General features: G+C 60.4%; 101 protein-coding genes (2 of these 101 running past the window's edge). 65 read left to right on the plus strand and 36 right to left on the minus strand.

All coding sequences use genetic code 11. The features are described from left to right. The 3 genes in view from TX23_RS18445 to TX23_RS18455 are tightly spaced (at most 40 nt apart) and all read right to left on the minus strand, a layout consistent with a single transcriptional unit that may run on beyond the window. Positions 1–754 carry the 5' portion of an ABC transporter ATP-binding protein gene (locus tag TX23_RS18445; RefSeq protein WP_057703426.1) on the minus strand. 50 nt of this gene lie to the left of the window's left edge, so only the first 754 of its 804 coding nucleotides appear in the window; the start codon lies at positions 752–754; its stop codon lies off the left edge, out of view. Beyond that, positions 751–1,812 (minus strand): acyl-CoA dehydrogenase family protein, encoded by a 1,062-nt coding sequence (locus tag TX23_RS18450; protein ID WP_057703427.1) that lies wholly within the window; start codon positions 1,810–1,812, stop codon positions 751–753. Before TX23_RS18450 ends, TX23_RS18445 begins: the two co-directional genes overlap by 4 nt. Before the next feature lie 40 nt (positions 1,813–1,852). Further along, a complete protein-coding gene (locus TX23_RS18455; protein WP_032875627.1) occupies positions 1,853–2,413 on the minus strand; it encodes a carboxymuconolactone decarboxylase family protein in 561 nt (186 codons plus the stop codon). 103 nt (positions 2,414–2,516) lie between these two features. On the opposite strand from TX23_RS18455, the gene TX23_RS18460 reads away from it, so the two are divergent. The 20 genes from TX23_RS18460 to TX23_RS18555 all read left to right on the plus strand — a co-directional run bounded on the left by TX23_RS18460 (position 2,517) and on the right by TX23_RS18555 (position 27,781). Continuing rightward, positions 2,517–3,422 (plus strand): AraC family transcriptional regulator, encoded by a 906-nt coding sequence (locus TX23_RS18460; protein ID WP_057703428.1) that lies wholly within the window; start codon positions 2,517–2,519, stop codon positions 3,420–3,422. Positions 3,423–3,620: 198 nt separating this feature from the next. Further along, a complete protein-coding gene (locus tag TX23_RS18465; protein WP_057703628.1) occupies positions 3,621–4,523 on the plus strand; it encodes a calcium-binding protein in 903 nt (300 codons plus the stop codon). 90 nt (positions 4,524–4,613) lie between these two features. Continuing rightward, a complete protein-coding gene (locus TX23_RS18470) occupies positions 4,614–5,072 on the plus strand; it encodes an SRPBCC family protein (RefSeq protein ID WP_057703429.1) in 459 nt (152 codons plus the stop codon). A gap of 82 nt (positions 5,073–5,154) precedes the next feature. Beyond that, positions 5,155–5,601 carry a DUF411 domain-containing protein gene (locus tag TX23_RS18475; RefSeq protein WP_057703430.1) on the plus strand — a complete coding sequence of 149 codons (447 nt, stop codon included), beginning with the start codon at positions 5,155–5,157 and terminating at the stop codon, positions 5,599–5,601. A 3-nt stretch (positions 5,602–5,604) separates the two neighbouring features. Further along, positions 5,605–6,048 carry a YqaA family protein gene (locus TX23_RS18480; protein WP_057703431.1) on the plus strand — a complete coding sequence of 148 codons (444 nt, stop codon included), beginning with the start codon at positions 5,605–5,607 and terminating at the stop codon, positions 6,046–6,048. Positions 6,049–6,093: 45 nt separating this feature from the next. Further along, complete coding sequence (locus TX23_RS18485) at positions 6,094–7,095, plus strand: alpha/beta fold hydrolase (protein ID WP_057703432.1); 1,002 nt, start codon at positions 6,094–6,096, stop codon at positions 7,093–7,095. 16 nt (positions 7,096–7,111) lie between these two features. Beyond that, on the plus strand, positions 7,112–8,065 hold the full coding sequence (locus tag TX23_RS18490) for a D-2-hydroxyacid dehydrogenase family protein (protein ID WP_057703629.1): 954 nt from the start codon (positions 7,112–7,114) through the stop codon (positions 8,063–8,065). Positions 8,066–8,539: 474 nt separating this feature from the next. Further along, entirely contained in the window at positions 8,540–10,096 is a 1,557-nt protein-coding gene (gene glgA / locus TX23_RS18495; protein ID WP_082629654.1) for a glycogen synthase GlgA, read from the plus strand. A gap of 31 nt (positions 10,097–10,127) precedes the next feature. Then, the gene (gene treZ / locus TX23_RS18500; RefSeq protein WP_057703434.1) at positions 10,128–11,873 is read left to right on the plus strand and encodes a malto-oligosyltrehalose trehalohydrolase; all 1,746 of its coding nucleotides are present in this window, start codon (positions 10,128–10,130) and stop codon (positions 11,871–11,873) included. Next, entirely contained in the window at positions 11,870–13,954 is a 2,085-nt protein-coding gene (malQ, locus tag TX23_RS18505) for a 4-alpha-glucanotransferase (protein ID WP_057703435.1), read from the plus strand. The genes treZ and malQ overlap by 4 nt, the downstream gene beginning before the upstream one ends. Next, entirely contained in the window at positions 13,951–16,701 is a 2,751-nt protein-coding gene (locus TX23_RS18510; RefSeq protein WP_057703436.1) for a malto-oligosyltrehalose synthase, read from the plus strand. The genes malQ and TX23_RS18510 overlap by 4 nt, the downstream gene beginning before the upstream one ends. Positions 16,702–16,724: 23 nt before the next feature. Continuing rightward, positions 16,725–16,994 (plus strand): DUF2934 domain-containing protein, encoded by a 270-nt coding sequence (locus TX23_RS18515; protein ID WP_057703437.1) that lies wholly within the window; start codon positions 16,725–16,727, stop codon positions 16,992–16,994. Between the two features lie 121 nt (positions 16,995–17,115). Continuing rightward, positions 17,116–19,275 carry a glycogen debranching protein GlgX gene (gene glgX, locus TX23_RS18520; RefSeq protein ID WP_057703438.1) on the plus strand — a complete coding sequence of 720 codons (2,160 nt, stop codon included), beginning with the start codon at positions 17,116–17,118 and terminating at the stop codon, positions 19,273–19,275. Position 19,276: 1 nt separating this feature from the next. Then, positions 19,277–20,275, plus strand: coding sequence for an acyl-CoA dehydrogenase family protein (locus TX23_RS18525; protein ID WP_057703439.1), 999 nt, complete (start codon positions 19,277–19,279; stop codon positions 20,273–20,275). Continuing rightward, positions 20,272–21,030, plus strand: a complete 759-nt coding sequence (locus TX23_RS18530) for a PIG-L deacetylase family protein (RefSeq protein ID WP_057703440.1) — start codon at positions 20,272–20,274, stop codon at positions 21,028–21,030. The genes TX23_RS18525 and TX23_RS18530 overlap by 4 nt, the downstream gene beginning before the upstream one ends. After that, positions 21,027–21,626: an SAM-dependent methyltransferase gene (locus tag TX23_RS18535; RefSeq protein ID WP_057703441.1), complete on the plus strand. Its 600-nt coding sequence runs from the start codon at positions 21,027–21,029 to the stop codon at positions 21,624–21,626. The genes TX23_RS18530 and TX23_RS18535 overlap by 4 nt, the downstream gene beginning before the upstream one ends. Continuing rightward, positions 21,623–22,282 carry a glycosyltransferase gene (locus TX23_RS18540; RefSeq protein WP_057703442.1) on the plus strand — a complete coding sequence of 220 codons (660 nt, stop codon included), beginning with the start codon at positions 21,623–21,625 and terminating at the stop codon, positions 22,280–22,282. Before TX23_RS18535 ends, TX23_RS18540 begins: the two co-directional genes overlap by 4 nt. A gap of 142 nt (positions 22,283–22,424) precedes the next feature. Next, positions 22,425–23,186 carry a PIG-L deacetylase family protein gene (locus tag TX23_RS18545; protein ID WP_057703443.1) on the plus strand — a complete coding sequence of 254 codons (762 nt, stop codon included), beginning with the start codon at positions 22,425–22,427 and terminating at the stop codon, positions 23,184–23,186. A 248-nt stretch (positions 23,187–23,434) separates the two neighbouring features. Next, positions 23,435–25,999, plus strand: coding sequence for an autotransporter family protein (locus TX23_RS18550; protein ID WP_057703444.1), 2,565 nt, complete (start codon positions 23,435–23,437; stop codon positions 25,997–25,999). Between the two features lie 288 nt (positions 26,000–26,287). Continuing rightward, complete coding sequence (locus tag TX23_RS18555; RefSeq protein ID WP_057703445.1) at positions 26,288–27,781, plus strand: methyl-accepting chemotaxis protein; 1,494 nt, start codon at positions 26,288–26,290, stop codon at positions 27,779–27,781. 112 nt (positions 27,782–27,893) lie between these two features. Here TX23_RS18555 and TX23_RS18560 read toward each other — a convergent pair whose 3' ends face one another. From TX23_RS18560 to TX23_RS18570, 3 genes are all read right to left on the minus strand, one after another. Then, entirely contained in the window at positions 27,894–30,326 is a 2,433-nt protein-coding gene (locus TX23_RS18560) for a TonB-dependent siderophore receptor (RefSeq protein ID WP_057703446.1), read from the minus strand. Positions 30,327–30,401: 75 nt separating this feature from the next. Beyond that, on the minus strand, positions 30,402–31,367 hold the full coding sequence (locus TX23_RS18565; protein ID WP_057703447.1) for a FecR domain-containing protein: 966 nt from the start codon (positions 31,365–31,367) through the stop codon (positions 30,402–30,404). Beyond that, the gene (locus TX23_RS18570; protein ID WP_057703448.1) at positions 31,364–31,891 is read right to left on the minus strand and encodes a sigma-70 family RNA polymerase sigma factor; all 528 of its coding nucleotides are present in this window, start codon (positions 31,889–31,891) and stop codon (positions 31,364–31,366) included. The genes TX23_RS18565 and TX23_RS18570 overlap by 4 nt, the downstream gene beginning before the upstream one ends. A 237-nt stretch (positions 31,892–32,128) precedes the next feature. On the opposite strand from TX23_RS18570, the gene TX23_RS18575 reads away from it, so the two are divergent. Continuing rightward, positions 32,129–32,368: a hypothetical protein gene (locus TX23_RS18575; protein ID WP_057703630.1), complete on the plus strand. Its 240-nt coding sequence runs from the start codon at positions 32,129–32,131 to the stop codon at positions 32,366–32,368. A gap of 155 nt (positions 32,369–32,523) precedes the next feature. After that, a complete protein-coding gene (locus TX23_RS18580; RefSeq protein WP_057703449.1) occupies positions 32,524–33,687 on the plus strand; it encodes a sensor histidine kinase in 1,164 nt (387 codons plus the stop codon). Here TX23_RS18580 and TX23_RS18585 read toward each other — a convergent pair. Then, complete coding sequence (locus TX23_RS18585) at positions 33,671–34,336, minus strand: TIGR02466 family protein (protein WP_057703450.1); 666 nt, start codon at positions 34,334–34,336, stop codon at positions 33,671–33,673. The two genes, TX23_RS18580 and TX23_RS18585, sit on opposite strands and share 17 nt — an antisense overlap. Before the next feature lie 226 nt (positions 34,337–34,562). Between TX23_RS18585 and TX23_RS18590 the strand changes: the two genes are divergently transcribed. Continuing rightward, on the plus strand, positions 34,563–34,820 hold the full coding sequence (locus TX23_RS18590; protein WP_057703451.1) for a DUF6429 family protein: 258 nt from the start codon (positions 34,563–34,565) through the stop codon (positions 34,818–34,820). Here the strand turns inward: TX23_RS18590 and TX23_RS18595 are convergent. Then, positions 34,799–35,314: a GNAT family N-acetyltransferase gene (locus TX23_RS18595; protein ID WP_057703452.1), complete on the minus strand. Its 516-nt coding sequence runs from the start codon at positions 35,312–35,314 to the stop codon at positions 34,799–34,801. The genes TX23_RS18590 and TX23_RS18595 overlap by 22 nt on opposite strands. 150 nt (positions 35,315–35,464) lie before the next feature. Here TX23_RS18595 and TX23_RS18600 point away from each other — a divergent pair, with 150 nt between their 5' ends. Then, complete coding sequence (locus tag TX23_RS18600; RefSeq protein WP_057703453.1) at positions 35,465–36,085, plus strand: LysE family translocator; 621 nt, start codon at positions 35,465–35,467, stop codon at positions 36,083–36,085. A gap of 169 nt (positions 36,086–36,254) precedes the next feature. Further along, positions 36,255–36,794 (plus strand): P-loop NTPase family protein, encoded by a 540-nt coding sequence (locus TX23_RS18605; RefSeq protein WP_057703454.1) that lies wholly within the window; start codon positions 36,255–36,257, stop codon positions 36,792–36,794. A 99-nt stretch (positions 36,795–36,893) separates the two neighbouring features. Here TX23_RS18605 and TX23_RS18610 read toward each other — a convergent pair whose 3' ends face one another. Beyond that, positions 36,894–38,108, minus strand: a complete 1,215-nt coding sequence (locus tag TX23_RS18610; RefSeq protein ID WP_057703455.1) for an aldose 1-epimerase family protein — start codon at positions 38,106–38,108, stop codon at positions 36,894–36,896. A gap of 377 nt (positions 38,109–38,485) precedes the next feature. Here TX23_RS18610 and TX23_RS28045 point away from each other — a divergent pair, with 377 nt between their 5' ends. Then, positions 38,486–38,668 carry a hypothetical protein gene (locus tag TX23_RS28045; RefSeq protein ID WP_157243928.1) on the plus strand — a complete coding sequence of 61 codons (183 nt, stop codon included), beginning with the start codon at positions 38,486–38,488 and terminating at the stop codon, positions 38,666–38,668. A gap of 272 nt (positions 38,669–38,940) precedes the next feature. Then, positions 38,941–39,450, plus strand: coding sequence for a hypothetical protein (locus tag TX23_RS18615; RefSeq protein WP_157243929.1), 510 nt, complete (start codon positions 38,941–38,943; stop codon positions 39,448–39,450). Positions 39,451–39,621: 171 nt separating this feature from the next. Here TX23_RS18615 and TX23_RS18620 read toward each other — a convergent pair whose 3' ends face one another. Further along, positions 39,622–40,515, minus strand: coding sequence for a LysR family transcriptional regulator (locus tag TX23_RS18620; protein ID WP_057703457.1), 894 nt, complete (start codon positions 40,513–40,515; stop codon positions 39,622–39,624). Between the two features lie 94 nt (positions 40,516–40,609). Between TX23_RS18620 and TX23_RS18625 the strand changes: the two genes are divergently transcribed. From TX23_RS18625 to TX23_RS18640, 4 genes are all read left to right on the plus strand, one after another. Next, the gene (locus tag TX23_RS18625) at positions 40,610–41,794 is read left to right on the plus strand and encodes an MFS transporter (RefSeq protein WP_057703458.1); all 1,185 of its coding nucleotides are present in this window, start codon (positions 40,610–40,612) and stop codon (positions 41,792–41,794) included. 71 nt (positions 41,795–41,865) lie between these two features. Further along, complete coding sequence (locus tag TX23_RS18630) at positions 41,866–42,348, plus strand: VOC family protein (protein ID WP_057703459.1); 483 nt, start codon at positions 41,866–41,868, stop codon at positions 42,346–42,348. 327 nt (positions 42,349–42,675) lie between these two features. Further along, positions 42,676–44,052, plus strand: a complete 1,377-nt coding sequence (locus tag TX23_RS18635; protein WP_057703460.1) for a pyridoxal-phosphate dependent enzyme — start codon at positions 42,676–42,678, stop codon at positions 44,050–44,052. Beyond that, complete coding sequence (locus TX23_RS18640) at positions 44,049–45,215, plus strand: cystathionine gamma-synthase (RefSeq protein WP_057703461.1); 1,167 nt, start codon at positions 44,049–44,051, stop codon at positions 45,213–45,215. Before TX23_RS18635 ends, TX23_RS18640 begins: the two co-directional genes overlap by 4 nt. A gap of 137 nt (positions 45,216–45,352) precedes the next feature. On the opposite strand, the gene TX23_RS18645 is transcribed toward TX23_RS18640, so the two are convergent. After that, positions 45,353–47,551 (minus strand): OsmC domain/YcaO domain-containing protein, encoded by a 2,199-nt coding sequence (locus TX23_RS18645; protein WP_057703462.1) that lies wholly within the window; start codon positions 47,549–47,551, stop codon positions 45,353–45,355. Positions 47,552–47,715: 164 nt separating this feature from the next. Here TX23_RS18645 and TX23_RS18650 point away from each other — a divergent pair, with 164 nt between their 5' ends. Further along, complete coding sequence (locus TX23_RS18650; protein WP_057703463.1) at positions 47,716–48,276, plus strand: cysteine hydrolase family protein; 561 nt, start codon at positions 47,716–47,718, stop codon at positions 48,274–48,276. 62 nt (positions 48,277–48,338) lie between these two features. Here TX23_RS18650 and TX23_RS18655 read toward each other — a convergent pair whose 3' ends face one another. Beyond that, entirely contained in the window at positions 48,339–48,788 is a 450-nt protein-coding gene (locus tag TX23_RS18655) for an NUDIX hydrolase (RefSeq protein ID WP_057703464.1), read from the minus strand. Next, entirely contained in the window at positions 48,781–49,578 is a 798-nt protein-coding gene (locus tag TX23_RS18660; RefSeq protein ID WP_057703465.1) for a nucleotidyltransferase domain-containing protein, read from the minus strand. Before TX23_RS18660 ends, TX23_RS18655 begins: the two co-directional genes overlap by 8 nt. Before the next feature lie 195 nt (positions 49,579–49,773). On the opposite strand from TX23_RS18660, the gene TX23_RS18665 reads away from it, so the two are divergent. After that, on the plus strand, positions 49,774–50,199 hold the full coding sequence (locus tag TX23_RS18665; protein ID WP_057703466.1) for a DUF2231 domain-containing protein: 426 nt from the start codon (positions 49,774–49,776) through the stop codon (positions 50,197–50,199). Next, a complete protein-coding gene (locus tag TX23_RS18670) occupies positions 50,196–51,488 on the plus strand; it encodes a PQQ-dependent sugar dehydrogenase (protein ID WP_057703467.1) in 1,293 nt (430 codons plus the stop codon). Before TX23_RS18665 ends, TX23_RS18670 begins: the two co-directional genes overlap by 4 nt. A gap of 30 nt (positions 51,489–51,518) precedes the next feature. Here TX23_RS18670 and TX23_RS18675 read toward each other — a convergent pair whose 3' ends face one another. Further along, a complete protein-coding gene (locus TX23_RS18675; protein ID WP_057703468.1) occupies positions 51,519–52,427 on the minus strand; it encodes a LysR substrate-binding domain-containing protein in 909 nt (302 codons plus the stop codon). A gap of 92 nt (positions 52,428–52,519) precedes the next feature. On the opposite strand from TX23_RS18675, the gene TX23_RS18680 reads away from it, so the two are divergent. Then, on the plus strand, positions 52,520–53,515 hold the full coding sequence (locus TX23_RS18680; RefSeq protein ID WP_057703469.1) for a DMT family transporter: 996 nt from the start codon (positions 52,520–52,522) through the stop codon (positions 53,513–53,515). 79 nt (positions 53,516–53,594) lie between these two features. Here the strand turns inward: TX23_RS18680 and TX23_RS18685 are convergent, their stop codons facing one another. Then, positions 53,595–54,998, minus strand: a complete 1,404-nt coding sequence (locus TX23_RS18685; RefSeq protein WP_057703470.1) for an MFS transporter — start codon at positions 54,996–54,998, stop codon at positions 53,595–53,597. 144 nt (positions 54,999–55,142) lie between these two features. Further along, positions 55,143–55,673: a GNAT family N-acetyltransferase gene (locus tag TX23_RS18690; RefSeq protein WP_057703471.1), complete on the minus strand. Its 531-nt coding sequence runs from the start codon at positions 55,671–55,673 to the stop codon at positions 55,143–55,145. A gap of 449 nt (positions 55,674–56,122) precedes the next feature. Between TX23_RS18690 and proP the strand changes: the two genes are divergently transcribed. After that, positions 56,123–57,625, plus strand: coding sequence for a glycine betaine/L-proline transporter ProP (proP, locus tag TX23_RS18695; RefSeq protein WP_057703472.1), 1,503 nt, complete (start codon positions 56,123–56,125; stop codon positions 57,623–57,625). A gap of 52 nt (positions 57,626–57,677) precedes the next feature. After that, on the plus strand, positions 57,678–58,181 hold the full coding sequence (locus TX23_RS18700; RefSeq protein WP_057703473.1) for a GAF domain-containing protein: 504 nt from the start codon (positions 57,678–57,680) through the stop codon (positions 58,179–58,181). Here TX23_RS18700 and TX23_RS18705 read toward each other — a convergent pair. Then, positions 58,159–59,079: an AraC family transcriptional regulator gene (locus TX23_RS18705; RefSeq protein WP_057703474.1), complete on the minus strand. Its 921-nt coding sequence runs from the start codon at positions 59,077–59,079 to the stop codon at positions 58,159–58,161. The genes TX23_RS18700 and TX23_RS18705 overlap by 23 nt on opposite strands. 169 nt (positions 59,080–59,248) lie before the next feature. Here TX23_RS18705 and TX23_RS18710 point away from each other — a divergent pair, with 169 nt between their 5' ends. Continuing rightward, positions 59,249–60,436, plus strand: a complete 1,188-nt coding sequence (locus TX23_RS18710) for an MFS transporter (RefSeq protein ID WP_057703475.1) — start codon at positions 59,249–59,251, stop codon at positions 60,434–60,436. Here TX23_RS18710 and TX23_RS18715 read toward each other — a convergent pair. Beyond that, on the minus strand, positions 60,429–61,250 hold the full coding sequence (locus TX23_RS18715; RefSeq protein ID WP_057703631.1) for an AraC family transcriptional regulator: 822 nt from the start codon (positions 61,248–61,250) through the stop codon (positions 60,429–60,431). The two genes, TX23_RS18710 and TX23_RS18715, sit on opposite strands and share 8 nt — an antisense overlap. A gap of 96 nt (positions 61,251–61,346) precedes the next feature. Here TX23_RS18715 and TX23_RS18720 point away from each other — a divergent pair, with 96 nt between their 5' ends. Continuing rightward, positions 61,347–62,558 (plus strand): MFS transporter, encoded by a 1,212-nt coding sequence (locus tag TX23_RS18720; protein WP_057703476.1) that lies wholly within the window; start codon positions 61,347–61,349, stop codon positions 62,556–62,558. Positions 62,559–62,619: 61 nt separating this feature from the next. On the opposite strand, the gene TX23_RS18725 is transcribed toward TX23_RS18720, so the two are convergent. Continuing rightward, positions 62,620–62,928: a DUF2834 domain-containing protein gene (locus tag TX23_RS18725; RefSeq protein ID WP_057703477.1), complete on the minus strand. Its 309-nt coding sequence runs from the start codon at positions 62,926–62,928 to the stop codon at positions 62,620–62,622. Positions 62,929–63,039: 111 nt separating this feature from the next. Between TX23_RS18725 and TX23_RS18730 the strand changes: the two genes are divergently transcribed. Both TX23_RS18730 and TX23_RS18735 read left to right on the plus strand, forming a co-directional pair. Beyond that, on the plus strand, positions 63,040–64,749 hold the full coding sequence (locus TX23_RS18730; RefSeq protein WP_057703478.1) for an amidase: 1,710 nt from the start codon (positions 63,040–63,042) through the stop codon (positions 64,747–64,749). A 260-nt stretch (positions 64,750–65,009) separates the two neighbouring features. Next, positions 65,010–65,435 (plus strand): nuclear transport factor 2 family protein, encoded by a 426-nt coding sequence (locus TX23_RS18735; RefSeq protein WP_057703479.1) that lies wholly within the window; start codon positions 65,010–65,012, stop codon positions 65,433–65,435. A gap of 7 nt (positions 65,436–65,442) precedes the next feature. On the opposite strand, the gene TX23_RS18740 is transcribed toward TX23_RS18735, so the two are convergent. Continuing rightward, complete coding sequence (locus TX23_RS18740; protein WP_057703480.1) at positions 65,443–66,768, minus strand: aminotransferase-like domain-containing protein; 1,326 nt, start codon at positions 66,766–66,768, stop codon at positions 65,443–65,445. An 87-nt stretch (positions 66,769–66,855) separates the two neighbouring features. On the opposite strand from TX23_RS18740, the gene TX23_RS18745 reads away from it, so the two are divergent. Genes TX23_RS18745 through yghX form a run of 3 tightly spaced genes read left to right on the plus strand, consistent with a single transcriptional unit; the run spans position 66,856 to position 69,224 of the window. Continuing rightward, positions 66,856–67,746 (plus strand): DMT family transporter, encoded by an 891-nt coding sequence (locus tag TX23_RS18745; protein WP_057703481.1) that lies wholly within the window; start codon positions 66,856–66,858, stop codon positions 67,744–67,746. A 51-nt stretch (positions 67,747–67,797) separates the two neighbouring features. Then, positions 67,798–68,292: a PaaI family thioesterase gene (locus TX23_RS18750; protein WP_057703482.1), complete on the plus strand. Its 495-nt coding sequence runs from the start codon at positions 67,798–67,800 to the stop codon at positions 68,290–68,292. A gap of 44 nt (positions 68,293–68,336) precedes the next feature. After that, a complete protein-coding gene (gene yghX, locus TX23_RS18755) occupies positions 68,337–69,224 on the plus strand; it encodes a YghX family hydrolase (protein ID WP_057703483.1) in 888 nt (295 codons plus the stop codon). Between the two features lie 139 nt (positions 69,225–69,363). Here the strand turns inward: yghX and TX23_RS18760 are convergent, their stop codons facing one another. Next, positions 69,364–70,236 (minus strand): LysR family transcriptional regulator, encoded by an 873-nt coding sequence (locus tag TX23_RS18760; protein ID WP_057703632.1) that lies wholly within the window; start codon positions 70,234–70,236, stop codon positions 69,364–69,366. A 131-nt stretch (positions 70,237–70,367) separates the two neighbouring features. On the opposite strand from TX23_RS18760, the gene ampC reads away from it, so the two are divergent. After that, positions 70,368–71,507, plus strand: coding sequence for a class C beta-lactamase (ampC, locus tag TX23_RS18765; RefSeq protein WP_057703484.1), 1,140 nt, complete (start codon positions 70,368–70,370; stop codon positions 71,505–71,507). A gap of 62 nt (positions 71,508–71,569) precedes the next feature. On the opposite strand, the gene dctM is transcribed toward ampC, so the two are convergent. The 8 genes from dctM to TX23_RS18805 form a co-directional block, all read right to left on the minus strand. Then, complete coding sequence (gene dctM, locus TX23_RS18770; RefSeq protein WP_057703485.1) at positions 71,570–72,850, minus strand: C4-dicarboxylate TRAP transporter large permease protein DctM; 1,281 nt, start codon at positions 72,848–72,850, stop codon at positions 71,570–71,572. Beyond that, positions 72,850–73,482, minus strand: a complete 633-nt coding sequence (locus TX23_RS18775; protein ID WP_057703486.1) for a TRAP transporter small permease — start codon at positions 73,480–73,482, stop codon at positions 72,850–72,852. Before TX23_RS18775 ends, dctM begins: the two co-directional genes overlap by 1 nt. A 134-nt stretch (positions 73,483–73,616) precedes the next feature. Continuing rightward, on the minus strand, positions 73,617–74,600 hold the full coding sequence (locus TX23_RS18780; RefSeq protein ID WP_057703487.1) for a TRAP transporter substrate-binding protein: 984 nt from the start codon (positions 74,598–74,600) through the stop codon (positions 73,617–73,619). 146 nt (positions 74,601–74,746) lie between these two features. Then, positions 74,747–75,562 (minus strand): HpcH/HpaI aldolase/citrate lyase family protein, encoded by an 816-nt coding sequence (locus TX23_RS18785; RefSeq protein WP_057703488.1) that lies wholly within the window; start codon positions 75,560–75,562, stop codon positions 74,747–74,749. A gap of 15 nt (positions 75,563–75,577) precedes the next feature. Continuing rightward, the gene (locus tag TX23_RS18790) at positions 75,578–76,771 is read right to left on the minus strand and encodes a CaiB/BaiF CoA transferase family protein (protein ID WP_057703489.1); all 1,194 of its coding nucleotides are present in this window, start codon (positions 76,769–76,771) and stop codon (positions 75,578–75,580) included. A 10-nt stretch (positions 76,772–76,781) separates the two neighbouring features. Beyond that, a complete protein-coding gene (locus TX23_RS18795; protein WP_057703490.1) occupies positions 76,782–78,131 on the minus strand; it encodes an MmgE/PrpD family protein in 1,350 nt (449 codons plus the stop codon). A gap of 10 nt (positions 78,132–78,141) precedes the next feature. Continuing rightward, entirely contained in the window at positions 78,142–79,305 is a 1,164-nt protein-coding gene (locus TX23_RS18800) for an acyl-CoA dehydrogenase family protein (RefSeq protein ID WP_057703491.1), read from the minus strand. A 28-nt stretch (positions 79,306–79,333) separates the two neighbouring features. Then, entirely contained in the window at positions 79,334–80,152 is an 819-nt protein-coding gene (locus TX23_RS18805) for an FAS1-like dehydratase domain-containing protein (protein ID WP_057703492.1), read from the minus strand. Between the two features lie 245 nt (positions 80,153–80,397). On the opposite strand from TX23_RS18805, the gene TX23_RS18810 reads away from it, so the two are divergent. The 3 genes from TX23_RS18810 (at position 80,398) to TX23_RS18820 (ending at position 84,120) form a co-directional block, all read left to right on the plus strand. Then, entirely contained in the window at positions 80,398–81,279 is an 882-nt protein-coding gene (locus TX23_RS18810; protein ID WP_057703493.1) for a LysR family transcriptional regulator, read from the plus strand. Positions 81,280–81,488: 209 nt separating this feature from the next. After that, entirely contained in the window at positions 81,489–83,312 is a 1,824-nt protein-coding gene (locus TX23_RS18815) for a serine hydrolase domain-containing protein (RefSeq protein WP_057703494.1), read from the plus strand. 16 nt (positions 83,313–83,328) lie between these two features. After that, complete coding sequence (locus TX23_RS18820) at positions 83,329–84,120, plus strand: MipA/OmpV family protein (protein WP_057703495.1); 792 nt, start codon at positions 83,329–83,331, stop codon at positions 84,118–84,120. A gap of 89 nt (positions 84,121–84,209) precedes the next feature. Here the strand turns inward: TX23_RS18820 and TX23_RS18825 are convergent, their stop codons facing one another. Further along, entirely contained in the window at positions 84,210–85,487 is a 1,278-nt protein-coding gene (locus TX23_RS18825) for an ATP-binding protein (RefSeq protein ID WP_057703496.1), read from the minus strand. Continuing rightward, positions 85,488–86,195, minus strand: coding sequence for a response regulator (locus TX23_RS18830; protein WP_057703497.1), 708 nt, complete (start codon positions 86,193–86,195; stop codon positions 85,488–85,490). Positions 86,196–86,352: 157 nt separating this feature from the next. Between TX23_RS18830 and TX23_RS18835 the strand changes: the two genes are divergently transcribed. Continuing rightward, complete coding sequence (locus TX23_RS18835; protein WP_057703498.1) at positions 86,353–87,552, plus strand: MFS transporter; 1,200 nt, start codon at positions 86,353–86,355, stop codon at positions 87,550–87,552. On the opposite strand, the gene miaE is transcribed toward TX23_RS18835, so the two are convergent. Then, positions 87,508–88,110 (minus strand): tRNA-(ms[2]io[6]A)-hydroxylase, encoded by a 603-nt coding sequence (gene miaE, locus TX23_RS18840; protein WP_005787889.1) that lies wholly within the window; start codon positions 88,108–88,110, stop codon positions 87,508–87,510. The genes TX23_RS18835 and miaE overlap by 45 nt on opposite strands. Before the next feature lie 147 nt (positions 88,111–88,257). Here miaE and TX23_RS18845 point away from each other — a divergent pair, with 147 nt between their 5' ends. Then, the gene (locus TX23_RS18845; protein WP_057703499.1) at positions 88,258–89,121 is read left to right on the plus strand and encodes a universal stress protein; all 864 of its coding nucleotides are present in this window, start codon (positions 88,258–88,260) and stop codon (positions 89,119–89,121) included. A 48-nt stretch (positions 89,122–89,169) separates the two neighbouring features. Here TX23_RS18845 and TX23_RS18850 read toward each other — a convergent pair whose 3' ends face one another. Continuing rightward, positions 89,170–89,637, minus strand: coding sequence for a DUF1289 domain-containing protein (locus TX23_RS18850; protein ID WP_057703500.1), 468 nt, complete (start codon positions 89,635–89,637; stop codon positions 89,170–89,172). A 396-nt stretch (positions 89,638–90,033) separates the two neighbouring features. On the opposite strand from TX23_RS18850, the gene acnB reads away from it, so the two are divergent. Further along, the gene (acnB, locus tag TX23_RS18855; protein WP_005787883.1) at positions 90,034–92,643 is read left to right on the plus strand and encodes a bifunctional aconitate hydratase 2/2-methylisocitrate dehydratase; all 2,610 of its coding nucleotides are present in this window, start codon (positions 90,034–90,036) and stop codon (positions 92,641–92,643) included. 218 nt (positions 92,644–92,861) lie between these two features. Here the strand turns inward: acnB and TX23_RS18860 are convergent, their stop codons facing one another. Next, positions 92,862–94,139 carry a serine/threonine transporter gene (locus tag TX23_RS18860; protein ID WP_057703501.1) on the minus strand — a complete coding sequence of 426 codons (1,278 nt, stop codon included), beginning with the start codon at positions 94,137–94,139 and terminating at the stop codon, positions 92,862–92,864. A 551-nt stretch (positions 94,140–94,690) separates the two neighbouring features. Here TX23_RS18860 and TX23_RS18865 point away from each other — a divergent pair. The 7 genes from TX23_RS18865 to TX23_RS18895 all read left to right on the plus strand — a co-directional run bounded on the left by TX23_RS18865 (position 94,691) and on the right by TX23_RS18895 (position 100,753). After that, positions 94,691–95,191, plus strand: a complete 501-nt coding sequence (locus TX23_RS18865; RefSeq protein WP_057703502.1) for a DUF4822 domain-containing protein — start codon at positions 94,691–94,693, stop codon at positions 95,189–95,191. Between the two features lie 53 nt (positions 95,192–95,244). Continuing rightward, positions 95,245–95,679, plus strand: a complete 435-nt coding sequence (locus tag TX23_RS18870; RefSeq protein WP_054921314.1) for a hypothetical protein — start codon at positions 95,245–95,247, stop codon at positions 95,677–95,679. A gap of 144 nt (positions 95,680–95,823) precedes the next feature. After that, positions 95,824–96,777 carry a 2-hydroxyacid dehydrogenase gene (locus TX23_RS18875; RefSeq protein WP_057703503.1) on the plus strand — a complete coding sequence of 318 codons (954 nt, stop codon included), beginning with the start codon at positions 95,824–95,826 and terminating at the stop codon, positions 96,775–96,777. A 129-nt stretch (positions 96,778–96,906) separates the two neighbouring features. Next, complete coding sequence (locus TX23_RS18880; protein ID WP_057703504.1) at positions 96,907–97,974, plus strand: phosphotransferase family protein; 1,068 nt, start codon at positions 96,907–96,909, stop codon at positions 97,972–97,974. 21 nt (positions 97,975–97,995) lie between these two features. After that, on the plus strand, positions 97,996–98,763 hold the full coding sequence (locus TX23_RS18885; protein WP_032880837.1) for an SDR family oxidoreductase: 768 nt from the start codon (positions 97,996–97,998) through the stop codon (positions 98,761–98,763). Between the two features lie 70 nt (positions 98,764–98,833). Then, positions 98,834–100,267, plus strand: a complete 1,434-nt coding sequence (pdxR, locus tag TX23_RS18890) for a MocR-like pyridoxine biosynthesis transcription factor PdxR (protein WP_057703505.1) — start codon at positions 98,834–98,836, stop codon at positions 100,265–100,267. A gap of 84 nt (positions 100,268–100,351) precedes the next feature. Beyond that, positions 100,352–100,753, plus strand: a complete 402-nt coding sequence (locus tag TX23_RS18895; protein ID WP_057703506.1) for a cupin domain-containing protein — start codon at positions 100,352–100,354, stop codon at positions 100,751–100,753. A 66-nt stretch (positions 100,754–100,819) separates the two neighbouring features. Here TX23_RS18895 and TX23_RS18900 read toward each other — a convergent pair whose 3' ends face one another. Next, positions 100,820–101,449 (minus strand): DNA-3-methyladenine glycosylase I, encoded by a 630-nt coding sequence (locus TX23_RS18900; protein ID WP_057703507.1) that lies wholly within the window; start codon positions 101,447–101,449, stop codon positions 100,820–100,822. Between the two features lie 216 nt (positions 101,450–101,665). On the opposite strand from TX23_RS18900, the gene TX23_RS18905 reads away from it, so the two are divergent. The 4 genes from TX23_RS18905 (at position 101,666) to TX23_RS18920 (ending at position 105,673) form a co-directional block, all read left to right on the plus strand. Beyond that, positions 101,666–102,991, plus strand: coding sequence for a C4-dicarboxylate transporter DctA (locus TX23_RS18905; RefSeq protein WP_177327440.1), 1,326 nt, complete (start codon positions 101,666–101,668; stop codon positions 102,989–102,991). 158 nt (positions 102,992–103,149) lie between these two features. Continuing rightward, a complete protein-coding gene (locus TX23_RS18910) occupies positions 103,150–103,851 on the plus strand; it encodes a FadR/GntR family transcriptional regulator (protein WP_057703508.1) in 702 nt (233 codons plus the stop codon). Positions 103,852–103,868: 17 nt separating this feature from the next. Then, the gene (locus TX23_RS18915; RefSeq protein WP_057703509.1) at positions 103,869–104,552 is read left to right on the plus strand and encodes a GntR family transcriptional regulator; all 684 of its coding nucleotides are present in this window, start codon (positions 103,869–103,871) and stop codon (positions 104,550–104,552) included. Positions 104,553–104,683: 131 nt separating this feature from the next. After that, positions 104,684–105,673, plus strand: coding sequence for a tetratricopeptide repeat protein (locus TX23_RS18920; RefSeq protein ID WP_057703510.1), 990 nt, complete (start codon positions 104,684–104,686; stop codon positions 105,671–105,673). A gap of 63 nt (positions 105,674–105,736) precedes the next feature. On the opposite strand, the gene TX23_RS18925 is transcribed toward TX23_RS18920, so the two are convergent. Then, complete coding sequence (locus tag TX23_RS18925; protein ID WP_057703511.1) at positions 105,737–110,605, minus strand: NAD-glutamate dehydrogenase; 4,869 nt, start codon at positions 110,603–110,605, stop codon at positions 105,737–105,739. Positions 110,606–111,083: 478 nt separating this feature from the next. Here TX23_RS18925 and TX23_RS18930 point away from each other — a divergent pair, with 478 nt between their 5' ends. From TX23_RS18930 to TX23_RS18945, 3 genes are all read left to right on the plus strand, one after another. Next, positions 111,084–112,871, plus strand: a complete 1,788-nt coding sequence (locus tag TX23_RS18930) for a dermonecrotic toxin domain-containing protein (RefSeq protein ID WP_057703512.1) — start codon at positions 111,084–111,086, stop codon at positions 112,869–112,871. A 122-nt stretch (positions 112,872–112,993) separates the two neighbouring features. Then, entirely contained in the window at positions 112,994–113,344 is a 351-nt protein-coding gene (locus TX23_RS18935; RefSeq protein ID WP_057703513.1) for a hypothetical protein, read from the plus strand. A 1,142-nt stretch (positions 113,345–114,486) separates the two neighbouring features. Beyond that, positions 114,487–115,085, plus strand: partial view of an AAA family ATPase gene (locus TX23_RS18945; RefSeq protein ID WP_005787860.1) — the 5' portion only. 361 nt of this gene lie beyond the right edge of the window; the window shows 599 of its 960 coding nt (coding positions 1–599); it begins with the start codon at positions 114,487–114,489; its stop codon lies beyond the right edge, outside the window.

Raw genomic sequence — 115,085 nt, forward strand, 5'->3', positions numbered from 1 at the left:
GGCGGCTCGCCTGCCGTAAGGTTTTCAGAATCTCGATACGCAGCGCGCCGATGGCCTCGACCTGTTCTTCCCGAGGTTGCGACAAGTCGATATGCCATTCGCCCAGGGTCCGCGCCGGGCGGTTACCCAGTAGCAGGATGCGGTCGGACAGCAATAGTGCCTCGTCGATATCGTGGGTGATCAATACCGCCGCCGAACCTTGTTCACGGTTGACCTTGAGCAGCAGGTGCTGCATGTCGGCGCGGGTCACTTCGTCCAGCGCGCCGAAGGGCTCATCCAGCAACAGCACTTGCGGCTGGCGTGCCAGGCAGCGGGCCAGCGCGGTGCGCTGGGCCATGCCGCCGGACAACTGCGCCGGGAACTGCTGGCGCGCATGTTCCAGGCCCACTGCAGCGATAGCGTGGTCGACACGTGCGCGGCGCTCTTGCACACTCAGGTGCGGTTGGCGGGCGAAGTCCAGGCCAAAGGCAACGTTCTTTTCCAGGTTCAGCCAGGGCAACAGGCTGGGATCTTGAAAGGCCACCGCCACCCGTGGGTGCGGGCCGCTCAAGGCTTCGCCCAATACCTGCACGCGGCCGGCCTGGGGTAGCTGCAAACCGGCAAGCACACGCAGCAGGCTGGATTTGCCCACGCCGCTGGGCCCCAGGATCGACACCACTTCGCCCGCCTGCAACTGCAAGTCGAACCCTTGCAGAACCGGGCCGCTGGCATACCCCAGGCAAATCCCCTGGGCCGTCATAACCGCCTGGCTCATAGATTGGCCTGACGATGCAACTCGGTGCGCAGTTGCACCAGGCTGGGCGTCACAATCGGCACAAACGCCGACTCGCGCCAGCGCCGCGCAAAGCCGCTGCCGTGGGCGGTCAGGTAGGCCTTGCCGCCGCTGGCCTGCAACTCAAGCTGCACGGCGCCGGCGGCGGTTTCTGCCAAGGCAATGCGCAGCTTGAACAAGGGGATCGGCTCAGCAGCAAAGCGCCCGGCCAGCAACCCGCTCTTGAGCTCGCTGACCAGATGGTCCAGCGTCGCTCGCAAGGCTTCCAACTCTTCGCGCAAGACCGTGCGGCTGGCGCCCAAATGGTTGGCTACCTCGGCCAGAGAACGCCGAGCCAGGCCAATCGACATGCCGCACTGCAAGCCCAGAAACGCCGGGCGCACCGCCGGCAGGAACTTGCGCGCGTCCTCGTGCAACAACCAATCACGGCTCAGCTCCACGCCCTCCAGGCCCAGGGCGGCGGTGTTGCTCGATTGCAACCCAAGCAGCTCCAGATCGCGGGAGCGCTGCAAGCCCGCAACAGAATCGGGGATCGCCAGGATAAATGGCGTACCACCGCCCGCATGTTCGATAGCGGCCGCGGCGACAAAACCATTCTTGCGCAGGTTGGTCACCCAATGCAGACGACCGTTGAGCGTCCATCCATGCTCGTTGGGCTCGGCGCTGATCTGCAACGACTCGATACCCGAGATGAACTTCATTGCGTTCGACAACCCGGTGGCTCCGGCCAACTTGCCACTGAGCAGGTCCGGCATCAGTTCTTCGCGCAGGCGCTGATTGGGGCTCTGTAACAAGTACTCGATAAACGAGCGCTGGCCCCAGCACACAAATGCCGCCGCCAGGGAATGGCTGGCCACATTGGCAATGGCCTCGACCGCCCCCGTCACATCACCGCCTAACCCGCCCAGTTGGGTAGGTACACCGATTTTCAGAATATTGGCTTCTGCCAGGCGTGGCAGCACTTCCTGTGGATCGCAACTGCCCACGTCCAGGGCCTGCGCTTGAACATCGAGCCAACGGCTCAAGATAGGGTCAAGCATTCAATGTCTCTCCTTTTACAGCAGGTGGACCAACGCCGATTCAGCTTGCCGGTTTTTCCCAGCGGTATTGCGCCAGTTCAGGATTCAACGGGGTACGGGCAAACACGTTAGCGAAGTTGCACAGGGTTGCCAGGCTTACGCCCAAGATGACCTCCAGCGCGTGGCCCTTGGTGTAGCCGGCCGCAAGGAACGCCTCAAAGCCGGCATCGCTGACATCACCCCGAGTGGCGATCACTTCACGGGTAAAGGCGGCGAGTGTCTCATAGCGAGTGTCAGGCAGCTCACCCAACCGGCGCAGGGCCTCGATCACGTTCTCGGGCAGCTTGGCCTTGTTGCGTGCAACGGCGGTGTGGCCGGCGACACAGAAATCGCACCCGTGGGTGGTAGCAGCAATCAATTGCACCACTTCGCGGTCGGCCAGGCTCAGCTCAGCCTTGGCATTCAAGCCGGAGACAGTGATATAGGTTTCCAGCGCCGCCGGTGCGTTGGCCAATACCGCCAGCAGATTGGGAATGAAGCCCGAGGCCTTCTGCGCGTTTTCCAGGAAAGGTTTCGCCGCCTCGGGGGCGGTGTCAGGGGTGAGCAACGGTACACGGGACATGGAGGGGTCTCCTGGTGGGTTCGAGTGCGCCAGTCTGTTGGTTCTAAAAAAATCGCTCAATAGGCTAAAGTAGCGATTACTTGCTCTTGAGTCTTTCCATTAGATGAATTCGTCCAGCGCCCTTGTCGATTGGTTATTAGATAGCCTTGAACTCAACACCAGTTTGTTTCACGTCGGCCGTTATTGCGGTGACTGGCACGCCAGCACGCACGGCCTGGCGCAAGCGAGTTTCCATTTGATCGTGCAGGGCGAATGCTGGCTGCATATCGATGGCGATCCCACGCCCCAGCACCTGAATAACGGTGACGCCGTGTTCCTGCTGCGTGACCTGGCCTATCAGCTGTCCGGTGAAAGTACCGCGGCAGGCGCCCGAGAGTGCCCTCGCCGGCCGATGCTGCCCCTCGACAACAGTGCCGTGGACGGCGTGGGGCTGGTCTGCGGCTTCTTTCACTTCCAGTCCGGCTTGTCGGCGATGATCGTCGACAGCCTGCCCGCCTGGATCATCCTGCGTGCCGGCGACCCATCGTTGACCGCTGCGCGCAATCTTTTCGAATTGATTCTGCAAGAGTGCGAGCGCATACCGGCGCCCTCCTCTGCCTTGCTCGAACGCCTTTGCCACTTGTTGTTTTTGTATGTGCTGCGCCAGCAAGTCATCGACAACACTGAACTCGGCGGGCTGGCTGCGCTGGGTCGGCAACCGGCATTTGCCGGCCTGCTGGAGCAATTGATCGCGCGCCCGGCCGAGCCCTGGAGCCTGGAAAGCATGGCGGCGTGCACGGGGCTATCCCGTTCGGCGTTTTTCAAACGTTTCAGGGAACTATGCGGCCAGTCGCCGGGGCAGGTATTGCTGATGATGCGTATGCGCCATGCCTGTGGGTTGCTCAAGGCCGACCAGACCGTGGCCGAGGTCTCGCTGGCAGCCGGGTATCAGTCGGTGGCTGCATTTACTCGGGCCTTTCATAAAGTCACCGGGCAGCAACCTGGCGCCTATCGCAGGGCACAAGCCTAAGCAACCGCCGGTTTACGCTACCCCAGGCAAGTGCTGGCCATGCTGGATATCTGATCGCCCCGGGGAGCATTAAAGGTTGGCGTAAATGCCTTGACGCAAATGAGTCACCGCCCGCAGGAACCCTTTGGGCCGATCCTCCACGCAAGAGTAGTCATGGCGCACTGTCAGACTTTCTACGATCAACCCGAAGGACACCTGATGCTATTACCCCTCACTCATTCAGCAGTCCCCCATTACTCCACGGCTTCCACCGAACCGCAGCGGTCCAAGCCGTCACCCTATGCCCCCCCCTCGGACCTGCAGCGGGGCGTACCGAATATCAGGACGCACCTGCTGCTTGAAAAAGGTGATGTGACCTTCAGCCGGGAAATTACCTGGAGCACCCGGAACCCCGAAAAACCGCAGATCAGCTCCAGTCGACTTGTGGTAGAAACCAGTAACGGCGCCGACGAGGTCCACGTGCGCAGTTGGCCGGGCGACAAGCTGCAGTTCATCATCAACGGCAGACCGTATGTGCTTGAGGCCAAAGCACCACAAGGCCCGGATCAAAGCCTTTTGATCAAAACCAATGGCGGCGATGACAGGGTCATCATTGATGATGACGTCAAGCACCGCCTGGAAGTACAGGGTGGCGCCGGAAACGACTTCATCCAGGCCGGCGGTGGCATGTCCGGGCTATTTGGCGGCAGCGGCCACGATATCCTGCTCTTGGGCAGCAACTCTGGCTACGCCGAAGGCAACGACGGAGACGACCTGATCATCGGCGGCAGTGGCAATGCCTTCATGTTCGGTAACGGGGGCAACGACCGACTCGATGCAGGGGTTGGCAATGCACATAAACAGAACTTGCTCGATGGTGGCGACGGCGACGACAAACTGTATGCCGGTAGCGGGACCAACCATCTGATAGGCGGCAACGGCAATGATCTGCTGACAGGGCATGACCGTACGTCTTTCTATACCGGTGAAGGTAACGACCGCATCGCCAATCATCAGCCCACGGACAGCATTCACACGCGGGTCAATGATCAATGGACACTCACCCAAGGCTCGGCCTTGAATGAGGCCAGACCGGGCAAAGCCGGCGAGCAGCCAAGTTAACCAACGGTCGCAATACTCCCGTGCAAAGCGCGGGAGTCGGACTATTCTGACAGCTCCTAGTGTAAAAACCCGCCACACAGGAGGTGTGTCATGCACGCGACTGAGCAGTCGATCCGCTTGGAGCAGATCAGTCAGGAACGCTTCATCCGGGCCCCAATCGACACTGTCTACGATTATGTGACCCAGCCCGACCGCTGGCACGAATGGCACCCCACCTCCCTCAGCGCCGACACCGGCACCCGCGGTTCACTCCCGGTTGGCTCGCGTTTTACTGAAGACATCAACCTGCTGGGCATTCGCGTATCCATGAGCTACCGCGTGCAAATCGCCCGCCGCCCCGACGAGTTCAAGACCGTGTTCACCTCCCTGGCGGTGGACGGGTCTATCCATTATTTCTTGCAGGCCCATCAGGGTGGCACTCGGTTCAAGCGTGTATTGACGTATGAAACCGAACTGCAACTGGCCACCTTGCACGAACGCATGATCAAACTCTCTGCCACCGCCCTGGACCAGCTCAAGCAGCGGTTGGAAAGCCCAGGCTTCGTATAATTTAGAAACATTACCACCGCGTCTCGGTGTAAAAAGCAGGGAGAATGCGCGCTTTATTGCTGCGCTTTCAGTGAGACCCCTGATGACAAACCCATTACGACTGGCCTTGCTCTGCGCCCTGTTTGCCGCCCCCCTGGCCCAGGCCGCCGAACTGATTCCCATCGATGTGCACCGCGACGCCAACTGCGGTTGCTGCAAAAAGTGGATCAGCCATCTGGAGAGCAACGGCTTTAAGGTCAACGATCACGTTGAAGCGGATATGAGTGCGGTCAAGCAACGCCTGGGCGTGGCCCCGCGACTCGGCTCGTGCCATACGGCTGTGATCGACGGCAAATTCGTCGAAGGCCATGTACCTGCCGAGCAAGTGATGGCCTTGCGCAAACGCGACGACCTGTTGGGTCTTGCCGCACCGGGCATGCCCCTGGGCTCACCAGGCATGGAAGTTGAGGGTCGCAGCGAGGCCTATCAAGTCATTGGCCTGACGCGCGACGGCAAGGATGTGGTGGTAGCCGACTACCCGGCACACTGACCGGTGCTGACGGGTTACCTGGGACTGTTCGTCGCGGCGTTTGGTGCGGCGACGTTATTGCCGCTGCAATCGGAGGCCGTGTTGGTGGGCCTGCTGCTCAGCGGGCATTACAACCTATGGTTGCTGCTGGGCATCGCCACGTTGGGTAACGTGCTCGGCTCAGTGGTCAATTGGCTGCTCGGACGCTCGGTGGAACGTTTCAAGGAGCGGCGTTGGTTTCCAGTGAGCGCCAGGCAACTGGACAAAGCCCGCCGCCATTACGGGCATTGGGGGCACTGGACATTGTTGCTCAGTTGGGTACCGATCATTGGTGACCCGTTGACGCTGGTGGCTGGGGTGATGCGTGAGCCGTTGTGGCGGTTTTTGCTGTTGGTTACCCTGGCCAAAGGCATACGTTATGGCGTGCTCGCAGCGCTGACGTTGCAATGGGTGTTAATCCCCCGTTAATCCTCTCCCAAGAGCATCCGGACATCTTTCTCGGAGCCCCAGCCCATGCCGTTCATCCGTTCCTTATGCATAGCCGGCCTGTTTTCAGTGAGCGCCACCCCCGTGTTAGCCGCCACTTATGGCCCGGAACTCCAAGGCTTCCAATACCCCTATCCTCTCCAGCATTTCACTTTCCAATCCCAAGGCAAATCCCTGCAAATGGGCTACATGGACGTCCCCGCAACCGGCACCGCCAACGGTCGCAGCGTGGTGCTGATGCACGGCAAGAACTTCTGCGGGGCCACCTGGGAAGGTTCGATCAAGGCACTCAGCAGTGCCGGTTACCGCGTCATCGCCCCCGACCAGATCGGCTTCTGCACGTCCAGCAAGCCCGATCACTACCAGTACAGCTTCCAGCAATTGGCGACCAACACCCACCAGTTGCTGGAAAAACTCGGCATCCAGAAAGCCACGGTGATCGGCCATTCCACCGGCGGGATGCTTGCCACTCGCTATGCCTTGATGTACCCCGAGAAAACCGAACAGCTTGGGCTGGTAAACCCTATCGGCCTGGAGGACTGGAAAGCCCTGGGCGTGCCCTACCAGAGCGTCGACCAGTGGTACCAGCGCGAGCTGAAAATGAGCGCCGAGGGGGTGCGCAAATATGAACGCGACACCTATTACGTCGGGCGCTGGAAGCCGGAATACGAACGCTGGGTGGATATGCTCGTCGGCCTGAACAAAGGCCCGGGGCATCTGCAGGTCGCATGGAACTCGGCGTTGATTTACGACATGATCTTCACCCAGCCGGTGTACTACGAATTCAAGGACCTTAAGGTTCCCACCCTGCTGCTGATCGGCACCAGCGACACGACTGCGATCGGCAAGGATGTGGCGCCGCCCGAGGTCAAGGCCAGGATTGGCAATTACCAAGTGCTGGGCAAGCAGGTGGCCAAGCTGATTCCCCACGCCACACTGGTGCAATTCCCAGGCTTGGGCCATGCGCCGCAGATGGAAGAACCGGAGCAGTTTCATAAAGCGCTGTTGCAGGGTATGAATGCCCTTTGATTTCGAGGCCCACGGCATGTCGATACAGATCGCAGTGATAGATGATTGGCAAAATGTCGCCAGCGACGTGGTGGATTGGTCGGCGCTGGATGGCCTGGGCCAGGTGCATTTCCTCCACGACTACCCCGCCGATACGGCGACGATGGTTGAGCGTTTGAAGGGCTTTGAGGTGATTTGCGTCATGCGCGAACGCTCCACCTTCGACAAGGCCCTGCTGCAAGGGCTGTCCAGGCTCAAATTGCTGGTCACCGGCGGTATGCGCAATGCTGCCATCGATATTGCCGCTGCCAAGGAACTGGGTATCCAGGTATGCGGCACCGACAGCTATAAGCACGCGGCGCCGGAACTGACCTGGGCATTGATTATGGCCTCTACGCGTAATCTGCTGGCCGAAGCCAATTCGCTGCGCGCAGGTGGATGGCAGGTGGGCCTGGGCGGTGACCTGCATGGCAAAACCCTGGGTGTGCTCGGCCTGGGCAGTATCGGCCAGAAAGTCGCGACGTTTGCCCAGGCATTCGGGATGCGGGTGATCGCCTGGAGCGAAAACCTCACACCGCAGCGGGCGGCTGAAGCGGGTGTGACATGGGTCAGCAAGCGCGAGTTGTTTGAACAGGCGGACATCCTCACCATCCATCTGGTGCTCAGTGAGCGCAGCCGTGGGCTGGTGGATGCCCAGGCACTGGCGTGGATGAAGCCCACGGCGCACCTGGTGAACACCGCGCGCGGGCCGATTGTGGATGAGCAGGCGCTGGTGCAGGCATTGAGCAGTGGCCGCCTGGCCGGGGCGGCGCTGGATGTGTTTGCCCAGGAGCCGCTGCCGGCTGAACATCCGTTTCGCCGCTTGCCCAACGTGCTGGCCACGCCACACGTGGGGTATGTGAGTGAGCGCAATTACCGGCAGTTCTATGAACAAATGATTGAAGACATTCAGGCCTGGGCCGGCGATGTGCCCATCCGTGTGCTTGGCTGACGCACCAAAAAAGCGCAGCCCTGCCTTCCTGTAGGAGCGAGCTTGCTCGCGAAAATCGTCAACGATAACGCGTGTTTCTTGAATAAACGCGGCGTCTGTCAGTTTTTCGCGAGCAAGCTCGCTCCTACAGAAAGGCACGCTGCATATCGTTAGATTTTTTTTGTCCTACAAAAAACTGCGCTAAACCCGGCAGGCGCTGGGATCTGGCCTAGACTCATGACCGATGGGTCCGTTCCAAAACAAAAACCCCGCAAAAAATCTAAACTTTCCAACTCCGCCTCAGGTCAAGTTTTAGGTAAGGACGTGCACGTGCGTTTCACGCCGAATGCCCGTTCATCCAATCTTTTTCAGCCGACGTTGCAACTGGCATACGCCTTGCCAGCTTGTATAGCGCTGGTGTGCCTGGCCGCAGGATGCGGCCACTCGGAGCTGATGGCAGCGGGCCATTAGCGAACCAACAAATGGGAGTGCATTATGATCAGTGCCGCAGTAGATACTCAGGGAGAGCGTTTTAGTCAGCCGGTAGGGGGGCCAACGTCTTTGGTCGACCTGCCCAACACTGTGCGGCCGATCGTGAGTCAGAATCCGAATCGAAAGAAAGTCTTGTTTGTCACCTCCGAGTTCGCCGACCTGGTGAAAACCGGTGGCCTGGGCGATGTGTCCGCCGCCCTGCCCCGCGCCATGGCGCACTTGCACGATGTGCGGGTGTTGATCCCCGGTTACCCGCAAGTGATGGAAAGCGACAACCCGATTCATATCGTCGGTGAACTGGGCGGCCACGCCGCGCTGCCGCCTTGCAAGATCGGGCGTATGGACCTTGCGGACGGCCTGGTCATCTATGTGCTGATCTGCCCTGAACTGTACGAGCGCGAAGGCACGCCCTACGGCGCCAACAACGGCCGCGACTGGCCGGATAACCACATTCGCTTCGCCCGCCTTGGCCTGGCCGCCGCCGACATGGCCGCCAACCTGGCACAGATTCACTGGTGCCCTGACCTGGTGCACGCCCATGACTGGCCCGCTGGCCTGGCCCCGGCCTACATGCACTGGCGTGGGTCACGCACGCCAACACTGTTCACCATCCATAACCTGGCTTATCAGGGTGTGGTGAGCCTGGCGTCGACGCCTGAGCTGGGTATTCCACCCCATGCCCTGCAACAGGAAGGCATGGAGTTTTACGGCAAGATGTCGTTCCTCAAGGCGGGCATGGCCTATTCCAGCCACATCACCACCGTGAGCGCCACCTACGCCCAGGAAATCACCACGCCGGAATTCGGCTGTGGCCTGGATGGCTTTCTTGCCAGCAAGACTCAACAAGGTCTGCTCAGCGGGATTCCCAACGGCATCGACGAAAGCTGGGAAACGTCCACCGACACGCACCTGATCCACAATTTCAATATTGGCGACTGGGAAGGCAAGGCGATCAACGCCGCCCATGTGCGCGAGCTGTTTGGCCTGCACGAGTCCAACGGGCCGCTGTTCGCGGTGGTGTCACGCCTGGTTTATCAGAAGGGTCTGGACCTGACTGAAGCGGTCGCCGGTTTTATCGTCGAGAACGGCGGCCAAATCGCGATCATCGGCCGTGGTGAGCCCGAAGAAGAACAGGCCATGCGCGAACTGGCGCTGCGCTTCCCGGGCCAGGTGGGTGTGCGCATTGGCTTTAACGAGACCGATGCCCGTCGCATGTTTGCCGGCAGTGATTTCCTGCTGATGCCTTCTCGCTATGAACCTTGCGGCCTGAGCCAAATGTATGCGCAGCGCTTTGGTTCGTTGCCGGTGGCGCGGAACACCGGTGGCCTGGCGGACACCATTGAAGATGGCGTCACCGGCTTTCTGTTCAATGAATCCACGGTGCAAAGCTACGAAGAAGCCCTGCGCCGTGCCTTCAAGGTATTCGCCTTCCCGGGCCTGCTTAACGCCATGCGCAGTCGTGCCATGACGCAACCGTTCAACTGGTGCCAGGCGGTTGAACCCTACGCCGAACTCTACGAACAACTGGTGGCCAAGGCCCTGGGGAAGTCGACCAAATAGCCACTTGAACCCACCCGGGAGGTCTTCATAGATGCCGTTACGGACTCTGGACACCTGGCCCCACGGCGCAATCATGCTGGACGCGCAACACACGCGTTTTGCCTTGTGGGCGCCAGACGCTTTTTATGTCAGCGTTGAATTGGAACACGGTAAATCCATCACCCTGCTGCCCCAGGCCGATGGCTGGTTCGAAGTCGAAGCCGCCTGCCCTGCCGGTACGCTCTACCGCTTTAACATCGATGGGGAAAACGCGGTTCCCGACCCCGCGTCCAGGGCCCAGGCCCAGGACGTGCATGGTTGGAGCCGAGTCGTCGACCCCAACGCCTACACCTGGCGCCATACCCAATGGCAAGGCCGCCCCTGGCACACCGCGGTGATCTACGAGCTGCACGTAGGCGCCATGGGTGGCTACGCCGGAGTCGAGAAACACCTGCCGCGCCTGGCTGAGCTGGGCGTCACCGCAATCGAGCTGATGCCGCTGGCGCAATTCCCCGGTGAACGCAACTGGGGCTATGACGGCGTGCTGCCTTATGCACCGCACGCCGCCTACGGGACGCCCGAGCAGCTCAAGCACTTGATCGACACTGCCCATGCCCATGGTTTGGCGGTGATGCTCGATGTGGTCTACAACCACTTCGGGCCCGACGGCAATTACCTGGGCCAGTACGCCAAGGGCTTCTTTCAGGAGGACGTGCATACGCCCTGGGGCGCCGGCATTGATTTCGAACGCCGCCAAGTGCGGGATTTTTTCCTGGATAACGCGCTGATGTGGCTGCTGGAATACCGCTTTGACGGGCTGCGCCTGGATGCGGTACACGCCATCGACAACCCCGGGTTCTTGCAGGAACTGGCACATCGCGTGCGTCAGCAGGTGCACGGCGACCGGCACGTGTGGCTGGTGCTGGAGAACGAACTGAACCAGGCCAGCCTGCTGCAGGACGATTTCAACGCCCAGTGGAATGATGACTTTCATAACGTGCTGCACGTGCTGCTGACCGGTGAAACCGACGCCTATTACAGCGACTTCGCCGAGCAGCCCACCGTCAAGTTGGCGCGCTGCCTGGGTGAAGGCTTCATCTATCAGGGCGACACCACCCGCCACGGCCACGCACGCGGCGACCCCAGTGCGGATCTGCCGCCCAGCGCTTTCGTGGCGTTTTTGCAGAACCACGACCAGATCGGCAACCGCGCCCTGGGCGAACGCTTGCACCAACTGTGTTCGCCCCAGGCGCTGAACGCGGCGACGGCTCTATTGCTGCTCAGCCCGATGATTCCGCTGATGTTCATGGGCGATGAGGTGAATGCCGCCGAACCCTTTCTATTTTTCACCGACCATCACGGTGAACTGGCCGAAGCGGTGCGCGAAGGCCGGCGCAATGAATTCGCCGATTTCGCCGCGTTCCACGACCCCGAGCAACGCGAACGCATTCCGGATCCCAACGCACTGCAAACCTTTGTGCAATCGGCGCCCTCTTTCGTCGAGAACGAGCACACCCAGCTCTATCAGCACCTGCTGAGCCTGCGTCACCAACAGGTAGTGCCGCACTTGCCCGGCACGGTGGCATTGGGCGCGCAGGTGTTGGCCGAGGGCGCTGTGACGGCGCGTTGGCGCCTGGGCAACGGCAGCCTGTTGCAAATCGACCTGAACCTGAGTGAGCAGCCTGTGGATCACCCCGCGCCACACCCCATTATTTTCCAAACGCCTGCCGAGCATGGGGCGCAGTTGCCACCGCTGAGCGCACGCGTTTGCTTATCACCTGCCGGAGAACACTTTTGAGCGAAGCGAACCTGGAACTACTCGCCAGTCGCGCGGGCCTGGCCGTCGATTGGATCGATGCCAACGGTCGCCCGCAACACGTGCAGCCCGAGGCCTTGCGCGCCGTTCTCAAAGGGCTGGGGCACCCGGCCGATACCGACGCCGAGATCGACGCCAGCCTGCAGGAACTGGAGCAGGTGCAACAAGACACGCACCTGCCGCCCTTGATCACCACCGACAGCGGCGCAAGCCTGGACCTGGCGCGCTACTTCGCCCCGGACACGCCGTGTCGCGTCAGCCTGGAAGGCGGTGAAACCCTGGAATTGCGCCTGGACGGCAATGCCGTGCTGCCGGGGGTGATTGCCCTCGGCTACCACCAGGTGCATATCGACGGGCAAACCTTCACCCTCGCCGTTGCGCCCAGCCACTGCTACAGCGTGGCCGACGCAGTGGACAGCCGCCCTGCGCGCGCCTGGGGCTTGAGCGCCCAGCTGTATGCCTTGCGTCGCCTCGGCGATGGCGGCTTTGGTGACACCCTGGCCCTGGAGCACCTGGTGCGTTCGGCTGCCGAGCGCGGCGCCGACGCCGTGGCGATCAGCCCCATGCACGCGATGTTCAGCGCCGACACCGAACGCTTCAGCCCTTATTCCCCGTCCAGCCGCCTGTTTCTCAACAGCCTGTACGCCTCGCCCGCCTGCATCCTTGGCGAGCGGGAAGTCCGCAATGCGATCGAGGCCGCCGGGCTGGCGGACGAACTGCGTGCCGTGGAACAACTCACCCTGATCGACTGGCCCACCGCCGCCAAGGCCAAGCAACGCCTGCTGCGTGCGCTTTATGAGGACTTCCGCCACGGCGCGCACCCACAACATGCCGACTTCCAGAGCTTCCGCCAGGCCGGTGGTGAGGCCCTGGAGAACCATTGCCGTTTCGAAGCCGTACAAGCGCAACGTGCCGCCGCCGGAGAGGACCTCGACTGGCGCCAGTGGCCCGAAGACTGGCGCACGCCACAGAGCCCGGCGCTGGCGCAGTTTGCTGAAGAAAACCGCGAGGAGATCGGCTACTTCGCCTTCACCCAATGGCTGATCGCCCGCAGCCTGGCGCGCGCGCAACAAGCTGCCCGTGGCAGCGGCATGGGCATCGGCCTGATTGCCGACCTGGCGGTGGGTGCCGACGGCGGCGGCAGCCAGGCATGGAGCCGCCAGGATGAACTGTTGGCTGACCTCACGGTTGGCGCACCGCCGGATATTCTCAACCGTGCAGGCCAGGGTTGGGGCATCTCCGCCTTCTCCCCGGAAGGTCTCAAACGCAATGGCTTTCGCGCGTTTATCGAAATGCTGCGGGCCAACTTCGCCCATGCCGGCGGCTTGCGCATCGACCATGTGATGGGCCTGCAACGCCTGTGGGTCATCCCCCTGGGCGCCTCGCCCCGCGAAGGTGCCTACCTGTATTACCCGGTGGACGACCTGCTGCGCTTGCTGGCACTGGAATCCCACCGTCACCAGGCCATCGTCCTCGGCGAAGACCTGGGTACGGTGCCCGAGGGCCTGCGTGAAAAGCTCAGCGCCCGCTCGATCCTGGGTATGCGCGTATTGCTGTTCGAACAGAACCACGAGGGCCGGTTCACGCCGATTCTCGACTGGCCCGACAACGCCCTGGCCACCACCAGCACCCATGACCTGCCCACCCTCAATGGCTGGTGGCACAGTCGCGATATCGAGTGGAATATCCAGCTCGACCTGATCGACGCCCCCACCGTGGAGCAATGGAGCGAACACCGCCTGCGCGAACGTCATGCACTGCGCCAGGCCTTGAGCCAGGACCCGCAGAATTTTGTCGACGAGATCCGCAACGACACCGACCACATGATCGACGCCAGCGTGCGTTACCTGGGCCACACCCGGGCGCCGCTGGTATTGCTGCCATTGGAGGACGCGCTGGGCATCGAAGAGCAAGCCAACCTGCCCGGCACCCTCGACACCCACCCCAATTGGCGCCGACGCTTGCCAGGCGAGGCCGCCAGCCTGCTCGACCACGACAGTGCTGCGCGCCGCCTGGAACTGCTGGCCGTGGCGCGCAACCAAGCCTATGAGCGTGACCGATGAACGCACTGCCCCTGCGCGCCACCCAGCGCCTGCAATTTCATAAAGGTTTTACCCTCGATGATGCGGTGCCGCTGGTGCCGTATTTTGCCCGACTGGGCATCAGCCACCTGTATGCCTCTCCGCTTCTGAGCGCCCGCGCCGGCTCCATGCATGGCTACGATGTGGTCGACCCTACCCGCGTTAATCCAGAACTGGGCGGCGAGGCGGCGTTGCGTCGCCTGGTCGCGGCCCTGCGTGAACACGACATGGGACTTATCCTGGATATCGTCTCCAACCACATGGCCGTGGGCGGCGCGGATAACCCCTGGTGGCTGGACCTGCTGGAGTGGGGCCGCTTGAGCCCCTACAGCGAATTTTTCGACATCCAGTGGCACTCGCCCGACCCGTTGCTCAAAGGCCAATTGTTGATGCCGTTTCTGGGCAGCGATTACGGCGACGCCCTGCAGAGCGGTACGTTGACGCTCAAGTTCGACGCTGCTCAAGGCAGCTTCTACGCCGAGCATTACGAGCATCGTTTCCCGATCTGCCCACGGGATTACGCCTTGATCCTGGGCGGCGATGAGCTGCTCAAGCCGCTGGCCGAGCGCTTCGCCGCCCTCGCCTATCAGGACGACGCCTACACCGAAGCCGCCTGGCTCAAGCAAGCGCTGGCCGAACGCGCCACCGAGGTCTTGCCGGCCATCGAGCAGCGGCTGGCCGCTTTCGATAGTCGCCAGCCCGAGGGTTTCGAGCGCCTGCATCACCTGCTTGAGCAACAGACCTACCGCCTGGCCAGCTGGCGCACCGCCGCCGACGACATCAACTGGCGGCGCTTCTTCGACGTCAATGAGCTGGGCGGCCTGCGCGTGGAGCGCACTGCAGTGTTCGAAGCCACCCACGGCAAGATTTTCGAGCTGATCAGCGCAGGCTTGATCGATGGCCTGCGCATCGACCACATCGATGGCCTCGCCGACCCGCGTGGCTATTGCCGCAAACTGCGCCGCCGCGTGGATGCGCTGTCGCCACAGCGCCATTTGCCGATCTTCGTGGAAAAGATCCTCGGCGAAAGCGAAACCCTGCGTGAAGACTGGCAAGTGGACGGCACCACCGGCTACGAATTCATGAATCAACTGTCGTTACTGCAACACCATCCAGACGGCTTCGCCCTACTGGCCGAGCTGTGGACGCGCCACAGCGAACGGCCTTCGGCGTTTATCGAAGAAGCGCGCTTGGCTCGTCAGCAGATTCTCAATGGCTCGTTGGGCGGCGACTTTGAAAGCGTGGCCCAGGCCCTGCTGCAAGTGGCCCGTGACGATGTCATGACCCGCGACCTGACGCTGGGCGCGATCCGCCGGGCCTTGCAGGAGCTGATCGTGCATTTTCCGGTGTACCGCACCTACATCAGCGCCAGGGGCCGCAGCGCCGCCGACGACAAGGTGTTCCAGCAGGCCATGGACGGCGCACGCAGCACCCTTAACGAAGGTGACTGGCCGGTGCTTGAGCACCTGGAAAAATGGCTGGGCGGCCAGCCTTGGCGCAATCGGCCGGTGGGCCGTGAGCGCAAGATCCTCAAACATGCCTGCGTGCGCTTTCAGCAATTGACTTCACCCGCCGCCGCCAAGGCTGTGGAAGACACGGCGTTCTATCGCTCGGCTGTGTTGCTGTCGCGTAACGACGTGGGCTTCAGTACCGAACAATTCAGTGCACCGTTGGCAGCCTTTCACCAGGCCAATCAACAGCGCCTGACGACCTTCCCGAACAATCTGCTGGCCACCGCCACCCATGACCACAAGCGCGGCGAGGACACCCGCGCACGCCTGGCGGTACTCAGCGAATGCGCGCCCTGGTATGCCGAACAGGTGGAGCACTGGCGCAGCCTCGCCGCCCCCTTGCGCGAGGGTACCGACAGCCCCTCGGCGGGTGATGAGCTGATCCTTTATCAGGTGCTGCTCGGCAGTTGGCCGCTGGAGCACAACCCGGACTTTGAGGCCTACCAGCAACGCCTCTGGCAATGGCAACAAAAAGCCCTGCGCGAAGCCAAGTTGCACAGCAGCTGGAGCGCACCCAACGAGGCGTATGAGCAGGGTGTCGAGCACTTCCTCAAGCGCCTGTTACTCAGCGACGCAGGCAAACCGCTGCGCGATGCGCTGAACAGCGCCGCCCAGGCCATCGCCCCCGCCGGTGCCCTGAACGGGCTGGCGCAAACCTTGCTCCACCTCACCGTGCCGGGTGTACCGGATGTCTACCAGGGCGACGAGTTCTGGGACTTCAGCCTGGTGGATCCGGACAACCGACGCCCGGTGGATTTCGCTGCGCGCCAACGTGCCCTGGATACCCCGCCGGACATCGGTGAGCTGTTGTTCAACTGGCGCGATGGGCGTATCAAACAGGCATTGATCGCCCAGGTACTGAACACACGCAAAGCCTGTCCCGAGCTGTTGCATAACGGCAGCTACACGCCGCTGGAAGTAGTGGGTCGACACGCCGAGCGAGTGGTTGCGTTCTACCGCGAACACCTGGGTCAACAGCTGTTGGTGGTGGTGCCGCGCTGGTCTTGTCCGTTGCTGGAAGACGGTGTGCTCCCCCACATCAATGCGCAGGTTTGGGGCGATACCCGGGTGAAATTACCGTTCGCCACCACAACACAAAACTGGAAGGGACTTTTTCAAACAGGCGCAGTCACACCCAACAAGGAGCTGTTGATCAGCGCTGCCCTGGGGGATTTCCCGGTCAATGTCTTTATCAATCCTGATAATCAAGAAAGCTGAACATTTTCTGTGAGGAGTTTGTGATGAGTAAAGAAGACAAACGTATTCGCGAACTGGCGCATCAGATCTGGGAGTCTGAAGGCAAGCCGGACGGTGCGCACGATCGCCACTGGGAGATGGCGCGTAAACTGGCCGAAGCCGAGGCGCTGACGCCCAGCAAGCCCAAGCCTGCCGCCAAGCCGAAAACCGCGCCCAAAGCGGCCGCCAAACCCAAGCCGAATGCGCCTGTAGCCGCCAAGCCTGCTGCGAAAAAACCGGCCTCCCCAAAGAAACCAAAACCGCCCGCCCCATGATTTCTCGGGCCTGGGGCTTTTATCAGAAGCGACAGGCCCTTTTTCGTCCATGCCCTTCGCTGAAATACCGTCAGCACGGCCGCGTTCGGCCCGAAAAAAGACCCCTTGCAGGAGCAACACCATGAGCAAACCCGAGAACACCACAGCGACGCAGGACCATGAGCCGTCGCGGATTCGTGAAGGTTTGCCCTTCCCCCTCGGCGCCACCTGGGATGGCCTGGGCGTTAACTTCGCACTGTTTTCAGCCAACGCCACCAAAGTGGAATTGTGCCTGTTCGACGATACCGGCGAAGTCGAGCTGGAGCGCATCGAACTGCCCGAGTACACCGACGAGATCTTTCACGGTTACCTGCCCGATGCCCACCCCGGGCTCATCTACGGCTACCGGGTATACGGCGCCTATGACCCGGCCAATGGTCATCGCTTCAACCATAACAAGCTGCTGATCGACCCCTATGCCAAGCAGTTGGTAGGCGAACTCAAATGGTCGGAGGCGCTGTTCGGCTACACCATCGGCCACCCGGATGACGACCTCAGTTTCGACGAGCGCGACAGTGCGCCGTTCGTGCCCAAGTGCAAGGTCATCGACCCGGCGCACACCTGGGGCAACGATCAACCGGTACGGGTGCCGTGGGACCGCACGATCATCTATGAAACCCATCTGCGCGGCATCAGTATGCGCCACCCATCGGTGGGCGAGTCCGTGCGCGGCACCTGCGCCGGCTTGATGGAAGACGACGTACTCAAACATATCCGTCAGTTGGGCGTCTCTTCGGTTGAGCTGCTGCCGGTGCACGCCTTCGTCAACGACCAGCACTTGCTGGAAAAAGGCATGACCAACTACTGGGGCTACAACAGCATTGCGTTCTTCGCTCCCGACCCGCGCTACCTGGCCAGCGGCAAGATTGCCGAGTTCAAGGAGATGGTCGCGCACCTGCATGAGCAGAAGCTGGAAGTGATTCTGGACGTGGTCTACAACCACACCGCCGAAGGCAACGAGCGCGGCCCGACCCTGTCCATGCGCGGCATCGACAATGCCTCTTACTACCGCCTGATGCCCGACGACAAGCGCTTCTACATCAACGACTCCGGCACCGGCAACACCCTGGACTTGAGCCACCCGTGCGTGCTGCAAATGGTCACCGACTCCCTGCGTTACTGGGCCACCGAGATGCATGTGGACGGTTTCCGCTTCGACCTGGCAACCATTCTGGGCCGCTACCGCGACGGGTTCGACGAACGCCACAGCTTCCTCGTCGCCTGCCGCCAGGATCCGGTGCTGCGCCAGTTGAAAATGATTGCCGAACCCTGGGACTGCGGCCCCGGTGGTTATCAGGTGGGCAACTTCCCGCCGGGCTGGGTGGAATGGAACGACCGCTTCCGCGACACCGTGCGTGCGTTCTGGAAAGGCGACGACGGCCAACTGGCAGATTTTGCCGGGCGCATGACCGCCTCGGGCGAGATGTTCAACCATCGGGGGCGCCGGCCTTACAGCTCGGTGAACTTCATCACCGCCCACGACGGTTTTACCTTGCACGACCTGGTGTCGTACAACGACAAGCACAACGAGGCCAACGACGAGAACAACCAGGACGGCAGCAATAACAACCTGTCGTGGAACCATGGTGTCGAAGGCCCGACCGATGACCCTGAAATCAACGCACTGCGTCTGCGCCAGATGCGCAACTTCTTTGCCACCCTGCTGCTCGCCCAGGGTACCCCGATGATCGTCGCCGGTGACGAGTTCGCCCGCACCCAGCATGGCAACAATAATGCCTACTGCCAGGACAGCGAAATCGGTTGGGTCAACTGGGATCTGGACGATGACGGCAAGGCCCTGCTCAAGTTCGTCAAGCGCTTGATCAAGCTGCGCCTGGCCTACCCGATTCTGCGCCGTGGACGCTTCCTGGTCGGCGATTACAACGAAGACATCGGTGTAAAAGACGTCACCTGGCTGGCGCCCGATGGCAACGAAATGAGCACCGAGCAATGGGAAGACAGCCAGGGTCGCTGCCTGGGCATGTTGATGGATGGCCGCGCCCAGGAAACCGGGATCCGTCGGGCCGGTGCCGACGCTACGCTGCTGCTGGTAGTCAATGCCCACCACGACATGGTCAATTTCCGCCTGCCGCCGGTGCCGGAGGGCGAATTCTGGACGTGCCTGCTCGATACCAATGCCCCAGCGGTACGCGGCCAGGAACGTTTTGATTTTGAGCATGAGTACGCAGTGACGGGCCGCTCGCTGCTGTTGTTTGAATTGCAGCACGAAGACGAGGTATGAGATGGCGCTGCACAGTTTCCTTCAGGGCTACAGGGGCTACGCGGATACCCAGGCGCTTGGGGCTGCACTGAGAGCCCTTCAGGAAGAAGGGCTTGATCAACTGCCGCTGCCGGGCAGCGGCGAAACGCTGGCCCGCTTCAGTCGGCTGGCCCAGGTGGCCGGCCATGACTTGCGCCTGTGCAAGTTGTTTGAAGGCCATACCGACGCGCTGGCAATTATTGCCGAACTCGACAGCCCGCTGCCGCCGCTTGGCAGCACGTGGGGCATGTGGGCAGCCGAACCACCGGCGGCCAAGGTGCGTGTGCGACGCGATGGTCACTGGCTGATCGTCGATGGGCGCAAAGCCTGGTGTTCCGGTGCTGCGGTGGTCAGCCATGGCTTGCTGACGGCCTGGGACGAGGATGATCGTCAGCAACTGGTAGCCGTGGCGATGGATCAACCGGGCATCACGGTGTCGGATGAGGGCTGGAATGCGGTTGGCATGGCTGCCACCGGCAGCGTTGACGTTCTGTTCAACGCGGCCAAGGGCATCGCGGTGGGTGGGCCGGGGGATTACCTGGCTCGACCCGGCTTCTGGCAAGGCGGCGTTGGTATCGCCGCCTGCTGGTATGGCGGTGCGCAACGCCTGGGCGAGGTGCTGCGCGCTCACTGTGCGCAGCGCCCGGAGCCTCATGCGCTGGCCCATCTGGGAGCGGTCGACAGCGCGCTGAACAGCGCCGCTTGCGTACTGCGCGCCAGCGCCGAGCATATTGACCGCGAGCCTCGCGCCGATGCCAGGCAACTGGCTCAGCAGGCACGCGCGTGTATTGAAGACACGGTCGAGCAAGTCATGCGTCGTGTCGGCCATGCCGTGGGCGCCGGGCCCTACTGCAAAGACCCGCACTTTGCACAGCTGATGGCTGATCTACCGGTGTACGTACGGCAAAGTCATGCCGAACGCGACCTGGCAGCCCTCGGCGAACTGGTTGCCAGCGACGCCTCGGGGAGGTGGCAATTATGAAACCCAATCCGATTGTCGGCCAAGGCACCCCACTCAATCATTGGCAAACGTCGGCACGGCTGGCCGAGTTACCGCACATCAGCGCCGCGCAACTGGTGCCCCAGGGGCACCGCGCGGTGATCATCGCACCACACCCGGACGATGAAGTCCTCGGCAGCGGTGGCCTGCTGCAGGGTTTGGCCGTGCTGGAGCGCCCTATCCAGTTGATCTCCGTTACCGACGGCAGCGCCAGCCATCCTGGCTCCAAACGCTGGCCGGTAGCGCGCCTGAGCGTCGTGCGCCCGCAGGAGTCGGCCCAGGCCCTGCATCGCCTGGGCCTGCCGTTGCACAGTTTAAAGTGGCTGCGCGGCGGGTTTACCGACAGCAAGGTGGCCGAGCGCGAAGCCCAGCTGTGTGCGTTCATCCAGCGCCACCTCAAGCCCACCGATATTGTGTTCGCCACCTGGCGCGAAGACGGCCATTGCGACCATGAAGCGGTAGGCCGTGCCAGCGCCAAAGCGGCCGAGGCCGTCGGCGCGACGTTGTGCGAACTGCCGGTGTGGACTTGGCACTGGGCGACTGCCGAAGACAACCGGGTGCCTTGGCACCGGGCGCGCAAAATTACGTTGACCGCCGAACAAGTGGCACGCAAGCGCCACGCGATCCACGCATTCGCCAGCCAGTTGGAGGGCGACCCGCAGGTCGGCCTGCCGCCCGTGCTGGCGCCCCACGTAGTAGAGCGCTTGCTGCAACCCTTTGAAGTGGTGTTTGTATGAGTGTGGCCACCCCGTATTTTGATCAACTGTTTGCCGGCAATGACGACCCCTGGGCGTTTCGTCAGCGCTGGTACGAACAACGCAAGCGCGCACTGACCCTGGCCGTACTGACCCGACCGCGATATGCCTCGATCTTCGAGCCCGGCTGTGCCAACGGCGAACTGAGCGCCGAGCTGGCGACCCGTTGTGAGCGCCTGCTGTGCTGTGACACCGCTAGCGCCGCGGTGCGCCTGGCACAGGCGCGTCTGAGCGCGTTTGCCCATGCTCATGTAGAACAGCGGCGCCTGCCCCAGGAGTGGCCCACCGGTGAGTTTGAACTGATCGTGTTGAGCGAGCTGTGTTACTACCTCGATGTGAATGATCTGAATCGTCTGATCGATCGCGCCCTCGCCACCTTGACCGATAACGGCCAACTCCTGGCCTGCCACTGGCGCCCGCCCATTGACGGTTGCCCGCAAACCGCCGAACAGGTACACGCTCTGCTCCAGCATCGAATGGGGATGCCACCGCTGGTGCAGCACCATGACCAGGATTTTCTGCTCGACCTGTGGAGCCGCGACGGCACCTCGGTCGCACGCCATGAGGGGTTGCGATGATCGGCATCTTGATTCCGGTGCATAACGAAGAAGCGCTGTTGGACGATTGCCTGAGGGCCGCGCGGGTCGCCGCCCACCATCCGGGCCTGCACGGGGAAAGGGTGCAAATCCTGGTGGTGCTCGACAGCTGCAGCGATGCCAGCGCGGCGATCGCCCAGGCGCATGATGTGCACAGCATCCACGTGCAGGCACGCAACGTAGGGCGAGCGCGAGGCGTCGGCGCCCGGCATTTACTGAACCTGGGCGCGCGCTGGATTTCCTGTACCGACGCCGACAGCCGCGTGGCCCCCGACTGGCTGGTGGCTCAACTGGCCCTGGGCTGTGACGCGGTGTGTGGCACCGTGACCGTGGACAGCTGGAGTGAAGGCTTCGACCCCGCAGCGCAGATTCGTTATCACCAGGCATACCAGGCGCGTGATGGCCATCGGCACATTCACGGCGCCAACCTGGGCGTGAGTGCCAGTGCCTATGTGCAGGCCGGCGGCTTCGAACCCCTGGCGTGCCACGAGGATGTGCAGTTGGTGCGCGAGCTGGAACGTTGCGGTGCTTCCATTGCCTGGAGCCATGCGCCGCAAGTGATCACCAGTGCACGCCTGGATTGCCGCGCCCAGGGCGGCTTCGGCGATTACCTGAAAAGCCTGATGCTGGTTTCGTAAAAAAACGACAAACCTGTGACACATCCTTGTCTATGCTGAGAGTGGCTTGCAGGGCATCCCAGGGTTGGAATGCCCTGCACTCACCGCAGCGGAGCCTGCGCTGAAGCCAAGAGCGTTACCCACCAACAAGGATGTGACACCCATGAAGCCTGCCTCCTCAAGCGAAGGCCGTCGCGGCCCCGCGCAAATCTGGAACAGCGCGCCGCAGTTGGCGCAAATCCCCTGCCTTGCACTGGCTACCCTGGTGCCGCCCGGTGCCCGGGTTGTGGTGATAGCGCCCCACCCCGGCGATGAAGTGCTGGCGTGCGGCGGTTTGCTGCAACTGCTCAGCACCCGCGAGCATCCGCTGAAATTGATCTCCATCACCGATGGCAGCGCCAGCCATCCGGGCTCCCAGGTATGGCCGGTGAGCCGCTTGAGTGTGGTGCGCCCGCAGGAAAGCGCCGAGGCACTGCGCCGCCTCGGTATGCCGTTGCACAGCCTCAAATGGATTCGCGGCGGGTTTTGCGACGACGCGCTGGCGGCCCACGAGCAACCGATGAGCCAGTTCATTGCGCGCCACCTGCAACCCGGCGACGTGGTGTTTACCACCTGGCGCCATGATGGCAATGACGACCACGATGCCGTCGGCCGGGCGAGTGCAAAAGCCTGCAGCCTGGTGGGCGCGCAACTGTATGAACTGGCGATCTGGGCCTGGCATTGGCCGGCGCGCGAAGGTGCGGTGATTCCTTGGCAACGCGCACGCAAAGTGCGCCTGGACACCTGGAGCGTGGCGCGCAAACTGCACGCCGCCCATGCCTATGCCAGCCAATTGGTCGGCGACCCCCAGATCGGCCTGCCGCCCATGCTCGCCCAGGTGTTGCTTGAGCGTATGCGCGAACCCTACGAGATCGTATTCATGTAGGTATTGGCCCGCCTCTACCTGTTAGTTTTCACAGTAGCGGCCTTTTCGATCTGCAACTAAGGTGCGCAAAGTACTGCCCCCTTAAGGTGCAGTCGAGAAAGCCATGCCAACCCTTTGCATTGGCCGATGTTTTCAGATGCAGGTAACCCGTAGTCCCTGATCCGTATCGCGTTCGTTGTTGCCATGGTTTTGCACCGCGCCTGGCGTGCCAGGTGCCGGACGATATTGTGCTCAAGCGAGGACGGACCATGCGCACACGGATAACTGCTTTGTTGTACTCAGGCATTGCCTCAGCGATTGTATTGACGACCTGGCCGCTGGCCTCTTATGGCGCGTGCACCATCAACAATACGCTCGGCAACGACACCTCCAGTTGTGACAGCGCCACCGCACCGGGCTTTACCGATACCGGCGGCGACAACACCCTCGAACTCACCGCCACCGGCAGAGTAAGTGGGAACGTGACCTATGGAAGCGGCAATGATCGCGTGGTCGTCAACGGCCCGGGCGCCGGCGTCGATGGCAACCTCAACCAGGGTGATGGCAATAACTTTTTCCGGCTCAACCAGGGCAGTGTCAGCGGGTCCATCAGCCAAGGCGCGGGCGCCGATGTGGTGGAAATTTCCGGGGGCCAGGCAGGCGCTGTCAGCCAGGGCTCGGGAATCGACCGTTTTGACATGAGTGGCGGCACTATCGCCTCGCTGGAACAGGGCGACGGCCTGGACGTCTTCAACATGAGCGGCGGCACCATCACCGGCGGCTTCGACGACGGCGACGAAGCAACGATGACCGGGGGCACCATCGGCCGGGTCAACATGAAACTCGATGACAATCGGTTCGATATGTCGGGTGGCAAGATCATCGGCAACCTGGTGACCGGCTTCGGCAAAGACACCATTCTGATCTCGAAAGACGCCTTGGTTGGCGGCAATATCAGCGTCAGCGGTGGGGACGATCAGGTGATCATCAGCGGTGGTGAGGTTAACGGCCAAGTGCTGCTCAGCTTCGGCAACGATGAATTTGTCTGGTCTGGAGGCAAACTGCACTCATCCGTGCTGATGGGCGCCGGCGACGATACGGCCATGCTTCAGGGGCTGGTGGCTGAACAAGTGGCTGCGGCGCAACTGATAGACGCCGGCGTGGGGATCGACAACCTGACCCTGAACAATACCCAAGTCGATGATCCTGGCCTGTTTGCCAACTGGGAAAGCATCCGCCTGGACAACGGCTCGCACATGACCCTGGGCGGGCCCCTGACCCTCGGCGACAGCGAGACCGGCACTGGCGCCCTGTTCATTGATAGCAGCAGTGCGCTGCTGGTCAACACGGGCGGTATCAGTCCGTTTACCACCGGGCAGTTGGCCAACGTGACCAACAGCGGCACCCTCGACATGGTCACTGGCAGCACCACTGCCAGTGACACCTTGACCATCAACGGCAATTACACCGGCGACGGCGGGCGTCTGGCCCTGCAAACCGTGCTGGGAGCAGACGACTCGGCCAGCGACAAACTGGTGGTCAGCTCCGGCACGCTACAGGGCAACACCACCCTCTTGGTGACTAACCTTGGGGGCGCCGGCGCCGCGACGTTGCAGGACGGCATCCAGGTGGTGCAAGCGCTCAATGGCGCCAGCGGGCCTGGCACAGCCTTCACCTTGGGCAATACCGTAACGGCCGGGGCGTTCGACTACTACCTGTTCAAAGGTGCGGGCACGGCTGGAACCGAGCAGAGTTACTACCTGCGCTCCACGATCCCGGCCACACCGCTGCCCAAACCTGAAGAACCGGCCATGCCATTGCCTGAGCCGGTGCCAGGAACCCCGCCCCTGCCGTCTAACCCCACTGAAAAAGAGGTTCCGATCTATCGTCCCGAGGTGCCGCTGTACGCCGTGTTGTTTCCCGCTGCGCAGCAAATCGTGCAAGGGATGCTTGGCACCTATCACGAGCGCATGGGCGATCAGAGCCGGCAGCAGCACACCGGCGTGATGCCGGCAGGTTGGGGACGGGTCTACGGCAGCAGCAGCCGACAGAGTCTTGCCGGTGCGGTCAACCCTACGTTGGACGGCTCGCTGACAGGGTTCCAGGTCGGCACCGATGTGTTCGCCAGCGAGTTGGGCAACGGCCTGTTGCAGCGCCTCGGGTTCTTCGTCGGTCACAGTCGCCTCAGAGGCGATGTAAAAGGCTTCAATGGCGGCTGGGAAAACAAGGACGCCGGCAAAACCACTTTGCGCGGCGACAGCCTGGGGGTCTATTGGACGCTGATCGGCACTAACCAGGCTTATCTTGACCTGGTGTTGATGGGCACCCGCTTTGATGGCAATAACGAGTCAGCGCGTGGCGTGAAAATGAAAACCCGTGGGCATAACGTCACCGCCTCTGCTGAAGTGGGCTGGCCGTTGGCGCTGAGCGCCCGCTGGATTCTGGAGCCCCAGGCGCAGTTGATCGTCGGCAAAACCAGGCTCGATAGCCAGAACGACGGTATTTCCGACGTTTCCTATGACGCCGACACCAACGTCACGACGCGCCTGGGTGTGCGCCTGCGCGGTGATTACACCGTTAATGGCATGCCGCTGCAGCCTTATGTGCGTGCCAATGTCTGGCATTCCAGCGCCGGGGACAACAGTGTCGTATTCAACGATGTAACGCGTATAGATACCGAACAAAAATCCACCACGATGGACGCCAGCCTCGGGGCCACCCTGCAAGTTGCCCAAGGCATTAGCCTGTACGGTGAAGTCGGCTATGACCGCAACCTGGACAGCAATAGCCTCAATGGCCGCCGAGGGACGCTCGGCTTAAGAATGGAGTTCTGACCCAGAAACCGCTGTAGGAGCGAGCTTGCTCGCTCCTACAGGGTCACCCGATGATACCGAGCGCCAAGTACAACTTCTGAGTATTGACCGTTCAAACGGTAGGCGGCTCGAAAAGGGAGCCAGTCGAATCTGCGCCCCCCTTCCGTTAAAGCCTCCCTCCTACCTGCCGATAACCGTTTGCCGGATCTGATCCGGTAAAAATCGCTGTACCTGTTTTGCTCTCTTCCAGTGGCCATCGTGGCACGCCACATGCTTGGTTGCTGGTATCACTACATGGAGTAACCGTGAATGCCCCTTCGCACACGCTTCCTGGAGCACTACCGCAAGGCCGACCGCATCATGCTGGCGTTGATCTGGCTGATGTCCCTGTTCTCCGTGGGGTTGGCGTTCTGGCATGACACCCTGCTCCAGGCGCTGCTCGTCGGCGGTGGCACCGGCGTGGTGCTGACGGCGCTCTACCGTGTCATCGGCGGCACCCGGGTGATGCGTTGCGCACTGGGCGCCGGCTTGATGGTGATGGCAGCGTTGCACATCAACCAGGCACACGGGGTGATCGAATCCCACTTCGGCATTTTCGCGCTGTTGGCGGTGTTGACCTTCTATCGTGACTGGCTACCGATTCTGGTAGCGGCGTTGACCATTGCCGTGCACCACCTGGTGTTCCATGCGTTGCAGCACCAGGGTTTTCCGGTGTTCGTGATGGAGCATCACGGCGGCTGGACGATGATCTTCGTTCACGCGTTTTATGTGGTGATGGAAACGGTCGCCCTGCTGTACCTGGCGGTCCATAGCCAGGCTGAAGCGGTCGAAGGCCAGGAAATGCTTGAGAAGATGCTCGCTGTAACCTCACAGTTCACCGAGAAAAGCGCGCAAGGTGAAGACAAGGTGCGCGTGTCGCTGGCCAAGCGCTTCGACCACTTCCTGCAACAACTGACCCACCTGATCGACAGCGTCGCCCGCGACTCCCACGGCCTTGGCCAACTCGGCCAGGAACTGGCCACCGCCAGTGGCACCCTGGAAAAAGGGGCGCGGCATCAACTGGTGCAGATTGGCGAAATGAACGGTTCCATGCAGCGCATGGAGGACGCCATGGGCCACATTACGGTGCAAGTCGAACAAGCCGTGGAACATGCCGGCCAAGCCAGCCAGCAAATTGTTCGCGGCCAGGAAAGCGTCGGCCGCGCCCAGGATGAAATCAGCCAACTGGCCTCACGCATCAACGGCACTGAATCCACCGTGCAATCTTTGGCCGTACAGGCCGAGCAAATCGGCTCGGTGCTGGAAGTGATCAGCAGCATCGCCAACCAGACCAATTTGCTGGCCCTCAACGCTGCCATCGAAGCCGCGCGCGCCGGCGAACAGGGCCGCGGGTTTGCTGTGGTCGCCGACGAAGTGCGCAGCCTGGCACAGCGCACCGCCCTCTCCACCCAGGAAATCAAAACCATCATCGAAGGCTTGCAACAGGGCAGCCGCGAGGCCGTCGAAGCCATGCACGCCAGCCGCGAAGGCGTGGAACGCTGCGTGCAAGACAGCCAATTGGCGGTGCAGATGCTCCAGGCAGTCGGCGAGGACATTACGCATATCGATCAACTCAATAGCCGCATCGTCGCGACCACCCGCGAGCAGACCTCGGCGAACCTGGAGATCGTCGAGCGCTTGCAGTCAGTACAAAACATCGCCCAAAGCACCGCCGACGATGTAGAAACCCTGGCCCGCAGCAGCGAACGCCTGCCGCCGATTGCGGTGCGCCTGGATGCGTTGGGGCGCAGGTTTCATCCTTGAATGCGCCGATACGCTAGACGGGTTGCCTCATTTCATCAGGTTCACTTCTGCGACCCGGATGGGTATGAACCGGCGGTGTGGAGCGCTGCACCTTGATCACATGATCTAATCATCAAAAGCTGTAACGCGCAGTCAGTTTCATATTGCGTGGATCACCGTAGATGTCGTACGGGCTATAGCCCCCATTGGCCACGCTGCTGTAGTACACACGATCGAACAGGTTGTTGACGTTGACCTGCAGGTCCAGTTGCTCGCTGGCCTTGTAGCCTGCTACCAAACCAACCACTGTGTACGAGCCCTGCTCGTTTTTCCAGGCCGTGGCGCCGGTCCCTCCCGAGGTGCGAATGCGGCTTTGTTGATAGACATCACCCCCCACGCGCCAGCGTTGCAGTTCACCTGACAAGGTGTAAATGGTCGAGAGTTTGAACAGTTGCCGCGGCTTCTTGCGGTCGAAGTCTTCGCCCTCGCGTGCAGTGTTGGCGTCGTTGACATACCGGGTCTGGGTGTAGGTGTAGCCGGCGGCCAACTGCCAGTTATCAGTGAGGGCACCCTGGATTTCCATATCGATACCGCGGCTGCGTACCAACCCGGCAGCTTCATAGCAGGCACTGGCTGGGCCTGAGCCGCAGCCTTTGACGTCAGGCAATTCCTGGGCGCGATTCTTCTGGTCCAACTGGAACACCGCCATGCTGGCGTTCAATGCGCCGTCGAAGTATTCGCCCTTGATGCCCACTTCGTAGTTCTCGCCGACGATAGGCACGATTACGCTCCCATCCACGCCTTTTTCGCTCTGCGGCTTGAAGATATCGGTATAGCTGACATAGACCGAATGATGGAGGTCCAGGTCGTAAACCAGACCGGCATAGCGCGTCAGATTACGGGTGACCTTGTAGTTGCTTTCACTGTTTGCGCGGTCTTGGAACTCGTACCAGTCGACACGCCCCCCGAGGATCAGCGACAGCGGTTCGGTCAGTCGCAGCCGGGTGCTGGCATAGAAACTATCCTGAGTGGTGGTCTGGGGAAGGCCGTTGTCTCCCCTGACATAATTGGGCTTGGCATGACCACGCGGGTTCCACGTGAAGGGATTGATGCCCGTGTTGATGTAATCGCTCCAGTCCTTGCCGGACCGGTAATCCAGCTTGCGCTTGCTGACGCCGAAGGTCAGCTCATGCTGTTGGCCGAGCAATTGGAAGGGGCCGCTGAGCGCAAGGTCGTAGCCGGTTTCTTTCTGCTCCATGGCTTCGGTCCATAGATACTGGCGATTGTATTCCCAGATCGAAGAAGCCAGCACGTCACCGTCAGTTTTTGACCGCATCGCCGCTGCGCGCAGTGTCCAGTCGTTGGGCAGGCCTTGTTCCAACGTAGCGAAATAGCCGGTGGTGCGATTGTCCGAGTATTCCCAGTCATGCCCCAGGAAAGTGTCACGGGGCAGCCCCAGGTGACCACCGCCACGCGCCATGGGCAATCCACCCCAGATGTAGTTGGTGTGGGTCTTCTGTCGGTAGCCGCCCAGTGTCAGAGTGGTGCTCTCGCTCAGGTCAGCGTCGACCACACCGTAGAACAGATCGTTATCACTTTCCACCGAGTCCCGGAAGCTCTTGGCGTCTTGCCGCGAGACCACAGAACGGGCGCGCAGGGTACCGCTGTCGTTGAGCGGGCCACCCACATCCAGCGTGCCCGTGTAGTCATCCCAGCTGCCGGCGCTGCCGGTGAGCGTGCCCTGGAATTGGTGGGTCGGGCGCTTGCGAACCAGGTTGATGGCGCCCGCAGGGCTGCCGGCGCCCTGGGCCAGCCCGTTGGGGCCGCGCACGATCTCTACCCGATCATACATGGCCAGGTTGGCCTCTGCGCTGGGCAGGTAGGTCTGGAAGCTGGTGGGAAAACCGTCGTACATGATGTTGTCAACGTCGAAGCCCCGTGAGCTGAACGTAGGCCGCCCCGCGCCGCCCGCGTTATTCAGAAACAGCCCCGGCGTACTTTTAACCACATCGCTGATGTTGGTCATGACCTTGTCGTCCATGCGCTTGCGCGTCACCACGCTGACCGACTGCGGCGTTTCGCGCAGGCTCAAGGGCAGCTTGGTGGCCGTTTGCATAGCCCCGGTGGTGTAGGAACCGCTGTTTTCGGTCGTCGACGTCAGGCCCTGACCGGTAATGCTGGTCGCGCCCAGTTCCAGCGCGGTTTCGGCCACCTGCGTTACCAACAGGTAAAGCCCATTACCCTGTGCTGAGGCTTGTAGGCCGGTACCCTGCAGCAGTTGCTGCAAGCCGCCTTCCACACTGCTGGCGACATTCAGGCCAGGGCTGCGCAGCCCCTCTACCAGGCCCGGTTCGATCGGCAGGGTGATACCCGCCTGGCTGGCGAAGGCCGAGAGCGCACTGCTCAGGTTACCGGCCGGCACGTGATAGGCGCGGCTCTGCTGCGCGCCTTGCTCGGCGGCGTGCAGCGACGCCGCACTCAGGGCGCCACCACCTGCGATGATCAAACCCAACGCGGCAGCGTGTACGGCCCGCGCCAGTGGTTGCATGCCCTGTTTCGTCGCCATGTGTTCGTCCCCGCCCGATAAAAGTAGTGTTGTTATGAGGGGGACACGCAGCCCGGCAAAAACACGACAACTTTTTTACGTGCTCGTACGCGCCGTTACAGTCACCCAATAGGGCGTGCGGTAGTGGACGCTCACCGGCAAGGTCTGGCTGAGTGCGTGGAGAACCTGGTCGGTATCGCGCAACTGGAAGGCACCGGAAATCAGCAACCCGGCGACTGCCGGATCGCAACGCAGCAGGCCACGTCGATAACGGTCCAACTCATTGATGAAATCATCGAGGCGCATCTTTTCTGCACGCAATACACCGCTCAGCCAGTCCAGACGATGCTGCGCCAATGGTACGGAGGGCTCCACCGCCTGGTTGTTGACATAGGTCTGCCGACCGGCCGCCAGGCCCGTCATACGCCCGTCCCGTGACAGCCGCAGGCCTACCTCGGCGGTGCCCTCCAGCGCGGCGAGGAAAGTGCCTTGCGAATATTGGCGCACCAAAAAGCGGCTACCTGACAGTGCAATTTGCGCCTGGGCGGTGCTGACGATAAATGGCCGCGCGACATGCACATCGGACACCTCAATGAGCATCTCGCCGGCGATAAGGCGCACATGACGAACACTGTCGTCGTAGGCGATGTCGATAGCGCTACCGGTGTTCAAGCGGATCTGTGCGCCGTCCGGCAGATTCAGCGTGCGCTGTTCCCCCGTCGCCGTGCGCTCGTCCGCCTGCCATTCGCGCCATGGCAAGCCCCGGTATGCCGTGAGGCCTACCGGCGCGGCAGCGATCAACAATGCAAGGGTCTTGAGCGTTTGTCGACGAACCAGGTTGCACGGGCGTTCCAGCGCTGCGCGCGCGGCCCCCTCGCCAAGCTGCTGGGTACGAGCACTGAAACGCTCCGCCAGTTGCCAGGCCCGTTCGTGGTCTGGATGCAGCGCCCGCCACTCGGCGCCGGCAACATGCTCGGCGGCGCACGCGCCGCTGCTCTGCAAGCGTACGAACCAGCTGGCTGCTTCGCGAGCAATACGCCGGTCAATGGGTTTGGTATTCATGCTGCGCTCTGGCTGGCGAGCACAATACACTCCTCGAACGCCCTCGCCAGGTGGCGTTGTACCGACCGTACGCTGAGCTCAAGCCGGCCGGCGATTTCTTCCTGGGTATACCCTTCCAGTTGCGCCATCAGGAAGGCGTGCCGGGTTTTGGCTGACAACAGCGCCAGTACCTGATCGATCTCGTCGAGCGCCTCAAGCACCAGCGCCTGATGTTCCAGCGACGGAGCCACGTCTTGCGGGGCTTGCGCCAACGCCTCCAGGTAGGCCTGCTCCAGTGAGCGGCGTCGATAGAGATTGATGCTCAATCGATTGGCGACAGTGGCCAGGTAGGCGCGCGGCGTCGTGACGCTCAACGGTTCGCCGAGCCCACTGCTGAGCAACCGCACGAACGTATCCTGGGCCAGATCAGCCGCATCGGCGGCGTTGCCCAGGCGCCTGCGCAGCCAGCCACGCAACCAACCGTGGTGGTGGCTGTAGAGCTGATCGATGGACTGATGGCGACTTGCCGACGAAGTAGACTGCACGGTATGAAATAGATGCTAATGAGAATTCGTCGCATTCTATCAGCCCAGCCTCGGCCCCGTGCAAGTAAAACGTTGTGCAGACAACCAAGCCATCCTTGCCCTTTTCCTGTTCGCGCCACGTCATCGCCTCTGGCTTGAGCGCTGCGAAACTCCTTAACCTTCCTTTGGTCGATGCTTTGAAGGGGCCGATAGTGCCTCAGATGTCTTGTGTGTGTAATGAACGTTGCGGAGACAGCCATGAAAGAAGCTTTCAACGATTTGCCCGGCCCCATTAAGCGGCAGGCTGACAGAATTCTTCGCGAGATCGAACTGGCGGGGTCGATGATTCTTGCAGTGAAAGGGGGCGCCAAAGCCCAGGGGTTTGTGTTGGGAATTACCTGCTGTGAGGGGCTCAAATCAGAGCGCTGTGAGCAGTTGGCAAGCCATTTTGACAGTGTGGTGGAGCAGAAGCTGAGGTCGCTGACCCTCGGGCTTTAGCGTCAGCGGGATGAATCCTGCAGGCACGTAGATTGGATCCATGCAATCGCGCCCACGGCAGCGCTTTAAAAGCTGCGAACAACCTCCTACACTGCCGGAAATTTCCTGCATCTGCGCAGCCTTGCTCTTGTGCCCTACCCTTCAGGATTACAGACATGCGCCTGGCCGATTTCATCCTTGAGCACCTCGAACCGATTCTGCAAGCCTGGGAAGATTTCGCCAGAACCCTCGACACTCCGGGCGAGGACCTCGACAGCGTGGCGCTGCGCGACCACGCCGAACAGATGTTGCGCGCCATCGTCAGCGACTTGCGAACCAAACAGACCCGCCAAGAGCAAATCGCCAAGGCCCAGGGCCTGGCCCCGGAGGAAGAGCACGAGACCGCAGCGGAAATCCACGCCATCACGCGGTTAATGGCAGGCTTCACCATCGATCAGATGGTGTCCGAATACCGCGCCCTGCGCACCAGCGTGGTCAGCCAGTGGATGCGCCAGGTCAAGGACGGCACGCCGATCAACGTAGACGACATGATCCGTTTCCACGAGGCCATTGATCAGGCTCTCGCCGAGTCCATCGCCAGCTACTCGCGTGCGGTCGAGGCGTCGCGCAACGTGTTTTTGGGCATCCTCGGCCACGACCTGCGCACGCCGCTAGGCGCAATCCTGCTGGGTGCCGACGTGCTGAGGCGCTCACAGGAGGCAGGCCCCAAGGCGACCAAAGTGGCCAACCAGATTTACACCAGTGTGCGCCGAGCCAGCCAGATCGTCGGCGACTTGCTCGACCTGACCCGCTGCCAGATGGGACCGGGCATTCCAGTCAGAACCGCAGCTATCGACCTCACAACGCTGTGTCAGCGGGTCGTTGAAGAAATCCGCACCTTTCATCCTGAGGCGATCATCCTGTTTGATTCCAAAGCCCAGGTGCAAGGCCAGTTCGACGGTGCCCGAATGGAGCAGGTGTTCTCCAACATCGTCAGTAACGCCGTGCAGCATGGCGACACCACACGACCTATCAAGGTTGAGTTGGGGTTTCAGGAAGACTTCGCAGTATTTTCCGTGCACAACAGCGGAGAAGCGATACCTGAGGATGTGCTGCCGTTCATCTTCAACCCGATGGGCCGCTTCTCTCAGCGTACTGCCGCCAATCACGGCCCCACGGAAGGCTTGGGCCTGGGCCTGTTCATCGCCTCGGAAATCGTCGCATCCCATGGCGGATCGATTGAGGTCAGCTCTGATACCGAACACGGCACGGTGTTTCATGTGCGGCTTCCGATCGCTACACCCCTGGTCAAAGACAAACGCGTCACACACCAAAGTTGAACGCTATGGAGATCCGCGGTCGCGGACCTTCAAAGCGCCGTACCGCGTGCATCAGCCAGGACGGAAACATCACAAACGTGCCGCTGCTGGCGGCGCAGGTGCTGCTGAACCCGGCTGTCAGGCAGTCTTCCACTCTCATGCGCAGGGCCGGGTTGTAGGTCGACGCCACCATACCTCGCGGGTCGAGGAACTCCAGATCTCCCCCCACGGCGGGATCGTCCTCCCGGCCACCGGCGTCCACCCAATACACACCCGACCAAAACGCCCCCGGGTGACCGTGCAGCGCATTGCTGTGGCCTGCCTCATTCACGTTGACCCACGCATTGAGCTTCCACTCGAAACCGGGCTCGATAAAACCGTGTTGCTCGCTATGCACCGCGGTTAGCTGGGTAGCGAACTCGCAGGCAAACCTCACCAGGGCAGCGCAGGCATCCCCGCCCCACTCGGCAAAATCATGATCCGACTGCCAACCGCCGCTATTGCTGCGCTGCGTGCCATGGGCATCGGCGGCCATACGCTGGGCGATGAGGGTTTTAAGTTCCGAGTTAAGCCAGTGCGCGTCAGGATATTGAAGGCTGGCCAATGGCGTGGCAAACAGCCGCCTGATCTTGATCAACTGCGGATCCAAATTGTGATTACCGGGCTGCATCGTGGGGTTTCATCGTTATACAAGTGACTGAAAAACATACCGAATCAGCGCACGCCGGGGTGTAAACCTTTGTTAAAAACTTGAGGGTTATTGAAAGGTTTGGACAGATCGTCTACAAACTCCGAGTGGATAGGTTCAAGGCCTTAACTTACGGCAGTGTGCGCCAACGACGACGCCTTGAGGCCGACTTCGACAAGGTGTACGTAGTACAAGCGGAGTAATCACCATGGAATACGACGAGTACGACGAAAAATTGATAGAAGACGCCGTCCTGGCCCTGCTGGCCACTTTCAGTACCGTTAGCGGCAATACGTGGAAAGGCTACGACTTTCAGATAATGAACCGATTGCATGACCAAGGTTATATCTTGAACCCGGTCAACAAGAACAAGTCGGTTTGGTTGACGACGCAAGGGCAGGAGCGAGGCAGGCAACTGGCGGATCAATTGTTTGGAGCAAAGGCTCAGGTAAAGGACAATCTGTAGCGCACCTCCACCAGCGTGACACCACCCCTCTCAATCTTGAGTTCGCTGCCCGCGTCCTCGACACAACCGACCCTGCGATAAAAGCGGATGGCCCGTTCATTGCGGGCCAGAACCCAAAGCGTCAGGCAGTCATACCCCTGCTGAATCAACGCCTGCAAGCCCGCTTTCCACAGAGCCTGCCCGACGCCCGCTTGCCAATACCTGGCCAAAACATAGATGGCCATGACCTCCCCTGCATTTGCCCCGGCGGCATCTTCGTCACGGCTGGCGCCAACGGCTATCCACCCGACAATCTGCTGGTCTACCTCTGCGACCCATACGCCTGGTTCGCCCGATGCTATCGAACGAAGCCAATAGGCTTCGCGCTGAGCCAGAGTGGCTTGCAACCCGTTCAAGTAGTCGGCGGGCATCAAGTCGCGATACGCCTCTTGCCAGCTGCTGATATGCACTTGGGCAATGGCGATTGCGTCGGTGGTTAATGCTCTGCGAATCATGCGTGCGCCTTCCCTCGTGCACTGAACTTTGTCTTTGCAGTATGCCTGCGGGCTTATGACGAAATCAGTTTCGCTATGGGGCGCCGCCTCATTGCCGTCCGCGTCCGACTGCCCTTATCCTCACCGCTCCCGTCCGCCCCCGGAGCCGCCATGGACCTTGCCACCCTCGCCCTCTTCCTGCCTGCCTGCTTCGCCCTGAACATGGCGCCAGGCCCCAACAACCTGCTGTCGGTGAGCAACGCCACTCGCTACGGCTTGCGCACTGCCTGCCTCGCAGGTCTGGGCCGCTTGCTGGCCTTTGCCGGCATGATCGCCCTCGCCTCCACCGGGTTGGCGGTGGTGCTGCAAACGTCAGAGTTGTTGTTTTACGGGATCAAGATACTGGGCGCGGCGTATCTGTTTTATCTGGCGTACCAGCTATGGCGTGCGCAACCACAGACAGCCTCACAAACAGCCGCTCACAAGGTCGGCTTATGGGCCCTGGCACGGCAGGAGTTTCTGGTGGCGGCCGGCAACCCGAAAGCCATCCTGATCTTTACCGCTTTCCTGCCGCAGTTCGTGGTGCCCGGCCACCCCATCACCGCACAGTTCGCCGTGCTGGGCGCGATGTTCCTGGCCCTGGAATGGATCGCCATCAGCGCCTACGCCTACATGGGCCTGCATATGCGCCGCTGGTTTGCCGAGCCAAGGGGCAAGCGCATCTTCAATCGTTGCTGCGCAGGGCTGTTGTCAGCGGCGGCGGCAGTGTTGTTAACGGCGCGCAGGGCTTAACCCAACGCCTGTAGGCGCGAGCTTGCTCGCGAAAACCGCCAACGTTGGCACGGGCCGCCTGAATAAAACGCGGCGTTCCAGGGATTTGCGCGAGCACGTTGACGCAGACAGGCATTGCCGTAAAATCACCGCCCCAAAAATTCAGCGTACACTGCGAGAGGGAGTCTCAATGCGACGGGTGATGATTGTGGGTCAACCTGGGTCCGGCAAAAGCACTTTGGCGCGCAAGCTTGGTCAGTGCACGGGTTTGCCGGTGGTTCATATCGACACTATCCACTGGCAACCAGGGTGGATCGAACGCAGCCGCGCCGCGAAGACGCAGCTTTGCCTTGAGGTCGAGGCCCGTGAATGCTGGATATTTGAAGGCGGCCATTCATCCACTTGGGACAACCGGCTGGCCCGCGCAGACCTGTTGATCTGGATTGACCGTTCGGCGACGCTTCGATTCTGGCCCGTATTGCTGAGGACGCTGCTCAGACGCGGTCAGGCTCGACCAGACCTGCCCGAGAACTGCCCCGAGCGACTGGCGAACCTGCCGGAGTTTTTTAGATTCATGTGGCAGACCAAAAAATCAGCGCGAGTTCAGATGCGACAACTCGTGGATGCTGCGCCAACCACTTGCCGTGTGGTTCATCTGCGGTCCAATCGGGATACCCGGATTTTTCTTGCAAGCATTGGACGTTCTACTGGCCAGACAACACCCGATTGATCGTCGGCTGACGGCTTCACTCCGTCGTTAATGTTGCAGCACCCCGCATAAGCGTGGGTGCTCAACATCAATAACATCGCAATGATGCTCCAGGCGGCGTCATTCCTTGGTCAAATCAACCAACGGCGTCTGCCGCACCTCAGTCTCACGCCCATCCTGAATTTCGCTGACCTGCTTCAAAGCCTTATCCACAGCGGCCTTGTCCGCCAACAGGCTGTAACTGATGCGGAACTGCTTGTGTTCCTTGGGCCCGATTGTCGGCACCAGATTCAGTGGCCGCTGATAACGGCGGTTGTAGGAAAAACTAGTCCCCGGCTCCAGCCCCGTGACATAACCCTGGCCTTGAGTGTCGGTGTTTTTCCAGAGGGAAAACACCGGCAGCGTCTGCGTATTGAAGCCGACCGAAACGCCCAGGCTGCCGGCCTTGTTATGCAGCACAGTCAAGGTATCGCCCTTGGCATCGGCATACGGCACCACGTTGTAGACCGTTTCGTCGTAGTCCTTGGTGGGTGCGCGATAGGTTTGCCAGTCAGCCAATTCGCCCTTGGCCTTGTCATTGAACGGCGACACCTGCTTCACCGGCGCGACAAACTGTGCGCCCTGCTCCAGGAACGGCGTGCTGAAGTTACTGTGATACAGCGCCTGGTATTCCTTCGGGTAGTCGCCGTTGTTGGTCAGGGTGTCGTTGAGGGCAAACACCACACTGCCGGGTTGAGTGACCAGTTCGGTCGCGACAGAGAAGTCGACCTTCTTGAACGCCTGCTCTTTCAGCTCACCGCGCAGAGTGATGGCATACGGTGGTTTTTCATCGATATGCAGCGTGACTTTGTTCGCAGGAATATTCGCCGCCCGACCGTGCAGGGTCAGCAGTTCGCCGTTGTCGATGCCGGGGTGGCCGACCCACTCATAGCCGCAGCGGGTCACCAACTCATTGAAACCTTCCAGCCAGCCCAACCCACCACGGCCATTGAGCTCGATAAACGAAGGATTGACCACCTCTTTGACCGGCGAATCCCAACCCATCCGCACATCGCCGACCGAAGCCTGCAACACGTTCATACCGCGAGTCGGCACCACCGAAAGCTTCATCGTGCCGTTATCGATATCAACAATGCTCACCCCCTCCTGCCGACCGCCGTGCAAGGTGCGCAGGGTGACGCTGAAGGGTTTGTCGGTTCGTATGCCGAGTTGCTGGCTGGTGACCTGCCAGTTCTGGGCAGCTTTGTCAGTGTCGAGCAGGACGTAATCCCAGGCCATGGCGTGGGAGGCAGCGGACAGTGCGCTGAGGGCAACGAGGAGTTTTAGCGGGGTCATGGCGGTCGCCTTTCTTGGAGTTGTGTGCGGTTTATAAACTCGATGAAACGTTTCAGCAAGCTTAAATAGCGAGATGAAGCAGGGAAAATCGAGAAAATCTTGAGGTAAATCGAAAGTAAGGGGGACTGCCATCCGGGGATGGGTGGAGCGAAAAAAAGACGGATATACGCCCCTGGATAATAAGTTCACCCTTCTACTTTTTTCCAAACTGCTCATAGACATGAGAACGACAAGTTCGTAACCTACACAGCATATTTTGCTTTCGCTTGAGCATATACTGCGCACCCAACAATAAAAAAGCGACTTCAGCGATTACTTATGAAGAAAACAAAGATGCGACGTATCTGTCGCCTAATTATTGAACGCAAGGAGGCAAAGTGGAACCATCTGAAGAAAGCGTGAGACAAAGATTAATTGATCGACTTTTAGAACTAGGCTATCCAAAGTCATCAATACTGCTTGAAGTAAGTTTTGCAACGAGCAAAGCCGCCAAAGCAAAAAAATTGATCTTGCCATTAAAGACCCAAACACAAATCAGCTTCTGGCGATATTTGAAATAGGCAAGAATTTAAAAAATCTAGAGCACACTATCACACAAGCAATAACATACGCCAAGCTACTACCTAAAGAGATCCAAGTATTTATATACATACTCAACAACGAAACTGAAAGTGCATTCTTAGTAAACACAAAAAATGGTGATGCATCCCAAGTATTCGACTTACCATCTTACGACTCCCTAAAAAACATTGATCTAACATTACACTCACGCTATGCCCCCATCAAATCCAACAAATCAAGGGCTAGAGCCTGGTCAACTATGATAGCAGGGATGACCTCATCTATTGCTGCGGTCGCAACTATAGCTATGCTTTTCGGTTTAATTTCAGATAACAAAAAAACACTGAGCAATGGCGATTTAACCGAAAAACTCACTGAGCTAGAGGCCGCAAACAAAAAACTGGACCTCGAAATAAAATCACTCAACACAGAAGTCAAAGGATTGGTAGTCAGCGTCAAATCTATATCTAGCATCCCAAATGAACATGGCTGGAAAATTGAAGCCGAGCTACTGAGCGCCAAGTTAGGTGACACGGCTAAACAGCTTGAAGCCCTTGAAGCGGCAATTACAGAAAACCCGGCCAAGGCTCTCGCCGTACCAATATTGAGGAAAGACTTAAACAACGCTGAAAAATCTATCAGGTCAGAGCTAACACAGACCAAGTCTGAAATCGATAGAATGTATGATCAGAACAAATGGTTCATAGGGCTGATGTTTACCATCGCACTGAGCGTTTTGGGCATGGCTGCGAGTACCTTTTTGAATAGAAAAGACAGTTGACATCGAACTTTATTAAAGCTCTCAACAAGCAGTTCCGACCCGCTACAGAGCGGGTCTATTGTTTCATTTTTATTGTGCCATTCATAAACAACTTGCTCCGTAAACTTGAACTCCATTCTTGGCCGGACTTGCGGTCCTCTCATCCTAGCGCCACGTTCACCAATCCCTTCCTCAACCCCCACACCTCTCCACCAAAAAATCCACAAACGCCCTCACCCTCGCCGGCATCGCCCCTCCCCCCACAAATACCGCATGAATCGGCTCCACATCCCCAGGATTAAACTCTTCCAGCAACACCACCAACTCCCCCCGCATCACCTCCTCCACCACACTAAACGCCCCAATCCGTGCAATCCCCGCACCCAGCGTCGCCAACTGCGCCAATGCCTCACCACTATTGCCCTCAATCGTCCCCGCCACCTTCAACGAAAACTCACGCCCGTCCACCCGAAACGGCCAATCCGGCGCCGCTCGGCGGAAGTTGAAGCGCAGGCAGTTGTGCTGGAGTAGATCCTGCGGCATCACCGGGGTGCCATGTTTTGCCAGGTACTCCGGTGAGGCGACGATCACCTGGCCGGTGGAGCCGATATGCCGGGCAGTCAGGGGGCTGTCGGCGAGGGGGCCGAAGCGGATGGCAACGTCAGCCTGGCCGCCGAGGATGTCTACGACTTCATCGCCGAGCATCAGGTCGACGACGATGGCCGGATAGCGGGCGCTGAAGGCGGCGATCAGCGGGACGATGGTCATGCGGCCATGGGCCAGTGCCGCGCTGACCCGCAGGCGGCCGCGCGGGGTGCCCTGGTCGGTGATGGCGTCTTCGACTTCGGCCATGTCTGCGAGGATGCGCCGGGCGCCGCGCAGGTAGGCTTCGCCTTCGGCGGTGAAGGTGATGGCGCGGGTGGTGCGCAGCAGCAGTCGGGTGCCGATGCGCTTTTCGGTACGGGTGATGATGCGGCTGATGGACGAGGGCGTCAGCCCCAGGGCTCGCGCCGCGCCCGACAAGCTGCCGTGCTCGGCGACCATGGCGAACACTTCCATCTCCCCTGACCGACCACCTATATCCATTTGTGCCTCCTGCGCAAAGCTGTAGTTCCCAAGCGAGGGCTACTGCTTGAAAAGGCTGGATTGTAGCATTCGGCACACAGATGAGGAGTCAGCCATGCGTATCAATCCACCCCTTGTAGCCTTGTCCATCGGTGCCTTTGGCATCGGGGTCACGGAGTTTGCACCCATGGGCATGTTGCCCGGTATCGCCGCCGATCTTGGCGTATCCATTCCCGCCGCCGGGCTGTTGGTGAGTGCCTATGCCATGGGCGTGCTGATCGGCGCGCCGATCATGACCCTCGCCACGGCGAGAGTGCCGCGTCGTTATTTGCTGATCGGGCTGATGGCGATTTTTACCCTGGGTAATTTGTTGTCGGCACTGGCCACCAACTACCAGACGCTGATGATCGCCAGGCTGGTGACGTCGCTGAACCATGGAGCGTTTTTCGGTATTGGTTCGATTGTGGCAGCCAGTGTGGTAGCGCCGGAGAAACGCGCGGGAGCGGTCGCGGCGATGTTTCTCGGGCTGACCCTGGCGACCATTGGCGGCGTGCCGCTGGCCACCTGGTTTGGCGAGAACTTCGGTTGGCGCACGGCGTTCTGGGGTATCAGCGGCCTCGGCGCGGTGGTGATGGCAGCGCTGTGGTGGGCGTTGCCTAATGCACCCGCGCCTAAAGGTGGCAGCCTGATGGCGGAAATCCGCGTGCTGGGTCGCGGGCCGGTGCTGGCAGCGTTGGCGCTGACAGTGGTGGGCTCCAGTGCGATGTTTACGGTGTTCACGTACATCGCGCCGATTCTGCGCGACGTCACCCACGCCTCGACCAACTTCGTCACCGGGATGCTTGTGCTGTTCGGTATCGGCCTGACCCTCGGCAACGTGTGGGGCGGCAAGTCGGCCGACCGTTCGGTGGACCGCACCTTAATCACCTCGCTGGTGGTGTTGATTGCCGTGCTGCTGGCCTTCTCGGTGCTGATGCAATGGCCGCTGCCTGCTGCCGTGTCGATCCTGTTATGGGGCGCTGCCAGTTTTGCCCTGGTACCGCCGTTGCAGATGCGTGTGATGGAGGCAGCTAAAGATGCGCCCAACCTGGCTTCGGCGATGAACATCGGCGCGTTCAATTTTGGCAATGCGATTGGTGCGGCATTGGGGGGCGCGGTGATCAACGCCGGGCTGGGCTACCCGGCTATTTCCCTGGCCGGTGCAATCATGGCTGGGCTCGGCTTGATGATGGTGCTGGGTTTGGGTTGGCGCTCGCGGCGTGCGGACTCAGCCACTCGTCAGCACGCTGTAGAAGTCTGAGCGCCCTTACCACCGCGCGGTTATTCCTGTGGTCTAGACTTCATGCACCTTCCAACCCGAGGAGCCTTGCGATGAACAACAAAAATACGATCTGCCTCTGGTACAACGGCGATGCGCTGGAGGCCGCGACCTTCTATGCCAACACCTTCCCTAACAGCGAAGTGAAGGCCGTGCACTATGCGCCTGGCGACTACCCGGCGGGTAAACAGGGCGATGAACTGACCGTGGAATTCACTGTGCTGGGTATCCCCTGCGTCGGCCTCAATGGCGGCCCGATGTTCAAGCACAGTGAAGCGTTTTCCTTTCAGGTGTCCACGGATGATCAGGAGGAAACTGACCGTTTGTGGCATGCCATCATCCACAATGGCGGGCAAGCAAGCGCCTGCGGCTGGTGCAAGGACAAGTGGGGGCTGTCGTGGCAGATTTCGCCACGGGTGTTGGTCGATGCGGTCACCAGTAAAGATCCGGCCGTGGCCAAGCGTGCGTTTGAGGCGATGATGACCATGACCAAAATCGACATCGCTACCATCGAAGCCGCCATCGTCGGGAACTGAACTGTGGGAGCGCTCAAGCCTTAGCGAGGCCGCGATGGCGGTGGGTCAGCCAACATAGATGGCGACAGCACCACCGCCATCGCAGGCAAGCCAGCTCCCACATTTGGATCGCGTGGCGTCAGGCACATAGAGGTCGGCAATCCTACAAGCCAGCCCCCTCCGTTGGTCTTCAGCGCAATCCTGGATTGCGCGCCCTCCCCCATACGCCAAAAAAAGTCATACAACGGACCGTCCGGTTGCGACACGGGCAATAGCGGCCTATGTTTCAAGCCATGCTGTTTTTTTGCTGTCCCCCACCCTGTGCCCATCCCGTAACCAGGTGACGACATGCCCACCCTATCCCGCCCTGCCGTACTTGAGCTGACCGGCAACACCCCGCTGGTCAAGGTCAGCCGCTTCGATACCGGGCCTTGCACGCTGTTTCTAAAGCTTGAATCACAAAACCCTGGCGGCTCCATCAAGGACCGCATCGGCCTGGCCATGATCGACGCCGCCGAGCGCGATGGCCGCTTGCGGCCTGGCGGTACCATCATTGAAGCCACCGCCGGCAATACCGGCCTGGGCCTGGCGCTGGTGGGCCGGGCCAAGGGTTATCGGGTGGTGTTGGTGGTGCCCGACAAGATGTCCACAGAAAAAGTGCTGCACCTGAAGGCCATGGGCGCCGAGGTGCATATCACCCGCTCCGATGTGGGCAAGGGCCATCCGGAGTATTACCAGGACGTGGCGGCACGGTTGGCCAAGGATATTCCGGGGTCGTTCTTCGCTGATCAGTTCAACAACCCGGCCAACCCGCTGGCTCACGAAACCAGCACCGCGCCGGAGATCTGGGCGCAGACCCAGCATGATGTCGATGCGATTGTGGTCGGCGTCGGCTCGGCCGGCACCCTCACCGGCTTGACGCGTTTTTTCAAGCGTGTGCAGCCAGAGCTGGCAATGGTACTGGCCGACCCGGTCGGTTCGGTGATGGCCGAATACAGCCGCAGCCGCCAGCTGGAAACGCCCGGTTCCTGGGCCGTGGAAGGCATCGGCGAAGACTTCATCCCCTCGATTGCCGACCTGTCCAGCGTGCGCCACGCCTACTCCATCAGCGATGAAGAGAGCTTCGATCACGCCCGCCAATTGCTCAAGGCCGAGGGCATTCTTGGCGGCTCGTCCACCGGCACCCTGCTCGCCGCTGCCTTGCGCTACTGCCGCGAGCAAACCGAGCCCAAGCGCGTGGTGACCTTTGTGTGCGACACCGGCACGCGTTATCTGTCAAAGGTCTATAACGACCAGTGGATGAACGACGCCGGCCTGTTGCAGTACAAGCACTACGGCGACCTGCGCGACCTGATCGCCCGCCGCTTCGAAGACGGCCGCGTAATCAGCGTAAGCCCCGACGACACCTTGCTCACCGCGTTCCAGCGCATGCGCCTGGCGGATGTGTCGCAACTGCCGGTGCTGGTAGACGGTCAACAATTGGCGGGCGTGATCGACGAATCGGATATTCTGCTGGGCCTGCACCATGACGCGGCGGACTTTTCCATGACCGTCGCCAGCGCCATGACCGACACGTTGCACACCCTGCCTCCCAGCGCCAGCCTGGCCCAATTGCAGGCGGAACTGGATCGCGGCCTGGTCGCCATTATTGCCGACGCCTCGGGCTTCCACGGCCTGATCACCCGCGTCGACCTGCTTAATCACCTACGGAGATCCCTTGCATGAGTCAGCCCGATAAAAGCGCGTTTGCCACCCGTGTGATCCACGCCGGGCAGTCACCCGACCCGACCACGGGCGCGCTGATGCCGCCGATCTACGCCAACTCCACCTACCTGCAAGACAGCCCCGGCGTGCACAAGGGCTTTGATTACGGACGCTCCCACAACCCCACGCGTTTTGCCCTGGAGCGTTGCGTGGCCGACCTCGAAGGCGGCAGCCAAGCGTTTGCATTTGCCTCGGGGCTGGCGGCGATTTCCACTGTGCTCGAACTGCTCGATGCCGGCGCGCATATCGTCTCGGGCAATGATCTGTATGGCGGTACCTTCCGGCTGTTCGACAAGGTGCGCCAGCGCAGCGCCGGGCACCGCTTCAGCTATGTCGACCTGAGCGACTTGTCGGCGTTTGAGGCGTCATTGCAGGACGACACGCGCATGGTCTGGGTCGAAACCCCAAGCAACCCGCTGCTGAGCCTGACCGACCTGCGCGCCGTCGCGCGTATCTGCCGGGCCCGCGGGATTATCTGCGTGGCCGACAACACCTTCGCCAGCCCCTGGATCCAGCGCCCGCTGGAGCTGGGTTTTGACATCGTGGTGCACTCCACCACCAAGTACCTCAATGGGCATTCCGATGTGATCGGCGGTATCGCCATCGTCGGCGACAACCCTGAACTGGCCGAACGCCTGGGCTTCCTGCAAAACTCCGTGGGCGCCATCGCTGGGCCTTTCGATGCCTTCCTGACCCTGCGCGGGGTAAAGACCCTGGCGCTGCGCATGGAGCGTCATTGCAGCAATGCCCTGGACCTGGCCACCTGGCTGGAGCAACAGCCGCAGGTATCGCGTGTTCACTACCCAGGCTTGAAATCCCACCCCCAGCATGAGTTGGCGAAACAGCAGATGCGCGGGTTTGGCGGGATGATTTCGGTGGATTTAAACAGCGACCTGGCCGGTGCAACGCGCTTCCTGGAAAACGTCAAAATCTTTGCCCTGGCCGAAAGTCTCGGGGGCGTCGAAAGCCTGATCGAACACCCGGCGATCATGACCCATGCGAGCATCCCGGCGGCGACGCGGGCGCAGTTGGGGATTGGTGATGGGTTGGTGCGATTGTCGGTGGGGGTTGAGGATGTGGAGGATCTGCGCGCAGATCTGGCGCAAGCCTTGGCCCACATCTGACTCAATTTTTCCGGACGGCCTTATGTGGGAGCTGGCTTGCCTGCGATGCAGACACCTCGGTGTGTCTGTTACACCGCAGTGATGCTATCGCAGGCAAGCCAGCTCCCACACAAGCCCAGTCCCACAAGGGGCGTGTATCAGCCTTGGGTGACGTTGGCCCGCGCCGCATGCAGCTTCTTGTAGCTGTCGATCAAGCGCAAATGCCGGTCCAGCCCTTCCAGCTTCATGCTGGTCGGCGTCAACCCGTAGAACCGCACCCTGCCGTCCACCGAGCCGATCACCGCGTCCATGCGCTCATTGCCGAACATGCGTCGGAAATTAGCCTCGTAGTCAGCCAGTTCCAGGTCATCATCCAGTTCCATCTCCAGCACCGCATTCATCGCCTGGTAAAACAGGCCGCGCTCGACGGTGTTGTCGTTGTACTGCAGGAACATCTCCACGCATTCCTTGGCTTCTTCATACTGCTTCAAGGCCAGGAAGATCAGCAGTTTGAGCTCCAGGATAGTCAACTGGCCCCACGCGGTGTTGTCGTCGAACTCGATGCCGATCAGCGTGGTGATGTCGGTGTAGTCGTCCAGCTCGCTTTCAATCAGGCGCTCGACCAACGCTTGCAATTCGTCCTCGTCAAGGCGATGCAAGTTGAGGATGTCTTCACGGAAGAACAGCGCCTTGTTGGTGTTGTCCCAGATCAGGTCGTCTACCGGGTAGATTTCCGAATAGTCCGGCACCAGGATGCGACAGGCCGTGGCGCCCAGGTGTTCGTACACCGCCATGTAGGACTCTTTGCCCATGCCTTCGAGGATGCCGAACAGGGTCGCGGCCTCCTGGGCGTTGGAATCTTCGCCATGGCCGGAGAAGTCCCATTCCACGAACTCGTAATCCGACTGTGCGCTGAAGAAGCGCCACGACACCACGCCGCTGGAGTCGATAAAGTGCTCGACGAAGTTGTTCGGCTCGGTCACCGCCTGGCCTTCGAAGGTCGGCTGCGGCAGGTCGTTCAAGCCTTCGAAGCTGCGGCCCTGCAGCAGTTCGGTGAGGCTGCGTTCCAGTGCCACTTCCAGGCTCGGGTGCGCGCCGAACGAGGCAAACACGCCACCGGTGCGCGGGTTCATCAAGGTCACGCACATCACCGGAAATTCACCGCCCAGGGATGCATCCTTGACCAGTACCGGGAAGCCCTGGGCCTCCAGCCCCTCAATACCGGCGAGGATGCCAGGGTATTTAGCCAACACCTCGGCAGGTACATCCGGTAGGGCGAATTCACCTTCGATGATTTCTCGCTTCACCGCCCGCTCGAAAATCTCAGACAGACACTGCACCTGGGCTTCGGCCAGGGTGTTGCCGGCGCTCATACCGTTGCTCAGGTAGAGGTTCTCGATCAGGTTGGACGGAAAATACACCACCTCGCCATCGGACTGGCGCACGAACGGCAGCGAGACAATGCCGCGGGCTTCATTGCCCGAGTTGGTGTCGAACAGGTGCGAACCGCGCAACTCGCCCTCGCGGTTGTAAATCTTCAGGCAGTAGGCATCGAGGATTTCACTCGGCAGCTTATCGTCGGGGCCCGGCTGAAACCAGCGCTCATCCGGGTAATGCACGAACGGCGCATTGGCCAGTTCTTCGCCCCAGAACTGGTCGTTATAAAAGAAGTTGCAGTTGAGCCGCTCGATAAACTCGCCCAGCGCCGACGCCAGTGCGCCCTCCTTCGTTGCGCCCTTGCCGTTGGTGAAGCACATCGGCGAATGCGCATCGCGGACATGCAGCGACCAGACGTTAGGCACGATATTGCGCCACGAGGCGATCTCAATCTTCATGCCCAGGCCGGCAAGGATCGAAGACATGTTGGCGATGGTCTGCTCCAGCGGCAGGTCCTTGCCGGCGATGTAAGTGCCCGCTTCGCAAGTCGTGTTTGGCATCAACAACGCCTGTGCGTCGGCGTCGAGATTTTCCACCTGCTCAATCACGAACTCCGGCCCGGCCTGCACCACTTTCTTCACAGTGCAACGGTCGATGGAACGCAGGATGCCCTGGCGGTCCTTGTCAGAGATGTCGGCCGGCAGCTCGACCTGGATCTTGAAAATCTGGTTGTAGCGGTTTTCCGGGTCTACGATGTTGTTCTGCGACAGGCGAATATTCTCGGTGGGAATATTGCGCGTCTGGCAGTACAACTTCACAAAGTACGCCGCACACAACGCCGACGAAGCCAGGAAGTAATCGAATGGCCCCGGTGCCGACCCATCGCCCTTGTAGCGGATGGGCTGGTCGGCAATGACCGTGAAGTCATCGAACTTGGCTTCAAGCCGAAGGTTGTCGAGAAAGTTGACCTTAATTTCCATGCGGGCACACCAGAATAACGAGCTAAACAAATTGGCCGCCATTATGAAGCGTTTCGCCGGGAAGTCTCAGGGTTTTGCGTGTGGGCTGCCGATCGGTGGTAACGTCCGCCCTGTGGGAGCGCGTTGCGCCAGTTGGATAATGTTCACCACTGCCAGGACAGGCCATGGAACCGATAGCGACGAACGCCGCATTGCTGATCATCGATATGCAAAAAGGCATGGCCGATCCTGCCCTTGGCCGCCGCAACAACCCAGACGCCGAACTGCGCATACAACATCTGCTTAATGCCTGGCGCCAGGCGCAACGCCCGATCATCCATGTGCGGCATATCTCCCGCTCTGGCGCTTCGGTGTTCCGGCCAGGCCAGCCAGGCTGTGAGTTTCAGGACGCGCTGCACCCGCTGACCCACGAGCATGTGGTGGAGAAAAACGTACCGGACGCATTTACTGCCACGGGCCTGGAGCGCTGGTTGCACATGCGCGCGATCAAGCAACTGGTGATCGTTGGGGTCATCACTAACAATTCCGTGGAATCCACCGCACGCTCGGCCGGCAATCTGGGGTTCGACGTGATCGTGGCGGCGGATGCCTGTTTTACCTTCGATCAAGCCGACTTGTCGGGGCGGCTGTGGGCTGCTGAAGATGTACACGCGCTGTCGCTCAGTAACTTGGCGATGGACTATGCCCGGGTGTTCCAGACGAGTGAAATCCTGGCCAGTCATTAATTAGCACAACAGACATCCATCAGGGTAAACGCACGGTGGCGACCGCTTGCAGGCCTGAGCGGTTAAAACACCCCGGCATCCTCCAGCATTTGCGGCAACGCCTGCGGCCATACCGTATCGCTCGTCGCGTGCAACGCTTCTGCCGACCACCAGCGATGATCCGCCATTACCTGGGTCTCCTGTAGCGTCCACTCGGCCCTGGATAACGCTTCGCTGGGCGCATGCACAACGAAGTACTGCTCAACCGCCAGCACCGTTTCGCCGCAGGGTAGCATCAAGGTCACGTTACGCTTTGCTACACACTCCCCGACGCTGCTCACCGTGATTCCAGTCTCTTCGCGCAACTCACGAATCGCGGCGCTGTAAAAAGTCTCCCCTGCCTCCACACCACCGCCCGGCGTGGCCCAGTAATCCTGGCCGGCCAGGGCGCCGTCTTTATGCACGAAGCGAAATAGCAACACTTGCCGTGCAGGGTTTATGACCAGTAATCGTGCGGCTTCACGTTCACGCATCTGATTGATTCCTTTCTATAAGTGCCGAAACCATCCAACTCAAAAACGCCCTTAGGCGTGTAGCAAACGCCTCGCCCTCGGCGCTCGGGTTGCGTGCCTCAAACAGGAAGTAGGCGATTTGCACACGCATATTCGGGTAATGCTGAACAAACAGCCCGACGTACTCTTCCAGGGTGTGCGGCCACATTTGCGCATCGTCTGCACGCAAAGTGTGGGTAGCCCGGATCAAGGCCCGCGATGCTTCACGCTGCAGACGATGGCGTGTGTGCTCAGTGCTGGCCTGTTCGATACGCACGAGATACGCCGTGAGCGCCTGCTCGAAATCACCATTGACCGCCACCGCAATAGCCCGGGACGGGCGAAAGGCTTTGAAGTGCTGTGACAGGTCTTCGCCCCAGACACAGCGGCAATGATGTTTGAGCCAAAAGCCCCAACTGTTTCGGTTTTCGGGCGCCAACACCTGGGCGCGATGGCCGATATCGAAGTCGATCTTGGTGACGCTCGGATGCCGTTGTTCCAAGACGAGTCTGGCCGACTCCAATTGCTCAAGCACGGGCGCATCCGCTGGTTCGATCAGTATCAGCGAAAGGTCAAGGTCGGAAACTCCGGCCTCGGCCTGGCCCCGTGCGACGCTGCCATACAGATAAATCCCGTGCAGCCCAAGCGCGGGCTGAGACAGGGTGGCGCAGATGTCCGCCAGCAGCGGTTGAAACTCGGGTTGTATAGGGGCTTCGGTGACGGTGAGGATATAGCCGTCGGCATCGATGCCCGCGGGTTGTAGGGTGGGCATAAAGCATTTCCTAATGTCGAGCGCGGGAGGATGCGTCATGTCGCAACCGTCGTAAACACATCAACAGAATCCTGTTGGCAAAACATCTCGGCACGCCCTCCCAGTGAACTTTCTTGCAAGTGCCATGCTCCTTTCCTATGCGAAGTCAGCGCGCCCTGACTCCAGGGTGCAGAACGATAAGGAGCCGCCACCACCATGACTACCCTACCCACCTACCCCGTCGTCAGACCTGGCCCGCTGCATGGGACCTTGCTGGCCGGCACCGTGCCGTTGTTTCTCGGCGCCTTGCTCAGTGATATCGCCTACGGCCAGAGTTATCAGATTCAATGGGCCAACTTCGCCTCCTGGCTGATCGCCGGCGCGCTGGTGTTCTGTGGTTTTGCCCTGCTGTTTGCGCTGGTCAACCTGGTGCGTGCCGAACACAAGGGCGGGCGCCCCGTGGCGTATTTCCTGCTGTTGCTGGCCACTTGGGTGCTCGGGCTGGTCAATGCCTTCCAACACGCCAAGGACGCGTACGCCATGATGCCTGCCGGCCTGGTGCTGTCGGCCATCGTCACCGCCCTGGCGATCATCGCCACCTGGATCGGCTTGACCAACCTGCGCTCAGGAGCTGCCCGATGAAACCACTCAACACATTGACCGTGCTCAGCGCAGCTCTGCTGCTGAGTGCCTGTGGCGCCGAAGGTGACAAGACCCAGGCCCGCGGCCCCGACCCCAAGCTGCCCGAACAACAAAGCAGCCTGCTGCCAAGCATGAAGATCGCCGAGCCCACCCCGTGGGGCGAGCAAAAGCCCAAGGTGCCAGAAGGCTACAGCGTGACCGCCATCGCCACCGACCTGGCCATCCCGCGTCAGACCCTGGTGCTGCCCAACGGCGACATCCTCGTGGCCGAAGGCCGTGGCGGCAGTGCGGCCAAGCTCAAGCCCAAGGACGTCATTGCCAGTGTGATCAAGGCCCAGGGCAACACCAAGGTCAAAGGCGGCAACCGCATTACCCTGCTGCGCGATGCCGACGGTGACGGCACCTATGAACTCAAGACCATCTTCGCCGACAACCTCAACGCCCCCTACGGCCTGGCCTACGCCGACGGCAAACTGTATGTGGCCAACCAGGACGCATTGGTACGTTTTGACTACGCCGACGGCCAGACCAAGGCCAGCGCCCCGCCGGTCAAAGTCACCGACCTGCCGGCGCAGATCAACCACCACTGGACCAAGTCATTGGCTATCAGTGACGACGGGCGCCAACTGTATGTAGGCATCGGCTCCAACAGCAATATCACCGAGCGCGGCATGGAAGTGGAGATTGACCGCGCCATGGTCTGGCAGATCGAAGCGGCCACCGGTGCGCACAAGCCCTATGCCACCGGCCTGCGCAACCCGACGGCGTTGACCATCCAACCGGGCTCCGGGCAACTGTGGACGGTGGTCAACGAACGCGATGAACTCGGCCCCGACCTGGTGCCAGACTACCTGACGTCAGTGCGTGAAGGTGCCTTCTACGGCTGGCCCTACAGCTACTGGGGCCAGAACGTCGACCCACGCGCACAACCGCAGAACCCGGCCAAGGTGGCCTCGGCGATCAAGCCGGATTACAGCCTGGGTTCCCACGTGGCCGCACTGGGGGTGGATTTTTCCATCCCGGCCATGGGTGAACAATTTGCCGAGGGTGCGTTCGTCGGCGAGCACGGCAGCTGGAACCGTGATGCGCCGGTGGGCTACAAGGTGATCTTCGTACCGTTCAGTAACGGCAAGCCGGCGGGCGAGCCCATCGACTTCGCCACGGGTTTTCGCGGTGACGATGGCAAAACCCGTGGGCGCCCGGTGGGCGTGACGGTAGACCCCAAAGGCGCACTGATCATTGCCGACGACCTGGCCAATACCGTTTGGCGCGTCACCCGAAATAAATAAGCGGGTGTGACAGGGGCGGCGACGTCCCTGTCAGTCGTCCTTGTGCAATTGCGCTTCAAGCCAGGCCAGCAATGCAGCCACTTCCTCCCGACTGCCCGCACCGTGCTGCCTGTAGACCGAAATAGCCTCGGGCAAAAACACGCTTTCAGCACATGGGCGCACCAGCGCCCCACTCTCAATCAACCTGCTGGCCGTGCGACGCCAACCCATGGCGACACCGTGCCCTTCCACCGCCGCCTGCAACATCAGCGGGTAGCTGTCGAAGGTGACACTGCGTGCATCTTTGGCCAACTCCCGCCCGAACCCTTGCAGCCACTCATCCCACTCCATCAAGTGCGGAGGTTCAGAGCTATGGTGCAAAAAGGTGCAGGGCTGTAACTCGGCAAGCGATAACGGCTGCTGCGGACACAGGTAGGCGGGACTGCACACCGGAAACACTTCATCAGAAGCGGTAAACATCAGCGTGTGGGCGCCACTGGCGCGCCGGGTACTTTGCAGGGCCACATCGAAGTGGCCGTCGAACTGCGTGATGGGCCGCGTACAGGTCACCACCTGGATCTCAACCTGCGGGTATTGCTGGTGGAAAGTCGACAGGCGCGGCATCAACCAATAGAACGCCTCGCACAATTGGCACAACAGCACCACCCGATTGCGTTGCGGTGCCGCGCGCAGTTGAGCCGCGCCATCACTGATGCTTTGCAACGCGGCGCTGACCACCCGCCCCAGCTCGCGCCCCTCTTGGGTCAGGAATACCGCGCGGTTGCGCCGACTAAACAGTTTCACCCCCAGGTTATCTTCCAGCCCGCGAATCTGTCGGCTGACAGCGGCCTGGGTGATGTGCAACTCATCGGCCGCCCTGGAAAAACTCTCCAGGCGCGCGGCGGCCTCAAACGGCAACAGGCTGGCGAGTGGCGGTAGGGTTTTGCCAAGTAGATTCATAATCTGAGGTAATACATCAACGGCCGAGAACTCGTTTGTAGCACAGCCTCGTGGCTGGGCACCATGGATCCATTACTTCATGGGCCAGACTGATGAGTACTTCCCAAGCCTCTGTTTTCGTCGGTGTGATATGCGCGGTGGTCGCCACCCTTGGCTGGGCGCTGAACTTCATTGCGCCCTATGTCACCGGGGCTTATAGCCTCTACGATCTTATGGCTGTGCGCTTTCTGATGGCCGGCGGGCTGGGCATCGTCTGGATGATCCTGTGCCGATCGCAACTGCGGACACTCAGCCGTGGCCAGTGCCTGTTCGCGGCGCTGCTGGGCGCATTGGGTTGCGTGGGTTATGGCGTGTGCATTGCGGCCGGTGTGATATTCGGTGGCCCGGTGTTGACGCCAGCGTTTGTCGGGATGGTCCCGGTGCTGCTGGCGCTGATAGGCAACGCCCGCCATAAAACCCTGCACTGGCGCCAGTTGATGACGCCGTTGGCTTGCCTCACTGTGGGGCTTTTGCTGGCCAATATCAGCAGCCTCCATCAGCCCTCGTTGGGCACCGGCGCCTGGCTGGCCGGGTTATTTTTCTCCTTGGGCGCGGTGGCCTTGTGGCTGGGCTTCAGCGTGATCAACCAGACGCAGCTGGCACGCCTGCCGGATGGCGCAACCGGCCTGTGGACCGCTCTGATGTTGGTGGGCGCAGGCGTTGCGGCGCTGTGCCTGCTGCCCTGGATTTACGCGCTAGGCTTGTTGCAGTTGCCCATCCTTGCTGCTGGCTTGCATCAGGCGTGGCCGCTGTATGCCTGGAGCCTGGTGATCGCGGTGATGTCCACCGTCGTCGGTGCGTGGGCGTGGAACGCTGCGACGCGGCGCTTGCCCATGGTTCTGAGCGGCCAGTTGATTGCGCTGGAATCCCTGTTTGCAACCCTGCTCGGCCTGTGGTTTCACCAGCGCTGGCCGACGGCTATGGAAGCCGCGGGCCTGGCCGCGGTGCTGATCGGTGTAGTGATGGCGGTTCGTATCATCCTGGCGGGCGCAAAGTCCGTGACAACCCACGATGCTTCGCAGGGATTCAATCATGACCCATGCAAGTGACGCCTTGGCGCCGCAGAAGATGCGCCAGAAGCCATCGTTGCCGCGCTGATGGCGTTTCTACGGTTGCCTGAAGCGGCCCCTACAGATCCGTAATTTCCTTGTGACGCGGCACCAGTGCCTTCATCACGCTCCAGGCCACCAGGTAAGCCAGGGCGCAGATGGCGAACATGATCATGTAGCCGGTGTGGATATCGTTGATGGACTTGTAGTAATCGAACACCCAACCGCCGATCTTGGTCATAACCACGCCGCCCAGGCCCCCAGCCATGCCGCCAATGCCGACCACCGAAGCCACGGTTTTCTGCGGGAACATATCGGACACGGTGGTGAAGATATTGCACGACCACGCCTGGTGTGCCGAAGCGCCCACACCGATCAGCAGCACCGGTACCCAGAAGCTCAGGTAACCCAGCGGCTGCGCCAGCAACACCACCAGCGGGAACAGCGCAATCACCAGCATGGCTTTCATGCGCCCGTCATAGGGTGCGTCGCCGCGCGCCATGAAGTAGCTGGGGAACCAGCCGCCACCAATGCTGCCGACCATGGTCATGCTGTACAGCACTGCCAACGGCATCACGATGTCGGCGCCTTTCATGCCGTATTGCGCCGACAGGTAGGTGGGCAGCCAAAACAGGAAAAACCACCACACCCCGTCAGTCATGAACTTGCCGAACGCGAACGCCCACGTCTGGCGGTAGGTCAGCAGTTTGAACCAGGAAACTTTCTTTGCGCTGGTCTGCGCGGGCTCAGGAGTGAAAGGCTGTACGGTTTGATCGCTGCGGATGTAGGCCAGTTCTTCGGCGGACAGGCGTTTTTGCTGTTCCGGTTTTTCGTACACGGCGGCCCAGACCGCCACCCACACGAAACCCAACATGCCGATGACCATAAACGCCGCTTCCCAACCCCACAAGCCGGCGATCAACGGCACGCAGATCGGCGCCAGGATTGCGCCGACGTTGGCACCGGAGTTGAAGATGCCGGTAGCCAGGGAGCGTTCCTTCTTGGGGAAATATTCAGCGGTGGCTTTGATGGCGATGGGGAAATTACCCGCTTCGCCGATCGCCAACACCGCACGCGACAGCATGAAACCGGCAATCGACACCGGAATCACCGCCAGGCCAATCGCGCTGCTGAGCGCCGCAACGCCCTGGCCCATCGGCACCGAAAACGCATGCATGATCGCCCCGGTGGACCAGATGCCGATCGCCACCACATAGGCGGCCTTGGTGCCGATCTTGTCGACGAAGCGCCCGGCAAACAGCATGGAAATTGCGTAAACAAACTGGAACACCGCGGCGATGTTGGCGTAATCGGTGTTACTCCAGCCAAATTGTGTCGAGAGCTGCGGCGCCAACAGGCTCAGCACCTGACGGTCGAGATAGTTGACCGTGGTCGCGAAAAACAGCATCGCGCAGATCGTCCAGCGATAGCTGCCGACCGCCTGGCCGACACGATAGGCACTGATGGGCTCGTTCAGATTCATGGCATCACTTTTTTATTTTTGTTAGGTAAGACATATGTAACGTCATATGTCGTCGTACAACTGCGACTTTTATATCGGTACGCCCTTGCAGTGTCAATCTGAACGAGCACCGTTTATCGAGGAATTATGCGAATTTAAAAAGCGTCAGACACGAGCGGTTGTAGGATGACAAACCCGCAGCACCCGGCTGGGTGCCTGACCAGGTACATCATCAAGCACGCCAAAGGGTTGCATGCCGATCTTCTCCAGTACGCGGATCGAGGCGGCATGATCGGGTCGTACAAGCCCGAAAACCTCGGGCAAGCCGAGGTTCACAAAGGCCAGCGCCAATGCATCACGGCCCACCTCGGTGGCGTAGCCCTGCCCCCAGGCTTCGACGGCAAATCGGTAACCCAGATTAATACGCGGTGTTGTCAGATAGTTGAGCGGTGCAATGCCGCCAAACCCGATGATGCGTTCAGGCGCCTCTCTGCGGGCAATTGCCCACCAGCCGTAGCCGTTAAGCGCCCATTGTTCCATCCAGTGAGCCAACAAGCGTTGGGCCGCTGCAAGATCGGGCATGGGCCCGGCGGGGTTGAATAAATTGGTCTGCGGATCGCCGAAAATTGCGAACAGCCGCTGGACATCAGCCTGCCGCGGTTGGCGGTAGATAAGGCGTGAGTGGAGGTTTGGCATACAAATAACGTCCCGATTTTGCGGCATGACCGAACCCAGTTTAGTCAACAAAGCCGCCACCGGTGCTCAGCAATGTGGCAGGAGACGCCAGTCGGCCAAGCGTACATTGCCCTCTGTAGGAGCGAGCTTGCTCGCGAAAAACGCCAACGATAAAGCGTGCTTCCTGAATGAACGCGGCGCCGGTAAATTTTTCGCGAGCAAGCTCGCTCCTACAGAGCCAAACCCCGAGGGCTATCAGGCCGCCATCGGGGGCAAGCCCCCTCCCACATTTGAATTTGGTTGAGACCTGGATTTGCGCATCGCCGCAGTGACACTCACAACGATATTTTCGCTAATGCGAGAAAAAATAGCCGAAGCGGTGAATTATTTCGTGTCCACTTGTATCTGAACTGACAGAGCGGTGCCATCGTAGCGATGGCACCTCCCCGTTCAGCTTTAGAGTGGCCCGCATGAAACTACGGAAAAAACGCGTCAAACCCATCGGCTTGAAAGACATCACCATTGTCGACGACAACAAGATGCGCAAGGCGATCACCGCTGCCGCCCTTGGCAATGCCATGGAATGGTTCGACTTTGGCGTCTACGGCTTTGTCGCCTATGTGCTGGGCAAGGTGTTCTTCCCCGACGCGTCCCCCAGCGTACAAATGATCGCTGCACTGGCCACCTTCTCCGTGCCCTTCCTGATTCGTCCATTGGGCGGCCTGTTCTTCGGCGCGCTGGGCGATAAGTACGGACGGCAAAAAGTCCTGGCCGCCACGATCGTAATCATGTCCCTGAGCACCTTCGCCATTGGCTTGATTCCCGGCTATGCCTCCATTGGCATCTGGGCGCCGATCCTGCTGCTGTTGTGCAAAATGGCCCAAGGCTTCTCGGTGGGCGGCGAGTACACCGGCGCGTCGATCTTCGTCGCCGAGTACGCCCCGGACCGCAAGCGCGGGTTCCTCGGCAGTTGGCTGGATTTCGGCTCGATCGCCGGTTTCGTCCTCGGCGCCGGTGTGGTGGTACTGATTTCTACCGTGCTCGGCGAAGCGGAATTCGAGTCCTGGGGCTGGCGCCTGCCGTTCTTCCTTGCCCTGCCCCTGGGCATTATCGGCCTGTACCTGCGCCATGCACTGGAAGAGACACCAGCGTTCCAGCAGCACGTCGACAAGCTTGAACAGGGCGACCGCGAAGGCTTGAGCCACGGCCCTAAAGTCTCATTCAAGGAAATCGCCACCAAGCACTGGCGCAGCCTGTTGACCTGCATCGGGATCGTCGCGGCCACCAACGTGACGTACTACATGCTGCTCACCTATATGCCCAGCTACCTGTCGCACAACCTGCATTACGCCGAAAACAGCGGCGTGCTGATCATCATCGCGATCATGGTCGGCATGTTGTTTGTGCAGCCGTTCATTGGCTTTGTCAGCGACAAGATCGGCCGCAAGCCGTTCATCATCGCCGGCAGCATCGGCCTGCTGTTCCTGTCGATCCCGGCGTTCATGCTGATCACCAGCGGCAAGACCGGCTTGATCTTCAGCGGCCTGTTGATCCTGGCGATTGTGCTGAACTTCTTTATCGGCGTGATGGCCTCGACCTTGCCGGCCATGTTCCCCACCCACCTGCGCTACAGCGCACTGGCCAGTGCTTTCAACGTCTCGGTGCTGATCGCCGGCGTGACGCCGACCGCCGTAGCCTGGCTGGTAGAGAGCACCAACGACCTGTACATGCCCGCCTACTACCTGATGGTGTTTGCAGTGGTTGGCCTGATCACCGGCCTGACCATGAAGGAAACCGCCAACAAGCCACTGCGCGGCGCGGCCCCGGCCGCTTCCGACATGGAAGAAGCCAAAGAGCTGCTGCAGGAGCATCACGACAATATCGAGCAGAAAATCGAAGACATCGACGCCGAGATTGCCGCGCTGCAAACCAAGCGCGAAAACCTGGTGCAACAACATCCGCGGATTAACTAGGGCCTGACTGTGCGTGGTCGCTGGCAGCGACCACGCCACTGGAGTGTTCAGCATGGCTACAAGCGTCACCGCCGCACAATCGTTACTCAGCGCAGATGAACGCGCCGCTATTGCAGAAATCGAAGCCACCACCAACATTCTCAAGCTGGTCACGCGTTTGACCGGGATGAGGTTTGCCGGCATCGCCAAGTTCACCGACCAGGAATGGGTGGTGTGTTCAGCCTACGACCCGCTGCAAATGGGCATCCATGTCGACGATGTACTCGACCTGGAAACCACCTTGTGCAGTGAGTTTTGCATTGACCCGCAGGTGTTGTTCATTCCGCAAGTCAGCCAGAACGGCCGTTTCGCGGCGCGCCCGGTGGTCAAGCAATACGCCATCGAAAGCTATGCCGGTGCACCGATCTTTCTGCCCGATGGGCGCCTGTTCGGCGCACTGTGTGCGCTGGACTCGCGGGCAATGCTGTTCGATGACCCCAACCTGCCCGAAACCCTGAGCCTGTTTGCACGGCTGATCGGCTGCATTTTCTACGCTAACCTGGCCCCGGATCAGTAACCCCTGCCCTGCCCCGCAGCGCGGCCATGTCGCGCTTGGGTGGCACACCAAACAAACGGCTGTACTCACGACTGAACTGTGACGGGCTCTCATAGCCCACTTTGAACGCTGCGCTGGACACGTCCTGGTGCTCGTTCAACATCAAGCGCCGCGCCTCATTCAAGCGCAGCCATTTTTGATACTGCAACGGGCTCATTGCGGTCAATTGTCGGAAATGATGATGAAAAGTCGCCGCGCTCATCTGCACCCGTGCTGCCAATTCCTCCACGCGTAGCGCTACGTCGAAATTCAATTTCAGCCAATCGATGGCCTTGGCGATCCGATAACCCTGCCCGTCCACCGAGCAGATCTGGCGCAAGCGGCCGGCCTGGTCGCTTTTCAATAGCCGGTAATGAATCTCGCGCTGGATCAACGGCGCGAGTACCGGTATTGCTTCGGGCTCCTCCAGCAAGGCGACCAGGCGCGCGAATGCGTTGAGCAAACCGTCGGTGACCGTGCCGATGCCCACGCCTTTCAACACGGCGCGCTCACGGGTCGGCGGCAGATCACCCTGGGCAATCAGCTCGGCCAACATGCGCAAGTCGAGTTTGAACGTCAGCCCCAGGCACGGTTGCTCGGGGCTGGCGACCAGCACCTGCGAATTGGCCGGAATATCCAGCGACGTCACCAGAAAGCGTGAGCTGTCGTAGGGGTAACCCTCACCGCCGACCCACAATTGCTTCTGGCCCCGCACCACCAGCACGATGCACGGTTCGATCATGCACACCACGGGCGCGGCCGGTTGTTCTCGCCGATAGAAGCCCAGCCCGGGAATCGGCAAAGAGTAGTCGCCGGTCGATGGAGTGCGCGACCCGATGGACTGCGCGAGCGCTTGCAGGGATGAAGAATGAATGCTCATAACGGACTCTTTTGCCTCTTTGCCCAACTTTACTCCCACGCGCCTCAGGAGTCCTCGGTATACCGCCAGACTCAGAGGATCAGGCAAGTAATCCGGCGGATCGCACTATGGAACCTGGGGTTTGATCCGGAAAATGCGCAGGCCATTGACGCATTAACGGGTTTACACCATGTCCGATACACCTACCAAAAGCAGTTGGGGCGCGGTACTGGCGATGTCCCTCGCCGCGTTCGCCCTGGTCGCCTCTGAATTCATGCCCGTCAGCCTGCTGACACCGCTGGCCGCCGATCTGCACATCACCGAAGGCCAGGCCGGCCAGGGCATTTCCGTGTCCGGGGTGTTTGCCCTGCTCACCAGCCTGGTGATCGCCTCGATCGCTGCGCGGGTGAATCGCAAGCGTCTTTTGATGGCGTTAACGCTGCTGATGATTATCTCCGGCACCGTGGTGGCGTTAGCGCCCAATTACCTGGTGTTCATGCTCGGTCGAGCGTTGATTGGCGTGGCGATTGGTGGTTTCTGGTCATTGTCGGCGGCCACGGCGATGCGCCTGGTGCCACAAGCGCAAGTGCCTCGTGCCCTGGCCATCGTCAATGGCGGCAACGCGTTGGCGACAGTGATCGCCGCACCGCTGGGCAGCTTTCTTGGCGGGATCATCGGCTGGCGCGGTGCGTTTTTCTGCGTGGTACCGGTGGCCGTGGTTGCTTTGGTATGGCTGCTGATCAGCCTTCCCGCGCTGAAAAACCAGGGTGCAGCGAAAACCGCCAATGCCTTGCGCCTGATGAAAATCCCCAAGGTGGCCTTGGGCATGCTCGCCGTCAGCGTGTTCTTCATGGGCCAGTTTATGTTGTTCACCTATCTGCGCCCATTTCTGGAAAGCGTCACGCAGGTTGAGGTGTCCACATTGTCGTTGATGCTGTTGGTGCTTGGCCTGGCTGGCCTGGCCGGTACGTTTTTGATTGATCGCTTCCTTAAGCACAACCTGTACCCGACACTGATTGCCATCCCGCTGATCATGGCAGGCCTCGCACTTGCATTGGTGCAATGGGGCAGCTCGCCGATGATGACCACGCTATTGCTCGGCAGTTGGGGCCTGGTGGCAACCGCCGCACCTGTGGGCTGGTGGACGTGGCTGGCGCAGACGTTGCCCGATGACGCCGAGGCGGGCGGTGGATTGATGGTGGCCATCATCCAATTGGCGATTGCTGCCGGCGCTACCGTGGGCGGCGTGGCGTTCGACCTGAGCGGCTACCAGGCCACCTTTGAGCTCAGTGCTGGTTTGCTGGTGGTCGCCACGTTGCTGGCCTACCTCGCGTCACGCCGCGCTATGCAAACTCGCGTTATCAGCGGTGCTACCTGAAAAAATGACTCGGCGTCTTGCCAAACTGTTTCTTGAACATGCTGGTAAAGGCGCTGGGGCTTTCGTAGCCAAGTTCAAACGCCACATCGATAATCTTCTGCCCGACCGCAATACGTTCCAGCGCCAATAGCAGCCGTGCCTGCTGGCGCCACTGGCCGAAGGTCATGCCGGTTTCCTTGCGAAACAGGCGCTGGATCGTGGTTTGATCCAGCCCCAGGCGTGCGCTCCAGTCGGCGACGGTGGAGGCATCCCCCGGTTCGTCCTGCAGCGCCAGGCAAATCGGGCTCAGGCGCGGGTCGGCGGGCTGCGGCAGGGACAGGGGCAAGTCCGGCAGGATCGCCAGTTCGTCGAGGATCAGGTGCATGATCCTGGCATCGCGTGAGTCGTCGGCATACGGCGGCTTCAAGCTGACCGACGATTTGATCAGCTCACTCAGCAACGGCGAAACCGTCACCGTCTTCGGCTCGGAGGGCAGGTTCGGGAAACGGTCCGGGCGCACGAATACGCTGCGCATCTTCAACGTACCCACGCAGCGCAGCGAATGCACTTGCCCGCACGGCATCCAGAAGCCACGGTTGGGGGGCACCGTCCATTGATTCAGCGCCGAATACACCACCATCACCCCGCCGATGGCATAGAGCAGTTGATGCTTGTTGTGGCGGTGTTCCGGGATCACCCAGTTTTCCGGATAATCGGTGGCCGAGCTGATGACGGCCCAATCGCCTTCATCGATCTCCTGCAGAAATTTGTCGAGGGATTTGATTGTTTCGCCCTTTTTGCGATGGTTTATGCCCGAATTTCGCGAGACAGGCATTTTCATCGAATTTAGCATAGCTTTCGAAACAATTAGAAATGGCTGACCGCTAAAGTACCGTCTGCCCCTGTTCGCTGCCTTGTATGGAATGCCCGCATGTCGAGCCTCACCGCGACACCCGCCGCTGCCACCACGACGCCCCAGGTAAGCCCTTTGGTTATGCGCGTCCTCGGCGCCTGTGCCCTGGCGCATATGATCAACGACCTGATCCAGGCCGTGCTGCCGTCGATCTACCCGATGCTCAAAGCCAATTACGGCCTGAGCTTCACCCAGGTCGGCCTGATCACCCTGACCTTCCAGTTGACCGCCTCCCTGCTGCAACCGTGGATCGGCTACCACACCGATCGCCACCCCAAGCCCTGGCTGCTGCCGGCGGGCATGGTGTGCACCTTGATCGGTATTTTGATGCTGGCGTTTGTCGGCAGCTTCCCGGCGATTCTGCTCGCGGCGGGGCTGGTGGGTGTCGGCTCGTCGACCTTCCACCCGGAAACCTCACGGGTCGCCCGCCTGGCCTCCGGAGGGCGCTACGGCCTGGCGCAATCGACCTTCCAGGTCGGCGGCAACACCGGCAGCGCGTTCGGCCCGTTGCTGGCGGCAGCGATCATCATTCCCTACGGCCAAACCCATATCGCCTGGTTCGGCCTGTTTGCGGTGTTCGCGATCCTGGTTCTGTATGGCTTGAGCCGCTGGTACCGTCACCACCTCAACCTGTTCAAGCTCAAGCAAGGCAGCCAGGCCACCCACGGCTTGTCCAAAGGCCGCGTGACCTTCGCCCTGGTGGTATTGGCCGTGCTGGTGTTCTCCAAGTACTGGTACATGACCAGCCTGACCAGCTACTTCACGTTTTACCTGATTGAAAAATTCCAGCTGTCAGTGGCCAGCTCCCAGATGTACCTGTTCCTGTTCCTTGGGGCAGTGGCGGTCGGCACCTTCGCCGGGGGACCGATCGGCGACAAGATCGGCCGCAAGAAAGTCATCTGGTTCTCGATCCTCGGCGCCGCGCCGTTCACCCTCGCCCTGCCCTATGTCGACCTGTTCTGGACCGCCGTACTCAGCGTGGTCATTGGCTTTATCATCGCCTCCGCGTTCTCGGCCATCGTGGTGTTTGCCCAGGAACTGGTACCGGGCAACGTGGGCATGATCGCCGGGATATTCTTTGGCCTGATGTTCGGTTTCAGCGGGATTGGCGCGGCGTTGCTCGGGTTGCTCGCTGACCATCACGGCATCGAGTACGTGTACAAGCTGTGCTCGTTCCTGCCGTTGGTGGGCATCTTGACGATACTGCTGCCTTCGACCAAGGGCGTTTGATAGCGAGCGCGTCCGAACAATGTGGGAGGTTTTTTGCTCCCTCCCACATTGGCATCTACCGTCAGGTGCGTCGCGAAAACCCATTAACGACGATATACAGCAGCGGCCCTACCGACACGAACACCGCCGTCAACAGGAAATACGGGATCAACGACGCCACGGAGCGCCCTCGCCCACGTGCATCCCGGTACATCCACACACACGCCAGCACCGCCATCAAGTACAGATCAATCACTACCTGCGCGGTATCAGGCCGCGACATCAGCTCGCGTCCAAATGCCAACAGCGATTGCTCGGCCGTGAGCATCGTCGCCACGGTGTAGAGGGTAAATCCCAACAAGGCAGCCAGGGCGATATAGGGTCTGTGCATCGTCTCTTCCTTGAAGTGCAATGGTGGTCATCGCGGTCACCTTAGCTGGTTTTGTGAAATATCTGTACGTAGACTGCCGCCATACCCCCACGTGAAGGCGGCGAAAAAAACGTGATGCAAGTTACTGAAGTCTCCATTGCCCAATTGCGCGCTGCGCTTGAAGCTGGCCGGACCACGGCCGTTGAACTGGTCCAGGCGTACCTGGCGCGGATTGATGCCTACGACGGCCCGCACACCACCACTGCGCTCAATGCCGTGGTGGTGCGCAATCCCGAAGCCCTGAAAGAAGCCCAAGCCTCCGATGCCCGCCGCGCCAAGGGCCAGACCCTGGGGCCGCTGGATGGTATTCCCTACACGGCCAAGGACAGTTACCTGGTCAAGGGCCTGACGGCCGCATCCGGCAGCCCCGCGTTTGCCAGGCTGGTCGCCCAGCGTGACGCTTTCACCATTGAGCGACTGCGCGCCGGAGGCGCGATTTGCCTGGGCAAGACCAACATGCCGCCGATGGCCAATGGGGGTATGCAGCGTGGCGTGTATGGCCGCGCCGAAAGCCCGTACAACGCCGACTACCTCACCGCGCCGTTTGCATCGGGTTCCTCCAACGGCGCCGGCACTGCCACGGCCGCCAGCTTTGCGGCGTTCGGCCTGGCTGAAGAAACCTGGTCGAGCGGTCGCGGCCCGGCCTCCAATAATGGCTTGTGCGCCTACACGCCTTCGCGTGGGGTGATTTCGGTGCGTGGCAACTGGCCATTGACCCCGACCATGGACGTGGTAGTGCCGTATGCGCGGACCATGGCTGACCTGCTTGAAGTGCTCGACGTCGTGGTGGCCGAAGACCCCGACAAGCGCGGCGACCTGTGGCGCCTGCAACCCTGGGTGCCGATCCCCAGCGTGACCTCGGTGCGCCCGGCTTCATACGCGGCACTGGCCGTCAGCAGCGAAAGCCTGGCCGGCAAGCGCTTTGGTGTGCCGCGCATGTACATCAATGCCGATCCCGAGGCCGGCACCAGCGAAAAGCCCGGTATCGGTGGGCCCACCGGGCAAAGGATCAATACCCGCGCCACGGTGATTGAGCTTTGGCAAGCCGCCCGCCAGGCCCTGGAAGCGGCCGGCGCCGAAGTGATCGAGGTGGATTTCCCACTGGTATCCAACTGCGAAGGCGACCGCCCCGGCGCACCGACGGTGTTCACCCGTGGCCTGGTGTCCAGGGAGTTCCTCCACGACGAACTGTGGGAATTGTCTGCCTGGGCTTTCGATGACTTCCTGCGCGCCAACAACGATCCGGCGCTCAACCGCCTGGCGGATGTAGACGGGCCGAAGATCTTCCCGCACGACCCCGGCACCCTGCCCAACCGTGAAGACGACCTCGCCGCCGGCATGGATGAATACGTGCGCATGGCCCAACGCGGCATCACGCCGTGGGACCAGATCGGCACCGTCCCTGATGGCCTGCGCGGCCTGGAAAAAACCCGGCGCCTGGACCTGGAAGACTGGATGGACAACCTTGGGCTCGACGCCGTGCTGTTTCCAACCGTAGCCGATGTAGGCCCGGCCGATGCCGACGTGAACGAAGGGTCTGCCGACATCGCCTGGAGCAACGGCGTGTGGGTGGCCAACGGTAACCTCGCGATTCGCCACTTGGGCGTACCCACCGTCACTGTGCCAATGGGCGTAATGGCCGATATCGGTATGCCGGTGGGGCTGACCTTTGCCGGGCGCGCCTATGATGATTCGGCACTGCTGCGCTTTGCCGCCGCATTTGAAGCCACCGGCAGCAAACGCGTGATCCCGCCACGCACACCGCCGCTGCCCAGCGAATAAACACTGTCCAAATGGGGAAGTCTCCCCTCTTCTGTAGGAGCGAGCTTGCTCGCGAAAAACGTCAACGATACCGCGTGTTTCCTGAATAAACGCGGCGTCTATGGGTTTTTCGCGAGCAAGCTCGCTCCTACAAAAGTCCTGCTGACCGTGACTCGCGTCAAATCATTTCAAGATTTCACTTTCCTTCCCCGCCCAAATTATTGCATGGTTGTACGACGACATACCTCGTCGTGTCCACCCAACAAAAACAAGGAACACCCATGCCCAACCTCAAAGTGCTGATCGGCTTCTTGTGCCTGTTTTCCGGCTACGTCGCCGCCGCCCCCGCTGAAAAGGACGTAGCCCAGGCAGTCGACCAACTGACCCAGGCCATGCTGCACCTGGACGTCAAGCAACTTCACGCGTTGACATCCGACACGCTCACCTACGGCCATTCCAGCGGCAAAGTGCAGAACAAGGCGCAATTTATCGCCGACCTGGAGACCCACACCAGCGCCTTCAAGACCCTGGAAATGCAGAACCAGACCATCACCCTTAACGGCGATACCGCCCTGGTGCGCAACCACTTCCATGCTCTGGCGGTAAACAGTGGTGTGGACACACCAACCGATATCGACAACTTCCAGGTCTGGCAGAAGCAACACGGCAAGTGGTTGCTGATCGGGCGCCAGGCTTACAAGTACTGAGGCCCGCTCACCACGCCACCACGTTGCGTATCGTCTCCAGGGCCCCACGCAACTGCGCCATCGGTACCGAACCCAGGGCCAAGCGCAGTGCGTGGGGCACCTGGGCCGAGACGGCGAACGGTTCGGCGGTGGACACGCAAATGCCTTCGCGCTGCAAGGTCATGGCGACTTGATCGGCGCGAGCCTCTTCAGCCAAAGGCAGCCACAGAAAATACGATGACGGATGGCTGACATACCGCACGCCCGTCAGCACTTGGGCTGCCAATGCCTGGCGGGCTTGAGCATCCGCGCGTTTTTGCGCTTCCAGTTGCGCCACCGTACCGTCTTCGAGCCAGGCCACTGCAATGGCACTCATCACGCCTGGCACGCTCCAGGTGGTGGCCATGATCGTACGTTCCAACCTGCTCACCCAAGCTGAAGGCGCCGCGATAAACCCTATGCGCAAACCGGCGGCGACATTCTTGGACAGCCCACCCACATACACCGTGCGCTCCGGGGCCAGTGCCGCCAACGGCGCAGGTGCATCTTCGGCGAGAAACGCATAGGCGCCATCCTCGACGATCATCAGGTTGTGCTGCCGGGCAATCGCCACCAAACGCTCGCGCTGCTCCAGGCTCAGTACCCAGCCCAGCGGGTTATGCAGGGTTGGCATGCTGTATACCGCACGTACCGGGCGCTGGCGACACAGGCTATGCAGATGGTCCAGGTTCGGGCCGGCCGTGGTCACCGGGATGGCGACGATTTCCAGGTGCAGGGTTTCGGCCAGCGCCTTGAAGCCCGGATAAGTCAGCGCATCCACCGCGATCACATCCCCAGGCTTGAGCAACGTCATCAGGCTCACCGCCAAGCCGTGCTGGGCGCCGCTGACCACCAGTACCTGCTCGGCGGCCACCGTGAGCCCTCGATTCAACAAGTGCCGGGCCATGGCCGCGCGCTCATGCACACGCCCTGCATGGGGCTGGTAACGCAGCAGTGCCTCCAGATCGCCCGACAACGCCAACTGGCGCAACGCCGTGCGCAACAGCTCGGCCTGCCCAGGCAAGGACGGGTAGTTGAAATTCAAGTCGAGCAGGCCCGGCGCCACCGTCATCTGCCCGCTGCCCTGCCCCGGCGGCAAGGTGATTTCGCGCACGAAGGTACCGCGACCGGTCTCGCCACTGACCAGGCCCATGGCTTCCAACTCGCTGTACACCCGGCTCGCCGTGACCAGTGCCAAGCCATGCTCAGCGGCCAACTGGCGATGAGTAGGCAAGCGCGTGCCAGCAGGCATTCGTCCACTGCGAATGGCCTCGGCGAAGGTATCAACCAGCGATTTGTAGCGCGCACGGGGCATCGGGATGTATCCATGACAATTTTTTGATTGTCCTAATCTTCAGCCCTAGGATGAGCCGCACGCAACCCCTCTTTCGGACATACCCTCATGGAACGTATCGCCCGCTTCGGCTCCCTGGATCTCAGCACTCAGGGTTGGATCAACGGTTTTATCGGCGTGGTGATTTTCAGCGGGTCGCTGCCGGCCACGCGCTTGGCGGTCATGGAGTTCGACCCGGTGTTCCTGACCATGATTCGCGCCACCCTCGCCGCCGTATTGGGGGTTTGCCTGTTGTGGCTATTCAAGGAAAAACGCCCCAGCCGTCAGCAATGGGGCCCCTTGGTGGTCGTCGCTCTGGGCGTGGTGATCGGCTTCCCGCTGTTGACAGCGCTGGCCCTGCAATACGTGACCTCGGCCCACTCCATCGTCTTCATCGGCCTGCTGCCCCTGGCCACGGCGGTATTTGGTGTGCTGCGTGGCGGCGAGCGCCCCAGGCCAGTGTTCTGGTTGTTTTCCATTCTTGGCAGCCTGCTGGTGATGGGTTATGCCGTTGCCCAGGGCTTGAGCGCCGCCCCGGCAGGCGACTTGCTGATGCTGTTGGCGGTGCTGGTATGCGGCCTGGGTTATGCCGAAGGCGCCAAACTGTCGCGCAGCCTGGGTGGCTGGCAGGTGATCTGCTGGGCGCTGGCGGTGTCGCTGCCGGTGGTGGCGCCGCTTAGCCTGTTGCTGGCGCCTTCGACCTTCAGCGGTATCAGCCTGCCGGCGTGGTTGAGCCTGGGGTATGTGGCGCTGTTCAGCATGTTGATCGGTTTTGTGTTCTGGTACCGCGGCCTGGCCCAGGGCGGCATTGCCGCGGTTGGTCAGTTGCAGTTGCTGCAACCCTTCTTCGGCCTGGCGCTGGCCGCGGGCCTGCTGCATGAACAGGTCAGCCTGGGCATGGTGCTGGTGACCGTCGCGGTGATCGGCTGCGTGGCCGGGGCGAAGAAGTTTGCTCGCTGAAGCGTGGCCTGCTAAACAGAGAAGTCGCCTGAACAATAACAAGGACTTTGCATGACCACCGCTTCTCTCCAAGACATCACCGCGCCAGAAGGCATCTGCTATGGCTGCGGCAGCAGCAACCCCCATGGGCTGCACATCAAAAGCCGCTGGGCCGAAGATGGCGTACACGTGGTCGCCGAGCATCAACCCGAAGCCCAATACAGCGGCTGGCCGGACCTGGTCTACGGCGGCCTGATCGCCATGCTGGTGGATTGCCATTCCAACTGGACCGCCATGGCCTACCACTACCGCGCCGAACAGCGCGAACCCGGCAGCCTGCCGCGCATCGACTGCGTCACCGGCAACCTGGGGATCAAATTCATCAAACCCACGCCCATGGGCGTGCCGCTGACCCTGCGCGCACGGGTCGAAGGCGACATCGGGCGCAAAAGCCGTGTGGTCTGCGAGGTATATGCCGGTGACGTGCTCACGGCCATCGGCGACTCGGTGTTCGTGCGCGTCGACACCGGGCAATTGGCCGCGGCCGCCCATGGCCGCGAGGCGTGAACCTGGTCTACAGTGACTGCAACCGCTGATCGAGGACTGCACCGATGCCCCGTCTTACCGCCAAGGACTTCGCCCCCGAACTGCTGGAACTCTACGACGGCTACGCCCATGGCAAGATCAACCGTCGCGAGTTTCTCGACCGTGCCGCACTGTTCACGTTAGGCGGCCTCACCGCTTCGGCGCTACTGGCGGCCCTGAGCCCCAACTACGCGTTGGCTGAGCAGGTGAAATTCACCGACCCGGATATCGTTGCCGACTACATCACCTACCCTTCGCCCAAGGGCAACGGCACAGTGCGCGGCTACCTGGTACGCCCGTCCAAGGCTGCAGCAAAACTGCCCGCCGTGGTGGTGGTGCATGAAAACCGTGGCCTCAACCCGTATATCGAAGACGTGGCCCGGCGCCTGGCCAAAGCCGGCTTCATTGCCCTGGCACCCGATGGCCTGACCTCTGTGGGCGGCTACCCCGGCAACGATGAAAAAGGCGTGGCGCTTCAACAGACCGTCGACCCGACCAAACTGATGAACGACTTTTTCGCCGCCATCGAATGGCTGATGCATCACGACAGCACAACCGGCAAGGTCGGTATCACCGGTTTCTGTTATGGCGGCGGCGTGACCAATGCGGCAGCGGTGGCCTACCCGGAACTGGGGGCGGCGGTGTCATTCTACGGGCGCCAACCCGAGGCCAAGGACGTGCCCCGCATCAAGGCGCCGATCATGCTGCATTTCGGTGAGCTGGATACGCGGATCAATGAGGGTTGGCCCGCGTATGAACAGGCGTTGAAAGCTGCGGGCACGAAGTATGAAGCTTACATTTACAAAGGCGCCAACCACGGCTTTCACAATGATTCGACGCCTCGCTATGACGAGGCAGCGGCCAACCTGGCGTGGGAGCGCACCCTGGGCTGGTTCCGCAAATATCTGGCCTAGTCACACCTCTGTAGGAGCAAGCTTGCTCGCGAAGAACGTCAACGATAACGCGTGCTTCCTGAATAAACGCGCAGCCCGGTAATCTTTCGCGAGCAAGCTCGCTCCTACAGGACAACAGGGGCTTGCTCTTTGCACATTCTTATCCAATGCAGCTCTGCAACCACCCTTTGAACGCCAACATCGCGGGCGTCTCATTGCGCGACTGCAAACGGGTCAACCAATAACTGCCGGTCGTGATCCCCACGTCGAATGGCTGGCGAACCACATCGCTTTCCAACTGGCGCGAAAACATCAATGCTGGCGCAAGGGCCACACCGCTGCCTTGCAGGGCGGCTTCCATCATCGCCAGCGATGAGTCGAATACGATGCTGCGCGGCATCCGAGTGTCTTCAGGCAGCCCAGCCGCCTGAAACCACAGACTCCACTCATCGGCGCGGTAAGAACGCAACAAAGTGTGCTTCAACAGATCCGCCGGGCTGTGCAATTGCTCGGCGATCTGCGGCACGCACAACACTGTCAGCGGTGCTTCCAGCAATGGGCAGGCCTCGGTACCGTGCCAGGCCCCGGCGCCAAACCGGATGGCGTAATCCAGGCCCTCGACGGCGACATCCACGCGGTTGTTATGGGTGGACAGGCGCAAATCAATAAACGGATAGCGGCTGTGAAAATCCGCCAACCGTGGCAACAGCCAGCCCACGGCGAAGGTGCCGACCGCGCCTACGGTCAGCACCTCGCGGTAATGCCCGCCCTCGAACTGGCCCAGGGTGTGGGCAATGCGGTCGAAGGCTTCGCGTAACACCGGCAACAGGGTTTCGCCTTCGCGAGTGAGCATCAGGCCACGTGGCAGGCGCTTGAACAGCGTGACATTGAGTTGCGCTTCGAGGCTTTTGACCTGATGGCTGACTGCGGCTTGGGTCACGCATAACTCGATAGCCGCGCGGGTAAAACTCAAATGGCGCGCCGACGCTTCAAAAGCGCGCAGGGCATTGAGAGGCAGATGGGAACGTAGCAAGGGATACCCTAATTTTTCTAATGGCTGGTGCGAGATATCATCGTTTGCCCCGAATACAAAATCCACCTAAATTTGCCACGCCTGCGCAGGCTCTGCCCATTATTGCCACCTTTACATGGAAGCGATTCACCATGAACCATCAGCCCAAGTACCTGGTTTCAGCGTTGCTGCTCTTGTCCGGCAGTTGCATGGCCGCCACCGACATGCGCCAGGTCGTGGACAGCAACGTCAAGCCCTTGATGCAACAGCAAGACATCCCCGGCCTTTCGGTCGCGGTGATCAACCAGGGCAAGGTGCAATACTTTAACTACGGCGTAGCCGCCAAGGATACCCAGGCCGCGGTCAGCCAAAACACGCTGTTCGAAATCGGTTCGGTGAGCAAAACCTTCACCGCCACCCTGGGTGGTTATGCCCAGGCTATCGGCAAGCTCAAGCTGTCGGACAAGGCCAGCCCGTACTTGCCGTCCCTGGCCGGCAGCGCGTTCGATCGCATCAGCCTGCTGCAACTGGCGACCTATACCGCCGGCGGCCTGCCGCTGCAATTTCCGCAGGCGTCCGACAGTGCCACGACCATGCTCGGCTACTTCCAGCACTGGAAGCCCACTTACGCTGCGGGTGAACAACGCTTGTACTCCAACCCCAGCATCGGCCTGTTTGGCTACCTGACCGCGCAAAGCCTGGGCCAACCATTCAACGTTGCGATGGAGAAGACCCTGCTGCCCAAGCTAGGCTTGACCAACACCTATGTCAGCGTGCGCACCGACAAAGCCAGCCAATATGCCCAAGGGTATGACAAGCAGCAAAAACCTGTGCACGTCAGCCCCGGCGCTCTGGACAGTGAAGCCTACGGGCTCAAAACCACCAGCCAGGACCTCGCCCGCTACGTCATCGCGAACATGCACCCGCAAACCCTGGAACAGCCCGTGCAACAGGCTATCGCCGCCGCCCACGCCGGCTACTACACCGTGAACGGCATGACCCAGGGCCTGGGCTGGGAACGCTACCCCTACCCCATCACCCTGCAAGCATTGATCGATGGCAACTCCACACCGATGGCCATGGAGCCGCACAAGGTGACCTGGCTGAACCCGCCCCAGGCACAGCCGGCCAACGTGCTGTACAACAAAACCGGCTCTACCGGTGGCTTTGGTGCGTATGTGGCGTATGTGCCGAGCAAGGACATGGGCGTGGTCATTCTGGCCAACAAGAACTACCCGAATGCCGAGCGGGTGAAAGTGGCCCATGCGATCTTGAGTGCGATGGACCAATAAGGCCGGGAAAAATCAACAAATGCGGGAGGGAGCAAGCCTCCTCCCACATTTTTATCCGCGTTTTACATCCCCAGCCACTGCGGCAGCGCGAGGGAAATGAACGGCAAGTAAGTCACCATGATCAGGAACACCAGCAAAATCATCAGCCACGGCATCGCCGCGCGTATGGTTTGCCCCAATGTCAGCCCGGTTACCGCCGAGGTGACGAACAGGTTCAGCCCCACCGGCGGGTGTACCAGGCCGATTTCCATGTTCACCACCATCACAATCCCCAGGTGAATCGGGTCAATCCCCAGCTTCATCGCAATCGGGAAGAAGATCGGCGCCAGGATCAGCACAATGGCCGAAGGCTCCATAAAGCTGCCGGCAATCAGCAACACTACGTTGACCATGATCAGAAAACCAATCGGCGTCAGCCCTTCCGAGATCACCCACGCGGTGATTTCCTGGGGGATCTGTTCGGTGGTCAGCACATGGGCAAACAGCATGGCGTTGGCGATGATAAACATCAGCATGATCGACAAGCGCCCCGACTCCAGCAGCACCTTGGGGCAATCGCGCAGCTTCATATCCTTGTAGACGAACAGCGCGACAAACGCCGAGTACACCGCCGCCACCGCCGCGGCTTCAGTCGGGGTGAACATGCCGCTGTAGATGCCGCCGAGGATGATCACCAACAGCAACAAGCCCCAGAACGCTCGGCGTGCGCAACTGAGCCACTCGCCAAAGGTTGCCCTGGGCTGGGCGGGCAGTTTCTTGATGCGCGCGACAATGTAGATCGCGATCATCAGCATCAGGCCCAGCAGCAACCCCGGAATGACCCCGGCCATGAACAGCTTGCCCACCGAGGTTTCGGTCGCCGCCGAGTACACCACCATCACAATCGAGGGCGGGATCAAAATGCCCAGCGTACCGGCGTTGCAAATAATGCCTGCACCAAACTCCTTGGGATAACCGGAACGCACCATCCCCGCTACGGCAATCGAGCCCACCGCCGCCACCGTGGCCGGTGACGAGCCCGACAGCGCGGCAAACAACATACAGGCCAGCACCGCCGCAATCGCCAGGCCGCCACGGATATGCCCGACACAGGCATTGGCAAAGTCGATCAGCCGCTGAGCCACGCCGCCGGTGGTCATAAACGCGCCGGACAACAGGAAGAACGGGATCGCCAGGAAGGTGTAGGCGTCGCTGGTTTCAAACAACTTGATCGCCAGAGAGCTCACCGAGTCCTGGCTGAACATCAGGATCGATACCGCGCCGGACAGCCCGAGGGAAATCGCAATCGGCACGCCGAGGAACATGAACACGAACAACAGCAGAAACAGACAGAGCACGGCCATCAGTGACGCTCCTCATGGCTGCCGGCCAACTTGCTGGCCTCCCCGGCCTCGTCGGCCAATCCCAACCCGACCTGACGGTGGGTAAAGATGCGGTAGAAAATTTCCAGGTAGCGGATCAACACCAAGGCAAAGCCGATGGGCACGATCACCACGATGTCACCGACATCGATACCGAACTGATCAAGGTCTTCAGCGCCGATATGCGCGGTCATCACCGCACTTACCCACTTGTAGCTGGCAACCATGAACAGCCCCGCATAGGCCAGGCAGCACAGGCAGGCGAGCATTCCGAGCAGGCGTTGTATCGGGCGTGTGGTCAGCCTGACCAGCGCGTCTACGCCCAGGTGCCCGGCGGTGCGTACACCGTAGGAAATGCCGAAGAAAATCAACCAGCCGAACATGGCCTTGGTCAGCGCCACGCTCCAGGTCATGTCCTGGGCCCAGGTCATGGTGGCGTCGCCTGCCGCATTGAAGAAGTCGCTGCTCAAGGCCCACTTGTCGGCCAGGGCAAAGAACAGGGTGTAGATGTTATTGAGCATGACGTAGACGAATGTCACCAGGGTCATGGCGGCCAGCAGGAAAGCAATAAAGCCTTCCTCCAGATGCTCCCAGACGCGCCTTAGCGTTTGCATGGCAAAACCTCGCGAACTGTGTAGGAGCGAGCTTGCTCGCGAAGGATGTCAACGATAACGCTGGTATCCTGGATAAACGCGTTGCCTATGCGTTTTTCGCGAGCGAGCTCGCTCCTACAGAGGAGTGAACAGGATTACTGGTTGGAGGCATCCGCTGCCTTGATCAGCTCAGCCCCGATCTCGCCTTCGAACTTCTGCCACACCGGGCGCATGGCTTCGCGCCAGAGCGTGCGTTGCTCGGGGGTCAGTTCGATGATCTCGCTGGTCTTGGCGTCGACGATCTTCTGCTTGGCCGACTGGTTCAGCGCTTCGGCCTGCTTGTTCACCTCGACGGTGACGTCGGCCATGATCTGCTCCAGCGTGGTGCGCACATCCGGTGGCAGGCCGTTCCAGAACTTGGCGTTGGTGATCACCATGTAGTCGATCAGGCCATGGTTGGATTCGGTGAAGTACTTCTGCACCTCGTTGACCTTCTGGCTTTCATAGTTCGACCAGGTGTTCTCGGTGCCATTCACGGTGCCGGTCTGCAAGCCCTGGTAAACCTCGGCGAAGCTCATCTTGCGCGGGTTGGCGCGGATCGCCTTGAACTGCTCTTCCAGCACGCTGGAGGCTTGCACGCGAAACTTCAGGCCACGGGCGTCCTTGGGTTCGTGCAGGGCCTTGTTGGCGGAGAGTTGCTTGAGGCCGTTGTGCCAATAGGCCAGGCCGAGAATGTTTTTGTCCTGCATCGCGCTCAGCAGTTGCTTGCCCTGGGCGGCCTGGAAACGGTCGACGGCCGCCAGGTCGTTGAACAGGAACGGCAGGTCGTAGATCTGCACCTGCTTGGTGTACTGCTCGAACTTGGCAAGAGATGGCGCCAGCATCTGCACGTCGCCCAACAGCAACGCTTCCATTTCCTTGCCATCGCCGAACAGCGAAGAGTTGGGGTACACCTCGACCTTGACCTTGCCGGGCAAGCGTTCTTCAGCGAGCTTCTTGAACAGCAGCGCGCCTTGGCCTTTGGGCGTGTTCTCGGCCACCACGTGGGCGAACTTGATCACAATCGGGTCAGCCGCCTGGGCCAGGCCCACGGCGAACAAGGTGGCGGCGCACAGCAGCGCCCGAGAGAGCTTGAGCATGGGAAATCACCTTCTTATTGTTGTGTTGTAAGGCAAGGTGCCTGATGTGCTGCGTGTTGAGAATATCGAATTTTAGATACCTGCGTTCGCCCTGGCCGAACGCAAAACTTGTAGACGCTCCCACAATTGAGATTCGGTTTTGTCAGTTAGCGTTGGTCGGCCAGCAGTCTTTGTGCCCGCAGCAACACCGGCGCATCCACCATCTGCCCATCAACCTGATAGGCCCCTGCCCCATGGGTACCAGCCGCTACTACGCGCTTGGCCCAGGCCAGGTCTTCAGCGCTGGGCGCCAGCGCCTGGTGAATCACCGCCACCTGTTTGGGATGGATGCACAACACCCCGGCAAAGCCCATTTCGTAGGCGTGCCGGATCGAACGGCGCAGGCCCTCGGGATCGTCGATGGCTGGATGTACACCGTCCAGCGGAGGCACTAATCCAGCGGCGCGCGAATGCACGATCAGCGCCAGGCGTGCCTGATCGAGGGCAAATTCAGCGGCGCGGGAGTGGCTGCTCAGGTTGAGGTCCAGTGCCAGGTCCAAGCCACCGAACGACAAGCGCTCCACTAGCGGCGCATGGGCAATTTGCGCCACCGCTAACAAGCCGCGGGCGCTTTCGATGATCGGCCAGATCCGTTTGCCGGTGGCGGCCACCACGGCCACCTGGGCCGCGCTCTCAACCTTGGGTAACAACACGCCCGCCACATTTGCATGCGCCTTGCAAAACGCCACATCTTCAAAATGTTCGGCATGGTCCGGCGCGTTGATCCGCACCCACACCTGGGCCTCGGGATGGGCCCGCAAAAACACACCCAGGTTATCCCTGGCCTGGCGCTTGAGCGGCTCTTCCACGGCGTCTTCAAAATCCACAATCACTGCGTCGGCGCCGCTGGCCAGGGCTTTGGCAAACCGATCCGGGCGGCTGCCCGGTACAAACAAGGCAGAACGAACTAAAGGCTTTGGCATCGCACATTTTCCTGATCAGATAACGCCGCGCGCACGCAGGCTGTCGATGGCTTCACCGCTATAACCCAGCTGGTCGAGGATGCTCTGGCTGTGTTGCCCCAGCGCCGGCACACCGTCCATTCGCGGGGTAAACGCGGCGTTACGCGCCGGTGGCAACAGCGACGGCAACGGCCCGGCCGGGCTGTCGATTTCCCGCCAACTGTCGCGGGCCTTGAGTTGGGGGTGGTCCCACACGCCTTGCATATCGTTGACCCGCGCGCTGGCGATCTGCGCGTCCTCCAGGCGCTGGATCACTGCCTCGGCGTCCAACCGCGCAAAGCTGTCCACGATGATCTGACGCAGCGCCTCGCGGTTGGCCGAACGCTTGAAGTTGGCGCTGAAACGCTCGTCGGTCGCCAGCGCGGGGGTGAGCAACACCTTGTCGCAGAACGCCGCCCATTCACGCTCATTCTGCAACCCGAGCATCACCGTGCCGCCATCACCGGTGGGAAACGGCCCGTAGGGGTAAATCGTCGAATGGGCAGCGCCTGCTCGCGGGGGCGGCGGCGCGCCGTCGAAGGCGTAATACATCGGGTAGCCCATCCACTCCACCAGGCTTTCCAACATGCTCACATCGATACGGCTGCCCTTGCCGGTTGTGCCACGCAGCAGCAACGCCGAAAGAATGCCGCTGTAGGCGTACATGCCCGCGGAGATATCCGCGATGGAGCAACCGGCCTTGGCCATCTGCTCGTCACCCGGGCCGCCAGTCACCGACAGGAAGCCGCCTTCGCTCTGGATCAGGAGGTCATAGGCTTTCTTTTTCTCGTAGGGCCCACCTTCGCCATAGCCGGAAATATCGCAGACGATCAGGCGTGGAAAACGCGCGTGCAGCGCCTCGAACGACAAGCCCATACGCGCCGCCGCACCGGGTGCAAGGTTTTGCACCAGCACATCGGCATCGGCCAAAAGCGCATCCAGAATGGCGCCCGCCTCGTCCTGCTTAAGGTCCAGGGTCAGGCTTTCCTTGGAGCGGTTGGTCCAGACGAAATGCGATGCCAGGCCGCGCACGCGCTCGTCATAACCCCGGGCAAAGTCACCGGCACCGGGGCGCTCGACCTTGATCACACGGGCACCGAGATCGGCCAATTGGCGGGTACAGAATGGCGCGGCAATCGCATGTTCCAGGCTGACAACCGTAATGCCGTCCAGCGGTCGTTGATTACTCATCACAAATCCCTCAAAGCCAATGGGCCATGGACGCGGTGTTACGCAGGTTCCACACCTGCTCGATCAGGCCACTGGCCTGGGCGGGAGTACGGGCGCCGCTGAAGTGAGCCAGGCGCTGGAACTTGTCCGCCAGCTCGGCGCGACTCAGAGTGTTGCCCGGGTCGCCCTTGGGCTCGTCGATGGCGCCGTGCAGCGTGCGCCCGTCAGTCGTGGTGACGATGACGCGGCCCAGCCAGCGCTGCGGATAGGCGCTGTCAACTTCGGGATCGAGGGTCATGCTGACCTTGTCGCGAAACGCCGCGACCGCAGGGTCGGTCAACGCCAGCTCATGAAACTCAGGCAACCCGGCTTTGCCATGCACAGCGATCAGACCAAGCACAGTGCCCATGGAGAATTTGGCCTGGTGCACCGTGGCCGGCACCGTCACCCGGCCAAGCACATCGATGGCGCCCTGGTGCACGCAGGTTTGCACTTGGCAAATCTGTGCCGCGTTCAAGCCTTCCCGCGGCATCACCTCCAGCAGCGCATCCGCAGCGGGATGGGTGTGGCGGCAAGAGGCGTGGAACTTGAACGAGGTTTCCACCAGCGCCCAGCGGCTGCCCAAGTCAGCCGATAACTTGCTCGGCTGCGAATCACTGGACATGCCCGCCGCCAAGCCTTGGTCGCCTTCCAGGATATTGCGCGCACCGGTCAATCCATCGGCCGTCAGGTAAGCCGCCAGCAAGCCATCCGCTGCGGCTTTGGCGGTGTGCAATTGCTTGGAGTCGGCGGCATCGCGCAAGAACTCCCACAGCCCCGCCGCTTGCGTGCCGGCACTGCCGAGCAGGTTAATGAACTGTTCCTGGTTGAAGTCGAGCAGTTTGCCCACTGCAACCGCCGCCGCCAGAGTGCCGACGGTGGCCGTGGTGTGGAAGATGCGGTAGTGCGAGCGACCCATGAACTCACCGATGCGAATCCCGGCTTCATAACCGGCCACCGCAGCCAGCAACAAATCACGACCGGATTTGCCCAGATCCTGGGCGGCCGCCAGCGCGGCGGGAAACACCACCGTGGCCGGGTGCAGCACCGAACTGTTGTGCAAGTCATCCTGCTCCACCAGGTGCGAGGATGCCGCGTTGACCAGTGCCGCAAAATACGCGCTGCTGCTGGCGCCGCTGACGATCACCTGAGCCGGGCCGCTGCTTGGCCCCATCTTCTGCGCGTAGCGCTCGAACAATGGAATCGGATGTGCGCCCTGACTGGCCAGCGCCGAGGCGAGCCAATCCAGATACAGCTCTTCGATGCGATCCAGTACGTGTTCGGGCACCTGCGGGTAAGTCAGGTCAGCGAGGAATTGGCACAGGGTTTGGGTATGACGCATGGCCGGGCCCTCAGAAGCTGCGTGGCAGTTCGAGCAGATGCTCGGCCACGTAGGACAGGATCAGGTTGGTGGAGATCGGCGCCACCTGGTACAAGCGCGTCTCGCGGAATTTGCGCTCCACGTCGTATTCGCAGGCAAAACCAAACCCGCCGTGGGTTTGCAGGCAGGCGTTGGCCGCTTCCCACGACGCCTTGGCCGCCAGGTACTTGGCCATGTTGGCGCTGGCCCCGGCGTTCTTGCCGCTGTCGTATTCCTCACAGGCACGCCAGCGCATCAGGTCGGCCGCTTCGATCTCGATATGCGCTTGGGCAATCGGGAATTGCACGCCCTGGTTCTGGCCGATGGGCCGGCCAAACACCACGCGGTCGCGGGCGTAGGCGCTGGCCTTTTCGATAAACCAGCGGCCATCGCCGATGCACTCGGCGGCGATCAGGGTGCGCTCGGCATTGAGGCCATCGAGGATGTATTTGAAGCCCTTGCCCTCTTCGCCAATCAGGCTGTCGGCCGGCAGTTCCAGGTTGTCGAAGAACAGTTCATTGGTCTCATGATTGACCATATTGGCGATGGGCTGCACGGTCAGGCCATTGCCGATGGCCTCGCGCAGGTCCACCAGGAAGATCGACATGCCTTCGGACTTTTTCTTCACTTCGGCCAGGGGTGTGGTGCGCGCCAGCAAGATCATCAGGTCGGAATGCTGCACCCGCGAAATCCAGACTTTCTGGCCGTTGACTACGTACTTGTCGCCGCGCTTGATCGCGGTGGTCTTGATCCTGGTGGTATCAGTGCCCGTGGTGGGCTCGGTGACGCCCATTGATTGCAGGCGCAGTTCACCGCTGGCCAGCCTGGGCAGGTAGAAGCGCTTTTGCGCTTCGCTGCCGTGACGCAACAAGGTGAACATGTTGTACATCTGGCCATGCACGGTGCCGGAGTTACCGCCGCAACGGTTGACCTCCTCCAGAATCACCGAGGCTTCGGCCAGGCCCAGGCCGGAACCGCCGTACTCTTCGGGGATCATTGCCGACAGCCATCCGGCATCGGTCAGGGCCTTGACGAAGGCTTCGGGGAAGCCCTTTTCTTCATCGATCTTGCGCCAGTAAGCGGCATCGAACTCGGCGCACAGGGCGCGCACGCCGTCGCGGATGGCATTGAGTTCTTCGTTGTCATTGGGGTTCATGCGCGGCTCTCCGCCTGTTGTTCTTGGGTTATTCGAAATGCACCTGGGCGGTCTGCGCCAGACCTTCAGCGTTGCCCGCCCAGAGCTCTGCCACGCCGGTTGCGCTGATGCGCCCGCCGACTTCAAAGGGCTGCGGCGCAATCAATGGGCGCACGCCGCGATAGGCAAAATGGCGCAGCGTAGCCTCAGGGTGTGCCCGGCAAAACGCGCGCAGGCTCAAGGTGGCGATCAGTGGGCCATGCACCACCAGGCCGCTGTAACCCTCAGTGCCGGTGACATAGGGATAGTCGTAATGAATGCGATGGCCGTTGAAGGTCACGGCGCTGTAGCGGAACAGCAAAGTGGGGGTCGGTTCGACCGCTTCTGTCCATTCGCCCCGGACCAGGGCGTCGCCGCTGCCGGGCTTGGGCGGCGTGGGTTCGCGGTAGACGATGTCCTGCTCCTCGCGAATCGCTAGACGCCCGGCCTGGGAATAGTCGTGGCGTACCGTGACAAACAACAGCGAACCGGTGCGACCGGTCTTTTCTTCGACCTGTGTGATAGTCGACACACGGGTGGCCGATTCACCGGCACGCAGCGGGTGCAGAAACTCGATACGCCCACCGGCCCACATGCGATTGCGGTTATCGGCCGGTGGCAAGAACCCGCCGCGGGCCGGATGACCATCGCCGCCCAGGGCCGACTCCGGCAACGGGTCCTGAAAAAAACACCATTGCCACAGCGCAGGTACGGCTTCACCGTCGGCGGGCACTGCTTCACCGAACGTGGCGGCGATGCGTTTGAGCAGGTTATGGCTGAGGTGGTCGTGGGCGGTCTCGCTTCGGCCGATCCAATCGGTGGCGCTCATCGGGTGCAATTCCTCGGGCAGTGGGTGTCTGCCAGGGATCATGCAAGGGCCCGCCCGTTCTGAGAATTTGCATTTCAATAAACCAGCGTTCGGTTAAGCTGAACGCACCATTCCTATGCGTACCTCTTGTGGCGAGGGAGCTCGCTCCCGTGGGGGCGCGAAGCGGCCCCAAAAAACAGGCCTGCTTCGCAGTCCAGCGGGAGCAAGCTCCCTCGCCACGGGTGATCACAAGCCTGGAGTTTTGCATGCACTTTGATCTTGCTGACCTGCGCCTGTTTATCCATATCGCCGAATCCCCCAGCCTGACTCAAGGCGCCAAGCGCGCCTTCCTGTCACCCGCTGCCGCCAGTGCGCGGATCAAGGCCCTGGAAGGCCAGCTTGATACGCGCCTGTTGTACCGCGACAGCCGTGGCGTAGAGATCACCCCCGCAGGCGAGCGCCTGTTGCACCATGCGCGGTTGATCATGCGTCAGGTGGATTACCTGAAAAGCGAGTTCACCCAATACGGCGTGGATTCAGCCGGGCATATCCGCATCTTCGCCAACACCACGGCGGTCACCGAGTTCTTGCCGGAAGTACTGGCGGGCTTTTTGTCCCAGCGCCCAGGCGTGACCGTCGACCTGCAGGAGCGGTTGTCCCGGGACATCGTGCGCGGCGTACTCGATGGCACCAGCGACATGGGCATTATTGCCGGCCCAGTGGAAGCGGCGGGCTTGCAGGTGCTGCATTTCAGCACAGACGAACTGGTGTTGATGGTGCCGGTGGGTCATCCGCTGGCAGCGCAACCGTCAGTGACACTGGGGCAAACGCTCGCCTACCAGCATATCGGCTTGCATGAAGGCAGCACGCTGCTGAGTTTCCTGCGTGAACACGTCGAGCGGCTGGGCAAGCAGTTGTCGCTGCGCATCCAGGTGTCGAGCTTCGAGGCGATCTGCAGGATGGTCGAGGCCGGTGTGGGCATCGGCATCATTCCGGAGTCCGCCGCCCAGCGCCATAGCCGCACCATGCAGCTGGTGACGGTGAAGCTGGACGAGCCCTGGGCAATTCGCGAGCGCAGTATTCTGGTTCGGGAACTGGAGGCATTGCCAGGGACCATTCGCGCCCTGATCGCCACGTTGATGCCGTGATCTTGTAGGAGCGAGCTCGCTCGCGAAAAACGTCAACGATAACGCGTGTTTTCTGGATAAACGCGGCGCCTGGGAGTTTTTCGCGAGCACGCTCGCTCCTACCGTTTGCCGTTAACAGTCTTTGACAGTTTCCCGACAAAGCACTCAAAGATTGTTGGCCCCCACAGCCCTAGCATTCGAGCATCCAAACCACCACTGGGGTGCTCTCCATGTTTCGCAGATTGCGCGGTATCCCGCTATTGGGTTGCCTGCTGAGCAGTATCGGTTGCCACTCGCAACCACCTGCCCCGCCGTCGATTCAAAAAGGCGATTACGGCGCGATCATCCGTTACCTGCAAACCCGCATACCCCGGGAGATGGCCCGGGAAAATGTGGCGGGTTTGTCGATTGCGCTGGTCAATGGCCAGGAGTTGATCTGGGCCCGTGGCTTTGGCCTGGCCGACAAGGCCCAGGGCGTGCCGGTTACGCCCAACACGGCGTTTCGTGCCGGCGGTATCTCCAAGTTGATCACCGCCACGGCGGCGCTGCAGTTGGTGGAGCAACAGCGCCTGGCACTGGATGCACCCATCCAGCAAACCCTGCGCGAATTCTACGTGCGCTCGCGCTTTCATGACGACCAGGCCGAGGCAGATCGTGCCATCACCTTGCGACGTTTGCTCAGCCATCAGTCCGGCTTGCCCAGTGAGCACCTGCGTGACCTGCACAGCACCTACGCCATGGGGCAGATGCCAATGCGCGTGTCCGGTGTATGGCTGAGCAGCCCGCCCGGCTTTCAGGTGGCTTATTCCAACCTCGGCTATTCCCTGGTGGGCGCCGCCATCGAGCGCAGCAGCGGCAAAAGCTTCGAAGCCCAGCTTCAAAGCAGCCTGCTGGCCCCGTTGCACATGAACCAGTCCAGTTTCCTCGGCACCAGCGCGCAATTGAGCTTTCGCGCCCGGGGTTATGAAGACGGCAACGCCAGCACCGACGCCCAGGTACGCGACCTAGCCGCCGGTGGCTTATGGACCAGCCCCAGGGATCTGAGCCACTACGTACAGATGCTGTTTGCCCAAGGTACTTACAAGGGCAGCCGCTTGCTGGACAGCGCTTCAATAGACCAAATGTTCACCCAGCAAAACACCGGCAACGCCCTGGATTTTGACTGCCAGATGGGCCTGGGCTGGTTTCTGGCGCCCTGTGGCGACGAACCGATCGCCGCCGGTGTGCGCACTTATCAGCACAGCGGCGGCGGTGATGATTTCGCCGCCCAGTTGACCCTGCTGCCGGACCAGCAACTGGCCGTGATCATTATGGCCAACGACAGCAATGCCGAAGAGATGGTGGTGTCGTTGTCCACCGACAGCCTGCGCCTGATGCTTGAGGCACAAACCGGCGAGCGCGCCTGCGCCGACGACTGCCAGGCCCCCAGCCACGGTCTGAAACTGCGCCACGTACCGGCGGCCGTCGATCGCAAGCGCCTGGCCGGGTTCTACGCGACCGCTTGGGGCGTATTTCGTATCAAGAATGACCGTGAGCGCTTGGCTGGCGAACTGGCCGGCTACAGCTTCGACTTGCTGCGCGATGACGAGGGCTGGCTGCGCGCGCAGAAAAAGGTCCTGGGCTTGTGGCTCAAGGACCTGGGTGACCTGGGTCGCATCCAGCTTGATGTGGTGACGGTACAGGGCCGGCAGATACTCACGGCACGCAGCCACGGCCAACGCATTGCCATTGGCGAGCGCATCGAGCCGCCAACCTTGTCTACGACGTGGGCCGACACCATCGGCACCTACCAGGTGCTCAACAGCCATGAACCCGACGCACCGTTGAGCGGCGTCAGCGTGCGCCTGGAAGACGGCTTTCTGGTGATTCGCGGCCAGCTGCACAACGAGCCGCTGACCGACTACATCCTGCTGCCCGTGGACAACGCCCACGCGGTACTGGCCGGCACCGGCTACGGCCTGGGCGACACCGTCAGCCGCCAGGTCAACGGGCTGAGCGCTTCGGGTTACTCCTTCAAACGCACCCAATCACCCCACACGCCCTTGACTTTCTAACCAGGAGAAACACCTGATGCACGCAAAAAATCTGTGCCTGTCATTAACTTCACTGTGCCTGCTCGCCGCCGCCGATAAGGTGCTTGCCGAAGACTGGCAGTACAGCCTCAAAGCCGGCATGGCCAACGCACCCCGCTACAGTGGCAGCGACGAGCGTATGACGGCGCCTGTGCTCGGCGGCAAAATCATCAGCCCCTGGGGCGTCTTCCTCGACACTGATACGGGCCTGGGCTGGGGTTACGAAGGCAATGCCTTGAGCTTCAGCGCCTACGTTGGCGCAAGCGAATCGCGCAAGGATAAAAACGAAAGCATGCATACCGGCTCCAAACGCCTCAAAGGCATGGGCGAGATCAAGTCACGTGCGCAACTGGGGGTGAATGCCGCCTACAACCTCGGCGGTGTGATCATCGGCGCCACCCTGGAACATGCGCTTGAAGAAGATAAACACAAGGACACCGGCAAGGCTTTTACCCACCTGGAGTTGAGCCTGGGTACCAACCTGTATGAGGGGCGCTTCGGTTCCGTCGATGCCGCCATCAACAGCCACTTTGGTGACCGGAACTACCTGCAAACCTGGTATGGCGTGACCAAAGGCCAAGCCACTCGCAGCCGCTTCAAGGAATACCAGGCAAGTGCAGGCAATATCAGCAATGGCATGAACCTTTCGTGGAGCGTGCCGATCAACGAACACACGCAGTTCTCGACCTTGCTGGATGTGCAGTACCTGGCGGATAAAGCAGGCAAAAGCCCGATTGTGGAGCGACGCTTGCAGACGTCGGTGATGGGGATGGTGGAATACACCTTCTGATTCAAGTTGGTAATCCAATCAAAATGTGGGAGTAAGTCGAATCGTCGCACCGCCCCTCCCACATTTGATCTTCACAACGTTCAAGCGTGCTACTCGGCATAGGCCCAGGTCATTCGAAACGACGCCCCGCCCCACTCCGAGTCCAGCACCTCGACTTGTCCGCCATGCCACTGGCTGACGCGCTTAACCAATGCCAGGCCCAGCCCAAACCCGCCGGTGCGGCGGTCGCGGCTGGCGTCGAGGCGCAGGAAAGGTTCGAAGATCTTGGTGCGGCCCTCCAGCGGCACGCCTGGGCCATCGTCATTGACCCGCACTTCATAGCCATTGCCGAATTTCACCAGCGACACTTCCACGCGCCGGTCTGCGTACCGAATCGCATTGCGCAGCAGGTTGATCACCGCCCGCGCCATAAAGCGTGGCTCGATGCGGATCACGTCGACCTCACAGGTACGTAACGATAACTGCACCCCTTGCGCTTCGGCCTCCAGGGCCACGCTGCCGATCACGCTGTCGAGCCAGCTGTGGGCTTCGATGTTCTCGCGGGTGACCTGGGTGGCGCCGCGCTCCAGGCTGGCGTAAGTCAGCAGTTCGGAAACCATTTCCTCCAGCTCGCCGAGGTCGGCGTACATATCGGCAATCAACTCGCTGCTCTGGCGGGGATCGACCTGCTGGCGCAGTTGGTCAAGCTCAAACGACAAGCGAGCAATCGGCGTGCGCAACTCGTGAGACACGGCATTGGTCAGCTCGCGCTGGTTGGCGATCAGGCTCTCGATGCGCTCGGCCATCTGGTTGAAGTGCCCCGCCAGTTCGCGCACGGTGGAGCGCCGCGGCAACAGGATGCGTGAACCCAGATCATTGTCACCAAAACGCTGCGCCGCCAGGCGGATGTGTTCCAGGTCACGCCAGTGCGGGCGTACCCAGAAGTACAGGACGATGGCCAGGCTTACGCCGAGAAAGCCATAGGCCCACAGGTACAGCCACTTGGGTTCTTCCGGCAGCTGAATCTCAAGTAATTGCGGGCCGGCGTCGATCGGTGACAGGAACTTCATAAAGTCCTCGCGCACCACCACTTGGCCATCCGCCAGAAGGTGCTGCTCGCGCTCGCTCAGGTGCTGGGCGTCGCGCTGCACCAGTTTCAAGCGCAAACCATAGTGCGGTTGCAGTTCATCCAGACGCGCCTGGCGCGCCTCTCCCTGTACCGGTCGCAGTTGTTCCACCAGAGCCCACGCCGGGCCACGCAGGGCTTCACGGTTATAGGTCTCGTTGGACTCGGGCATGTACGCGTCCAGGCCATAGTTGACCAGCCAGATCGAGCCGGCCAGGCCGAGCGCGAGGATCACATACAGGCGCAGATACAAGCGCAGCATCTAAACCTCCCACGCGAACGGATTGAACAGGTAACCCTTGCCCCAGATGGTTTTGATGCACACCGGCTCGCGAGGGTTGTCGTTGAGCTTGCCGCGCAATTTGCTGATGTAAACGTCGACGCTGCGATTGAGGCCATCAAAGGCGATGCCACGCATACGGTTGAGGATGTCATCACGCGAGAGGATCTTGCCCGAGCTGCTGGCCAGTAACCACAGCAACTCAAACTCCATGGTCGTCAGATCGATGGTCTGACCGCCCAGGCTGACGACCCGGCAGCTGCGATCAATCGACAAACGGCCGAACTCCAGGGCTCCACGCGCCACAGGCTCGGGCACCTGGCGGCGTTGCAAGGCACGCAGACGTGCGAGCAGCACCGGCGGCTTGATCGGCTTGATCACATAATCGTCAGCGCCGGACTCAAGGCCCAGGATATGGTCCAGGTCGTCTTCCTTGGCCGTCAGGATCACGATGGGCGTGTCCGACACAGTGCGAATTTCGCGGCAGACATGCAGCCCGCTCTGGCCCGGCAGCATCAAATCGAGCACGACAATTCTGGGCTTGAAGTCCAGGAACGCCGCCAGGGCTTCATCGCCCCGGTGCACGACACGCACCTCAAAACCATGTTGCGACAGAAACTGCGCAATCAGCCCTGCCAGCTTTTCATCATCCTCAACGAGCAGGACCTTGCCCAGACCCAGGTTTTCCATAAGTTCTCAGTGTAGAAACGCAGATTGAAGTGCGCGCATTATAGGTGGCAAGCAGGCGCACAGAAGCAGCTGGCCAGTACGAGCCGATGAAGCTTCATGCTTTTAAGAGTTTTTAACAAATAGCCTGCAATCTTTAACGCCATTCACAGGGAGTTGTATGCGCAAGGATTACCTGGCGTTCTTCGTTTCGCTGTTCTTCTCGCGGCTGGCCGACCAGATCCTGTTGTTCATCGTGCCGCTGATCGTGTTCCAGACCACCCAAAGTGTGTCGTGGGCGGGCCTGGCGTTTTTTGTCGAATCGCTGCCGCGCTATCTGGCATTTCCGGTGTGCGGAGCCTTGTGCGACAGGTTTTCGCCCGTGCGCATCCTGCATATCAGTCAGATGTATCGCGCACTGGCCTGCGTGGCGGCGGTGGCACTGTACGGGCTGTTCGACGGGATCCATTGGCTGGTGATGCTGTCCGCGTTGTGCGGGGTATTGACCACCCAGGGCATCATGGCGCGGGAGGTGGTGATGCCGCATATCTTCCAGCATTACACCTACGCCAAGACCTTGTCCTATTCGCAGATTGCCGACCAGAGCGGCCTGGTGCTCGGGCCGTTGCTGGCGGCGTTGATGCTGCAGGTGTGGGCATGGCCCTGGGTGGTACTGGCCATCGCCGCGCTGTTTATTCTCGCCGACCTGGCGATGCTGTTCTGGCAGCGCACCACCACGGTGAGCCTGCAAAGCCATGGGCAACACCCGGGTATCTGGCTGCAACCGCTGCGCACTGCGTTTGGCCATATCCGCAACCGGGTGGAACTCAAACGCATCATTATCCTGGCAGTCGGCGTGAACCTGATGGTTGGGGTCACACTGGCCACCTCGGCCGCCATGGTTACCGGCCAATACGCCGCCGACAAGGATGCCTACGCCCTGCTGCAAGCCGCCGGCGCGCTGGTCACCATCGGGATTCTGTTTTACCTGGCACGCTCATCACTGCCGTTGAAAGTAATGGGTGGGCTGTCGTATTCGATGATTGCAGTCGGCGCGCTGATCACCGCCGTCAGCCCCGGTGTGTGGGCGTATGCCGTGGGCTTCCTGCTGGTGACGGGCTTTGACAAGATGTTCAACGTGTACCTGCGCAGCACCCGTCAACAAGTGATCCCGGTACAGGATTTCGGCAAAACGGTGGGCGTGATCACCTTGCTCAACAATCTGCCCCAGCCGTTGGCGGGCCTGATGATTGCCATGCTGGCAGCGCCGTTGGGCACGCAAACGGTGATCCTGCTGCTGGCCGCGATCACCGCCTTGATCGGCGTGGCGGTGGCCTCAGGCTGGCACGCCACTGTGAAAGCGAAACTCGATGTCCGGTGATTCAATCAGCTCCTGCTCGGCGGCACGCACTCGTTCGATGACTTGGGCGATATCCTTGGCGTCACCGTACTGGTAGGCCAGCTTCAAGTAACCCTGGAAGTGCCGCGCTTCGCTTTTGAGCAAACCGAAGTAGAACTTGCCGAGTTCTTCGTCCAAATGCGGCACCAATGCCTCGAAACGCTCGCAGCTGCGTGCTTCGATAAAAGCGCCGACCACCAGAGTGTCCACCAGCTTGACCGGCTCGTGGCTGCGCACCACCTTGCGCAAACCCGAGGCATAGCGGCCCGCATGCAGTTGGCGCAGTTCGACCTTGCGCTTTTTCATCAGGCGCATGACTTGCTCGTGGTGCACCAGTTCTTCGCGGGCCAGGCGCGACATCATATTGATCAGGTCAACATGGCCGTGGTACTTGGCCATCAGGCTCAGGGCGGTGCTGGCGGCTTTGAATTCGCAGTTCTTGTGGTCGATCAGCAGGGTGTCCTGATCGGCCAGGGCGGCCTGGACCCAGGCGTCGGGGGTGCGGCAGCCGAGGAATTCATGGATTTCGGGCAGGTTCATCAGGCTCACGGGCAAAGGATCACAAAAGGGCGCCGATTATACCGACCCCGCCGCAGACCACCAGCCACCGGCCTTGATGTGCATCAACATGACGTCTGGCGGGCAGCAACTATAGTTGTTGCAAGCCCCTTCCTGGAGATCCCGATCATGCAAGCCATCCGCAGCATCCTGGTGGTCATCGAGCCCGAGCACTCGGAAAGCCTGGCCCTCAAGCGTGCCAAGCTGATTGCCGGGGTGACCGGCGCGCATCTGCATTTGCTGGTGTGCGACAAGAAGCATGAGCATTCGGCGTTGCTGAGCCTGCTCAAATCCGGCCTGCAGGAAGACGGCTACAGCGTCACCACCGAGCAGGCGTGGAACGACAGCCTGCACGAGACCATTATCGAGGTGCAGCAAGCCGAAGGCTGCGGCCTGGTGATCAAGCAGCATTACCCCGACAGCCCGCTGAAAAAAGCCCTGCTGACGCCGGCGGACTGGAAGCTGCTGCGCTATTGCCCCACGCCGGTGCTGTTGGTCAAGACCGCTACGCCATGGGCTGGGGGAGTGATTCTGGCGGCCATCGATGTGGGCAATACCGACAGCGAACACCGCTCACTGCACAACGCGATCATCGACCACGGCTTTGACATCGCCAGCCTTGCCAAGGCGCAACTGCATGTGATCAGCGCCCATCCGTCGCCGATGCTGTCGGCGGCCGACCCGACCTTCCAGCTCAAGGAAACCATCGAGGCGCGCTATCGCGAGCAATGCAAGGCGTTCCAGGACGAGTTCGATGTGGATGACAGGCACCTGCATATCAAGGAAGGTCCGGCCGACGTGCTGATTCCCCATATGGCCCATCAGTTGCAGGCAGCGGTGACCATCATCGGCACCGTGGCCCGCACCGGAATTTCCGGAGCGCTGATCGGTAATACGGCGGAGGTGGTGCTGGACGCGGTGGAAGGCGACGTGCTGGTGCTCAAGCCGCAGACGCTCATGGACCATCTGGAAGAGCTGGCTACCAAGCCCTGACGCCGCCCTTCAGGCAATGAAGATCAAATGTGGGAGCTCGTCAGTCAGTTAGCCCAGCGCATCTTTCAAGAATCCCGGGGCGATATAGCGCTGGTAATGCGCTTCAGAGAGGATAAAGAACTCCCGATCAATCGCATCGCGCAGGTCCGGCAAGGGCCAGTCGCGAAACTCCGGCAACAGCACCATGCCGTACGCCTCAAGGTTATTGATCACCCGCGCCCCGCGTGCGATCAACTGGTAAGCCCAGCAGTACTCGGACTGGTGCGGCACAAAGCGAATCTTGCGTTGCTCCAACTGGCTGCGCAGGGTTTTGGGGTCGAAAACCTCCACTTTGCCGGCCATGACTTGCACCAGCAGTTGTTCGAGCCGGAGCCAGACTGCGCGTTTTTCTTCCTCGTTATAGCCATTCCACTGGATCACTTCGTGGTGGAAACGCTTGCAGCCGCGACACACGAGATCGCCGTAGACCGTAGAGCACAGGCCTACGCAGGGGGTCTTGATGGTTTGGTTGGACATGGGCAACAACACGCAAATCAGCGAAACAGTGCGCCATGTTAGCCCTTTGTCTAAGGTTGATCACCCAGCAAACTTGGCCAGGCAACTTACCTTTAGATTTTTTTTGCCGTAGAATCACCCGGCCTTGTAAGGCGCCAATAATCCGCTGGAAGCTGTTTTCAAAGCGTCACGAGCACAGTCGTTCCTTCAGAACGGTGTTGGCGTGGTTTCGACCCGGTAGGTCAGAGCCCGCGCCAACCCTCATCAGCTCCGTTCTGCAGGCGTAAAACTTTGAAAGCAGCTTCTGTAAAGGAATGTCGGCAGCGCTGGCTTTGCGGCCCAAAAAGCCCCTGAGCGCATGCGTGCCGTTCATTTCTGGATGAGCGTCCCGTGGGACCACTGATGAGGGTAATAACTGTGCTTGAAGCCTACCGCAAACATATCGAAGAGCGTGCAGCACTGGGTATCGTTCCCCAGCCGCTTAACGCCGAACAAACCGCAGGCCTGGTCGAGCTGCTGAAAAATCCTCCGGCTGGCGAAGAAGAATTCCTCGTTGACCTGATCACCAACCGCATTCCACCAGGCGTTGACGAAGCTGCCTACGTCAAGGCCGGTTTCCTGTCTGCCCTGGCCAAGGGCGAAGCCACTTCCCCCCTGATCGACAAGAAACGCGCTGTTGAACTGCTCGGCACCATGCAAGGCGGCTACAACATCGTGACGTTGGTCGAGCTGCTGGACGACGCCACTCTGGCGCCCGTCGCGGCCGCCCAGCTCAAGCACACCCTGCTGATGTTCGATGCGTTCCACGACGTCGCCGAAAAAGCCCGCAACGGCAACGAACACGCCAAAGGCGTGATCCAGTCCTGGGCTGATGGCGAGTGGTTCCGCAACCGCCCTACCCTGGCCGACAAGATCAGCCTGCGCGTCTTCAAGGTCACCGGCGAAACCAACACCGACGACCTGTCCCCGGCGCCTGACGCCTGGTCCCGCCCAGACATCCCGCTGCACGCCCTGGCCATGCTGAAAATGGCTCGCGAAGGCATCGTGCCGGACGAGCAAGGCAAGACCGGCCCGATGAAGCAGATCGAAGAAATGCGCGGCCAAGGCTTCCCGATCGCCTACGTCGGTGACGTGGTCGGTACCGGTTCGTCGCGTAAATCGGCAACCAACTCGGTCCTGTGGTTCTTCGGCGACGACGTGCCTTACGTGCCGAACAAGCGTGCCGGTGGTTTCTGCTTCGGCAGCAAAATCGCTCCGATCTTCTACAACACCATGGAAGATGCTGGCGCACTGCCAATCGAATTCGACGTCACCAACATGAACATGGGCGACGTGATCGACCTGTACCCTCATGCTGGCAAAGTCTGCAAACACGGCACCGACGAAGTCCTGACCACCTTCGAAATGAAGACTCCGGTGCTGTTGGACGAAGTTCGCGCCGGCGGCCGTATCCCGCTGATCATCGGCCGTGGCCTGACCGACAAGGCCCGTGCCGAGCTGGGCCTGGGCCCTACCGACCTGTTCAAGCTGCCTGAAGCACCTGTCGACACCGGCAAGGGTTTCACCCTGGCGCAGAAAATGGTCGGCAAGGCGTGCGGCCTGCCGGAAGGCAAAGGCGTTCGTCCAGGCACCTACTGCGAGCCGAAGATGACCACCGTGGGTTCCCAGGACACCACCGGTCCAATGACCCGTGATGAACTCAAGGACCTGGCGTGCCTGGGCTTCTCGACCGATCTGGTGATGCAGTCCTTCTGCCACACCGCGGCTTACCCCAAGCCGATCGACGTGACCACCCACCATACCCTGCCTGACTTCATCATGACCCGTGGCGGTGTATCGCTGCGTCCGGGCGACGGCATCATCCACAGCTGGCTGAACCGTATGCTGCTGCCGGACACCGTCGGTACCGGCGGTGACTCCCACACTCGTTTCCCGATGGGCATCTCGTTCCCGGCCGGTTCCGGTCTGGTCGCGTTCGCCGCAGCCACTGGCGTAATGCCACTGGACATGCCGGAATCGATTCTGGTGCGCTTCAAAGGCAAGATGAAACCTGGCATCACCCTGCGTGACCTGGTTCATGCCATTCCTTACTACGCGATCCAGGCTGGCCTGCTGACCGTAGAGAAGAAAGGCAAGAAAAACGCCTTCTCCGGCCGCATCCTGGAAATCGAAGGCCTGAACGACCTGACGCTGGAACAGGCTTTCGAGCTGTCCGACGCCTCGGCTGAACGTTCGGCTGCCGGTTGCACCATCAAGCTGTCCAAAGAGTCCGTCACCGAGTACCTGAACTCCAACATCACCCTGCTGCGCTGGATGATCGGCGAAGGCTACGGCGATGCACGTACCCTGGAACGTCGCGCCCAAGCGATGGAAGCCTGGGTTGCCAACCCGGAACTGATGGAAGCCGATGCCGACGCCGAATACGCCGAAATCATCGAAATCGACCTGTCGGAAATCAACGAGCCGATCCTCTGCGCCCCTAACGACCCGGACGATGCCCGTCTGTTGTCCAGCGTTGCCGGTGAGAAGATCGACGAAGTGTTCATCGGTTCGTGCATGACCAACATCGGTCACTTCCGCGCTGCCGGTAAGCTGCTGGAGCAGGTCAAGGGCCAGCTGCCAACGCGTCTGTGGCTGTCGCCGCCGACCAAGATGGACGCTCACCAGTTGACCGAAGAAGGCTACTACGGCATCTACGGCAAGGCTGGGGCGCGCATGGAGATGCCGGGCTGCTCGCTGTGCATGGGTAACCAGGCACGTGTAGAACCGAACTCCACCGTCGTCTCGACTTCGACCCGTAACTTCCCGAACCGCCTGGGTGATGGTGCAAACGTCTACCTGGCATCGGCTGAGCTGGCGGCCGTCGCCTCCACTCTGGGTCGCCTGCCGACTGTAGAAGAGTACATGGGCTACGCAGCGAAACTGGACACCATGGCCAGTGACGTCTACCGCTACCTGAACTTCGACCAGATCGCCGAGTTCCGCAAGATCGCAGCAAGCGCCAACATCCCGGTGATTCAAGCTTAACGGTGTGTTGATGTGAAAAACGCCGCGTATCGCAAGGTACGCGGCGTTTTTTTATGCCTGGGATACAACGTCAATACCACCGCAAAACAAATGTGGGAGCTGGCTTGCCTGCGATAGCGGTGTATCAGTCATGAATGTAATGACTGACAGATAGCTATCGCAGGCAAGCCAGCTCCCACACTTTTAGAGCTGTGCAGTCAGACAGACCGCATCAGGGCTCAAGCAACCAGCGAATACACCAACGCCGTAATGGCAACCAAGCCAACTGCAGTCACAAACACATTCGACGCCTGCCCACGGTACTTGGCCATGGCCGGCACTTTGCGAATGGCATACATCGGCATCAGGAACAGGATCGACGCGATCACCGGCCCGCCCAGGGTCTCGATCATCCCGAGGATGCTTGGGTTAAGCGTGGCCACGATCCAGCACACCACCAGCATGAAAGCGGCGGTCATGCGGTCCAGGGTCTTGGGTGCCGGGCGGCGACCGGTCTTGACCACCAGGCCCTTGAGGCCTTCGCTGGCGCCGATGTAGTGGCCCAGGAACGACTTGGCAATCGCCACGAACGCAATCAACGGCGCGGCAAAGGCGATGGTCGGGTTGTCGAAGTGATTCGCCAGGTACGACAGGATCGACAGATTCTGCGCTTTGGCTTCGGCCAACTGCGCCGGCGACAGGGTCAGCACGCAACTGAACACGAAGAACAGCACCATCGCCACCATCAGCAGGTGCGCGCGGGACAGGATCTGCGAGCTGCGCTCCTCGGCGTGTGCGCCGTACTGGCGCTTCTGGTCAACCGCAAAGGCCGAGATGATCGGCGAATGGTTGAACGAGAACACCATGACCGGAATCGCCAGCCACAGCGTATTGAGCAACGCCGACGGTGCCGGCACCTCACTGGCAGTGCTGAGAATGCCACCATTCCAATGCGGCACCAGGTACACAGCCAGGAACAGCAAGGCAACGATAAACGGATACACCATCAGGCTCATGGCCTTGACGATCGCTTGTTCGCCGCAGCGCACCACGGCCAGCAGACCGAGGATCAGCACAAACGCGAGGATCGCGCGAGGCGGCGGCATGATGTGCAGTTGGTGCTCCATGAAGCTGCTGACGGTGTTGGTCAGCGCCACGCTGTAGATCAGCAGGATCGGGAAGATCGCGAAGAAATACAGCAAGGTGATCAATGCACCTGCCTTGATACCGAAATGCTCTTCAACCACGTCGGTGATGTCGGAACCTTCACGGCCGGACAGCACGAAACGGGTCAGCCCACGGTGGGCAAAGAACGTCATCGGGAAGGCCAGCAACGCCAGGATCACCAGCGGCCAGAAGCCCCCCAGGCCCGCGTTGATCGGCAAGAACAAAGTACCGGCGCCAATGGCGGTACCGAACAGCCCGAGCATCCAGGTGGTGTCCTGGCGGCTCCAGCTTGTGAGCGTTGCAGGTGTCGTTGCATAGCGTTCGTCGACGCTATTGGCCTGATCATTCATCCGGTCGGATCTCCGCATTCACACGGCCAGGACGAGTCAGAAAAACCTGACAGGCAGCGCCCTGACCTTAACAGGGGCGCGATTGTCCGGGATTCTTGTGAATAAGCAAAGACTTAGCTGAGGAACGGCAATGCAGTGCAAAGCCTGGAAGGCGGTCCATGGGCAGCTCAGTTGATTCAACGCCAGATGCGCACCGCCTTTACCCACCTCACGAGCCTCCCTGCCGGCGTGGCATTGGGAGGGTCGATCACGCAAGGCCGGCGAAGCTGTGTTTAAACAAATCCAGTCATTCAAAGTTCTCCAGTGGCAAGCCGCTGATAGAAACCCAACATCAATTAAAGTTACGCACCCCCACATATAAGAAAGTTCTTACAGACAGTTAATCAGCGCATCTGGACTGAAACTCTAATTATTGCGGGTTTTGTTGCAAGGGTTTTCCCAAGCATTGAGAGCCCCTCCTATCACGTCTATATTCCAGCTCAGCTCAAAAAACAAAGTCCTCTAAACCCACGACAGCAGAATTAAAAACCTCACTCGCCAGGAGCGACTTGATGAAAAAACACAACCTTATTTTCTCCCTGATACTTGCCACCGGAATGCTCAGCCCATTGGCCAGCCAAGCACAACCGGCAGTAGAAAACTCCGACGCAAGTGCCCTGGGCACATCCCCTCGCTGGCTGACGACAAAAGTTTATATAGAGGGCGCCCCAGAGATCGATGTAAAGGACAAGTACCCAGGTGTCGTTGGAATATCAGCGTGGGACCCTGAGCGTAATCGCTACGAATTTTTCTACACCGATACCGGGCTATCAAAATATGACAACGGCGGCGGCGGTTACTTCATGGTAACAGGGGACAAGAAAAACCATATCCTGATACCCGATAAAGGTGCAACGAGAACCATCGTCAGAAAACTTGAGACGTTGAACAATCAGGAATTCACTTACTCTCGTGAAGTGCCGCGCGACATGATCGACGCCAACCCTCTTGTTCGAATACATGTGGTTCATGCGCCCTATACCGGATCAGTAAAAACCACCCCCACCCACTAACCCTCAACACTCACCCCACGAGTAGCGACAATACTCATAAAAGGCCTCACTCAATGAAAACGCTATTAAAGCCATTATTGGCGTCTGTTTTATTGTTCTCTACCCTTGTTTCAGGCGGCCTTCATGCGCAGGCTTCCACATCAGGAAAACCTGTCGCCATCAGCGCTGACAATGCGGTGCTGCTGACCGTTTTCCTCAAACATGACCAATCTCGCAACTTGAACGAAATAAGAACAAAACTCACCGAACAGGAACTCTTTAAAGTATTCCCTCCTGAAGGGGTAGAGATCGTCAGTTGGACCATCGCCATGGGGATCGGCCACGTCATCGTTCTACGCTTCCCCGCCTCGCGCCTGCGGGAGGTCAATCTCGCCATCGAACGCTCTGCATGGGGGCCCTTCAGGACAGAGTTCTTTCCTACCTACGACTACATGGACATCGTAGCGGCCGAACAGAGCAAGGTACGCAAGCCCGCACCCGCTAAATAATTCGCCCGCGTGCAAACAGCGTCTCCCGCTCGCCGAGACGCTGGCACCTTTCGCAAAATCAGTGGCGCTTTCTCGGGCCCTCGGCATTTCGCGCAACAAAAATGCAGCATACTCCGAGCATCGAACTCACCGGAGAGCTGCCCCATGCCCACCACCGTTCTGGTCCTGGTTGAAACCATCAACGAGTACCTGCAAATCATCGAGAGCAATGACTTTCATGTGATTCTGGCGCCGACGCCCGCCGAACGCGCTCAGGCGATCAAGTTGCACGGTGGGCAGATCAAGGCCGTGCTGACCCGTGGCCCGCTGGGGTTGTACGCCGATGAAATCGCGGCACTGCCGTTGTTGGAAATCATCTGCGTGATCGGTGCCGGCTACGAACACGTGGACCTGCAGGCCGCGAGCAATCGTGGGATCGTGGTGACCAACGGTGCAGGGGTAAATGCGCCGTCAGTGGCCGACCATGCCATGGCGCTGCTGCTGTCGCTGGTGCGTGGCGTTCCCCAGACGGATGCAGCGGTGCGGCGTGGCGAATGGCCGAAAGTGATGCGCCCTTCCCTGAGCGGCAAACACCTGGGGATTCTCGGGCTGGGTGCGGTGGGGATGGAGATTGCCCGGCGCGCTGCCCTGGGGTTCGGCATGGAGGTGAGTTATCACAACCGCCAACCCCGCGATGACGTGGATTACACCTACTGTGCGACGGCTGTCGAGCTGGCGCGTACCTCGGATTTCCTGGTGCTGGCTACGCCCGGCGGTGCCAGCACCCGTCACCTGATCGACCGTCACGCCCTGGACGCCCTGGGGCCGCACGGCTTTCTGGTCAACATCGGCCGCGGCAGCGTAGTGGTGACCGCCGACCTGGTCGCCGCGCTGGAGCAGCGCCGCATCGGCGGTGCCGCGCTGGACGTGTTTGACGATGAGCCTGCAGTGCCCGATGCCCTCAAGCGCCTGAGCAATACCGTGCTGACGTCCCACGTGGCCGGCCTGTCCCCGGAAGCGGCCCATGACACGGTGCAGCGCGTCGCTGATAACCTCGTGGAATACTTTGCCGGCCGCCCCGTGCTTACACCGGTGACCTTGCCAGCGCCCGCAAAATGACCAATCAGGCACGCTGATCACCCTTCAACACGCTAACCTATTAAGCCGCCCCGACCTTGTCGCTGGGCGGCGGTGCGCATTAGATTAGGAAATAGTCCAAGGCCTTTAGAATAAGCAGAAGGGATAAGCATGGCGCTGAACGACCAATCGACCCAGATTCGCCCCGGCGAAGAACTTGATGCCAGCCTGATCGATCCCTACCTCAAGGCCCACATTCCGGGCTTGAGCGGCACGCCTGCGATCAGCCAGTTTCCCGGTGGTGCATCGAACCTGACCTACCTGCTCGAATATCCAGGCCAGGAATTCGTGCTGCGTCGCCCACCGTTTGGCCACAAGGCCAAGTCCGCCCACGACATGGGCCGTGAATACCGGATTCTCAACCAGCTCAAAGATGGTTTTCCGTATTGCCCCAAGGCGTACGTGCATTGCACCGATGAATCGGTGATCGGCGCCGAGTTCTATGTGATGGAACGGGTCAACGGCATTATCCTGCGCTCAGACCTGCCGCCAGAACTGGGCCTGGACGCGGCCAGGACTCAAGCATTGTGCAAAAGCTTTATCGACAAGTTCGTCGAACTGCATCAGGTCGACTACAGCGCCTGCGGCCTGGCCGACCTGGGCAAGCCTGAAGGCTACGTGGCGCGGCAGATTCGCGGCTGGAGCGAGCGCTACGAAAAGGCCCTGACCCCTGATGCGCCAAAATGGGAAGCGGTGCGCGCCTGGCTTAACGACAAAATGCCCGCCGACTCGCCCACATCCAGCATCGTGCATAACGACTACCGCTTCGACAACGTGATCCTCGACCCGCACAACCCGATGCAGATCATCGGTGTACTGGACTGGGAACTGACCACCCTGGGCGACCCGCTGATGGACCTGGGCAACACCCTCGCCTACTGGATCGAAGCTGCGGACCCTGCGCCGGTGCAACTGATGCGACGCCAGCCGAGCAACGCTCCGGGGATGCTCACCCGCCGTCAGTTTGTCGACTACTACGCCGAGCGCTCGGGCCTTGCGATCGACAATTACGATTTCTACTACACCTACGGCCTGTTCCGCCTGGCCGGCATCGTGCAGCAGATTTACTACCGTTTCTTCCATGGCCAGACCCAGGACAAACGCTTCGCGCAGTTCATCCACATGAACACGTTGCTGGAGCAGATGAGCCTGAATGTCATCGGCAAATCAGCGCTCTGATTACCCCTACAAGGAACCCTCATGTCCAAGACCAACCTGTTCGACCTTGATGGCAAGATCGCTTTCGTTTCCGGCGCCAGCCGTGGTATCGGCGAGGCCATTGCCAAGCTGCTGGCCCAGCAAGGCGCCCACGTGATCGTCTCCAGCCGCAAGCTGGAAGGTTGCCAGCATGTCGCCGATGCCATCATCGCCGACGGCGGCAAGGCCACGGCGATTGCCTGCCATATTGGTGAAATGGAGCAGATTACCCAGGTATTTGCCGGGATCCGCGAGCAGTTCGGCCGCCTGGATATTCTGGTTAACAACGCCGCAACCAACCCACAATTTTGCAACGTACTGGACACCGACCTCGGCGCATTCCAGAAGACGGTTGACGTGAATATCCGCGGTTACTTCTTCATGTCGGTGGAAGCCGGCAAGCTGATGCGCGAGAACGGCGGTGGCAGCATCATCAACGTGGCGTCGATCAACGGCATTTCGCCGGGCGTGTTCCAGGGCATCTATTCGGTCACCAAGGCGGCCGTGATCAACATGACCAAGGTGTTCGCCAAGGAATGCGCAGCGTTCGGCATCCGTTGCAACGCACTGCTGCCGGGCCTGACCGACACCAAGTTCGCCTCGGCGCTGGTCAAGAACGATTCGATCCTGAAAGTGGCCCTGGCCCAGATCCCCCTCAAACGCGTGGCCGACCCCAGCGAAATGGCCGGCGCGGTGTTGTATCTGGCCAGTGATGCGTCGAGCTACACCACCGGTGTGTCGTTGAATGTGGACGGCGGCTTCCTGTCCTGACACGGCCTGGTTTCTTCAGATCGATTTGCGCGTAACCTTGACGCAGATCGATCTGTCTCCAGGATGAAACATGGAACTGCACCTCGTCATCAATGGCCGCAAGGACCTGGCTGCCCAGCTTTATCAGCAACTGCGCGAAGCCATCGCCACCGGGCGACTTGCCGCCGGCACGCAGTTGCCACCCAGCCGATTGCTTGCCGAGCAACTGGGCGTATCACGTAAAACCGTCTCCGACACCTATTCCACCTTGACGTATGAAGGCCTGCTGGTTGGCAGGATTGGCCGGGGCACGTTCGTCAACGCCTGGGCGCCGCAGCCCGACCGCGTGCAAACCGCCACCGACCTGGCCTGCGCCGCCAACCTGGGCAAGTGGGCGGCACTGCCCTCGCCCATGGGCCACCCTTCCCGCGACGGCATCCTGCGCTACGAATTTATCGGCGGCGCGACTGCGCGCAACCAATTCCCCCAAGACGAGTGGCGACGTTGCACCCAGGATGCGCTGCGCCGTATCGCCCAGAACAGTGGTTTCTACAGCCAACCGGAAGGGTTACCGGCATTGCGCGAGGCCATCGCCGGGCATATCGCGTTTTCCCGGGGTGTCAAATGCCGCGCCAGCGATATCGTGGTCACCAACGGCGCGCAGCAGGCGCTGGACCTGATTGCCCGCGTGGTGCTGGAACCGGGCAGCAGGGTCGCGATGGAAGACCCAGGCTACAGCCCCGCACGCCAAATGTTCGTAGCAATGGGCGCCAGCGTCGCCAGCGTGGCCGTCGATGAACAGGGCATCCAGGTCGACCAGATCCCCGATGGTACCCGTCTGATCTACGTCACCCCGTCCCACCAGTTTCCCCTCGGTATGCCTATGAGTCAGACGCGCCGCGAGGCTCTGCTGGACCGCGCCATCGAGCTGGGTGCGATCATCATCGAAGACGACTACGACAGCGAATTTCGCTACGAAGGGCGCCCCACCGACTCCCTGCAAAGCCTGGACACCCGAGGCGTGGTGACCTACGTCGGCACCTTCTCCAAAACCTTGTTGCCCGAGTTACGTCTGGGCTACGCGGTGCTGCCGCCAGCGATCTATGGCGCGGTGCTCAAGGCCAAGCAATTGACCGACCAGCACAGCTCTACCCTGCCGCAGTGGGCGTTGGCCAAGTTCATCAGCGAAGGTTACCTGCTCAAGCATATTCGCCGTTGCCACAGCATCTACGCGGGCCGTCGCGAACGAATACTGCAACGTCTGGCGGGCGATCTTTCACCGTGGTTCGAGGCGGTTCCGACGGTGGCCGGCTTCCACCTGGCGGCATTGTGCAAGGTGGCGTTGAATATCCCCTTGCTGATAGAACAGGCGCGTCAGGTCGAGGTCGGGTTGTACCCCCTGGACGTATTCTTCCACGATGTGCCATTGCGCTCGGGGTTGATTTTCGGCTTCGGTGCCATCGAAACCCTGGACATCGACCCGGCGCTGGACAAGGTGCGCGATATTCTTCGGCAGATTGGCTAAGGGATTTTCCGGCGTATTGGTCATTGGTGGCGTGCGCGCTGCGGCGTAGGGTGAAGGAGTCTTGAATTACCTGGAATCCTGATCATGAAACGATTGCTCGCCACCACGCTGATGCTCACCTCCCTCAGCGCAATTGCCCACGACCCGGTGTACAACCAGGAAACGCTCAAGGTGCTGCAGGAGCACGCCTTGACCAACGTACCCGGCAAGAAAACCCTCATGCTCACCGTGGACTACGCCCCCGGCCAGGCCACCGTACCCCATAGCCACACCGGCACTGCGGTGGCTTATGTGCTGCAAGGCGCGGTCACTTCGCGGGTCAACGATGAGAAGGCGATCACCTATAAGGCCGGGCAATCGTTCTATGAACCGGCCGGCTCGCGGCATTTTGAGTCAAGCAATGCCAGCCAGACCCAGCCGGCCAAGTTGCTGGTGGTGATGGTGATGGATGACAAGGCTGAGGTACTCACCCCGCTTCCCAAATAATCAGCAACACCACAAAACCCATGTGGGAGCTGGCTTGCCTGCTCCCACAGTTTTAACCGTGTCTGGTCAGGGACGTTTGAATAGGTCGCGCTGGTGTTCAATGCGCAGCCGGCACTCGCAACCCTCCAGATGATCATTGACCATCCCCATCGCCTGCATCAACGCATACATCGTGGTCGGGCCGACGAAGGTCCAGCCGCGTTTCTTCAGGGCCTTGGACAAGCGCATCGAAGCCGGTGAGGTCGGATTACCGGACCAGTAGGCGATGTCCACCACGGCCGGGCGTTCGGCTTCGCCGGGTTCGAATGCCCATAACCAACGTGCCAGCGAGCCGGTTTCTTCCACCAGTTCACAGGCCCGGCGCGCGTTGTTGATGGTGGAGACGATCTTGGCGCGGTTACGCACAATCCCCGGATCCGTCATCAACCGCTCGATATCCGCCTGGCCATATTGCGCGACCTTGCGAAAATCAAACCCGTGGAACGCCTGACGAAAATGTTCACGCTTGCGCAAGATCGTGATCCACGCCATCCCGGCCTGGAAGCCCTCCAGGCAGATTTTCTCGTACAACTGCACGTCATCCGCCACCGGCACGCCCCATTCGTGGTCGTGGTAATGAAGATATTCCGGGGCGGCGTTGCGCCAACTGCAATGGGTACACCCTGTGGGGTCGGTTGTCAGTCCTGGTTGGTCCATCGATCACCTCATGTGCCGAGGGCCGATGATACGCAAAAAATTTTAAACCCCGTCAACCGCTCAAGCACCGCACTGACCGACCAACTGGTCAGACCGGGACCTGCCAGCCGGTGAATATTTACTTGTGGTTTGAAAAAAACCGAGCGTAGACTGGCCCGGCACTGGACTTACCGGTAAGACCACAACAATTAAGCCCTGGAACCACCAGGGCACCGAATAGAGATCCCTCCCATGCTCAGATGGTGCTCGCGTTCGATTTTCCTGCAAGTCGTGATTGGCCTGATGCTCGGCATCGCCTGCGGCCTGGCCCTTCCCGAATTCTCCTCACAACTCAAACCCCTGGGTGACGGCTTTATCAAGCTGATCAAAATGCTGATCGGTCTGATCGTATTCTGCGTGGTGGTCAGCGGTATTTCGGGCGCAGGTGATTTGAAGAAGGTCGGGCGTATCGGCCTCAAGTCGGTGATCTATTTTGAAGTGCTGACCACCGTTGCCCTGGTGCTCGGCCTGATCATGGCCTTCAGCACCGGCATCGGCAGCGGCGCCAACATTCACCTTGAGCAACTCTCTTCGGCCGGTTTGAATGAACTGGCCGACAAGGGCCAGCACATCAAGGGCACCAGCCAGTTCCTGATGGACCTGATTCCCAACTCGGTGATTGGTGCATTTGCCGATAACAACGTGCTCCAGGTGTTACTGTTCTCGGTACTGTTCGGCAGCGCATTGAACCTGGTGGGCGAAGCGGCCAGCGGCATCTCGCGGCTGATCAACGAATTGAGCCATGTGATCTTCCGCATCATGGGCATGATCGTGCGCCTGGCGCCGATTGGCGTATTCGGTGCCATCGCGTTCACCACCAGCACCTACGGCCTGGACTCGCTGCAACACCTGGGCAGCCTGGTCGGGCTGTTCTACCTGACGTGCTTTGCCTTTGTCGCGCTGATCCTGGGGCTGGTGATGCGCTTGTCCGGTCTGCGGATGCTGCCGCTGCTCAAGTACCTGCGCGAGGAGCTGCTGATCGTGATGGGCACCGCTTCATCCGACGCCGTGCTGCCGCAGATCATGCGTAAGCTGGAACATCTGGGCATTGGCAGTTCCACCGTGGGTTTGGTGATCCCCACCGGTTACTCGTTCAACCTCGACGGTTTCTCGATCTACCTGACCCTGGCCATCGTGTTTATCGCTAACGCCACCGGTACACCGCTGTCGATGACCGACTTGCTGACCATCCTGCTGGTATCGTTGATCACCTCCAAAGGCGCCCATGGCATTCCGGGCTCGGCATTGGTGATTCTGGCGGCGACACTCACGGCGATCCCTGCGATTCCGGTGGTGGGCCTGGTGTTGGTGCTGGCGGTGGACTGGTTCATGGGCATCGGTCGGGCGCTGACCAACCTGATCGGCAACTGCGTGGCTACCGTGGCGATTGCGCGCTGGGAAAAAGACATTGATATCCAGCGTGCCAACAAGGTGCTGGACGGTCAGCAAGGCTATGCCTTCCAGGCCAAGAAACCGGTATTACCGGCGCATCAGGAGTTCTAGGACAACACCCATCCAATGTGGGAGCTGGCTTGCCTGCGATAGCGGTGAGTCAGCGTCAAATGTAGTGCCTGACACTCAGTCATCGCAGGCAAGCCAGCTCCCACATTGGCCTTTTGCCAGACTGAATACTGTATGAGCAACATCAAGGAGCCATCGACGTGATCAGCACCTCAACCGTCGTCAATTCAGTGGTAGAAAAACTGCGGGCCGCCCTCGCACGCGGCCAGTGGCGGCGTGGCGAAATGTTGCCCGGCCAGCGTGAACTGGCCGAGCAACTGGGCATCAGCCGCCCGAGCCTGCGCGAAGCGGTAATCGTGCTGGAAACCCTTGGCCTGGTGCGCTCCATGCCCGGCAAGGGTGTGGTGGTACTGGAAACCAGTGTCAGCGAGCCGCAGTCGAGCGACGCCGTGGCCGACGCCAGCCTCGAAGACATTCTGCAGCTGCGCTACACCCTTGAACCCTTCATCGTCGGCCTGGTCGCCCAATCCATCAGCAGCAAGGAGATCGGCCAACTGCGCCTGACCCTGATGGACATGCGCGAAGCTCTGGATGCCGGTGACGCCGAGGCGGGCATGAACGCTTACATCGACTTTCACGAAGAACTGTTTGCCCTGACGTCCAACCCGATCTTCCAGAACGTGGTGCAACAAACCAGCACGGCACTCAAGCAAAGCGCCCAGGTGTTGCGCAATTCCCCAGAGCACTTGGCCGAACGCCTGCACGAAAACGAGGCCGTGGTACGCGCCATCCGCAACAAGAACAGCGCCCTGGCCAGTGCCGAAATGCGTCGGCACATCCTGCAGGAAGGCCTGCGCATGGGCATTCGCTTGAACATCCCGGATGACCATCTGGGCAGTTGAATAATTGGAGACCGGCCATGAACGTCCAAGCCCTGCAACGCGATCCCCTGCCCTGCCTGCGTCTGGTGTCGGGCAAGAAGCTTTCGGTCGATGACATCTACCCACGCCTGTTCGACGCGATCCTTGAGCAGCGTATCGCCCCCGCCAGCCGCTTCACCGAAGAAAGCCTGGGCGAAACCTTTGGCGTGAGCCGCAGTGTGATCCGCCGCGTTCTGGCCAAGTTGTCCCATCAACAAGTGATCATCCTGCGCCCCAACCAGCGCGCCCAGGTGGCTGCGCCGGATGCCCAGCAGACCCGGCAGATTCTCGAAGCCCGGCGCATGACCGAAATGACGGTGGTGCAATTGGCGTGCGCCCAAGCCACCTCGGTACAGGTACGCCAGCTACGGGACTTGATCGCCCGCGAGCGTGACTGCATCGAACGCGACCAGCGCGGTCCGGCGATTCGGTTGTCTGGAGAGTTCCATTTGCAGCTGGCCGCTATCGCAGGGAACGGCCCATTGGCGCAGTTTCTTAACAGCCTGGTGCCATTGACCTCGCTGGTCATTGCCCAATACGAAACGCAAGCCTGCACTTACTGCGCGTGGCAGGAGCACAGGGCGATTGTGGACGCTGTGGAGCAGCGTGACAGTAACGCCGCTGTGGCCTTGATGACCCGGCACCTGGACCACCTTGAAAGCAAGTTGCTCATGCACCATTGATCCTTAAGAACAGATCAAAAGCCTTTCACTGTTTGCCAAACCGCAGCGCGCTAAGTAATTAACGCCTGGGCTCCAGGCGTTCTTCATAACCTGTGTAACGCACAATCCAGTGCTTAATACAGGTATGAGATATGTCCACCGAATCCCAAGTGCTACCCCCTCTGTTCTCGCTGATCACACAGCTGCATGACGAGGCCGGGACACTACCGGCCCACTTGAACTCGACCCTTACCGAATTAACCGAAGCAGCCAAAGACACCGGGTTCTCGCTATTCAGCTTGCGCAGATACAAAAAGGCCAGGTTCCACCTGACCATCGCCGGCGCCGCTGGCGACGTAGACGCGCAATACGCCATGGCCACGTGCCAATCTGTGCTGGACGGGGGGGGACGCCGTCCGACCTCCGCCACCCGGCAATGGCTGTCGCTGGCTGCCGCCCAGGACCACATACCTGCCTTGATGAGGTTGGGTGACGTTCACTCACTGGCCAAGGCCAAAGAGCTGGCAACCCACGCAGCAAATAACAATGCCCCCCGTGCAATGATCTACCTGTACTTGATGACCCAGGACATCGAATGGCTGAACCGCGCCGCTGCCACAGGCGCGCCTGAGGCGCTGTTTGAACTTGCCCAGGCTTACCGTAAAAGGCCAGCACTGATTGCCGACACCCTGCAACGCGAGGCAACGATTGCGCAGTTGATCCAACGCTCGGCCGACGGTGGGCATCGCGCGGCAGTGTATGAATTGGCCTTTGCCGAAGACGGAACGGTGAGTACCGAGCAAAAGCAGAAACGCATCATTCAATTGGCCGAGATGGGCCAACTGGACGGGCTGCTTGAGTATGGCTATGCGCTGGCGGGCCTGTCTCAAGACAAAGCCAAAACCCACCGCACGTACGGGCTTGAAAGGAACCTGCCCAAAGCCTGTGCATTACTGAGACTGGTGCTGATAGAAACCGCTGACGCGATGGCACTACCAAATATTGAAGCGGACTATTGGGCATTGATGCATCAGATGTCAGACACCCAGGACTATCAAGCGATCCTGGCGGATCTTCAGGAAACCACACCGAAGCTATTCAGCGTCCTTGAGCCGGTGGTCGTTGTAGGCCTGCCTGATTGAGACCTGCTCCAATTAAAAAGCCCCCGTATCTGACGATACGGGGGCTTTTTTGTCAGCGCTTGATCAAGCCGGCTGCAACACCGACTGACCGCTCAACGCCAGGTCCAGCAACTCCCGGTTGGCCACCGCATACATGGCGTAGTCCGTGCCGACCGCGGCACGAATTTCCACCATCATGGCACGCCAGCGATCAGCCATGTCCTGGTGCTGCTCAAGCCACAGGGCCACACGGGCTTCCATGTCTTGTGGCGCGTCAGCCATTTGCAGTACCGAGATGGTAATCGCACGTTGCTGCCAGTCCACGTCATCGCGGAAGGCTTCGCGGGCCTGGGCCTGCCAGTTGTTGGCCACCGGCAGGTCGCTGATCTGCTGCAGGTACCACGGCAGGTCCAGGGCGCTGCCGACGGCGAAGTAGGCCTTGGCCACTTCGGCGGCGTCGTGCCCGGTCACGTCGGCGGCTTCGATGATCGGCAGCAAGGTGTACAGGTGGGTAGTACCTGCAACCATGCGTGCCAACAACTCCGGTACGCCGGCCTGGGTGTAGGCCTGGTAACGGTTCTGCCAGCCTTCACGGGTCGGACCTTCCAGCAGTTCGTCAAGCTTGAGACCCAACGCCGCCAGATGCGGACCGAAGTGCGCAGTGTCACGCCCGGCGTCCTGTTCGTTGCGACGGCTGCGCAGGAACCAGCGCGTAGCACGACGGCCCAGGCGCATCAGTTCGTCCATCAGCTCCAGTTGCACGTCGGCCGACACCTGGTGGTCCAGGGCTTCGATCTGACGGAACCAGTGCGGGAGGTGGAAGATATCGCGCACGATCACGTAGGCACCGGCGACGTTCGCCGGGCTCATGCCGGTCGACTCTTTGAGTCGCTGCACGAAGGTGATACCCATGTGGTTGACCAGGTCGTTGGCGATCTGGGTGCTGACAATCTCGCGCTTGAGACGGTGGCGACGCATGGCTTCGGAGAACTTGGCCACCAAACTCGGCGGGAACGCGGTCTCCATGTCACGGGTCAGGTACTCGTCATCCGGCACCTGAGATTTGAGCAGCGCTTCCTTGAGGTCGATCTTGCTGTACGAGATCAGCACCGACAGCTCCGGACGGGTCAGGCCCTTGCCGGTGGAAGCGCGCTCGGTGAGCTGTTCTTCGGTCGGCAGGTACTCGATGGCGCGGTCCAGCTTGCCACGGCCTTCCAGGTCGCTCATCAGGCGTTTGTACTCGGCGGCGCGCTCGTAAGCCTTGCGTGCGGCCAGGGACAGGGCCTGGGTCTGCTTGTAGTTGTTGCCCAACACCAGGTGGCCGACTTCGTCAGTCATGCTCGCCAGCAACTGGTTGCGCTGCTTGTCGGTCATGTCACCGGCCTGCACCACTTCGTTGAGCAGGATCTTGATGTTCACTTCGTGGTCGGAGCAGTCCACGCCGCCGGCGTTGTCGATGAAGTCGGTGTTGGAACCGCCGCCATTGAGGCCAAACTCCACACGGCCCAGTTGGGTCATGCCCAGGTTACCGCCCTCGCCCACCACCTTGCAGCGCAGTTCGTTGCCGTTCACGCGCAGCGCGTCGTTGGCCTTGTCGCCCACGTCGGCATGGCTTTCGGTGCTGGCCTTGACGTACGTACCGATACCGCCGTTCCACAACAGATCCACCGGCGCCTTGAGCAAGGCGTTGAGCAGTTCGGTCGGGGTCAGCTTGTCGGCCTGGATGTCGAAGCGCTCTTTCATCTGTGGCGAGATGGCGATGCTCTTGGCGCTGCGCGAGAAGATACCGCCGCCTTCAGACATGATGCTGGTGTCGTAGTCGGTCCAGGACGAACGCGGCAGCTCGAACATGCGCTGGCGCTCGACGAAGCTGGTGGCCGGGTTCGGGTTCGGATCGATGAAGATGTGCAGGTGGTTGAAGGCCGCGACCAGTTGCAGCTTGTCGGACATCAGCAAACCATTGCCGAACACGTCACCGGCCATATCGCCGACGCCCACTACGGTGATGCTGTCTTCCTGCACATTGATGCCGCGCTCACGGAAGTGACGCTGCACACCTACCCACGCGCCCTTGGCGGTGATGCCCATTTTCTTGTGGTCGTAACCGGCAGAACCGCCGGAAGCGAACGCGTCACCCAGCCAGAAGCCGTAATCGATGGCGATGCCGTTGGCGATGTCGGAGAAGGTCGCAGTGCCTTTGTCCGCCGCCACCACCAGGTAGGGGTCATCGTCGTCATGGCGCACGACGTTGGCCGGAGGCACCAGGGCGCCATCCTTAAGGTTGTCGGTAATGTCCAACAGGCCGGAAATAAAGATGCGGTAGCAAGCGATGCCCTCGGCCGCGATCTCGTCACGGCTGCCGCCCAATGGCAGGCGCCGCGGCAAGAAGCCACCCTTGGCGCCCACCGGCACGATCACCGAGTTCTTAACTTGCTGGGCTTTTACCAGGCCGAGCACTTCGGTACGGAAGTCTTCTTCACGGTCGGACCAGCGCAGGCCGCCGCGAGCGACATTGCCGAAGCGCAGGTGCACGCCTTCAACCCGTGGCGAATACACGAAAATTTCAAACTTCGGCACTGGCTTGGGCAGTTCGGGAATCGCGTGCGGGTTGAACTTGAAGCTGAAGTACGACTTGTTCTGGCCGTTGGCGTCGGTCTGGTAGAAGTTGGTACGCAGGGTGGCCTTGATCAGGTCAAGGTAGCGACGCAGGATGCGGTCTTCGTTAAGCACCTGAACATCGTCCAGGGCGGTGAGGATCGCTTGCTCCAGGCGCTGCTGCTTGTCTTCCAGGTCGTCGGCGGTGAGCTTGCGCGCGAGATAAAAGCGGGTCTTGAACAACCGAGTCAACTCGCGGGCGATGTCGGTGTGGTTGTTCAGGGTGCTGGCGATGTAACCCAGGTCGAAGCCCAGGCGGATCTGCTTGAGGTAACGGGCGTAGGCACGCAGCAGCGCAACGTCGCGCCATGGCAGGCCGGCGGTCAGCACCAGGCGGTTGAACGCGTCGTTCTCGGCGTCGCCATGCACGATGTGCACGAAGGCGTCCTGCAGGGTGTCGTTGAGCTGCTGGATATCCAGGTTCACGCCTTCGGCGGCGATGAACGCAAAATCATGGATCCAGAACTCACGGCCATTGGCATGGCGCAGGCGATACGGGAACTCGCCCAGCACGCGCAGGCCGAGATTTTCCAGGATCGGCAGTACGTCGGACAGCGCCAGCGGAGTATCCGCATGGTAGAGCTTGCAATGCAGCTCGCGCTGACCGGAGACCTGGCCCAGCGGCTGATAGAAGCTCATCACCAGCGGGTTGGCTTCGGTGAGGCTGTTGAGGTGCTGCATGTCGACCACGGCCGAATGCGCGGCAAAACGCTCGCGATAGCCGGCCGGGAAGCCTTTGGGGAAGTCGGCCAGCACGTTGGTGCCCTGGGCTTCGCCGAAGCTTTCCACGACCAGGCTGGCGTAGTCGTCCTGCCAGCTGCGGCAGGCTTGCACCACTTCTTTTTCCAGTTGCAGCGGGTCGATGTCCAGGCGGTTCTTCGGGTCTACCCGCAGAATCAGTTGCACACGGGCAAGGACGGACTCGGAGAAGAAGGTCCAGAACTCGCAGTCCGAAGCCTTGAGGCGATCCATCAGCACTTGCTGGATCTTCTGGCGCACTTCGGTGGAGTAGATGTCACGCGGCACGTAGGCCAGGCAGTAGCAGAAACGACCGTACGGGTCTTTGCGCAGGAACACGCGGATCTTGTTGCGCTCCTGGATCTGCACAATCGACATGACGGTGCTGAACAATTCGTCGACCGGGGTCTGGAACAGGTCGTCGCGGGGCAGCACTTCAACCACCTGGGCCAGTTCCTTGCCCAAATGCGCCTTGGCCTGGAACCCCGAGCGACGCTCGATTTCCGCGACCTTGCGACGAATGTACGGGATCACTCGCACGCTTTCGCCGTACACCGAGGAGGTGTAGAGGCCCATGAAGCGGTGTTCCTTGATGACCTTGCCGTCGGCGCTGATCTCGCGGATCGACACATAGTCCGGATACGCTGGGCGGTGCACGCGGCTTGGGTGTGCGGCCTTGGCGAACGACAGCACGGTCGGCTCGCGCAGGTAGGCTACAGCGTAGTCTTCGATGCGCAGGTCCTCGGCGGTGAGGCCGGCGCGCAACAGCTTGGTCAGACCGAGGAAAGAGCTGGCGTCATATTCGATATGACCGCCGTCCGCCTCGTCACGTACCACAAACTCTTCATAGCCCAGGAAGGTGAAGTGGTTGCCCACCAGCCATTCCAGGAAGTTCTTGATCTCGGCTTTTTCTTCGCCGTCGATGGCGAACGCGCTGGCGTCGATACCGGCCAGCAGGTCCTGGACCTTGGCTTTCATCGGTTCGAAATCAGCCACAGCCACGCGCACTTCGCCCAGCACCTGCTCAAGCTCTTTGCTCAGCACGTTCAGTTCGGCGGCGTTGGCGCAGCGGTCAATCTCAAGGTACATCAGCGATTCTTGAAGAATGCCTTCGCCCTGGGTGCCCTTGGGCAGGATTTCCAGCAATTCGCCCTTGCTGCCACGGCGCACGCTGAGCACGGTGGTTTGCAGGGTGTGGATGCTGTAGCCACGGCGGTTCAGCTCGGTGCGTACCGAGTCGACCAGAAATGGCAGGTCATGGTGCAACACTTCGACCGCGGTGTGGGTCGATTGCCAGCCATGACGTTCGTAATCAGGGTTGTAGACCCGCACCTGCGGTTGGGTGTGATCAAAGCGCTCAAGCAGGCGCCAGGCAGACAGGGTGCAACCGGCCAGGTCGGAAAGGCGACGCTGGGTCAGTTCGTCCAGAGAAATGATGCCGAAGAATTGCTCAGCGAACAGCGCCACTTGTGGCAGTGCCTGTTCACTGATGTGCTGCGCCAGTGCCGCTTGCAGTTGGTGCTGGAAGTCGGCCTTGCTGGCTGCGGTGAAGAACGCCATCTGTGGTACTCCGCTTGGGCTTGTTATTGATGGAAGCGTCGCGTGTTATCCCCTTGCGGGGAGACCGTCAGCTCTGTTCGTGGGTCACGATAAACGAATCAGAGCGACAGGTGGGTGAAGCTGGACAAGACAGTCAGGTCACATTCAACGTCCATTGGATGCACACCGTGCCGGGTGACGGTACGACGGGCAGGTCAGGCGCCTGGCGCGGGGCACATCCGTTGCGCAGCTTAACGAGTGTAGTAAGACCGCTGCTTTCCGCACGGCGACATATTCGGTCAAGCGCAGGCAAACCTGAAGCAGCTCGCTTTCCCAGGCTCGGCAAGCGCGCCAATAGGTTTTATCAACCGAATTCATAGAATCTTAAAATGGATTCAAGTCGCCGGGTTTGACCAATCAGTTGTTAGTCGATGCACATCGCGTTGATTGAACAACACCCCAAGGACGGCCCACTCGTTAGTTGAGGTGAGCTTTGAGTATGAACAACGTAATTGCGAATATCTCTTATAAGCACATAAATGCTTCGGCGTATGTGCCGGTCGACGGCCCCACTGCTCCCATCGCCCCACCGAAGGCTCCAGCGATTGATGACCCTGCCCACCCCGAATCAAACGCTGGCCCGTCAGGCGTTGCACCCTCTGCAACGCCTGACGGGCTCGACAACCCTCGTGGGGCGGCCCAATACCAAAAGTGGAAAGCGTCCAGCTTTGGTAAATCCGACGCGTGGAAGGATGCCCATATCCCCGCACACCTTAAAGTCTTTTTGGCGCATGACCGATCAGTTCAGCTCAACGCCGGAATAAAAGATTATTCAACGATGAACTACGTTGCTACACCCGAAATGAGAGAGAGCACCCGGAATCAGATAAAAGCTCACTATAAAGAACATCATGGGCTGGATATCGACCCGGATAAAACGTACCTGATGACATTCGTCTACAACGTGAGGGGTCACACACCGCCCTACCCCGGCCGAATTATCAGCAAAATATCCTTGACGGATGCTGCTATCAAAAATATTCAAGACACCCCTGGCCATGACAAACTGCCCAAGGTCTCTTTCAATCAACATCAACAGTCCCCCCCGCCCATTGAGATCGTGGATCACCTGACGATCGGGTATCACCGCAGCTCTGGCCGCCATGGCTACCAAAACAGCCCAACTGCACTGAAAACCCAACAGTACGAAGGGATTTACTTCGCCCCCCCTGCAAAGGAACGCTACGACGCGTCCAACCAAGCCCCCATCACGCCAAAATCATTCCGTGCCTACGTATGGGATACCAGTTTCAGCAAAACACATAAAGCTGAGCTAAATAACTTCTGGAACGAATACCGAGACAAGTACAGCACGTTGTCCAAGATGTCTTTTGTGACTGCCGCGCATAAACAATTCAAGGAAAATACCCTAAGCCCAGAGGGCCGTGACCTGGCGATGCGGCTGGCGGGCATCAGTGCGCAAAAGCCACTTGACTCATTGACGGCCAAAGACTTCCAAGCGGCCTATACCCACGATCCCAATCTGGAACTAAAAGAACTTACGTTTGAAGGGCGGGTAGCGTCGGGCATTTTTTATGCCATCGATAAAACCACCCAAAAAACCCTGCTCTACATGACAGGCAATTCATCTCCCATCCATGAGTTCGACAACCCTACCCTGATGCGCAAGTGGTTGACCGAACAAATGACGGACGAAACAAAACGCAAACAATTCGTCGAATATTTCAAGCTGGGCGACCGCGCAGACAGCGTATGGGAGGCTGGAATTGATGTGCACCTTGAAAAAACCGGGCAACATGCAAAACATCACACTAACTGGTTGGAGGATAGGCCTTTCGGCGGAAAACCCATCGAAGCAGACCCGTTCAAAAGCATGCAGGCCCGTGTGGAGCAATATACCTATAACAACACTGATTCGACCTATGTCAGCAATGATGACTGGAAGAAAAAGAACGTGCTCGCCGAATTAAAGAGCGCCAGCAAGTCCTTGGTGATACTTGCCCCGGTAGCGCTGGCGGTGCCGGAGATTGGTATCGCAGTCTTGCTATTTGATCTTGGCATCGCCGCCACAGAAATCGGTTTGGGTATTGATGATTACCGAAAGGGACGGCCGGGTGCAGTTGACCGCATTACTTTTGGCGCTTTCAATGCGCTGCAGATAGCGAGCAAAGAAGCGGGTTCAAGAGTGCTTGCCCCCGTGGTAAAGCCGCCTATAGAGGGGAAGATTCTGCCCAAGATCGTTCCGCAGATTAATCCGCCCACTTAACCCTGCGTTTATCATAGGTGGCGCCCTGCATGGCTGCATTAGCGTCATCTGTACCCGACCGTAAAAAACGGCATAATGGCAAGATTGCGGCCACACCCCCTCGTATTACCATAGGTTTTGTCATGAAGTTGAACACCGATGCACTGATGGCCACGCCCTGCGACGACGAAGAAGACAACATGGCCATGCTGTGCTGCCACGGCAAGAACGGCGAAATGTTCATGTTGAGCCGTTACCCGGATGAAGAAGAAGTGGAACTGACCTGGGATTACGAGCCGTCGACGCTGGATGGGCTGAAAGTGACCTTGAGTGCCACTACCTTGCTGGTCGAACTTGCAGCGGGTGATGCCGATGCATTGGGTGGCAAGGATCACCTGGAGATCACCCACGCCACGGCCGCATCCGACCTGGCCGAAGTGGAGGAAACCTTGCAGATCATCCTCGCAGGCACTGGCACGTTCATCCGGATTTAAGCTGCACCCTGGTTCAAATGTGGGAGTCCCCACCACATCTTCGATGTGACGCTGTCGCGCAGCAAACCAGGGAGCTTGCTCCCGTGGCGGCCTGACAGCCGAGCAGGATGTTGGTTTTCGTCCTGGGTACATATCCGTTGTTTAGGTAACGGCCACTATAGGTTCCGCTCTTACAGCGGCTCACTTTTGAAAAGCGCAAAAGTAAGCAAAATGCTCTTGCCCCACCACTCGGCACCTCGCCTAGACTCGGTGTGCCCTCTCTCCGGCCAGCGTGGTTTAACGGGGCGCCTGAGATCAAGATCAAAAGCGACTCGCTGCGCATCGCAGATACGCTGGCGGCGCTTGTGCTTTTCTGTAGGAGCGAGCTTGCTCGCGAAAAACCTGAGAACCCCGCGTTCTTTCTGGTTTCCCGCATCATCGTTAGCGACCTTCGCGGGCCCGCTCCCACAGGGGTACGCGCAAGCTTCAACGATCAGGTCGGCTATAAGGCCGCCTCGCTGTGTTTTTGATCTTAGGCGCCCCGTTAAACCACGCTGGCCGGAATTCGACAGGGATTTGGGGGGTAAACCGGCAGGGATGCCGGTTTAGCCGCCCCGCGCCATGGATGGCGCGTGGCGGCGGCCCCCCAAATCCATGTCGGATTACGGGTACACCGAGCCTAGGCGAGGTGCCGAGTGGTGGGGCAAGAGCGTTTTGCTTACTTTGCCGCTTTTGCAAAGTGAGCCGCCGTAAGGGCGGAACCTATAGCGGCCGTTACCTAAGCAACGGATATGTACTCGCCCCAACAACCCGGTCACATCGTCGAGGTGGCGCCGTCGCGCAGCAACCTGGGCCGCCTCCAAAATATCCAGCGTTAAGGCTAAATTTTAAACCTTTAAAATCAGTAGCTTATTTGAAGTTTGATAAGAGGGGGCTTGCCCCCGATAGCGGTGGGTCAGTTAATACACCTGTGCCTGACACACGGGCATCGGGGGCAACCCCCCTCCCACACTGACCGTATTCCCACACCAAAACCCTACAAGTTTTTCTGAAAATACACGTGACGCCGTTAGTCGCCACCCCCTTCGATGCATTAAAGTAAGCCTCCCAAGCCTGACGCTCGCGCTCGACCCTCAGGCTCATCTTTCCAGGAACCGTCATCGATGGAACATCGTGAAGCGCTGCTTGCGCTGCGAACCTTTCTTTCTACGCAGATTCTCGGCCAGGAAAAACTCATCGATCGCCTGCTGATCGCCCTGCTCGCCGACGGCCATATGCTGGTCGAAGGTGCGCCGGGGCTGGCCAAGACCAAAGCGATCAAGGAGTTGGCCGAAGGCATCGAAGCGCAGTTCCATCGTATCCAGTTCACCCCTGACCTGCTGCCCGCCGACATCACCGGCACCGAAATCTATCGCCCGGAAACCGGCAGCTTCGTGTTCCAGCAGGGGCCGATCTTTCACAACCTGGTGCTCGCCGACGAAATCAACCGCGCCCCGGCCAAGGTCCAGTCGGCCTTGCTTGAAGCGATGGCTGAGCGCCAGGTCAGCGTGGGCCGCAGCACTTACGAGCTGTCGCCGCTGTTTCTGGTGATGGCCACGCAGAACCCCATCGAACAGGAAGGCACCTACCCGCTGCCCGAAGCTCAGCTAGACCGCTTCCTCATGCACGTCAAGATCGGCTTCCCGGACGCCGCCGTTGAACGGCGCATCCTGCAACAGGCGCGCGGCGAAGCGCTCAATGGCGAAACCAAACCCGAGCGGCG

It is taken from the genome of Pseudomonas paralactis, assembly GCF_001439735.1.
In the GTDB taxonomy this organism is placed as follows: Bacteria; Pseudomonadota; Gammaproteobacteria; order Pseudomonadales; family Pseudomonadaceae; genus Aquipseudomonas; species Aquipseudomonas paralactis.

What these genes read in the sequence shown, in the direction of transcription:
- TX23_RS18450 (WP_057703427.1), bottom strand. Translation starts at nt 1,812, where the DNA reads ATGCTTGACCCTATCTTGAGCCGTTGGCTCGATGTTCAAGCGCAGGCC.
- TX23_RS18455 (WP_032875627.1), bottom strand. Translation starts at nt 2,413, where the DNA reads ATGTCCCGTGTACCGTTGCTCACCCCTGACACCGCCCCCGAGGCGGCG.
- TX23_RS18460 (WP_057703428.1), top strand. Translation starts at nt 2,517, where the DNA reads ATGAATTCGTCCAGCGCCCTTGTCGATTGGTTATTAGATAGCCTTGAA.
- TX23_RS18465 (WP_057703628.1), top strand. Translation starts at nt 3,621, where the DNA reads ATGCTATTACCCCTCACTCATTCAGCAGTCCCCCATTACTCCACGGCT.
- TX23_RS18470 (WP_057703429.1), top strand. Translation starts at nt 4,614, where the DNA reads ATGCACGCGACTGAGCAGTCGATCCGCTTGGAGCAGATCAGTCAGGAA.
- TX23_RS18475 (WP_057703430.1), top strand. Translation starts at nt 5,155, where the DNA reads ATGACAAACCCATTACGACTGGCCTTGCTCTGCGCCCTGTTTGCCGCC.
- TX23_RS18485 (WP_057703432.1), top strand. Translation starts at nt 6,094, where the DNA reads ATGCCGTTCATCCGTTCCTTATGCATAGCCGGCCTGTTTTCAGTGAGC.
- TX23_RS18490 (WP_057703629.1), top strand. Translation starts at nt 7,112, where the DNA reads ATGTCGATACAGATCGCAGTGATAGATGATTGGCAAAATGTCGCCAGC.
- glgA (WP_082629654.1), top strand. Translation starts at nt 8,540, where the DNA reads ATGATCAGTGCCGCAGTAGATACTCAGGGAGAGCGTTTTAGTCAGCCG.
- treZ (WP_057703434.1), top strand. Translation starts at nt 10,128, where the DNA reads ATGCCGTTACGGACTCTGGACACCTGGCCCCACGGCGCAATCATGCTG.
- TX23_RS18510 (WP_057703436.1), top strand. Translation starts at nt 13,951, where the DNA reads ATGAACGCACTGCCCCTGCGCGCCACCCAGCGCCTGCAATTTCATAAA.
- TX23_RS18515 (WP_057703437.1), top strand. Translation starts at nt 16,725, where the DNA reads ATGAGTAAAGAAGACAAACGTATTCGCGAACTGGCGCATCAGATCTGG.
- glgX (WP_057703438.1), top strand. Translation starts at nt 17,116, where the DNA reads ATGAGCAAACCCGAGAACACCACAGCGACGCAGGACCATGAGCCGTCG.
- TX23_RS18525 (WP_057703439.1), top strand. Translation starts at nt 19,277, where the DNA reads ATGGCGCTGCACAGTTTCCTTCAGGGCTACAGGGGCTACGCGGATACC.
- TX23_RS18530 (WP_057703440.1), top strand. Translation starts at nt 20,272, where the DNA reads ATGAAACCCAATCCGATTGTCGGCCAAGGCACCCCACTCAATCATTGG.
- TX23_RS18535 (WP_057703441.1), top strand. Translation starts at nt 21,027, where the DNA reads ATGAGTGTGGCCACCCCGTATTTTGATCAACTGTTTGCCGGCAATGAC.
- TX23_RS18540 (WP_057703442.1), top strand. Translation starts at nt 21,623, where the DNA reads ATGATCGGCATCTTGATTCCGGTGCATAACGAAGAAGCGCTGTTGGAC.
- TX23_RS18545 (WP_057703443.1), top strand. Translation starts at nt 22,425, where the DNA reads ATGAAGCCTGCCTCCTCAAGCGAAGGCCGTCGCGGCCCCGCGCAAATC.
- TX23_RS18550 (WP_057703444.1), top strand. Translation starts at nt 23,435, where the DNA reads ATGCGCACACGGATAACTGCTTTGTTGTACTCAGGCATTGCCTCAGCG.
- TX23_RS18555 (WP_057703445.1), top strand. Translation starts at nt 26,288, where the DNA reads ATGCCCCTTCGCACACGCTTCCTGGAGCACTACCGCAAGGCCGACCGC.
- TX23_RS18560 (WP_057703446.1), bottom strand. Translation starts at nt 30,326, where the DNA reads ATGGCGACGAAACAGGGCATGCAACCACTGGCGCGGGCCGTACACGCT.
- TX23_RS18565 (WP_057703447.1), bottom strand. Translation starts at nt 31,367, where the DNA reads ATGAATACCAAACCCATTGACCGGCGTATTGCTCGCGAAGCAGCCAGC.
- TX23_RS18575 (WP_057703630.1), top strand. Translation starts at nt 32,129, where the DNA reads ATGAAAGAAGCTTTCAACGATTTGCCCGGCCCCATTAAGCGGCAGGCT.
- TX23_RS18580 (WP_057703449.1), top strand. Translation starts at nt 32,524, where the DNA reads ATGCGCCTGGCCGATTTCATCCTTGAGCACCTCGAACCGATTCTGCAA.
- TX23_RS18585 (WP_057703450.1), bottom strand. Translation starts at nt 34,336, where the DNA reads ATGCAGCCCGGTAATCACAATTTGGATCCGCAGTTGATCAAGATCAGG.
- TX23_RS18590 (WP_057703451.1), top strand. Translation starts at nt 34,563, where the DNA reads ATGGAATACGACGAGTACGACGAAAAATTGATAGAAGACGCCGTCCTG.
- TX23_RS18595 (WP_057703452.1), bottom strand. Translation starts at nt 35,314, where the DNA reads ATGATTCGCAGAGCATTAACCACCGACGCAATCGCCATTGCCCAAGTG.
- TX23_RS18600 (WP_057703453.1), top strand. Translation starts at nt 35,465, where the DNA reads ATGGACCTTGCCACCCTCGCCCTCTTCCTGCCTGCCTGCTTCGCCCTG.
- TX23_RS18605 (WP_057703454.1), top strand. Translation starts at nt 36,255, where the DNA reads ATGCGACGGGTGATGATTGTGGGTCAACCTGGGTCCGGCAAAAGCACT.
- TX23_RS18610 (WP_057703455.1), bottom strand. Translation starts at nt 38,108, where the DNA reads ATGACCCCGCTAAAACTCCTCGTTGCCCTCAGCGCACTGTCCGCTGCC.
- TX23_RS18615 (WP_157243929.1), top strand. Translation starts at nt 38,941, where the DNA reads ATGACCTCATCTATTGCTGCGGTCGCAACTATAGCTATGCTTTTCGGT.
- TX23_RS18620 (WP_057703457.1), bottom strand. Translation starts at nt 40,515, where the DNA reads ATGGATATAGGTGGTCGGTCAGGGGAGATGGAAGTGTTCGCCATGGTC.
- TX23_RS18625 (WP_057703458.1), top strand. Translation starts at nt 40,610, where the DNA reads ATGCGTATCAATCCACCCCTTGTAGCCTTGTCCATCGGTGCCTTTGGC.
- TX23_RS18630 (WP_057703459.1), top strand. Translation starts at nt 41,866, where the DNA reads ATGAACAACAAAAATACGATCTGCCTCTGGTACAACGGCGATGCGCTG.
- TX23_RS18635 (WP_057703460.1), top strand. Translation starts at nt 42,676, where the DNA reads ATGCCCACCCTATCCCGCCCTGCCGTACTTGAGCTGACCGGCAACACC.
- TX23_RS18640 (WP_057703461.1), top strand. Translation starts at nt 44,049, where the DNA reads ATGAGTCAGCCCGATAAAAGCGCGTTTGCCACCCGTGTGATCCACGCC.
- TX23_RS18645 (WP_057703462.1), bottom strand. Translation starts at nt 47,551, where the DNA reads ATGGAAATTAAGGTCAACTTTCTCGACAACCTTCGGCTTGAAGCCAAG.
- TX23_RS18650 (WP_057703463.1), top strand. Translation starts at nt 47,716, where the DNA reads ATGGAACCGATAGCGACGAACGCCGCATTGCTGATCATCGATATGCAA.
- TX23_RS18655 (WP_057703464.1), bottom strand. Translation starts at nt 48,788, where the DNA reads ATGCGTGAACGTGAAGCCGCACGATTACTGGTCATAAACCCTGCACGG.
- TX23_RS18660 (WP_057703465.1), bottom strand. Translation starts at nt 49,578, where the DNA reads ATGCCCACCCTACAACCCGCGGGCATCGATGCCGACGGCTATATCCTC.
- TX23_RS18665 (WP_057703466.1), top strand. Translation starts at nt 49,774, where the DNA reads ATGACTACCCTACCCACCTACCCCGTCGTCAGACCTGGCCCGCTGCAT.
- TX23_RS18670 (WP_057703467.1), top strand. Translation starts at nt 50,196, where the DNA reads ATGAAACCACTCAACACATTGACCGTGCTCAGCGCAGCTCTGCTGCTG.
- TX23_RS18675 (WP_057703468.1), bottom strand. Translation starts at nt 52,427, where the DNA reads ATGAATCTACTTGGCAAAACCCTACCGCCACTCGCCAGCCTGTTGCCG.
- TX23_RS18680 (WP_057703469.1), top strand. Translation starts at nt 52,520, where the DNA reads ATGAGTACTTCCCAAGCCTCTGTTTTCGTCGGTGTGATATGCGCGGTG.
- TX23_RS18685 (WP_057703470.1), bottom strand. Translation starts at nt 54,998, where the DNA reads ATGAATCTGAACGAGCCCATCAGTGCCTATCGTGTCGGCCAGGCGGTC.
- TX23_RS18690 (WP_057703471.1), bottom strand. Translation starts at nt 55,673, where the DNA reads ATGCCAAACCTCCACTCACGCCTTATCTACCGCCAACCGCGGCAGGCT.
- proP (WP_057703472.1), top strand. Translation starts at nt 56,123, where the DNA reads ATGAAACTACGGAAAAAACGCGTCAAACCCATCGGCTTGAAAGACATC.
- TX23_RS18700 (WP_057703473.1), top strand. Translation starts at nt 57,678, where the DNA reads ATGGCTACAAGCGTCACCGCCGCACAATCGTTACTCAGCGCAGATGAA.
- TX23_RS18705 (WP_057703474.1), bottom strand. Translation starts at nt 59,079, where the DNA reads ATGAGCATTCATTCTTCATCCCTGCAAGCGCTCGCGCAGTCCATCGGG.
- TX23_RS18710 (WP_057703475.1), top strand. Translation starts at nt 59,249, where the DNA reads ATGTCCGATACACCTACCAAAAGCAGTTGGGGCGCGGTACTGGCGATG.
- TX23_RS18715 (WP_057703631.1), bottom strand. Translation starts at nt 61,250, where the DNA reads ATGCCTGTCTCGCGAAATTCGGGCATAAACCATCGCAAAAAGGGCGAA.
- TX23_RS18720 (WP_057703476.1), top strand. Translation starts at nt 61,347, where the DNA reads ATGTCGAGCCTCACCGCGACACCCGCCGCTGCCACCACGACGCCCCAG.
- TX23_RS18725 (WP_057703477.1), bottom strand. Translation starts at nt 62,928, where the DNA reads ATGCACAGACCCTATATCGCCCTGGCTGCCTTGTTGGGATTTACCCTC.
- TX23_RS18735 (WP_057703479.1), top strand. Translation starts at nt 65,010, where the DNA reads ATGCCCAACCTCAAAGTGCTGATCGGCTTCTTGTGCCTGTTTTCCGGC.
- TX23_RS18740 (WP_057703480.1), bottom strand. Translation starts at nt 66,768, where the DNA reads ATGCCCCGTGCGCGCTACAAATCGCTGGTTGATACCTTCGCCGAGGCC.
- TX23_RS18745 (WP_057703481.1), top strand. Translation starts at nt 66,856, where the DNA reads ATGGAACGTATCGCCCGCTTCGGCTCCCTGGATCTCAGCACTCAGGGT.
- TX23_RS18750 (WP_057703482.1), top strand. Translation starts at nt 67,798, where the DNA reads ATGACCACCGCTTCTCTCCAAGACATCACCGCGCCAGAAGGCATCTGC.
- yghX (WP_057703483.1), top strand. Translation starts at nt 68,337, where the DNA reads ATGCCCCGTCTTACCGCCAAGGACTTCGCCCCCGAACTGCTGGAACTC.
- ampC (WP_057703484.1), top strand. Translation starts at nt 70,368, where the DNA reads ATGAACCATCAGCCCAAGTACCTGGTTTCAGCGTTGCTGCTCTTGTCC.
- dctM (WP_057703485.1), bottom strand. Translation starts at nt 72,850, where the DNA reads ATGGCCGTGCTCTGTCTGTTTCTGCTGTTGTTCGTGTTCATGTTCCTC.
- TX23_RS18775 (WP_057703486.1), bottom strand. Translation starts at nt 73,482, where the DNA reads ATGCAAACGCTAAGGCGCGTCTGGGAGCATCTGGAGGAAGGCTTTATT.
- TX23_RS18780 (WP_057703487.1), bottom strand. Translation starts at nt 74,600, where the DNA reads ATGCTCAAGCTCTCTCGGGCGCTGCTGTGCGCCGCCACCTTGTTCGCC.
- TX23_RS18785 (WP_057703488.1), bottom strand. Translation starts at nt 75,562, where the DNA reads ATGCCAAAGCCTTTAGTTCGTTCTGCCTTGTTTGTACCGGGCAGCCGC.
- TX23_RS18790 (WP_057703489.1), bottom strand. Translation starts at nt 76,771, where the DNA reads ATGAGTAATCAACGACCGCTGGACGGCATTACGGTTGTCAGCCTGGAA.
- TX23_RS18795 (WP_057703490.1), bottom strand. Translation starts at nt 78,131, where the DNA reads ATGCGTCATACCCAAACCCTGTGCCAATTCCTCGCTGACCTGACTTAC.
- TX23_RS18800 (WP_057703491.1), bottom strand. Translation starts at nt 79,305, where the DNA reads ATGAACCCCAATGACAACGAAGAACTCAATGCCATCCGCGACGGCGTG.
- TX23_RS18805 (WP_057703492.1), bottom strand. Translation starts at nt 80,152, where the DNA reads ATGAGCGCCACCGATTGGATCGGCCGAAGCGAGACCGCCCACGACCAC.
- TX23_RS18810 (WP_057703493.1), top strand. Translation starts at nt 80,398, where the DNA reads ATGCACTTTGATCTTGCTGACCTGCGCCTGTTTATCCATATCGCCGAA.
- TX23_RS18815 (WP_057703494.1), top strand. Translation starts at nt 81,489, where the DNA reads ATGTTTCGCAGATTGCGCGGTATCCCGCTATTGGGTTGCCTGCTGAGC.
- TX23_RS18820 (WP_057703495.1), top strand. Translation starts at nt 83,329, where the DNA reads ATGCACGCAAAAAATCTGTGCCTGTCATTAACTTCACTGTGCCTGCTC.
- TX23_RS18825 (WP_057703496.1), bottom strand. Translation starts at nt 85,487, where the DNA reads ATGCTGCGCTTGTATCTGCGCCTGTATGTGATCCTCGCGCTCGGCCTG.
- TX23_RS18830 (WP_057703497.1), bottom strand. Translation starts at nt 86,195, where the DNA reads ATGGAAAACCTGGGTCTGGGCAAGGTCCTGCTCGTTGAGGATGATGAA.
- TX23_RS18835 (WP_057703498.1), top strand. Translation starts at nt 86,353, where the DNA reads ATGCGCAAGGATTACCTGGCGTTCTTCGTTTCGCTGTTCTTCTCGCGG.
- miaE (WP_005787889.1), bottom strand. Translation starts at nt 88,110, where the DNA reads ATGAACCTGCCCGAAATCCATGAATTCCTCGGCTGCCGCACCCCCGAC.
- TX23_RS18845 (WP_057703499.1), top strand. Translation starts at nt 88,258, where the DNA reads ATGCAAGCCATCCGCAGCATCCTGGTGGTCATCGAGCCCGAGCACTCG.
- TX23_RS18850 (WP_057703500.1), bottom strand. Translation starts at nt 89,637, where the DNA reads ATGTCCAACCAAACCATCAAGACCCCCTGCGTAGGCCTGTGCTCTACG.
- TX23_RS18860 (WP_057703501.1), bottom strand. Translation starts at nt 94,139, where the DNA reads ATGAATGATCAGGCCAATAGCGTCGACGAACGCTATGCAACGACACCT.
- TX23_RS18865 (WP_057703502.1), top strand. Translation starts at nt 94,691, where the DNA reads ATGAAAAAACACAACCTTATTTTCTCCCTGATACTTGCCACCGGAATG.
- TX23_RS18870 (WP_054921314.1), top strand. Translation starts at nt 95,245, where the DNA reads ATGAAAACGCTATTAAAGCCATTATTGGCGTCTGTTTTATTGTTCTCT.
- TX23_RS18875 (WP_057703503.1), top strand. Translation starts at nt 95,824, where the DNA reads ATGCCCACCACCGTTCTGGTCCTGGTTGAAACCATCAACGAGTACCTG.
- TX23_RS18880 (WP_057703504.1), top strand. Translation starts at nt 96,907, where the DNA reads ATGGCGCTGAACGACCAATCGACCCAGATTCGCCCCGGCGAAGAACTT.
- TX23_RS18885 (WP_032880837.1), top strand. Translation starts at nt 97,996, where the DNA reads ATGTCCAAGACCAACCTGTTCGACCTTGATGGCAAGATCGCTTTCGTT.
- pdxR (WP_057703505.1), top strand. Translation starts at nt 98,834, where the DNA reads ATGGAACTGCACCTCGTCATCAATGGCCGCAAGGACCTGGCTGCCCAG.
- TX23_RS18895 (WP_057703506.1), top strand. Translation starts at nt 100,352, where the DNA reads ATGAAACGATTGCTCGCCACCACGCTGATGCTCACCTCCCTCAGCGCA.
- TX23_RS18900 (WP_057703507.1), bottom strand. Translation starts at nt 101,449, where the DNA reads ATGGACCAACCAGGACTGACAACCGACCCCACAGGGTGTACCCATTGC.
- TX23_RS18915 (WP_057703509.1), top strand. Translation starts at nt 103,869, where the DNA reads ATGAACGTCCAAGCCCTGCAACGCGATCCCCTGCCCTGCCTGCGTCTG.
- TX23_RS18920 (WP_057703510.1), top strand. Translation starts at nt 104,684, where the DNA reads ATGTCCACCGAATCCCAAGTGCTACCCCCTCTGTTCTCGCTGATCACA.
- TX23_RS18925 (WP_057703511.1), bottom strand. Translation starts at nt 110,605, where the DNA reads ATGGCGTTCTTCACCGCAGCCAGCAAGGCCGACTTCCAGCACCAACTG.
- TX23_RS18930 (WP_057703512.1), top strand. Translation starts at nt 111,084, where the DNA reads ATGAACAACGTAATTGCGAATATCTCTTATAAGCACATAAATGCTTCG.
- TX23_RS18935 (WP_057703513.1), top strand. Translation starts at nt 112,994, where the DNA reads ATGAAGTTGAACACCGATGCACTGATGGCCACGCCCTGCGACGACGAA.